The 114,587-nt window shown below is 71.0% G+C and carries 97 protein-coding genes, 1 tRNA gene and 1 riboswitch (2 of these 99 cut by a window edge); of the genes, 44 read left to right on the top strand and 54 right to left on the bottom strand.

Translation table 11 applies throughout. From position 1 onward, the window contains the following. From eno to OG776_RS24735, 4 genes are all read right to left on the bottom strand, one after another. A protein-coding gene (gene eno / locus OG776_RS24750; RefSeq protein ID WP_148008774.1) for a phosphopyruvate hydratase crosses the window boundary here: on the bottom strand, nucleotides 1–471 show its 5' end (the start). 816 nt of this gene lie to the left of the window's left edge; 471 of the gene's 1,287 nt are visible here — the first part of the coding sequence; it begins with the start codon at nucleotides 469–471; its stop codon lies beyond the left edge, outside the window. Nucleotides 472–753: 282 nt separating this feature from the next. Beyond that, nucleotides 754–1,440, bottom strand: a complete 687-nt coding sequence (locus OG776_RS24745; protein ID WP_329322547.1) for a transglycosylase family protein — start codon at nucleotides 1,438–1,440, stop codon at nucleotides 754–756. A gap of 4 nt (nucleotides 1,441–1,444) precedes the next feature. After that, a riboswitch (cyclic di-AMP (ydaO/yuaA leader) is annotated at nucleotides 1,445–1,608 on the bottom strand. Nucleotides 1,609–1,791: 183 nt separating this feature from the next. Then, a complete protein-coding gene (locus OG776_RS24740; protein ID WP_148008776.1) occupies nucleotides 1,792–2,811 on the bottom strand; it encodes a transglycosylase family protein in 1,020 nt (339 codons plus the stop codon). Nucleotides 2,812–3,050: 239 nt separating this feature from the next. Further along, nucleotides 3,051–4,322, bottom strand: a complete 1,272-nt coding sequence (locus tag OG776_RS24735) for a cytochrome P450 family protein (RefSeq protein ID WP_329322546.1) — start codon at nucleotides 4,320–4,322, stop codon at nucleotides 3,051–3,053. Between the two features lie 156 nt (nucleotides 4,323–4,478). Between OG776_RS24735 and OG776_RS24730 the strand changes: the two genes are divergently transcribed. Beyond that, the gene (locus OG776_RS24730; protein ID WP_148012478.1) at nucleotides 4,479–5,690 is read left to right on the top strand and encodes a globin domain-containing protein; all 1,212 of its coding nucleotides are present in this window, start codon (nucleotides 4,479–4,481) and stop codon (nucleotides 5,688–5,690) included. 82 nt (nucleotides 5,691–5,772) lie between these two features. Here the strand turns inward: OG776_RS24730 and OG776_RS24725 are convergent, their stop codons facing one another. From OG776_RS24725 to OG776_RS24710, 4 genes are all read right to left on the bottom strand, one after another. Beyond that, the gene (locus tag OG776_RS24725) at nucleotides 5,773–6,792 is read right to left on the bottom strand and encodes a nucleoside triphosphate pyrophosphohydrolase (RefSeq protein WP_329322545.1); all 1,020 of its coding nucleotides are present in this window, start codon (nucleotides 6,790–6,792) and stop codon (nucleotides 5,773–5,775) included. Nucleotides 6,793–6,868: 76 nt separating this feature from the next. Then, the gene (locus tag OG776_RS24720; RefSeq protein WP_148012476.1) at nucleotides 6,869–7,528 is read right to left on the bottom strand and encodes a SurA N-terminal domain-containing protein; all 660 of its coding nucleotides are present in this window, start codon (nucleotides 7,526–7,528) and stop codon (nucleotides 6,869–6,871) included. Between the two features lie 169 nt (nucleotides 7,529–7,697). Continuing rightward, nucleotides 7,698–8,357 carry a hypothetical protein gene (locus tag OG776_RS24715; protein WP_261994859.1) on the bottom strand — a complete coding sequence of 220 codons (660 nt, stop codon included), beginning with the start codon at nucleotides 8,355–8,357 and terminating at the stop codon, nucleotides 7,698–7,700. Between the two features lie 139 nt (nucleotides 8,358–8,496). Next, nucleotides 8,497–9,324, bottom strand: coding sequence for a glycoside hydrolase domain-containing protein (locus OG776_RS24710; RefSeq protein WP_329322544.1), 828 nt, complete (start codon nucleotides 9,322–9,324; stop codon nucleotides 8,497–8,499). Nucleotides 9,325–9,737: 413 nt separating this feature from the next. Between OG776_RS24710 and OG776_RS24705 the strand changes: the two genes are divergently transcribed. Together OG776_RS24705 and OG776_RS24700 are read left to right on the top strand one after the other, a co-directional pair. Beyond that, nucleotides 9,738–10,478 (top strand): hypothetical protein, encoded by a 741-nt coding sequence (locus tag OG776_RS24705; protein WP_329322543.1) that lies wholly within the window; start codon nucleotides 9,738–9,740, stop codon nucleotides 10,476–10,478. An 89-nt stretch (nucleotides 10,479–10,567) separates the two neighbouring features. After that, complete coding sequence (locus tag OG776_RS24700) at nucleotides 10,568–10,972, top strand: hypothetical protein (RefSeq protein ID WP_148012473.1); 405 nt, start codon at nucleotides 10,568–10,570, stop codon at nucleotides 10,970–10,972. A gap of 75 nt (nucleotides 10,973–11,047) precedes the next feature. On the opposite strand, the gene OG776_RS24695 is transcribed toward OG776_RS24700, so the two are convergent. Together OG776_RS24695 and OG776_RS24690 are read right to left on the bottom strand one after the other, a co-directional pair. Beyond that, complete coding sequence (locus OG776_RS24695; RefSeq protein WP_329322542.1) at nucleotides 11,048–12,748, bottom strand: insulinase family protein; 1,701 nt, start codon at nucleotides 12,746–12,748, stop codon at nucleotides 11,048–11,050. Between the two features lie 4 nt (nucleotides 12,749–12,752). Next, nucleotides 12,753–13,634 carry a hypothetical protein gene (locus tag OG776_RS24690; RefSeq protein WP_329322541.1) on the bottom strand — a complete coding sequence of 294 codons (882 nt, stop codon included), beginning with the start codon at nucleotides 13,632–13,634 and terminating at the stop codon, nucleotides 12,753–12,755. 416 nt (nucleotides 13,635–14,050) lie between these two features. On the opposite strand from OG776_RS24690, the gene OG776_RS24685 reads away from it, so the two are divergent. Next, nucleotides 14,051–14,494 (top strand): hypothetical protein, encoded by a 444-nt coding sequence (locus OG776_RS24685; RefSeq protein WP_148012470.1) that lies wholly within the window; start codon nucleotides 14,051–14,053, stop codon nucleotides 14,492–14,494. Nucleotides 14,495–14,662: 168 nt separating this feature from the next. Here the strand turns inward: OG776_RS24685 and OG776_RS24680 are convergent, their stop codons facing one another. After that, the gene (locus OG776_RS24680; protein WP_329322540.1) at nucleotides 14,663–15,391 is read right to left on the bottom strand and encodes an HNH endonuclease family protein; all 729 of its coding nucleotides are present in this window, start codon (nucleotides 15,389–15,391) and stop codon (nucleotides 14,663–14,665) included. Nucleotides 15,392–15,553: 162 nt separating this feature from the next. On the opposite strand from OG776_RS24680, the gene OG776_RS24675 reads away from it, so the two are divergent. Then, a complete protein-coding gene (locus OG776_RS24675) occupies nucleotides 15,554–15,751 on the top strand; it encodes an antitoxin (RefSeq protein WP_148008778.1) in 198 nt (65 codons plus the stop codon). Between the two features lie 302 nt (nucleotides 15,752–16,053). Here OG776_RS24675 and OG776_RS24670 read toward each other — a convergent pair whose 3' ends face one another. After that, on the bottom strand, nucleotides 16,054–16,995 hold the full coding sequence (locus OG776_RS24670; protein WP_261994487.1) for an SCO6745 family protein: 942 nt from the start codon (nucleotides 16,993–16,995) through the stop codon (nucleotides 16,054–16,056). 123 nt (nucleotides 16,996–17,118) lie between these two features. Between OG776_RS24670 and OG776_RS24665 the strand changes: the two genes are divergently transcribed. Then, the gene (locus OG776_RS24665) at nucleotides 17,119–17,694 is read left to right on the top strand and encodes a TetR/AcrR family transcriptional regulator (protein ID WP_329322539.1); all 576 of its coding nucleotides are present in this window, start codon (nucleotides 17,119–17,121) and stop codon (nucleotides 17,692–17,694) included. A gap of 180 nt (nucleotides 17,695–17,874) precedes the next feature. Here OG776_RS24665 and mfd read toward each other — a convergent pair whose 3' ends face one another. The 3 genes from mfd to OG776_RS24650 all read right to left on the bottom strand — a co-directional run bounded on the left by mfd (nucleotide 17,875) and on the right by OG776_RS24650 (nucleotide 25,141). After that, nucleotides 17,875–21,429 (bottom strand): transcription-repair coupling factor, encoded by a 3,555-nt coding sequence (gene mfd / locus OG776_RS24660; RefSeq protein ID WP_329322538.1) that lies wholly within the window; start codon nucleotides 21,427–21,429, stop codon nucleotides 17,875–17,877. Between the two features lie 344 nt (nucleotides 21,430–21,773). After that, nucleotides 21,774–24,356, bottom strand: coding sequence for an ABC transporter permease (locus OG776_RS24655; protein ID WP_148008780.1), 2,583 nt, complete (start codon nucleotides 24,354–24,356; stop codon nucleotides 21,774–21,776). Next, complete coding sequence (locus OG776_RS24650; RefSeq protein WP_148008781.1) at nucleotides 24,353–25,141, bottom strand: ABC transporter ATP-binding protein; 789 nt, start codon at nucleotides 25,139–25,141, stop codon at nucleotides 24,353–24,355. Before OG776_RS24650 ends, OG776_RS24655 begins: the two co-directional genes overlap by 4 nt. Nucleotides 25,142–25,581: 440 nt before the next feature. Here OG776_RS24650 and OG776_RS24645 point away from each other — a divergent pair, with 440 nt between their 5' ends. From OG776_RS24645 to OG776_RS24635, 3 genes are all read left to right on the top strand, one after another. Then, nucleotides 25,582–27,117 carry an MFS transporter gene (locus OG776_RS24645; protein WP_148008782.1) on the top strand — a complete coding sequence of 512 codons (1,536 nt, stop codon included), beginning with the start codon at nucleotides 25,582–25,584 and terminating at the stop codon, nucleotides 27,115–27,117. 323 nt (nucleotides 27,118–27,440) lie between these two features. Next, on the top strand, nucleotides 27,441–28,058 hold the full coding sequence (locus OG776_RS24640) for a DUF485 domain-containing protein (RefSeq protein WP_329322537.1): 618 nt from the start codon (nucleotides 27,441–27,443) through the stop codon (nucleotides 28,056–28,058). Next, entirely contained in the window at nucleotides 28,055–29,737 is a 1,683-nt protein-coding gene (locus tag OG776_RS24635; RefSeq protein ID WP_148008783.1) for a sodium/solute symporter, read from the top strand. The genes OG776_RS24640 and OG776_RS24635 overlap by 4 nt, the downstream gene beginning before the upstream one ends. 68 nt (nucleotides 29,738–29,805) lie before the next feature. Here the strand turns inward: OG776_RS24635 and OG776_RS24630 are convergent, their stop codons facing one another. From OG776_RS24630 to OG776_RS24620, 3 genes are all read right to left on the bottom strand, one after another. Beyond that, a complete protein-coding gene (locus OG776_RS24630) occupies nucleotides 29,806–30,693 on the bottom strand; it encodes a cellulose-binding protein (RefSeq protein WP_329322536.1) in 888 nt (295 codons plus the stop codon). Between the two features lie 212 nt (nucleotides 30,694–30,905). Further along, the gene (locus OG776_RS24625) at nucleotides 30,906–33,950 is read right to left on the bottom strand and encodes an SUKH-4 family immunity protein (protein ID WP_329322535.1); all 3,045 of its coding nucleotides are present in this window, start codon (nucleotides 33,948–33,950) and stop codon (nucleotides 30,906–30,908) included. Nucleotides 33,951–33,957: 7 nt separating this feature from the next. After that, nucleotides 33,958–34,953: an SMI1/KNR4 family protein gene (locus OG776_RS24620; protein WP_148008785.1), complete on the bottom strand. Its 996-nt coding sequence runs from the start codon at nucleotides 34,951–34,953 to the stop codon at nucleotides 33,958–33,960. Nucleotides 34,954–35,181: 228 nt separating this feature from the next. Here OG776_RS24620 and OG776_RS24615 point away from each other — a divergent pair, with 228 nt between their 5' ends. Together OG776_RS24615 and OG776_RS24610 are read left to right on the top strand one after the other, a co-directional pair. Further along, complete coding sequence (locus OG776_RS24615) at nucleotides 35,182–35,688, top strand: YwqJ-related putative deaminase (RefSeq protein ID WP_329322534.1); 507 nt, start codon at nucleotides 35,182–35,184, stop codon at nucleotides 35,686–35,688. 146 nt (nucleotides 35,689–35,834) lie between these two features. Beyond that, nucleotides 35,835–36,329, top strand: coding sequence for an SUKH-3 domain-containing protein (locus tag OG776_RS24610; RefSeq protein ID WP_148009437.1), 495 nt, complete (start codon nucleotides 35,835–35,837; stop codon nucleotides 36,327–36,329). Nucleotides 36,330–36,570: 241 nt separating this feature from the next. Here the strand turns inward: OG776_RS24610 and OG776_RS24605 are convergent, their stop codons facing one another. Then, on the bottom strand, nucleotides 36,571–37,881 hold the full coding sequence (locus tag OG776_RS24605; RefSeq protein ID WP_148008786.1) for a sensor histidine kinase: 1,311 nt from the start codon (nucleotides 37,879–37,881) through the stop codon (nucleotides 36,571–36,573). Nucleotides 37,882–38,121: 240 nt separating this feature from the next. Between OG776_RS24605 and OG776_RS24600 the strand changes: the two genes are divergently transcribed. The 6 genes from OG776_RS24600 to OG776_RS24575 all read left to right on the top strand — a co-directional run bounded on the left by OG776_RS24600 (nucleotide 38,122) and on the right by OG776_RS24575 (nucleotide 42,952). Next, a tRNA-Gln gene (locus tag OG776_RS24600) sits at nucleotides 38,122–38,196 on the top strand. A 115-nt stretch (nucleotides 38,197–38,311) separates the two neighbouring features. Beyond that, entirely contained in the window at nucleotides 38,312–39,760 is a 1,449-nt protein-coding gene (glmU, locus tag OG776_RS24595; protein ID WP_148008787.1) for a bifunctional UDP-N-acetylglucosamine diphosphorylase/glucosamine-1-phosphate N-acetyltransferase GlmU, read from the top strand. 145 nt (nucleotides 39,761–39,905) lie between these two features. Beyond that, nucleotides 39,906–40,880 carry a ribose-phosphate diphosphokinase gene (locus OG776_RS24590; protein WP_148008788.1) on the top strand — a complete coding sequence of 325 codons (975 nt, stop codon included), beginning with the start codon at nucleotides 39,906–39,908 and terminating at the stop codon, nucleotides 40,878–40,880. 171 nt (nucleotides 40,881–41,051) lie between these two features. Then, nucleotides 41,052–41,636, top strand: coding sequence for a 50S ribosomal protein L25/general stress protein Ctc (locus OG776_RS24585; RefSeq protein ID WP_148008789.1), 585 nt, complete (start codon nucleotides 41,052–41,054; stop codon nucleotides 41,634–41,636). Between the two features lie 88 nt (nucleotides 41,637–41,724). After that, on the top strand, nucleotides 41,725–42,336 hold the full coding sequence (gene pth / locus OG776_RS24580; RefSeq protein WP_148008790.1) for an aminoacyl-tRNA hydrolase: 612 nt from the start codon (nucleotides 41,725–41,727) through the stop codon (nucleotides 42,334–42,336). Nucleotides 42,337–42,454: 118 nt separating this feature from the next. After that, complete coding sequence (locus OG776_RS24575; protein WP_148008791.1) at nucleotides 42,455–42,952, top strand: hypothetical protein; 498 nt, start codon at nucleotides 42,455–42,457, stop codon at nucleotides 42,950–42,952. A gap of 110 nt (nucleotides 42,953–43,062) precedes the next feature. Here OG776_RS24575 and ppc read toward each other — a convergent pair whose 3' ends face one another. Next, complete coding sequence (gene ppc, locus OG776_RS24570) at nucleotides 43,063–45,795, bottom strand: phosphoenolpyruvate carboxylase (protein ID WP_148008792.1); 2,733 nt, start codon at nucleotides 45,793–45,795, stop codon at nucleotides 43,063–43,065. Between the two features lie 340 nt (nucleotides 45,796–46,135). Here ppc and OG776_RS24565 point away from each other — a divergent pair, with 340 nt between their 5' ends. After that, nucleotides 46,136–47,146: an acyl-CoA desaturase gene (locus tag OG776_RS24565; protein ID WP_148008793.1), complete on the top strand. Its 1,011-nt coding sequence runs from the start codon at nucleotides 46,136–46,138 to the stop codon at nucleotides 47,144–47,146. Further along, on the top strand, nucleotides 47,143–47,823 hold the full coding sequence (locus tag OG776_RS24560) for a TetR/AcrR family transcriptional regulator (RefSeq protein ID WP_148008794.1): 681 nt from the start codon (nucleotides 47,143–47,145) through the stop codon (nucleotides 47,821–47,823). Before OG776_RS24565 ends, OG776_RS24560 begins: the two co-directional genes overlap by 4 nt. Here the strand turns inward: OG776_RS24560 and OG776_RS24555 are convergent. Beyond that, nucleotides 47,820–48,227 carry a VOC family protein gene (locus tag OG776_RS24555; RefSeq protein ID WP_148008795.1) on the bottom strand — a complete coding sequence of 136 codons (408 nt, stop codon included), beginning with the start codon at nucleotides 48,225–48,227 and terminating at the stop codon, nucleotides 47,820–47,822. The genes OG776_RS24560 and OG776_RS24555 overlap by 4 nt on opposite strands. A 2-nt stretch (nucleotides 48,228–48,229) precedes the next feature. After that, nucleotides 48,230–49,036 carry a trans-aconitate 2-methyltransferase gene (locus OG776_RS24550; RefSeq protein WP_148008796.1) on the bottom strand — a complete coding sequence of 269 codons (807 nt, stop codon included), beginning with the start codon at nucleotides 49,034–49,036 and terminating at the stop codon, nucleotides 48,230–48,232. A 133-nt stretch (nucleotides 49,037–49,169) separates the two neighbouring features. Between OG776_RS24550 and OG776_RS24545 the strand changes: the two genes are divergently transcribed. Then, nucleotides 49,170–49,667, top strand: a complete 498-nt coding sequence (locus OG776_RS24545; RefSeq protein WP_148008797.1) for a MarR family winged helix-turn-helix transcriptional regulator — start codon at nucleotides 49,170–49,172, stop codon at nucleotides 49,665–49,667. On the opposite strand, the gene OG776_RS24540 is transcribed toward OG776_RS24545, so the two are convergent. Then, nucleotides 49,626–50,393, bottom strand: coding sequence for a LuxR C-terminal-related transcriptional regulator (locus OG776_RS24540; RefSeq protein WP_148008798.1), 768 nt, complete (start codon nucleotides 50,391–50,393; stop codon nucleotides 49,626–49,628). The two genes, OG776_RS24545 and OG776_RS24540, sit on opposite strands and share 42 nt — an antisense overlap. A gap of 302 nt (nucleotides 50,394–50,695) precedes the next feature. Here OG776_RS24540 and OG776_RS24535 point away from each other — a divergent pair, with 302 nt between their 5' ends. Next, nucleotides 50,696–51,139: a GNAT family N-acetyltransferase gene (locus OG776_RS24535; RefSeq protein ID WP_148008799.1), complete on the top strand. Its 444-nt coding sequence runs from the start codon at nucleotides 50,696–50,698 to the stop codon at nucleotides 51,137–51,139. Between the two features lie 39 nt (nucleotides 51,140–51,178). Here the strand turns inward: OG776_RS24535 and galK are convergent, their stop codons facing one another. Genes galK through galT form a run of 3 tightly spaced genes read right to left on the bottom strand, consistent with a single transcriptional unit; the run spans nucleotide 51,179 to nucleotide 54,375 of the window. Beyond that, a complete protein-coding gene (galK, locus tag OG776_RS24530) occupies nucleotides 51,179–52,321 on the bottom strand; it encodes a galactokinase (RefSeq protein ID WP_148008800.1) in 1,143 nt (380 codons plus the stop codon). After that, nucleotides 52,322–53,290: a UDP-glucose 4-epimerase GalE gene (gene galE / locus OG776_RS24525; protein WP_148008801.1), complete on the bottom strand. Its 969-nt coding sequence runs from the start codon at nucleotides 53,288–53,290 to the stop codon at nucleotides 52,322–52,324. Beyond that, the gene (gene galT / locus OG776_RS24520; RefSeq protein ID WP_329322533.1) at nucleotides 53,287–54,375 is read right to left on the bottom strand and encodes a galactose-1-phosphate uridylyltransferase; all 1,089 of its coding nucleotides are present in this window, start codon (nucleotides 54,373–54,375) and stop codon (nucleotides 53,287–53,289) included. Before galT ends, galE begins: the two co-directional genes overlap by 4 nt. A gap of 161 nt (nucleotides 54,376–54,536) precedes the next feature. Between galT and OG776_RS24515 the strand changes: the two genes are divergently transcribed. Further along, nucleotides 54,537–56,261: a sodium:solute symporter family protein gene (locus OG776_RS24515; protein WP_261994489.1), complete on the top strand. Its 1,725-nt coding sequence runs from the start codon at nucleotides 54,537–54,539 to the stop codon at nucleotides 56,259–56,261. Nucleotides 56,262–56,304: 43 nt separating this feature from the next. Beyond that, complete coding sequence (locus OG776_RS24510; protein WP_148008803.1) at nucleotides 56,305–56,622, top strand: hypothetical protein; 318 nt, start codon at nucleotides 56,305–56,307, stop codon at nucleotides 56,620–56,622. Between the two features lie 130 nt (nucleotides 56,623–56,752). Here OG776_RS24510 and OG776_RS24505 read toward each other — a convergent pair whose 3' ends face one another. The 11 genes from OG776_RS24505 to rsmI all read right to left on the bottom strand — a co-directional run bounded on the left by OG776_RS24505 (nucleotide 56,753) and on the right by rsmI (nucleotide 71,764). Further along, on the bottom strand, nucleotides 56,753–57,427 hold the full coding sequence (locus OG776_RS24505) for a helix-turn-helix transcriptional regulator (RefSeq protein ID WP_148008804.1): 675 nt from the start codon (nucleotides 57,425–57,427) through the stop codon (nucleotides 56,753–56,755). A gap of 223 nt (nucleotides 57,428–57,650) precedes the next feature. After that, a complete protein-coding gene (locus OG776_RS24500; RefSeq protein ID WP_329322532.1) occupies nucleotides 57,651–59,486 on the bottom strand; it encodes an outer membrane protein assembly factor BamB family protein in 1,836 nt (611 codons plus the stop codon). A 76-nt stretch (nucleotides 59,487–59,562) separates the two neighbouring features. Continuing rightward, nucleotides 59,563–61,440 carry an outer membrane protein assembly factor BamB family protein gene (locus tag OG776_RS24495; RefSeq protein ID WP_329322531.1) on the bottom strand — a complete coding sequence of 626 codons (1,878 nt, stop codon included), beginning with the start codon at nucleotides 61,438–61,440 and terminating at the stop codon, nucleotides 59,563–59,565. A gap of 259 nt (nucleotides 61,441–61,699) precedes the next feature. Then, nucleotides 61,700–63,505: an ABC-F family ATP-binding cassette domain-containing protein gene (locus tag OG776_RS24490; protein WP_148008807.1), complete on the bottom strand. Its 1,806-nt coding sequence runs from the start codon at nucleotides 63,503–63,505 to the stop codon at nucleotides 61,700–61,702. Between the two features lie 342 nt (nucleotides 63,506–63,847). Continuing rightward, nucleotides 63,848–65,185, bottom strand: a complete 1,338-nt coding sequence (locus OG776_RS24485; protein WP_329322530.1) for an acyltransferase family protein — start codon at nucleotides 65,183–65,185, stop codon at nucleotides 63,848–63,850. Between the two features lie 130 nt (nucleotides 65,186–65,315). After that, the gene (locus OG776_RS24480; protein ID WP_148008808.1) at nucleotides 65,316–66,215 is read right to left on the bottom strand and encodes a 4-(cytidine 5'-diphospho)-2-C-methyl-D-erythritol kinase; all 900 of its coding nucleotides are present in this window, start codon (nucleotides 66,213–66,215) and stop codon (nucleotides 65,316–65,318) included. Beyond that, nucleotides 66,212–67,111, bottom strand: coding sequence for a 16S rRNA (adenine(1518)-N(6)/adenine(1519)-N(6))-dimethyltransferase RsmA (gene rsmA, locus OG776_RS24475; RefSeq protein WP_148008809.1), 900 nt, complete (start codon nucleotides 67,109–67,111; stop codon nucleotides 66,212–66,214). Before rsmA ends, OG776_RS24480 begins: the two co-directional genes overlap by 4 nt. Nucleotides 67,112–67,516: 405 nt before the next feature. Then, nucleotides 67,517–69,103 (bottom strand): resuscitation-promoting factor, encoded by a 1,587-nt coding sequence (locus OG776_RS24470; protein ID WP_261994490.1) that lies wholly within the window; start codon nucleotides 69,101–69,103, stop codon nucleotides 67,517–67,519. A 137-nt stretch (nucleotides 69,104–69,240) separates the two neighbouring features. Then, on the bottom strand, nucleotides 69,241–70,113 hold the full coding sequence (locus tag OG776_RS24465) for a TatD family hydrolase (RefSeq protein WP_148008810.1): 873 nt from the start codon (nucleotides 70,111–70,113) through the stop codon (nucleotides 69,241–69,243). A gap of 89 nt (nucleotides 70,114–70,202) precedes the next feature. Then, nucleotides 70,203–70,676, bottom strand: a complete 474-nt coding sequence (locus tag OG776_RS24460; RefSeq protein ID WP_261994491.1) for a hypothetical protein — start codon at nucleotides 70,674–70,676, stop codon at nucleotides 70,203–70,205. 230 nt (nucleotides 70,677–70,906) lie between these two features. Next, nucleotides 70,907–71,764, bottom strand: a complete 858-nt coding sequence (rsmI, locus tag OG776_RS24455; protein ID WP_148008811.1) for a 16S rRNA (cytidine(1402)-2'-O)-methyltransferase — start codon at nucleotides 71,762–71,764, stop codon at nucleotides 70,907–70,909. Between the two features lie 95 nt (nucleotides 71,765–71,859). On the opposite strand from rsmI, the gene OG776_RS24450 reads away from it, so the two are divergent. The 4 genes from OG776_RS24450 to OG776_RS24435 all read left to right on the top strand — a co-directional run bounded on the left by OG776_RS24450 (nucleotide 71,860) and on the right by OG776_RS24435 (nucleotide 78,051). Further along, nucleotides 71,860–73,599 (top strand): dolichyl-phosphate-mannose--protein mannosyltransferase, encoded by a 1,740-nt coding sequence (locus OG776_RS24450; RefSeq protein ID WP_148008812.1) that lies wholly within the window; start codon nucleotides 71,860–71,862, stop codon nucleotides 73,597–73,599. Between the two features lie 795 nt (nucleotides 73,600–74,394). After that, nucleotides 74,395–75,690, top strand: a complete 1,296-nt coding sequence (locus OG776_RS24445) for a RelA/SpoT domain-containing protein (RefSeq protein WP_329326515.1) — start codon at nucleotides 74,395–74,397, stop codon at nucleotides 75,688–75,690. Nucleotides 75,691–75,902: 212 nt separating this feature from the next. Next, nucleotides 75,903–77,066: a nucleoid-associated protein gene (locus tag OG776_RS24440; protein ID WP_329326513.1), complete on the top strand. Its 1,164-nt coding sequence runs from the start codon at nucleotides 75,903–75,905 to the stop codon at nucleotides 77,064–77,066. Then, the gene (locus tag OG776_RS24435) at nucleotides 76,969–78,051 is read left to right on the top strand and encodes a hypothetical protein (protein ID WP_329326511.1); all 1,083 of its coding nucleotides are present in this window, start codon (nucleotides 76,969–76,971) and stop codon (nucleotides 78,049–78,051) included. Before OG776_RS24440 ends, OG776_RS24435 begins: the two co-directional genes overlap by 98 nt. Before the next feature lie 965 nt (nucleotides 78,052–79,016). Here the strand turns inward: OG776_RS24435 and OG776_RS24430 are convergent. Together OG776_RS24430 and OG776_RS24425 are read right to left on the bottom strand one after the other, a co-directional pair. Further along, on the bottom strand, nucleotides 79,017–79,691 hold the full coding sequence (locus OG776_RS24430; RefSeq protein WP_329326509.1) for a YdcF family protein: 675 nt from the start codon (nucleotides 79,689–79,691) through the stop codon (nucleotides 79,017–79,019). Further along, nucleotides 79,688–80,485 carry a GntR family transcriptional regulator gene (locus tag OG776_RS24425; RefSeq protein WP_329326508.1) on the bottom strand — a complete coding sequence of 266 codons (798 nt, stop codon included), beginning with the start codon at nucleotides 80,483–80,485 and terminating at the stop codon, nucleotides 79,688–79,690. Before OG776_RS24425 ends, OG776_RS24430 begins: the two co-directional genes overlap by 4 nt. A gap of 372 nt (nucleotides 80,486–80,857) precedes the next feature. Between OG776_RS24425 and OG776_RS24420 the strand changes: the two genes are divergently transcribed. From OG776_RS24420 to OG776_RS24405, 4 genes are all read left to right on the top strand, one after another. Then, complete coding sequence (locus OG776_RS24420; RefSeq protein WP_329326507.1) at nucleotides 80,858–81,037, top strand: hypothetical protein; 180 nt, start codon at nucleotides 80,858–80,860, stop codon at nucleotides 81,035–81,037. Nucleotides 81,038–81,125: 88 nt separating this feature from the next. Beyond that, a complete protein-coding gene (locus OG776_RS24415) occupies nucleotides 81,126–81,389 on the top strand; it encodes a DUF6284 family protein (RefSeq protein ID WP_329326505.1) in 264 nt (87 codons plus the stop codon). Then, entirely contained in the window at nucleotides 81,386–82,246 is an 861-nt protein-coding gene (locus OG776_RS24410; protein WP_329326503.1) for a protein spdB, read from the top strand. Before OG776_RS24415 ends, OG776_RS24410 begins: the two co-directional genes overlap by 4 nt. Next, a complete protein-coding gene (locus tag OG776_RS24405) occupies nucleotides 82,243–83,067 on the top strand; it encodes a phosphoadenosine phosphosulfate reductase (protein ID WP_329326501.1) in 825 nt (274 codons plus the stop codon). The genes OG776_RS24410 and OG776_RS24405 overlap by 4 nt, the downstream gene beginning before the upstream one ends. A 29-nt stretch (nucleotides 83,068–83,096) precedes the next feature. Here the strand turns inward: OG776_RS24405 and OG776_RS24400 are convergent, their stop codons facing one another. Then, on the bottom strand, nucleotides 83,097–83,339 hold the full coding sequence (locus tag OG776_RS24400; RefSeq protein WP_329326499.1) for a hypothetical protein: 243 nt from the start codon (nucleotides 83,337–83,339) through the stop codon (nucleotides 83,097–83,099). A gap of 78 nt (nucleotides 83,340–83,417) precedes the next feature. Between OG776_RS24400 and OG776_RS24395 the strand changes: the two genes are divergently transcribed. The 3 genes from OG776_RS24395 (at nucleotide 83,418) to OG776_RS24385 (ending at nucleotide 86,611) form a co-directional block, all read left to right on the top strand. Continuing rightward, entirely contained in the window at nucleotides 83,418–83,735 is a 318-nt protein-coding gene (locus OG776_RS24395; protein WP_329326498.1) for a hypothetical protein, read from the top strand. A gap of 89 nt (nucleotides 83,736–83,824) precedes the next feature. Next, a complete protein-coding gene (locus OG776_RS24390) occupies nucleotides 83,825–85,942 on the top strand; it encodes an ATP-binding protein (RefSeq protein WP_329326496.1) in 2,118 nt (705 codons plus the stop codon). Between the two features lie 204 nt (nucleotides 85,943–86,146). Further along, nucleotides 86,147–86,611, top strand: coding sequence for a hypothetical protein (locus OG776_RS24385; RefSeq protein ID WP_329326495.1), 465 nt, complete (start codon nucleotides 86,147–86,149; stop codon nucleotides 86,609–86,611). An 11-nt stretch (nucleotides 86,612–86,622) separates the two neighbouring features. On the opposite strand, the gene OG776_RS24380 is transcribed toward OG776_RS24385, so the two are convergent. After that, nucleotides 86,623–87,651 (bottom strand): hypothetical protein, encoded by a 1,029-nt coding sequence (locus OG776_RS24380; protein ID WP_329326493.1) that lies wholly within the window; start codon nucleotides 87,649–87,651, stop codon nucleotides 86,623–86,625. Nucleotides 87,652–87,787: 136 nt separating this feature from the next. Between OG776_RS24380 and OG776_RS24375 the strand changes: the two genes are divergently transcribed. From OG776_RS24375 to OG776_RS24360, 4 genes are all read left to right on the top strand, one after another. Further along, complete coding sequence (locus OG776_RS24375; RefSeq protein ID WP_329326491.1) at nucleotides 87,788–88,681, top strand: bifunctional DNA primase/polymerase; 894 nt, start codon at nucleotides 87,788–87,790, stop codon at nucleotides 88,679–88,681. Between the two features lie 2 nt (nucleotides 88,682–88,683). After that, entirely contained in the window at nucleotides 88,684–90,156 is a 1,473-nt protein-coding gene (locus OG776_RS24370) for an ATP-binding protein (RefSeq protein WP_329326640.1), read from the top strand. Between the two features lie 462 nt (nucleotides 90,157–90,618). Beyond that, nucleotides 90,619–90,864 carry a helix-turn-helix domain-containing protein gene (locus OG776_RS24365; RefSeq protein ID WP_329326490.1) on the top strand — a complete coding sequence of 82 codons (246 nt, stop codon included), beginning with the start codon at nucleotides 90,619–90,621 and terminating at the stop codon, nucleotides 90,862–90,864. 74 nt (nucleotides 90,865–90,938) lie between these two features. Next, entirely contained in the window at nucleotides 90,939–92,225 is a 1,287-nt protein-coding gene (locus OG776_RS24360; RefSeq protein ID WP_329326489.1) for a tyrosine-type recombinase/integrase, read from the top strand. Between the two features lie 208 nt (nucleotides 92,226–92,433). On the opposite strand, the gene OG776_RS24355 is transcribed toward OG776_RS24360, so the two are convergent. Beyond that, the gene (locus OG776_RS24355; RefSeq protein ID WP_148008833.1) at nucleotides 92,434–92,670 is read right to left on the bottom strand and encodes a hypothetical protein; all 237 of its coding nucleotides are present in this window, start codon (nucleotides 92,668–92,670) and stop codon (nucleotides 92,434–92,436) included. 374 nt (nucleotides 92,671–93,044) lie between these two features. On the opposite strand from OG776_RS24355, the gene OG776_RS24350 reads away from it, so the two are divergent. Together OG776_RS24350 and OG776_RS24345 are read left to right on the top strand one after the other, a co-directional pair. Continuing rightward, nucleotides 93,045–94,667: a penicillin-binding transpeptidase domain-containing protein gene (locus OG776_RS24350; protein ID WP_148008834.1), complete on the top strand. Its 1,623-nt coding sequence runs from the start codon at nucleotides 93,045–93,047 to the stop codon at nucleotides 94,665–94,667. Nucleotides 94,668–94,783: 116 nt separating this feature from the next. Continuing rightward, nucleotides 94,784–96,451 (top strand): penicillin-binding transpeptidase domain-containing protein, encoded by a 1,668-nt coding sequence (locus OG776_RS24345; RefSeq protein ID WP_148008835.1) that lies wholly within the window; start codon nucleotides 94,784–94,786, stop codon nucleotides 96,449–96,451. 143 nt (nucleotides 96,452–96,594) lie between these two features. Here OG776_RS24345 and OG776_RS24340 read toward each other — a convergent pair whose 3' ends face one another. The 5 genes from OG776_RS24340 to OG776_RS24320 all read right to left on the bottom strand — a co-directional run bounded on the left by OG776_RS24340 (nucleotide 96,595) and on the right by OG776_RS24320 (nucleotide 101,256). Then, a complete protein-coding gene (locus OG776_RS24340; RefSeq protein ID WP_148008836.1) occupies nucleotides 96,595–97,791 on the bottom strand; it encodes a serine hydrolase domain-containing protein in 1,197 nt (398 codons plus the stop codon). 62 nt (nucleotides 97,792–97,853) lie between these two features. After that, nucleotides 97,854–98,300: an organic hydroperoxide resistance protein gene (locus OG776_RS24335; protein WP_148008837.1), complete on the bottom strand. Its 447-nt coding sequence runs from the start codon at nucleotides 98,298–98,300 to the stop codon at nucleotides 97,854–97,856. Nucleotides 98,301–98,688: 388 nt separating this feature from the next. Continuing rightward, the gene (locus tag OG776_RS24330; protein ID WP_187285584.1) at nucleotides 98,689–99,456 is read right to left on the bottom strand and encodes an energy-coupling factor ABC transporter ATP-binding protein; all 768 of its coding nucleotides are present in this window, start codon (nucleotides 99,454–99,456) and stop codon (nucleotides 98,689–98,691) included. Next, nucleotides 99,444–100,205: a cobalt ECF transporter T component CbiQ gene (cbiQ, locus tag OG776_RS24325; RefSeq protein ID WP_148008839.1), complete on the bottom strand. Its 762-nt coding sequence runs from the start codon at nucleotides 100,203–100,205 to the stop codon at nucleotides 99,444–99,446. Before cbiQ ends, OG776_RS24330 begins: the two co-directional genes overlap by 13 nt. 1 nt (nucleotide 100,206) lies before the next feature. Then, nucleotides 100,207–101,256 carry an energy-coupling factor ABC transporter permease gene (locus OG776_RS24320; RefSeq protein WP_148008840.1) on the bottom strand — a complete coding sequence of 350 codons (1,050 nt, stop codon included), beginning with the start codon at nucleotides 101,254–101,256 and terminating at the stop codon, nucleotides 100,207–100,209. 287 nt (nucleotides 101,257–101,543) lie between these two features. Here OG776_RS24320 and OG776_RS24315 point away from each other — a divergent pair, with 287 nt between their 5' ends. Continuing rightward, nucleotides 101,544–101,900 (top strand): SsgA family sporulation/cell division regulator, encoded by a 357-nt coding sequence (locus tag OG776_RS24315; RefSeq protein WP_148008841.1) that lies wholly within the window; start codon nucleotides 101,544–101,546, stop codon nucleotides 101,898–101,900. A gap of 19 nt (nucleotides 101,901–101,919) precedes the next feature. On the opposite strand, the gene OG776_RS24310 is transcribed toward OG776_RS24315, so the two are convergent. Further along, nucleotides 101,920–104,142 (bottom strand): MMPL family transporter, encoded by a 2,223-nt coding sequence (locus tag OG776_RS24310; protein WP_148008842.1) that lies wholly within the window; start codon nucleotides 104,140–104,142, stop codon nucleotides 101,920–101,922. Nucleotides 104,143–104,283: 141 nt separating this feature from the next. After that, nucleotides 104,284–104,871, bottom strand: coding sequence for a TetR/AcrR family transcriptional regulator (locus tag OG776_RS24305; protein ID WP_148008843.1), 588 nt, complete (start codon nucleotides 104,869–104,871; stop codon nucleotides 104,284–104,286). 222 nt (nucleotides 104,872–105,093) lie between these two features. Here OG776_RS24305 and OG776_RS24300 point away from each other — a divergent pair, with 222 nt between their 5' ends. Then, a complete protein-coding gene (locus OG776_RS24300; RefSeq protein WP_329322529.1) occupies nucleotides 105,094–108,648 on the top strand; it encodes a S41 family peptidase in 3,555 nt (1,184 codons plus the stop codon). Nucleotides 108,649–108,731: 83 nt separating this feature from the next. Here OG776_RS24300 and OG776_RS24295 read toward each other — a convergent pair whose 3' ends face one another. The 4 genes from OG776_RS24295 to OG776_RS24280 form a co-directional block, all read right to left on the bottom strand. Further along, complete coding sequence (locus tag OG776_RS24295) at nucleotides 108,732–109,064, bottom strand: hypothetical protein (RefSeq protein ID WP_329322528.1); 333 nt, start codon at nucleotides 109,062–109,064, stop codon at nucleotides 108,732–108,734. Nucleotides 109,065–109,179: 115 nt separating this feature from the next. After that, nucleotides 109,180–110,058, bottom strand: coding sequence for an SDR family oxidoreductase (locus OG776_RS24290; RefSeq protein ID WP_148008846.1), 879 nt, complete (start codon nucleotides 110,056–110,058; stop codon nucleotides 109,180–109,182). Then, nucleotides 110,055–110,978, bottom strand: a complete 924-nt coding sequence (locus OG776_RS24285) for an alpha/beta fold hydrolase (protein ID WP_329322527.1) — start codon at nucleotides 110,976–110,978, stop codon at nucleotides 110,055–110,057. The genes OG776_RS24290 and OG776_RS24285 overlap by 4 nt, the downstream gene beginning before the upstream one ends. Beyond that, nucleotides 110,975–112,516 carry a flavin-containing monooxygenase gene (locus OG776_RS24280; RefSeq protein WP_148008848.1) on the bottom strand — a complete coding sequence of 514 codons (1,542 nt, stop codon included), beginning with the start codon at nucleotides 112,514–112,516 and terminating at the stop codon, nucleotides 110,975–110,977. The genes OG776_RS24285 and OG776_RS24280 overlap by 4 nt, the downstream gene beginning before the upstream one ends. Nucleotides 112,517–112,670: 154 nt before the next feature. On the opposite strand from OG776_RS24280, the gene OG776_RS24275 reads away from it, so the two are divergent. After that, nucleotides 112,671–113,300 carry a MerR family transcriptional regulator gene (locus tag OG776_RS24275; RefSeq protein ID WP_148009443.1) on the top strand — a complete coding sequence of 210 codons (630 nt, stop codon included), beginning with the start codon at nucleotides 112,671–112,673 and terminating at the stop codon, nucleotides 113,298–113,300. Nucleotides 113,301–113,369: 69 nt separating this feature from the next. Here the strand turns inward: OG776_RS24275 and OG776_RS24270 are convergent, their stop codons facing one another. Then, nucleotides 113,370–114,173, bottom strand: a complete 804-nt coding sequence (locus OG776_RS24270) for an exodeoxyribonuclease III (protein WP_261994493.1) — start codon at nucleotides 114,171–114,173, stop codon at nucleotides 113,370–113,372. Between the two features lie 58 nt (nucleotides 114,174–114,231). On the opposite strand from OG776_RS24270, the gene OG776_RS24265 reads away from it, so the two are divergent. Beyond that, nucleotides 114,232–114,587 carry the 5' portion of a GNAT family N-acetyltransferase gene (locus OG776_RS24265; RefSeq protein ID WP_148008850.1) on the top strand. The gene runs 130 nt beyond the window's last position, so 356 of the gene's 486 nt are visible here — the first part of the coding sequence; it begins with the start codon at nucleotides 114,232–114,234; its stop codon lies off the right edge, out of view.

Here is a 114,587-nt window from a genome sequence, read left to right as displayed (position 1 = left end):
GTGCGAGCCGCCGTTCAGGATGTTCATCATCGGAACGGGCAGCAGGTGCGCGTTCGGGCCGCCCAGGTAGCGGAAGAGCGGGAGGTCGGACGCCTCGGAGGCGGCGTGCGCGACGGCCAGCGAGACGCCGAGGATGGCGTTGGCGCCCAGCGAGCCCTTGTTGTCGGTGGCGTCCAGGTCGAACATGGCCTGGTCGATCAGGCGCTGCTCGGTGGCGTCGTAGCCGACGAGCTCCGGACCGATCTGCTCGATGACGGCGAGGACGGCCTTCTCGACACCCTTGCCCTGGTAACGGTTGGGGTCACCGTCACGGAGCTCGATGGCCTCGAAGGCACCCGTGGAGGCGCCGGAGGGGACGGCGGCACGACCCGTGCTGCCGTCGTCGAGGCCGACCTCGACCTCGACCGTGGGGTTGCCTCGGGAGTCCAGGATTTCCCGGGCTACGACGACGTCGATGGACGGCACGAGCATCTCCTTCTGGGATGTGACGCGGGTACGCGGGCCGGCGGGGGCCCGCACTGCACGGGGCCGCGTTCGGCTCCGCGGGATGAGCCTAACCGGCCCGGAGCGATCGGCCAGCCGCTCGACCACCCCTTGAGCAGAACTGAGGGTAAATATTGTTCCCCTTCGAAACAAAAAGCCCCGCCCCGGTGCGTACGGGGGAAGACGCACCGGGGCGGGGAGCCCGTGGGGACGGGGGCGGACCCTCATCGGGTCTCGGGCACGGAGACCCTGGGACAGGGGCCGGCCTGCTCAGCCGAGGTGGAGCTGCTGACCCGGGTAGATGAAGTCCGCGTCGTCGATGATGTCCTTGTTCAGCTTGAACAGGTGCTGCCAGCCGCCCTTGACCTTCTTCTTCTCGGCGATCGAGCTGAGGGTGTCGCCCTTGACGACCTTGTACTCGCCGTCGCCCTTCTTGACCTTCTTGCCGGTCGGGGTGGTGACGGTCTTCTTGGCCGCCGGACGCTCGGACGAGCGGGAGGCGGCGGTGTCCGACGAGTGGGTGGAGGCGGACGGCTCGGCCGGGGCGGCGGGCTTGGCCGGGGCGGCCGCGCCACCGGTGTACGCGGCGCCGGACAGGCCCGTGCCACAGGTCGGCCAGGCACCCTTGCCCTGCGCGGCGAGGACCTTCTCGCCGATGGTGATCTGCTGGGACTTCGAGGCCTTGTCGGCGGTCGAGGCGTAGGCGGTGCCGCCGTACGCGGCCCAGGTGGAGGCGGAGAACTGCAGACCGCCGTAGTAGCCGTTGCCGGTGTTGATCGACCAGTTGCCGCCGGACTCGCACTGGGCGACGGCGTCCCACTCGGACGCGGTGGCGGCGGAGGCGTTGCCGGCCGCCATCAGCGGAGCGGCGATGGCCACGCCGGTGACACCGGCGAGCGTGGCGACACGGGTGGCCTTGGACGGACGGCGGTGCTTGCCCTTGCTGGAAAACAGCATCGAGTGATCCCCTCACCGACGCCTGCGAGGTGAGCTGTCGGGTTCGGGCGGGTGAGTGCCCGGCCGCGCGCTCTCGGCGCACGTCTTCACCCCAAGCCGCTCCCGGTCAACTACCGGGTGCGGCGCTTACCTTGGGTCCCCCGCTCCTGCCTACGGCGCTTGACGCGTCGACTGTTCCCGTACGGCCGCTGGCAGGATTCGGCGTTGCGACCGTCGGGGCCCGCTGTGGCGAGCGGTGATGACCGTAAGCAGTCGATCGGCGGAATTTCAAAGACGATCAGGGCCTTTGAGATCCATCTCTCACTTGCGCCAAACCGGACATTAACCGGCGAACCGTGACGTGAACTCCCGCTACTTTTCGCCCGATTCAGCATCAACTGCAAGGCTCTGACCGGGGAGGATGAGGTCCGGGTCGGCGCCGACCGTCTCCTTGTTCCCGGCATAGAGGCCGGCCCATCCGCCGTCGAGGCCAAGGGTGTCGGCGATGGCCGAGAGGCTGTCTCCGTCGCGGACGACGTACGAGCCGTCGACGACGGCGCGGGAGGCGCCGGAGTCGCGCGAGGCGTGCCGGGCGGCAAAGTCGTCGCCGCGGGTGTCGGCCGCGTCGTCGCCGGAGTCCTCGGCGGCACTGCCGCCGCGGTGGCGCCCGGCACCGGCGGTGGCCCCCTCGGTCGCCGCCGAAGCGTCGCCGTCGCGGCCCGAGTTGCCCGATTCGCCTTGCTTCGTCGGCTCCGTGCCCACGCCGTCCGTCTCGTGCCCGCTGCCGGGCTCTTCGGTCGAGGACGTGTCCGATTCCGTTCTGTTCCCGGTCTTGCCGGATGAATCGGATGAGGACGAGTCGGAACGGGGCGAACCGGACGGGGTGACACCGATTCCCAGCGAGTCCGCCGGCGAGCCGGACCCGTCGGAGGAACTGGATGATTCGGAGGAATCGGAGGAATCGGAGGAACTCGACGAGTCTCCGGCCACTCCCGTGTCGACCGCGACCTCTCCCGAGCCCTTGCTGAGCCCGGAGAGCGGGCCGCAGGTCGGCCAGGCGGCGAGACCCTGGTCGGCCAGGACCTTCTCGGCGACGGCTATCTGCTGTGAGCGGCTGGCCTCGTCGGCGGTCGGCGCGTACCTGCTCCCGCCGTACCGCTGCCAGTTCTCCTGGCTCAACTGCAGCCCGCCGTAGTACCCGTTGTCGCTGTCGGCGCTCCACTGGCCGCCGCTCTCGCACTCGGCGACCCGGTCCCACGTCGTGCCGTCGGCCGCGTTCGCACTGGCGGCGCCGAGCAGCGGGATGGCGATGGCAGATCCGGTCACCCCTGCGGCGACGATGAGGGCCGGAGCCTGACGGGGGCGACGATGGCGGCCGTTCCCGGAGAGCATGCGAGAGCCTTTCACGTGACAGCGGGTGACTACGCGGCTGGTGAGCCTCGTTGAGGGGTGAACGTAGTCGCACTCGATCACTTGTCACAAGCAGATGCAGCGCAGATCACGTGAAGATCACAGAGTTGAGGGCGCGTCACCTTTTCGTGGCCGGACCCTCATAATCCGCCACCACCGCTGCGGCCCACCCGAGCCCCGCCCCCCGGCCGGCCCCTGGACACCGTACGAGTGCCGCATGACTACCGACCAGGTGTGAACTCCACCGGTAGTGTCCGCAATCCACGCATAATGAGTCCGCCGCGCCATCGCAAATCAGCCGAATCGCCTGCGAGTCGGAGATCCGGCAGCCGGGTGAGGAGCGTGGCCAGCGCGGTCTGCCCCTCCAGCCGGGCGAGCGGCGCGCCGAGGCAGTAGTGGATGCCGTGGCCGTAGCCGAGGTGTTGGTTGTCACGGCGCGAGAGGTCGAGCGTGTCGGGCTCGGCGAACCGGGCGGGGTCACGGTCCGCAGCCGCGAGGACGACGAGCACGGGGTCGCCGGGCGCGATGTCCTGTCCGCCGACACGGACCGCCTCGGTCGCGAACCGCCACGTGGCCAGCTCCACCGGGCCGTCGTAGCGCAGGAGTTCTTCGACGCCCGTCTCCAGCAGAGACCTCTCCCCGGCGGCGAGGGAGGCCTGCAGCCGCTCCCGCTGACCGGGGTGGGTGAGCAGTGCGTAGGTGCCGTTGCCGATCAGGTTCACCGTGGTCTCGAACCCGGCGAAGAGCAGGATGAAGGCCATGGCGGCGGCCTCGTTCTCGGTGAGGTGCTCGCCGTGGTCGGAGGCGCGGATGAGGCCGGAGATGAGGTCCTCGCCGGGCGCGGGCACCTCGGGCAGGGCGGCACGCTTCTTGTGGATGAGCTCGCCCAGATACCCGCGCATCTTCTTGACGGACCGCCCGACCCCGCCCCGCGGCCCGCCGCCGTGCCGGATCATCATCCCCGCCCAGTCCCGGAAGTCGTCCTGGTCCTCGCGGGGTACGCCGAGCAGCTCGCAGATGGCGTAGATGGGGAGCGGGAACGCGAACTCGTGGATCAGGTCGGCCGATCCCCGCTCCTGGAACCGGTCGATGAGCTGGTCGGTGAGCTCCTGCACACGCGGCGCGAACTCGGCGACCCGCCGCGGGGTGAACGCCTTGCTGACGAGCCGTCGCAGCCGGGTGTGGTCCGGCGGGTCGATGTTGAGCAGATGGGTCATCAGCTCGGCCTTGCGCTCGCCCGGGATGCCCGTCCTGCCCTTCGCGTGGGCGGGCTCGTCGTGGTGGGCCGGGTTCTTGCTGAGCCGTCCGTCCGCGAGCGCCTGCTTCGCGTCCGCGTACCGGGTGACCAGCCAGGCCTCCACCCCGCTGGGCAGTCGCGTCCGGTGCACGGGGGCGTGCTCCCGCAGCCAGGCGTACGCCGGGTAGGGGTCGGTGGCGAACTCCCAGGTGAAGAGTTCGGGGGCGGGGCTGAGCGGCGGGGGCTGGTCGGTCACTCCCCGACGTTATCCGGCGGCCGTACGCCCCGCGCCCGCAGGGCGTACGGGCCCGGACGGCGCCCCGGCGCGGCCTGCGTGCGGGCTTCACCCCGGACTGTCCGTAAATCACCTGCCGTTTGACTCCGCGGCTCGACGACTCTCTACATTCGCGCCGTGGACCCCGAGATACTCAGATCCAGCTTCGCGGTCGTCGAGAGACGGGCCGAGTTCGCGGTCAAGTACTTCTACTCGCATCTCTTCCGGTGCAGCCCGCAGGTGCGCGGGCTCTTCCCGCTGGACCACCCGGGGGACATGGAGCGGCAGCGGGACCGGTTGTTCGCGGCGCTGACGTACGTACTGGAACGGCTGGAGGACCCGGCGCTGCCCGGGTATCTGAGGGACCTGGGGCGCGACCACCGGAAGTACCTGGTCGAGCCGGAGCACTACGCGGCCGTGGGGGCGAGTCTCGTCGCGGCGTTCGCCGTCGTCGCGGGGTCGGCGTGGAACGCGGAGGCGGAGAAGGCCTGGGGCGAGGCCTACGGGGCGATCGCGAACGTCATGCTGCAGGGCGCGTGGGAGGCGCAGCACGCGGGTGAACCGCCCTGGTGGGACGCCGAGGTCGTGTCCCGGACGCGGCACGGCGAGGACCTCGTCGTCCTGACCCTGCGACCGCACGAGCGGCTGCGCTACCTCCCGGGCCAGTACGTCAGCGTCAACGTCCCCGGTCTGCCGGGCATCTGGCGGCCGTACTCCGTCGGCAACGCGCCGCGCGCCGACCTCAGCCTCGACCTGCACGTCAGCCGGGTGGAGGACGGGGTGCTCTCCACCGCTCTCGTGCGGCAGACCCGGGAGGGCGACGTCCTGCGGCTCGGCGCGGCGGGCGGCGGGCTGACCCTGCGGACACCGGTGGAACGGCCGCTGACCTTCATCGCGGCCGGCACCGGGTGGGCCCCGGTCAAGGCGCTGCTGCAGCGGCTCGACGCCGCGCGCGAGGCACGTCTCTTCCTCGTCGCCCGTGACACCTCGTACCTGTACGACCGGTCGGCCGTGGAGCGTCTGCAGGCGAGGCTGCCCCGGCTGGCCGTCACCTTCATCACCCCGGCGCCCGGCCGCCCGAGGACTCAGGCGACCGAGCGGCTGCTGACCGCGCTGGGCAACCGGGCGGGCTGGGCCCGGCACGACGTCTATCTGACCGGTCCGCCCCAGTTCGTCGAGGAGGTCGGTGCGGCTCTTCCCGGCCTGGGCACCCCGTCCGACCGGCTCTTCCGCGACCTGCTGCCGCCCGCCGCGGAGGGACGCGGCCGCCCGCTGGGGGCTGCGGAGTGGCTGCTCGAACGGCCCCGGCCGAACTGGCACAACCCGGCGGGTCGCGCACCGGACGCGTGATCCCGGAGCGGGCCCGCCCGGCGTGAACCCGGAGCGGGCGGGGCCGCGCGGCGCGTGGGTCCGGAGGCTGTCGCGTCCGGTGTCAGCCGTCGAGCGCCGGGGAGCCCTCCCGTGCGCGGATCGCGTCCCGGTAGGCCCGCGCCGCCGCCCGCAGTGCCGCCTCCGGGTCCACGCCCTCGGCCTCGGCCCGCGCGGCCACGGCCAGCAGTTCGTACCCGACGCCCTCACCGCGGGGCAGCTCGACGTCGAGTCCCGCCGTGCGCGCCCGCGAGGCGAGCTTGGCCGCGAGCGCCAGGCCCGGCTGGCCCAGCGGTATGCCCTCCGTCACGGAGGTCCGGCGCTTCTCCTCGGCCTTCGTGCGCAGCCAGTGTTCCTTGACCTCTTCGGGGGTGGTGGCCGTCTCGTCGCCGAACACGTGCGGGTGGCGGTGGATCAGCTTGGCGACGATGCCGCCCGCCACGTCGTCGATCGAGAAGGGCTCGCTGCCGTCCTCGGGACGGCCCTCCTCCGCGATCCGGGAGTGGAAGACCACCTGGAGCAGGACGTCGCCGAGCTCTTCCCTCAGCTCGTCCCGGTCCCCCTCCTCGATCGCCTCGACCAGCTCGTAGGCCTCCTCGATCCCGTACTTCGCGAGGCCCTCGTGGGTCTGCCGGCACGACCAGGGGCATTCGACGCGGATGCGGTCCATGACCTGGACGAGGTCGAGGAGACGCGCGCCGGGCAGGTCGTACGAGGCGGGCAGCAGCTCCAGTTCCGGCATGTGGACCCGGCCGGAGCCGGCGAGCCGGGCGAGGCCGTCGGTGAGGCGGGGCTCGCCCTCGCCGGTGGCCACGACCACCACCGTGCGCCCGCCGCTACAGGCGTCGACGAGCTCCTGTGCGCCGGGGGAGTGCTCGGCGACGGTGACGCCGGCCTCCCGCAGGTAGGGCAGCTGCGGATGCGCGCCGTCCGCGCACAGCACCTGGTCGGCTGCGCGCAGCGCCTGCCAGGCCGGCCAGGACAGCAGTCCGGGCGCGACGCGGTGGCTGGTGGTGAGCAGGACGATACGGCCGGGGGCGGCGGGGCCGGCCGGGTCGGTCGCGTCGGGGCTGGTTGCGTTCACCCCTCGAACGTAACCCACGCCGCCGACGCCTCCGGAGTTGTCCACAGGCCCCCGTCCCGGCGCCGGACCCGCGTCCTCACGCCGACTGCGGGGTTTCCGCCGGTGTGACCTCCCGCAGCCACGGTGTCTTCGCGTCGACCCGGCCGCTCTTCTGCACGTCCCAGGCGCCGTAGCGCGGGTTCAGGTCGATGCGCAGTTCCTTGGAGGCCTCGGACATGGCCTTCCAGAACGTGGCCTTGCCGGCGGCGGTGTTCATGTCGGCGCCGAGCGAGGCGGCGACCTTCTGGGCCTCGATCTCGGTGCGGAGGTTCTCGTCGAGACGGGACGGTGCCACGCCGTACTGCTGCAGCCAGACGTTCTCCAGTCCGCGCGCGCCGCCCGCCTGCTGTTCCAGGGAGGCCCGCAGCTGCTGGACGTCCTTGCGGGTGACGCTGACGCCCGCGTCCTTCGCCGCCCGGTCGAGGACGTGGTCGAGGACCATGCCGTGCAGGGTGTCGCGGGTGAGGCTGCCGCTCTTGGCGATGGCCTGCTCGTACTGGGTCTCGTCCTTGGTGGCGGCCCGCTGGGCCGACCGCACCTCGTTCACCCGGCCCTCCAGCTGGGCGACGGTGATCCGCTGGCCCCCGACGACGGCCGCGGCGCCTGGATGCGCCTCGCCGCCGCACCCGGTGAGGAGGGGGGCCGCGGCGACGATCGCTGCGGTGAGGACGAACGCGGTGCGACGGCGGCGGTGCAAGGAAACCTCCCGAGGAGATTGTGCGGCGGTGCACAAAGTCTTGCGGTGATCGATGGTAGGCAGTGGCCCGGCTCTCGGCCAGCCATTCGACCAACGATTCGCGGAGAGTTCGGGTACCACCGCGCACCCGTGCGGTACGTGCCCCTCGTTCCCGGGCCCCGCCGCTCCGTCAGCCGCGCGCGCCGGCCTGTCGCTCGACCGCGCCCGCGATCTCGGCCCGCAGCCCGTCGCCGGGGCGCGCGAAGGTGATGTTGCCGGAGTTCCCGCCGCTCCCGGTGGCCCGCGAACCGTTCCCGCCGTCGCCGACGAGGACGAAGGCCACCGTCCGGTGCAGCGGTGCGGCCCGCTCGGCGGCCTGGACCTCGGGGGTCCCGGCCGCGAGCACCACGTCGCAGGAGCGCCGGAGCAGGCCGTCGAGGGAGCGCCGCGCGCCGGCCGCGGACTGTTCCCCGGTCACCGGTACGTGGCTCACGCGCACGCGGGTCCTCAGGGACGCGTCCCGCATGCCCTGCCAGACCTGGGCCGCCGTGGTCCCGGCCGTGATCCCGTCCTCGCCGGTGAGCAGACAGGCGTCGACGTCCTTGGAGGACCGGGCCCCGGTGTCGGGCGGCCGCCGCCCGGTCTCCGCTCGGGAGAGGAGGTACCCGGTGACGGCGACGGCCGCCACCACGGCCACCGCGACCGTCAGCAGGGCGATCGTGTACCCGCCCAGCTCCTGGAGCCACAGCCGCGCGGACCGGAGGGCGGTGGTGAACCGTGGCCGCGGCGACGCCCCGCGCGTCGTCTCCGCGCGCCGCGCCGGCGGTACCTGCCCGACCCGCTTGACCACTGGCTGCCCCGTGCTCCCTGTCGTCCCCGCCGCCCGTCGCCGCCCGGCGTGGCGTGTCCCCGGACGGACCGGCCGGCGGGGCCGGACCTTCCGGGCGCGCGCCGGGACGGCACCCGCCCCGCCGTCCGCGTCGTCGGGCTCAGCCGGTGATGGCGACCGGCGCGTCCCAGGCGTCCCGGTCCACCGTGATGGTGTAACCGCCGTACGTCTCCTTGCTGTTGACCATGTACTGGTGGGCGCGGCTGTGGTTGGTCCACCGGTCGGCGCCGAACGGCCAGTCCGCGGTCGTGGTGTTCTGCTTGTCCCACAGCGCGTACCAGAGGTTGCCCGGCAGGTTCGTGCGGTCGGTGGCGTCGGCGATCGCCTTCGCGCTGGAGCTGCGGAAGCCGTAGAAGCCGGCGCGGTACGTCTTGGCGTTGAGCGTCTTGTCGAAGGCCCGGACGTAGGTCAGCGTCGCGGTGTTGCACGACGTGTTCGTGATGTCGTACGACTCCATGTCCAGGTAGATCGGGCTGCCCGCCTTCATCCCCAGCGCGGACGCCTTGGCCACCGCGTCGGCGGCGTCGGTGGCGCCGAGCGAGGCGGCGTCGGACGTGGTGAGCTTCTCCGGGCTGGAGCCCGTCTGGCAGGAGGGCTGGGCGCCGACGTACAGCGGGATGAGCTTCCAGCCCAGCGCGCTCACCGACTTCACCCAGGACGCGGTGAGGTTGGGCTGGGCGCAGCCGCGGTTCTTGCCGCCGATGTACACGGCGGCCGCCCCGTAGAAGCCGGTGTGCCAGGCCTTCATCGCGTTCAGCGAGGGCGCGGCGCAGGTGTCGAACGCGCGGCCCGTGTAGGTGCGCTGGGCGGGCCAGGTGGTCGCGGCCATCGACGTCTGCGCCGCGATCCCGGCGCCCGCGACCACGGCGGCGCCCGCCGTCGCCCAGGCGATGTGACGGCCCTTCTTGGACATCCGATGACTGGACATCCCCACCCCGATCCATGACGAACGCGGACGGCGCCACGCGTGAACGCGCGCGGCCCGCGAACAGTTGAGAACTGCGAAGGAAGCCCCTGAGGCGGCGCCCGTCCCCGGCACACCGGCGAGCGGTGTCGGGCCCCCGGCGCCGGGGGCGGATCGCACCCTAACCGACGCCTCCCCCACCACCGGGAAAACCCAAGTCTCGATCGCCACAAGATTCCCTCAAGTCACCGCAAAGAACGCCAGATCAGAGACGGTGCCGACCTGTCCCCCCGGGCCCTGCGGCGGATCTTTGGCACCCCCAGACCCATGCATGGCCTGTACATGACCTATGCATGACCTGTGCGTGGTGTGCGCTCCCCTAGAGTCCGCTCGGCTCCACAGCCGCCACCCGTCTCACAGAGGACTCGAAGATCCACATGCGCCACCCGTCTCCGTACCGCGCCGCCGGCACCCTGTTCGCCGCCGCGGTGCTCCCGCTGGCCCTGGCGGCCTGTTCCTCCGGCACCTCCGGCACCTCCGGCACCTCGGGCCGTCCTTCCGCCGCCCCGACGAAGGCGGCCGAGGACCCCGACGCCGGTCTGCTGACGGGCGCCCGGCTGAAGAAGGCACTGGCGCCCGCGTCCTTCTTCGCCGCGGGCTTCTCGGTCGACCCCGACGGTGTCCGTGACTCCGGGGCGACGTACACCGCGCCCTCCGCGTCCGCGGTGCCGAAGCCCGACTGCTCCCTGCTCGGCGGCACCAGCTGGATATCCGTCACCGGCGTCTCCGGGGTGTCCTTCGCGCAGAACGACTACGTCAGCAGGACCACGTCGGAGGACATCGCCCAGGAGATCGACACCTTCCGCGGCACGACCTCGGCCAAGGTGCTGAAGGACCTGGAGAAGACCGCCGCCGCCTGCACGACCTTCACCGACGCGCAGACCCACAGCCGGGTGAAGGTCACCGGCTCCGCCGCCCCCGGCCTGGGCGACGCGGCGTACACCCTCACCCTGACCGACAGCGCCTGGCAGAACGGCACGACCCTGATCGCCGTACGCTCCGGCACCGACGTCGTCAGCGTCCTCTCCACCGACGGGCACGACAACGGAGCGGCCACGGCCGGGAAGCTCGCCGCGAGGATCGTCACGTCCCTGCGGGCCGAACACCAGCGCGCATGACCTCCCTAGTGGGAACATGACGGCTCGGAGGGTGTCCCCGGAGTGTCTTGGGGCGGCTCCGGGGATTCTCGGGGGTCTTGACAGTGAGCATGGACAAACGCCTGGAGGCCGGCTGGGCCCAGCGGATCGCCTGGTCGGTTCTCGCCGTGGGGTCGCTGGGTCTGCTGGTCTGGGTGCCGTTCCTGTACGTGGCGATCCGCCGCCGGCGGCGCTCGGACTGGGGTGCCTTCGCCGCGTTCCTGCTGTACGAGGTGGTGACGCTGCCGTGGGCGACCACCGACCAGAGCGACACGGGTGACCCCATCCTCGGACTGGTCGCGCTGGTCTGCATCGGCATGGCCGTGGGCATGCTGCTGTTCGCGGTGTTCGACAGACGGCAGCCCAGGTACGCGGCGGCCGGCCAGGGTCCGGTGCCCGGTCAGCTGCGGGGGCCCGTGCAGGGCCCCGCGCACGGGCAGGCCGGCCCGGTGCAGGGCAACCCGTACCTGCGCTAGCGGATGCGCGCGGCCGGCACCGGCGGGGCTCCACGGACCGCCCGGCCGGGCGGTTCCGGCCCCGCCCGGTGCCCCTCAGCCGCGCCGGGTGTTCCGCAGGACCCGTACGGCGGGCCAGGCCAGCAGCGCGCCGATCCCCCAGAGGAAGACGGTGACCGCCGCCCATTCGCCGAGGGAGGTCTCCGGGTCGGAGAAGCCGAAAACGGTGTACGCGAGGGCCGGCAGGGACCACAGCCCCGCGAGGAGACCGAAGACGACCAGCAGCGCGGTCTGCCCGCCGGTGCGCCGGACCGGTGCCTTGCCGCGCGCCTGCGCACCGGTCCCTTCGCCCCCGTCCGTCCCCGGTCGCGGCTGCCGGGGCGGCAGCCGGACCACCGCGCTCGGGTGCACCGCGGCGTCGACGGTCGCCATCGTGTGCGCGTCGACGCCGTACAGCCCCGGCTCCACCTCCACGGACAGCCCGTCGAGACCGATGAACCGGCGTCCGCCGTCGGGCCAGTTGAGCACGGCGGCGCACGCGCGGTGGAGCACGGTGGCCGTCCGGTCGCCCGTCGTCACGCTGACGCCCTCGCTCCCCACGATCAGCGACGGACCGCCCTTGTGCCGAGAGGCGAACGTGGTCCCCGTGGCCGCGTACGACGAGCCCGTCGGCGCCGCCGTGTACCCGGCCCAGTCGGCGTCATGACCCGCGGGCGCCTGCAACAGGGCGGTCCCGGCGGCCTCCAGCGCCACCCCGTACAGATGCCCCGGGGTGACGGCCCACAGTTCGGACCGCAGCTCGTCGAACCCGCGCGGCGGACGGTGCGCGAGAAGGTCCTCCGCGGCGCCGGGCAGCCGCCGGACCGCCGCGTCGTGCGCGGTCAGCGAGGCGTCGGCGCGGGCCCGTACGGCGTCCAGGTCGCCCTGCGCGATCCGGCCGGCCCGCAGCGCCGCGAGGACGTCCACGAAACCGCCCAGCACCGCGTCCTGTTTCGCGGGCAGCGCGTCCGCGAAGGCGGTGACGACCGCGAAGCCGTCCCGTCGTGACGTGTAGTCGGTGGCGGCCGTGTACGAGTAGCCGCCCTCCTGCCGCAGCGCCCGGGACAACTCCCGCTCCAGCACGCCCGCGTACAGCCGGGCCGCGGTGGAATCGGCCACCACGCTGTCCAGCAGGACACCGCCCTTGCCGTCCGAGAAATAGGCGGGGGTGGTGGGCAGGGCCGAGGTGACGGCGGGCATCGCGTGGCGCCGGCCGGCGGGCAGCTTGAGCGAGAGCCCGGCCGGCAGGCGTTCGCCCGCGATCCACAGCACGGCGTTGTCCCGGGTGAACCAGGTCCCCGCCCAGTGCCGCAAGTCGTCCGGGCGCAGATCCCGCACGCCCCATTCCGGGTAGCTGACCAGCCCGTACCCCTGCGCCCCGTAGCGCCACAGCGGCAGTTGGCCGGGTTCCCGGCGCGCCTCCTCGGTGCGCAGGATCTCCTTCTCGGTCTCCAGCCGCTCCATGGGCAGGTCGGTCAGGGAGGCGCACACGCCCTCCAGGTAGGCGACGATCTCGTGCTCCGCGCCCTCCGCGTGGAAGTGGGTGAACGCGCCCTTGGTCGCGCCGTTGAAGTGGTGGTCGGCGAGTCCCTGGCGGTGCAGGGCCAGATGCTCGACGAGGTGGGTGATGCCGGACCGGGCGAGGGTCTCGTCGGCGACTCCGACGCGGAAGACCAGTCCGGCGCGCATCGGCCCGGTGGCGTACGCGAAGAGGGTCGGTATGCCGTCGACCTCGGTGTGGTGCAGGGCCTGGCTCATCGGCTCAGCCTCTCCCGAACGCGGCGGAGCGGTGTCTGACGTAGGCCTCCGCGGGCTTCCCGAGATAGGTCCAGGGGTACTCGGAGGCGAGGTTGCCGAGCGCGCGGAAGTGCGTGGCGGCGCGGGCGGTGTCCCCGATCAGCGAGAAGAGCGCCGCGAAGTTGCCCTGCACCATGACCCAGCCGTACGCCGGCCGGTAGTGCGGGTGCAGCACGGACCGTTCGGCGGCCTCGACGAGTTCGGAATGGACATGGGACTGGCGCAGGTACGCGGTCCGCTCCTGCCCGGCGGGACGGTCGAGCCAGTGCTCCACATGCGCCTCCGCCACCAGACCGCCGCTGAGCGACCCTCCCGGCGCGCTCAGCAGGCACTCACGGGCGAAGCCGTGCGCCGCCTCCCAGCTGCCGCTCCACTTGGGGCACAACTGCTGGAGCAGCCGCGCCTGTCCGGTGTAGTGGTGCGGATGGTGGGCGGCCAGCCGGTCGTAGCGGCGCCGTGCCTCGTTCTGCCCGAGCTGCAGCCCCATGGCGGTGGTCAGACGCGAGGCCCAGGCCGCGTCGTACGCCGGGTCCAGGGCGGTGGCCCGGATGAGCAGCTGCTCCGCCTGCCGCAGATGCGCGTGCAGTCCCGCGAACTGCTCCCGGCTGACGTCCTTGGCGCGCGCGCTGCTGCGGATCTCCCAGCCCAGCTTCACTTCCCGCGTCCCGAGCAGTGTCAGGGCCAGTACGTCATGGGGGGCCGCGGCGACCATCTCGCGCAGCGGGTGTTCCACCCCGGGGATGTCGGCGATCACGCCGACGAGGAAGGACCTGTCGACGCCCTGCGGGAGCCCGTCCGCGTACTGCCTGATCCCGGCCCAGTCCCCCGCGGCGACGGCCTGCCGCAACCAGCCGGCCTCGGGAAAGGCCGAGGAGAGCTCGAAATCGGGGGTGAGAGGGGCGGTGCTTGGGGTGACATGGCGCGGATCTTAAGCGAGGTCTGTGACAACCGGGCAAGTGGATACCCGATGCGGTAATTCCGCGGCGCGTAAGGGACTTCGGCGGGCAAGGGTTCGTGGGGCGCGACTTCCCTCGTCCCACCCGTGTCCGCGGTGTCCGAGGGCTGCGCCCATTCCCCGGCGGCTATATACTCCGCCTGGCAAATCTGCCGTGCCGCGCTCGCACGCATCCCCGTTCGACAGCGCGCCCCCACGCACTCGCTCACCCGCCCGTCGGCATCGCCGTGGGTTCTTTTGCTCCGCCATTGCGCTCTCTTTGCGCGGCTTTTCCCTCTGCCTTTCTTTCTGAATACCAAGGAGTCCCCGTGTCCCTCAACTCGCGCCGCCGACGTCAACTGCTGGAGGCCACGGGACCCTTGCTGCTCCAGGGGGAACGGATCGAACTCGCCACGCTGGCGGCGGTCGGCACGGTGTCCGTCCGCCGGCAGGTGCTCACCGCGGCGGTGGTCGGCGTCCTCACGGCCGGAACGGTGACGGCCACGGTCAGACCGCGTCCGCTGTACATCGCCCTGACCGACCAGCGCCTGCTGTTCTTCGACGGGAACAACGGCGGAAAGCCCGGAAAACTCGTGATGAACCTGCCTCGCCCCTATGTCTCCGTCGGCGCGACGAAGAAGGGCCTCTTCGGCCTCACCCTGATAACCCAACTGTCCGTCGTGGAACAGATACAGGGCCTCAAACTGACCTTCCCCGCCCAGCACCGCGCGGACGGCCGCCAGTTCGTCTCGCATCTCCCGGTCACGCGCTGAACTCCGGATCCCCGTCCGCGGGAATTCCCGCGAAGGCGGCCGTCGAACCGAACGGGCGACGGCCGCCTTTCGTCGCCCTCGGACGGAACGAATGCGCGCCGAGGCGGAGTCCGCCGGGTCCGGGGCGCCCGCGCCGGACGCGCGTCGGCCGGGTCCGCCGGGTCCGGGTCAGTTCGCGTGGAACCGCTTCGGCGCCTGGGTCGGATTGCCGCCCTCGGGGAGCTTCTGGCCGGGGCAGCCGGAGAGCACCTTCTTCATCGCGGCCTTCTCCGCACCGGTCACCCACAGCCCGTACTTCTTCTTCACGGCCACCTGCGCCGCCACGTACGTGCAGCGGTACGTCTTGTCGGGCGGGAGCCAGGTCGCGGTGTCACCGTCACCCTTGCTGCGGTTGGTGCTCGCGTCGACGGACAGCAGGTTGAGCGGATCGTTGGCCAGGGCTATCCGCTTGCTGCCGTCCCAGTACTTGGCGCCCTTCTGCCAGGCGTCCGACAGCGCGACGAGGTGGTCGATGTCCACCAGACTGCGGCCCCGCTTGTACGTCACGTGCTTGCCGGAGTACGGGTCGGGGTCGAGCGTGCCGGACGCCACGCGGCAGCTGCCGCCGGTGTACTTCACGTCCTTGAGGTCCCGTTTGAGGATGTCGTCGCGGGTGTCGCACTTGTTCGAGTCGGTGTCGGCCCAGGCCGTGCCGAACCTCTCCCTGCTGTACCCCGTCTTGGGCGCACGCCCCTTGACGGTCAGCGAGTCCACCGCGCTGAGCGCGGCACCGCCGCCGGCCCCGGAACCCGTCGGCCCCGCCGCCCCGCCCATGTCCTCCTTGCAGCCGCTGACTCCGGCACCGACGGCGAACACCATCAGCGCGGCCACGGCCGCCCCACCCCTCCGACGCACCACGACGCCCCTCCCCTTGCCTCCCCGGGTCCGCCCTGTACGGGCGTATCTCCCCAGGTGCCCACCGTAGCCGCCGGTATGCCGGGGCCATACCAGTACTCAACGGGCAACTGGCGCACGCCGGGCGTATCGTCGGTGGTGACGCACCTCCGGAAGGAGTTCCGCATGGGCATCTTCGACAGGTTCAAGGACCATGCGAGGTCCAAGGGCAAGGGCATGTCCGACAACGCCGAACGGGACGTCAACAAGAGGACGGGCGACAAGTACACCGGTCAGGCCGACGACGCCCAGCAGCGGATCGAGGGCGCGACGGGCCTGGGCGGTGACCGACCCGAACGTCCCGACCGACCGGACCAGCGGTAGCCCCTCGGGCGCCGTCCCACGGGCCCCGCCCCCGGCCGCGCGGACCCGGTCGGCCGGACCGCTCCGCGCCGCGGAACGCTGCCCACGTCCCGACATCGAGCAACCGAGACACCGAAGCCGTCCGTGAAGCACCACTCCCGCGGACGGCTTCCCCTGTGACACGGCCGCCAAGCCCGCACGGCTCGCACCACCGAGCAGCACGGCTCGCCCGCCCCACGCAACCGCGCCGCCACCGCGCCCCGTCCCGCGCCGGGACCTGCCGCGCCGGCCGTCCCTTCTCCCGCGCGCGACGCCCGTGCGCGTCACACCCGGCCGATACCGAGGGTCGACTCCGCGGGCAGCAGGCCCGAGCCCAGCACCGCGACCCAGAACTCTCCGAGCAGTTCGACGAGACGGGCACGGTCGGCCGCGGCGAGGATCCCCCAAGGGGCGGCGGCGAGTTCGTCCGTGCGCCGCTCGACCTCGGCGCGGAGTCCGCGTCCGGCGGGCGTGACCGTTCCCGACTCCGTCAGCAGGCCGCGCACGGACAGCCGTTCGCTTGCCGCGCGCCACTCCTCGGCGCTCCAGCCACGGCTGCCGAAGCGCTCCACGGAGGCCGCACCGACCGCCGCGAACGAGACCAGGGCCTCGACGGGGTCGAGCCCGGCGACCAGCAGCGCCGCGAGGTGCCCGTCACCGCGGTGCTCGCGCACGATCGTCGCCGCGTGCCACAGCTGGAGGTGCGGCGCCTCGGGCCAGGGCAGCTCCGCGTTCGCGGCGGCCAGGGGACGGCCCGCCGTGTTCGCGGCTTCGGCGACGCGACGCAACAGGGCGGCGGACTCGACGAGTTCGGGGCTCGTGACCCGGTCGCCGAATATCGCGCGGTACGCACGGTCCATGCCCCGCTCCCTCGCTCTCAGCACGTCCACCGGATCCGCCACGGTCCAGGCGCGGTCGATGTGCGCGGCGACCATGCGCGGACTGAAGCTGTAGAAGGCGGAGGCCACCCGCTCACCACCGGCCGCTCCCAGGGGCGCGGCACGGAACGGGAAGTACGACGGCCAGCGCTCGTCCGTCCCGTAACCGAGCGCGGCCGCCTCTTCGAAGACCTGCGGCGCGTAGTAGAGCACCGCGTGCAGGGGCTCCAGCAGATGCCACAGCCGGCGCACCTCGGCGGGATCGGCCTCGTCACCGCCCCGGACCGCTTCCCGCCCGGCCGCGGCCTTCTCCGCCCCGCCACCGGCTCCCTCGCCGCTCCACGTCATGACACCGCCCCCGTCCATGCCCAGTCGGCACCCGGCCGACCCCCGCCCGACAACTTGACATTGACAAGATTGCCTCGCCCGACCGAACTTGTCAATGCCTAGATACGGCGTACGCTGACGACCATGGAGACCACGACCCCCCGCCCGTACCACCACGGCGACCTGCGGCGCGCCATCCTGAGCGCCGCCCTGGACGTCATCGCGACGGCGGGTCCGTCCGCGCTCAGCCTGCGTGACCTGGCCCGCAGGGCGGGTGTCTCGCACGCGGCACCGGCCCACCACTTCAAGGACCGCACGGGCCTGCTCACGGCGATCGCGGCCGAGGGGCACGGACTGCTGGCCGCCTCGCTCACCGAGGCCGCGGACCTGCGGGAGGCGGGTGTCCGCTACGTGCGGTTCGCGCGCGAGCACCCGGCGCACTTCCAGGTGATGTTCGCCCCGGAGCTCCTGCGGGCGGACGACGTGGAGCTCACCACCGCCAGGGCCCTGACGGCCGACAGCCTGCGCCGCGCCGTCGCCGCCCGGCGCCCGGGTCCGGACGCCGACCCCGGTCTCGCCGGAGTCGCCGCCTGGTCCCTGGCCCACGGCTTCGCGACCCTGCTCCTCAGCCACAACCTGGACGGTCCGCTCGACGGCCAGGACCCCGAGGAGACCTTCCGCACCCTGACCGGAATGCTGTTCGCGCCACCGCCCGCGTGACCCGGGCCGGGGCACCGGCGACGCGGCCCGCGACACCCGCGCGCCCGCACACGCCACCGGCGTGCCCCGGACCACCTGCGCGACCCGCCCCGCCACCGGCCAGGCGGCCAGACCCCGCCGCCACCACCCGGGCGGCGAGGCACCGCCGCCACCGCCTCCCCCGGGGCGCCGGATCCGCCGCTACGACCCGAGCACCGTCGCCAGGAACTCCCCGGTCCACCCCAGCAACTCCCGCCCGACCAGCGGCTTCCCGCCCACCTTCGCGGTCTTCGGGCGGGGGACCAGGAGCTGGTGGGCGGCCGGCTTGATGACCGTGCCGGGGTACAGCCGCTGCAGGCGCAGCTCCTGCGACTCCCGCAGCTCCGCCGGCGCGAAGCGGATGTTGGTGCCCTGGAGCACGACCTCGCCGACCCCGCACGCCCGCGCGAGCATCCGCAGTCCGGCGACCAGCAGCAGGTTCTCCACCGGCTCGGGCAACTTGCCGTAGCGGTCGACGAGTTCCTCCCGCACGGACTTCACGTCCTCCTCCGTGTTGGCGGAGGCGATCGCGCGGTAGGCCTGCAGCCGCAGCCGCTCGCCCGGCGCGTAGTCGTGCGGGACGTGGGCGTCGACCGGCAGTTCGATCTTGACCTCCAGCGGCGGCTCCTCCTCCACACCGCCCTCCAGCGAGGCCCGGTAGTCGGCGACCGCCTCACCGACCATGCGGACGTACAGATCGAAGCCGACGCCGGCGATGTGGCCGGACTGCTCGCCGCCGAGCAGGTTTCCGGCGCCGCGGATCTCCAGGTCCTTCATCGCGACGTACATGCCCGCGCCCATCTCGGTGTGCTGGGCGATGGTCGCGAGCCGCTCGTGCGCCGTCTCCGTGAGGGGCTTCTCCGGCGGGTAGAGGAAGTACGCGTAGCCGCGCTCCCGGCCTCGCCCGACCCGGCCGCGCAGCTGGTGCAGCTGCGAGAGGCCGAAGTTGTCGCCGCGCTCCACGATCAGCGTGTTGGCGTTGGAGATGTCGATGCCGGACTCGACGATCGTCGTCGAGACGAGCACGTCGAACCTCTTCTCCCAGAAGTCGACGACGACCTGCTCCAGGGCCTGTTCCGACATCTGGCCGTGGGCCGTCGCGATGCGCGCCTCGGGCACGATCTCCCGCAGCCGGGCGGCCGCGCGGTCGATGGACTCGACGCGGTTGTGGATGTAGAAGACCTGGCCCTCGCGCAGCAGTTCGCGCCGGATCGCGGCGCCGATCTGCTTCTCCTCGTAGGGGCCGACGAAGGTCAGCACCGGGTGCCGTTCCTCCGGCGGGGTGGTGATCGTGGACATCTCGCGGATGCCCGTGACCGCCATCTCCAGGGTGCGCGGGATCGGGGTCGCCGACATCGTCAGGACGTCGACGTTGGCGCGCAGCTTCTTCAGCTGCTCCTTGTGCTCGACGCCGAACCGCTGTTCCTCGTCGACGATGACCAGGCCCAGGTCCTTGAACTTCGTCTCCGAGGAGAACAGGCGGTGGGTGCCGATGACGACGTCCACCGAGCCCTCGCGCAGCCCCTCCAGGACCGCCTTGGCCTCCGTGTCCGTCTGGAAGCGCGACAGCGCCCGGACGTTCACCGGGAACTGCGAGTAGCGCTCGCTGAAGGTGCCGAAGTGCTGCTGCACGAGGAGCGTCGTCGGGACGAGCACGGCGACCTGCTTGCCGTCCTGCACCGCCTTGAAGGCCGCGCGGACGGCGATCTCCGTCTTGCCGTACCCCACGTCGCCGCAGACCAGGCGGTCCATCGGGACCGTCTTCTCCATGTCCTCCTTGACCTCGGCGATGGTCGTGAGCTGGTCGGGGGTCTCCGCGTACGGGAAGGCGTCCTCCAGCTCGCGCTGCCAGGGCGTGTCGGAGCCGAAAGCGTGCCCGGGGGCCGCCATGCGCGCGCTGTACAGCTTGATCAGGTCCGCGGCGATCTCCTTGACCGCCTTCTTCGCGCGGGCCTTGGTCTTCGTCCAGTCGGCGCCGCCGAGGCGGTGCAGGGTCGGTGCCTCGCCCCCGACGTACTTGGTGATCTGTTCCAGCTGGTCGGTCGGGATGTAGAGGCGGTCGCCGGGCTGGCCGCGCTTGGCCGGGGCGTACTCGACGACCAGGTACTCGCGGGTCGCGCCCTGCACGGTCCGCTGGACCATCTCGATGTAGCGGCCGACGCCGTGCTGCTCGTGCACGATGTAGTCGCCGGCTTCGAGGGTGAGCGGGTCGATGGTCTTGCGGCGGCGGGCGGGCATGCGCGCGCCGTCCTTGCCGGCCGCCTTCTGGCCGGAGAGGTCGGTCTCGGTGAGGACGGCGAGCTTGAGCGCCGGGTCCACGAAGCCGTAGTCGATCGAGCCGCAGGAGACGTGCACGACGGACGGGCCGATGTCCGCCAGGTCGGTCTCCAGACGGGCCGCGATGCCCTCACCGCCGAGCACCTCGACGGTCCGGGCGGCGGGGCCGTGCGCCTCGGTGACGTACACCGTGCGCCAGCCCTCGGCGAGCCAGCCCTTGGTGTCGGCGAGGGCGCGGGCGGTGTCGCCGCGGTAGGTCTCGGGGGCGTGCATGCCGAGCTTGAGGGTGTCGGCGTCGCCCGCTGTGCCGGAGCTCTCGGTGAACGACTCGTCGGCCGCGAACGGTGACACCGACCACCACATCATGTCCAGCTCACGGGCCCGGTCACGGACGTCCGCGATGGACCACAGGGAGGCCGCGTCCACGTCGATGGGGGCCTCGCCGCCGCCCGCGGTCGCGGCCCAGGACGCCTGGAGGAACTCCTGCGAGGTCGCCACCAGGTCCGCGGCCCGGGTCCGTACCCGCTCCGGGTCGCACACCACGGCCATGGAGCCCTCGGGCAGCACGTCGAGCAGCAGCTCCATGTCGTCGACCAGGACCGGGGCCAGCGACTCCATGCCCTCGACGGCGATGCCCTCGGCGATCTTGCCGAGCAGTTCGCCCAGTTCGGGGTGGTCCTCGGCGAGCCGGGCGGCCCGCTGCCGTACGTCGTCGGTGAGCAGCAGTTCACGGCAGGGGGGCGCCCACAGTCCGTGGTCGGCGACCTCCAGGGAGCGCTGGTCGGCGACCTTGAAGTAGCGGATCTCCTCGACGTCGTCGCCCCAGAACTCCACCCGGAGCGGGTGCTCCTCGGTGGGCGGGAAGACGTCGAGGATGCCGCCGCGGACCGCGAACTCGCCACGCTTCTCGACCAGTTCGACCCGGGAGTAGGCGGCTGCGGCGAGCGCTTCGACGACGGCGCCGAGGTCGGCGCTCTGGCCGGTGCGCAGCGCGACCGGTTCCAGGTCTCCGAGGCCCTTGACCTGTGGCTGGAGCACGGAGCGGACGGGGGCGACGACGACGGAGACCGGGCCGGTCTCGGGGTCGTCGGGGCGCGGGTGGGCGAGGCGCCGCAGGACGGCGAGGCGGCGGCCGACTGTGTCGGAGCGGGGGGAGAGGCGCTCGTGGGGGAGGGTCTCCCAGGAGGGGTAGTCCGCGACCGAGTCGGGGGGCAGGAGCGATCTGAGCGCGGCGGCAAGGTCCTCGGCCTCGCGTCCCGTGGCCGTGACCGCCAGTACGGTCCGGCCGGTCTCGCGGGCGAGCGCGGCCACCGCGAAGGGGCGGGCGGCGGGCGGTCCCACCAGGTCGACGTGCATCCGGATCTCGCCGGTCGCGGCCTTCACCGCTTCCGCGAGAGCGGCGTCCTTGACGACGGCGTCGAGCAGACCGTGCAGGCTCATGAAGGGCTTCCATCCGGAGAGTGGGCAACGCGAAGGGCCCGACACGTCGCCACGGGCCGGGGATCTCCAGCCTACGACGGCGCGCCCCCTCCCGCCGGGCCTGTGGACAACGCCCGGCCCGCGCCGCCGTCCCCGGCACCACGACGGGCCCGGCCGGAGAGGTGTTCACCTCTCCGGCCGGGCCCGTTCCCCCGCGACCCCCGTACGCGGCGGCCTCGCGGTCCGGCGGCCTCCGAGTCACCCCGGCCACCTCCGGTCACCTTCCGCCACTTCCGATCACTTTCGGTCAACGGATGGTCGGCAGGCGCTCGTCCGGAGATCGCCGGACGATCGCCGGACCTTCGTCAGTCGCTCGCGATCGCGTTCAGCACGTTCATCCGGCCCGCCCGGAACGCCGGGATCAGGGCGGCGAACAGGCCCACGAACGCCGAGCCGACGAAGACCGCGCCGATGGTGCCCCAGGGGATCTCCAGGACCTTCAGCCCCTCCAGGGCCAGCAGCTTCTGGGCGGTGGCGCCCCAGGCCATGCCCAGTCCGAGGCCGAGCAGGGCTCCGAAGAGCGCGATGACGACCGACTCCAGCCGGATCATGCGGCGCAGCTGGCGACGGGAGAGACCGATGGCCCGCATCAGGCCGATCTCGCGCGTCCGCTCCACCACCGACAGGGCCAGCGTGTTGACCACCCCGAGGACCGCCACCACGATCGCGAGGGCGAGCAGGCCGTAGACCATGTTCAGGAGTTGGCCGATCTGGTCCTTCAGTTCCTGCTTGTAGTCGGTCTGGTCACGGACCTCGTACTGCGGGTAGCCGGCCAGCGCCTTCTTGAGGGCGGCGTAGGCGGTCTTCTCCTGGCCGGCCTTGGCGGTGGCGAACATGATCTGGTCCGGCGGGATCCGGTCGGCCGGGAGGTACTTGCGCATGGTCTCGGTGCTGACGTAGCGCGCGCCCTGGTCGATGGCCACGTCGTCGTCGGTGATCGCGGCGATCCTGAGCTTCGCCGTGCTGCCGCCCTTGAAGGCGACGGTCAGGGTGTCCCCGACCGCGACATGGTGCTTGGCGGCGAAGTCGGACCCGACGGACATGGAGTCCTTGCCGTAGGCGGCGGTCAGGTCACCGGCCGTCGTCTTGCGGTGCAGGTCCTGCGCGTAGGTGGGGTCGGCGGCGGTGACGCCGTCGCTGTCCGAGGAGCCGTCCGGGGCGACGAGCTTCGCCTCGATGTCCCGGTAGTGGGTGACGTGCGTCAGACCGGGCGTGGACTCGATGGCCTTCGCCGCCTGCGGGACGATCCGCTGGTTGCCCTGGACGATGAAGTCGGTGCCGACCGTCCGGTCGAGTTCGTCGGTCGCGGAGGCGACCATCGAGGAGCCGACGACGGAGAGGCAGGCGACCAGCGCGAGGCCGATCATGAGGGCCGCGCCGGTGGCACCGGTACGGCGCGGGTTGCGCAGGGCGTTGCGCTCCGCCATCCGGCCGACCGGGCCGAAGAAGCGCAGCAGCACCGCGCTGATGACCCGGACCACACCCCCGGCGAGCAGCGGGCCGATGATGACGAACCCGATCAGGGTCAGGACCACACCGGCGCCAAGGACCAGTGAACCGTCGCTCGCCTTGTCCGCGCCGGCCGCCGTGAAGAGCGCGAAGGCTCCGGCGCCGGTGAGGACCAGGCCGATGATGCCGCGGACGAGACCGGCCCGGCCGTCGGCGGGGGTCCCGGCGTCGCGCAGCGCGGCCATCGGGGAGACCTTGCCCGCCCGGCGGGCGGGCAGATAGGCGGCGAGGACGGTGACGACGACTCCGAGGAGGAGTCCGATGACCGGGGTGGTCGCCTTCACGGTCAGGTCGCGGGTGGACAGGTCCATGCCCGCCGCCGACATGAGCTTCATCAGGCCGACCGCGAGGCCGACACCGGCGCCGACGCCGAGGACCGAGCCGAAGACCCCGAGCAGGGTCGCCTCGATGAGCACGGACCGGTTGACCTGCTTGCGGGAGGAGCCGATGGCCCGCATCAGGCCGATCTCGCGGGTGCGCTGGGCGACCAGCATCGAGAAGGTGTTGATGATCAGGAAGATGCCGACCAGGAAGGCGATGCCGGCGAAGCCGAGCATGGCGTACTTGATGACGTTCATGAAGGAGCCGACACCGGAGCGGTTCTCGTCCGCGTTCTCCTTCTGCGTCTGCACCTTGTACGGCGTCCGGGCGGTGGTGTCCGCGGCGAGCGTGGCGGTGACGTTCCGCTTGAGCTGCGCGTCGGTGACGCCGCTCGCGGCCGAGACGTTGATCTGGGTGAACCGGCCGGTGGTGCCGAGCAGTTCGCGCTGTGCGGTGGCGGTGTCGAAATAGACGACGGCGGCACCGGGGTTGGTCACCTTGAAGGTGGCGATGCCGACGATCCGGGCCTTGAAGTCCCCGGTGACGGCGATGGTGCGCAGTTCGTCACCGAGCTTGAGGTGGTGCTTCCCCGCGGTGTCGGCGTCGACCATGGTCTCGGTCGGCCCGCGCGGGGCGTGACCGGTGGTGATCTCCATCGAACGCAGGTCGTTGCGTGTCCAGTTGCCCGCGATGGTCGGGGCGCCGGTGCTGGAGCCCATGTTCTTGTTCGCGCTGTTCACGACGGTCACGTTCATGGAACTGACCGCGCCCTCGGCGTACTTGACGCCGTCGGCCTTCGCGGTGCGGGTCAGCGCGGAGGCGGGGAGCGACTCCGGCCGGCCGTTCTGGGGGGTGCCGTCGGACTTGGCGGCCTTCGGCGAGACCGTCACGTCGGAGGAGGTCGCGGCGAACAGCTTGTCGAAGGTCGTGTTCATGGTGTCGGTGAACACCAGCGTGCCGCAGACGAAGGCGACGGACAGCAGGACCGCGACGGCGGAGAGCGCCATCCGCCCCTTGTGCGCGAAGAAGTTGCGCATCGAGGTCTTCAGGACGGTCATGACGTACGCCCCCGGGCGTCGAAGTCCTTCATGCGGTCGAGGACCTGGTCGGCCGTCGGCTGGTGCATCTCGTCGACGATCCTGCCGTCCGCGAGGTAGAGGACGCGGTCCGCGTACGAGGCGGCCACCGGGTCGTGGGTGACCATCACGATGGTCTGGCCGAGCGAGTCCACGGAGCGGCGCAGGAAGCCCAGGACCTCGGCGCCGGCCCGTGAGTCGAGGTTGCCGGTCGGCTCGTCGCCGAAGATGATCTCGGGCCGGGCGGCGAGCGCCCGGGCCACCGCCACGCGCTGCTGCTGGCCGCCGGAGAGCTGGGTCGGCCGGTGCTTGAGCCGGTCGGCGAGCCCGACGGTCTCCACGACCTGGCTCAGCCACGCCTTGTCCGGCTTGCGGCCGGCGATGTCCATCGGGAGCGTGATGTTCTCCAGCGCGTTCAGCGTCGGCAGCAGGTTGAACGCCTGGAAGATGAAACCGATCCGGTCGCGGCGCAGCTGCGTGAGCTTCTTGTCCTTGAGGCCGGTGATCTCGGTCTCGTCGAGGTGGATCTGTCCGCTCGTCACGGTGTCGAGCCCGGCGAGGCAGTGCATCAGGGTGGACTTGCCGGACCCGGAGGGGCCCATGATCGCGGTGAACTGCCCCCGCGCTACGTCCACGTCGATGTGGTCCAGGGCGACGACGCGGGTCTCTCCGGACCCGTACGCCTTCACGACCTGCCGCGCTCGCGCGGCAACGGCCGTACGCCCTCCAGTGCCCCCGTGCCTGGGAATGGTCACAGCCGATGTCACGGTAAGTCTCCTAAGTCGGTCGGCGGACGAGCCGGTCGGTCCGCGGATGCGGTGGCGGGCTGTCCCGAGCTGATGCGGTGCTCGTGGCTACGTCGGTAAGTCTGGCGGCCGGGGGTGCTGCGGCGCGCTGGTGCCCAGCGCAGTCTTCTGCTGGGGAAAACCCCACCCCCGGGAGTGCGGTCCGTACGACCCCCGTACGTCCCGACCGCCTCCCGGCCGCTCGTCAGCGGCGTAAAGCCAGGTTAAGGAAGCGCACCGCCCCGTCTCCTCCTCCAGCGGTACGAACCCTCCCCGAGCCCTGGTACGGAGGTACCCCTAGGGGTTGTCCACCCTCCGGTGGAGTCGTTCTCGGGGTCGGCTCCACCCGCGGGGCCGCGGGCCCGTGGCCCGCTGCCGCCCTGCCACGACGTCAGGGTCGGGTGAGAGGGTGGCCCGAGGCGATGGATGCAAGGGGAAGGAATTCCGTGGACCAGGGGGACACCGGGATACGCACCGCGGGGACACTGCGTCCGCAGGCTCCCGCGGACCGCAGGGGCGCGGTCGTCGCGGCGCTCATGCTCGCCATGGCGCTCGCCGCGCTGGACTCCACCGTCGTGTCGACCGCCGTGCCGCAGATCGTCGGCGACCTGGGCGGTTTCTCGGTCTTCTCCTGGCTGTTCTCCGGCTATCTGCTCGCCGTGACGGTCACCCTGCCGGTGTACGGGAAACTGTCGGACACCTTCGGCCGCAAGCCGGTGCTGATCACGGGCGCCGTCGTCTTCCTCCTCGGTTCCCTGCTCTGCGCCACCGCCTGGAACATGGCCGCGCTCATCGTCTTCCGGGTCGTCCAGGGGCTGGGCGGCGGTGCGCTGCAGGGCACGGTGCAGACGCTCGCCGCCGACCTCTACCCGCTCAAGGAGCGCCCGAAGATCCAGGCCAGGCTGTCCACGGTGTGGGCGACCTCGGCGGTGGCCGGACCGGCGCTCGGCGGTGTGCTCGCCGCGTACGCGGACTGGCGCTGGATCTTCCTGATCAATCTGCCGATCGGCGCGCTCGCCCTGTGGCTGATCGTCCGTCATCTGCACGAGCCGGTACGGGAGTCCGCCGGGCGGGGGCGGATCGACTGGGCGGGCGCGCTCGCCGTCTTCGCCTGCGGGGGCGTCCTGCTGACCGCGCTGGTGCAGGGCGGGGTGGCCTGGGACTGGCTGTCGGCCCCCTCGCTCGCCCTGTTCGGTGCCGGACTCGCGCTGGTCGGGGCCGTCGTGGTGATCGAGCGCCGGGCGGCCGAGCCGATCATCCCCGGGTGGGTGTGGCGGCGCCGCACGATCGCCGCGGTGAACCTGGCGCTGGGCGCGCTGGGGCTGCTCATGGTGGCCCCGTCGGTGTTCCTGCCCACGTACGCGCAGGCGGTCCTGGGCCTGGCGCCGGTCACCGCCGGGTTCGTACTGTCCGTGTGGACCCTGAGCTGGCCGGTCTCCGCGGCGCTCAGCCAGCACGTCTACCGGCGGATCGGTTTCCGCCGCACCGCGATGGCCGGCATCGGCGCCGCGGCCCTGATCCTGCTGGCCTTCCCCTTCCTCCCCTATCCGGGCTCGCCCTGGCAGCCGGCCCTGCTGATGCTGCTGCTGGGCGGCGCCCTGGGCCTCTTCCAGCTCCCCCTGATCATCGGTGTCCAGGCGACGGTCGGCTGGGAGGAGCGCGGCACCACGACCGCGTCCGTCCTCTTCTGCCGCCAGACCGGCCAGACCGTCGGCGCGACCCTGTTCGGGGCCATCGCCAACGGGGTGCTGGCGGCGCGGCTCGGCGGGGCCGGGGACCTGGACGCGGTGACACGGGCGCTGGACTCGGGCGCGCCGGGCGAGCGGGTGCGGCACGCTGTCGCCGACGCGGTCCACGCCGTGTATCTCGGCGCCGCGTGCGCCGCCGTGCTCGCCTTCCTGGTGCTGCTGTTCGTGGCGCCGAAGCGCTTCCCGGTCCTCGACAACCCCGCGGACTGAGGGCGTCGCCCGCGCCGCCGGGCACGCGTGCCGGCGGGACCTGAGTCCGTCCGGCGGCGGGGCAGGCGAGGTGCGGCAAGGCGCGGCGAGGTGAGGCGCATGGTTGCGAACACCCCCCACCCCCGACACCACACACCTACCTCTTCACACTTCCGTCACAGAGGTTCACTCGGGTAACACCCCAGGTCAGCGAAGTAAGCGCATACCGACCGATCAGTTCGCCGAAACCCGCCCACCAAGGGCTACTTGCGAGTAGCGTGCCTCGCTCACCCCCCTGCTCCCTGCGGTCCGCACCGGACCCGAGCCACGCAAGGAGAACCGGGATGCCAGACGCGTTCTCGTCCCCCGAGCACCAGACGCCGCACCGACCACCCGGACCGCCCCCGTATCCGCCGCCGTACCCGCCCCGGAACCCACCGCCCGCCGCGCGCCCGTCCCCGCTCCATGACCCGTATCCGGACGCGTATGCGGAGTCGTATCCCCAGCGCGCCCCGGACCCCCGTCCGCACCCGCACCCGGACCCGTATCCGGAGTTCCGCGACGGACCCGCCCCGCACTCCCCCGCGTACGCCACCTACCCCTGGCAGCCGCGGCCGCCGGAGCCACCGCGCACCCGGCGGCCGCGGCACCACGCACTGGGGCAGCACAGCGACATCCGGCTGCTGCGCGGCGCCTACCGCCGTCAGCGGCGCGTGGCGACGCTCACGGCGCTCGGGTACTTCACCCTCTTCCTGCTCCTGTCGGCGTTCGCGCCGGGCCTGATGACGAGCACGGTCTCCGGCGGCCTGCCGACCGGACTGCTCCTCGGGCTGCTGCAGGTGCCCGTGACCTGCCTGGCGATCGGGGTGTACGAGTACACGGCCCGCCGGGGCGTCGACCCGGTCGCGGACCGGATCCGCAGGCAGAGCGAGCTGGACGCGATCCGGGAGGCGGCCCGATGACCGGGGCGGCCGGGACCGGCGGGACCGGGTTCAGCAGTTCCGCGCAGGCCATGTCGCTGGTCGCGTTCACCGCGGTCACCACGGTCACGCTGCTGCTGTGCGTGATGACGGGGCCGGACCGCGACGACCTCGACGAGTTCTACACGGGGTACGGGTCGCTCTCACCGATGCGCAACGGCCTCGCGATCGCCGGGGACTACATCTCGGCGGCGACCGTGCTCGGCACCGGCGGAGTCATCGCGCTCACCGGCTACGACGGGGTCGTGCTCGCGCTGAGCACGGCGCTCTCCCTGATGCTGCTCATGTTCCTGCTGGCCGAACCGCTGCGGAACGCGGGCCGGTTCACCATGGGCGACGCACTCGCGCGCCGGATGCCGGGCCGTGCCGTACGGGTCACCGCGTGTGCCGCGACCATCGTCGCGCTGCTGCCCCTCATGCTGGTCCAACTGGCGGGCACCGGCGACCTGCTGGCGTTCATCCTCGGGTTCTCCGGCGATTCGCTGAAGACCGGCTGCATCGTCGGGCTCGGCACGCTGATGATCGGCTACGCGGCGATCGGGGGCATGAAGGGCACCGCCCTCATCCAGATCCTGAAGATCGTGATGCTGCTCGGCTCGGGCACCGTGATCGCCCTGCTCATCCTGAACCGCTTCGACTGGGACCCGGGGGCGCTCTCCCGGGCGGCTGCCGACCACAGCGGGGTCGGCAGCGCGTTCCTCCACTCCGGTCTGCAGTTCTCCGGCGGCCCCAGCCCCCGCCTGGACATGATCACTTCGGAGCTGACGGTGGTCCTGGGCGGCGCCTGCCTCCCGCACGTCACCATGCGCATGTACACCGCGGGCAGCGCCCGCCAGGTACGCCGCTCGCTGTCCTGGGCCGTGCCGTGCGTGGCCCTCTTCGTCCTGGTCATCACGGTCGTCGGCTTCGGGGCCACGGCGCTGATCGGACGCGGGGTGATCGCGCGCGCCGACCCGCAGGGCAACACGGCCTATCTGCTGGGCTCGCGGGCCGTGTTCGGACCGGACGTGTCGACCGCCGAGACGCTCCTGTTCACCACGGTCACCACGGCCATCTTCCTGACCGTGCTCGCCTCCGTCGCCGGGATGATCCTGGCCTGCGCCAACTCCCTGGCGCACGACGTGTTCGCGCACGCCCGGCTCTTCCGGGGACGCAGGCGCGACGACGAACTGTCCCCCCGCCGCGAGATGCTGCTCGCCCGGCTGTCGGCCCTCGCGGTCGGCGCGCCGGCGATCCTGCTGGCCACCCTCGTCCAGCACCGCAGCCTGCAGCCGCTGATCACGCTCTCGTTCTGCCTGGGCGCCTCCGCGCTGGCGCCCGCGCTGGTCTACGGGCTGTTCTGGCGCCGCTACACCCGTACGGGCCTGCTGTGCACCCTCATCGGGGGCTCGCTGACCGTCCTGGTCCTGATGACCGGCACCAACCTGGTCTCGGGTTCGCCCACCTCCGCGTTCCCCGAGGCCGACTTCAACTGGTTCCCGTTCACCACGACCGGGCTGGTGTCGATCCCCCTGGGCTTCGCGTACGGCTGGCTGGGAACCGTGGTCTCCGGCCGCCGGAAGTCGGAGGAACAGCGCAGGCAGTACGAGGCGGTGGAGGGCTGGATCCTGGCGGGGGCGGTGCGCTCCCCCGGGCGCACGGGGTCGCGCGGGGCGCGCTGAGGGCACCTCCGGCCGTTCCGTGTCCCGGCGCGCACTGTGCGCCTCCCGCCGCCCCGGCCGCGCGCCGGCTACTCCACCGGTGCGCGGCCCGTCAGGGTCATGAGGCTGGACCGTACGTGGTCCATGTGGGCCCGCACGTCGTCCCACCGCTCGCCGTGCTCGCGCAGCACCCGCTCGGTCTCCCGGACGATCCGCTCCTCCCGCGCCCGTGCCCCGGCGAGCAGTTCGGCGGCCCTCGCCTCCGGCTCCTCCTGTGCGAGCCGGGCCTCCTCCTCGGCCCGGGCACGGGCGCTTCGGGCCTCGGCGAGCGCGGCCTCGGCGCGGGCCGTCCGCTCCGCGTGGTGCGCCGCGAACGCCTCCGCCCGCCCGGCGGCCACGCGCTCGGCCTCCTCCCGGCGCCCGGCGTGCTCCCTCTCGCGTTCGGCGAGGAGCACCTCCGTGCGCCGGCGCACCTCGCGCAGCGCGGCCAGCGCCCGTGTGCGGTTCTCCTTGATCTCACGGCGGGCGGCGATCCGTGCGCCGTCGGCCTCGGCGCGGGCGGCGAGCAGTCGCCGCCGGGCGTGCTCGTCGGCCTCGGCGCGCACCCCGTCGGCGTACTCCCGGGCGGTCTCGCGGACCCGCCGCCCCGCCGCCTCGGCCTCGTCGACGGCATCCGCGGCCTCGCGGCGCGCGGTCTCGCGCACGGCCGCGGCCTCCTCCTCGCCGAGCTCGAAGAGCCGGCGGGCGCGTTCGCCGAGCGTGTCGTAGGTCTGCGGGGCGAGGCGGGCCACGGCCTCGCGCAGCCGCCGCGCCTCCGCGTCCATCTCCTTGGCCAGGACCGTCAGCCGGGCGGCGCGCTCCCAGGCCGCGTCGCGGTCCCGTGAGAGGGCTCCGGCGCAGGCGTCGACCTGTTCGGGGCGGTAGCCGCGCCCCCGTACCGACGGGAAGCCGTGCGGCGACACCGATGCGCTGCTCATCCCTGGACCCCTCTCCGATGCGCGCCGTGCGCCGTGATTCGTCGACATCATGTGGCGCATATCCTGATGGATAAGGCGTAAGTGTTCATAACGCGACACTCCGCCCGCCGGTTCCGGTCGAGGGAAGCAAAAAATGGGTTGAACCCGGTCATGTGGACCGGGTTCAACCCATGTGCGGTGTGCGGCGCGGGGCCGCGACGCTCAGCGCGCGGTCACAGCAGGCCGTCCCACATCTGCTCCAGCAGGACCGACCACCAGCTCTCCGGCGAGCCGAGCGCCGCCGGGTCGAGCGAGGCGAGCTGGGCCTGGAAGTCGACGGTCCAGCGCCCCGCCTGCTCCTGGTTGAGCCCGAACCGCAGCCGCCACATCCGGCCGAGGAGCGCCAGACAGCGCACGAACTCGGGCAGGCCCGTGTTCACGAACTGGGGCGGCACCGGGGCCCCGCCCGGCCCCGCCTCCACGGGCACGGCCACGATGTTCGCCGTGCCGTACTGGACGCAGATCGCCTTGCCGAAGTCGCTGCCCATGACCAGGTACGAGCCCGCGTCCGGCGCCGGGTGGACCCCGCGTTCCTGCGCCAGCTCGGCGAGCGTCGGCACCGGACGGCCGGGCTGGGCCTGCGCCCAGAAGAACGGGTTCATGTCGACCGGGAGTCCGGCCACCACCAGGGTGTGCGCCACGATGTCCGGCACCCCCTGACGGGAGACGGCGACCTGGTCGAACCGGAACACACCCGGTCCGAACGCCGACGCCAGCTCGTGCCCGATCGCCTCCGGCGGCACCGGCGGCGCGGGCTGCACCGGCGGGATCGGCGCCCGCACCGGGGCCAGACGCGCGGGCCCGTCCGCCACCTGGTGCAACTCGCCCTGGTGCGCGAGCAGTTCGTGCATACCTTGCTGACGGCTCGCGTGGTCCGTGCCGTACGGGGCGATGCTCGTGATCCGTGCCTGCGGCCAGGTCTCCCGGATCATCCGTGCGCAGTAGGCGCCCGGCAGCTCACAGGACTCCAACTCGGTGTGCAGCTCCAGCACTTGCTGCGGGGGCACGTTCATCGCCCGCAGCTCGTGCAGCATCTGCCACTCCGGATGGGGCGTGCCCGGTGCCGAACGCCGGATCAACTGCTGCTCCGAGCCGTCCTGCGCGCGGTAGCGCAGCACGGCCTGGTACCCGGGACCGACGGTCGGCTGACCGGTCGGCGGATAGCCGTACGCCGGGGGCGTGGGAGGGCCCGGAGGCATCGAGTGGCCGGGAGGTGTGGGCGGCCCGGGGACCGGACCTCCCCTCGGCACACCCTGCGGGGGCGGGCCGGGGGGCATCGGGCCGCCCGGCATCGGCTGGCCCGGCATCGGCTGCGGCGCGCCGGGGGCCTGCGGGGCCGGCGGTGCGCCGGGACCACCGGACTGCGGGCCCGCCAGCATCGTCGCGGCGTGGTGGACGCCGGGGGGCTGACCGCCCGGAGCGCCCGGAGCACCGGGAGCCCCCGGCGCCGCGGGAGCACCGGGGCTGCCGGGCGGCTGCGGCGCGCCGGGGGCCTGCGGGGCCGGCGGTGCGCCGGGACCACCGGACTGCGGGCCCGCCAGCATCGTCGCGGCGTGGTGGACGCCGGGGGGCTGACCGCCCGGAGCGCCCGGAGCACCGGGAGCCCCCGGCGCCGCGGGAGCACCGGGGCTGCCGGGCGGCTGGGGCGCGCCGGGGGCACCGGCGGGCGGGCCCGCCAGCATCGTGGCGGCGTGGTGGACGCCACCGGGAGGCGTACCGTCCGCGGGCGGAGGGGTGCCGGGCGGGCCGGGCGGCTGCACGCCGGGGCCACCGGCGGGCGCTCCGGGTACGCCGGGACCGCCCGGGCCCAGCTGGGAGACGAGCTGCGTGGGCACGTATCCGCCCGCCGGGGTGCCCGGAGCACCGGGCCCGGACGGCGCGGGCGCGCTGCCCGGCCGTGCGCCCGGCGTGCCGGGTGCACCCGGCGGAGGCGGCGCGCTCGGGCCGCCGCTCCGTGCGCCCCGCGGCGGCTGCGCCTTGCTGGTCGCGGCGTCGGCGATGTCACCGGCGTGCGGGGGCAGCGGCCGGGGAGGCGCCACCGGGGCGCCCGGACCGGCGTGCGGCTGCGGGGAGTCCGGAGCGTCGCCGGGTGCCTGCGGGTAGCCGTACCCGGGCGCCCCCGCGGCGGGCGCGCCCTGCGCAGCGCCGGACGGCCCGGGCGGCGGGGTGCCGGGAGCACCGGCGGGCCCCTGCGGGAACCCGTAGGCCGGCGGCGGACCCGGAGGGGGTGTGCCGGGCACCGGCGGACCCTGCGGATAGCCGTAGGACGCCGGGGGCGGCGGGGTGTCGTCGAGCGCGGGGGTGACCGCCGTGGGCGGAAGCCGGCTGCCGCCGGAGATCAGTGCCGTCTTGGCGTCCGCGATCGCCCCGGGCACCGGCGTGTCGTCGGCGTCGGTCAGCGGCGGTGCGAACACCGTCGCGGGCAGCGGTACGGAACGGTCCTCGCCCGCTTCGGCGTTGGTGTCCGTCCCCGCCCACGGGGTCGCCGACGCCGGTACCCCCGGCGCCGCCGCACCGTCCCGGGGACCCGCGTCCGGCTCGTCACCGGCCGCGGCGGCGGGCCACGGCGTGGCTCCGCCGGAGACACCGGAGGCTCCGGCGGCGGGAAGACCGGGCGCGGTACGCGGTCCGGCCCCGAAGGGCCCCGCGTGCGGCACCGCGTCCTGGGGTTCGGCGGGCGCGGCCGCCGCCGGGCCACCGCCCGCGGAAGCCGGACCGTGCCCCTGCCCCTGCCCCTGCCCCTGCCCCTGCGTCTGTCCCGGAACAGCGGCGGAGGCGGCGGCCGGGCGGGATCCCGCCCCGTCGGTGCCCGAGCCCCCGGAGGCCCCCGGACGCCGGTCCGGGATGCCGAGCTTGTCCGCGGCCTCCTGTAGCCACTCCGGTGGACTCAGCAGGAACGACGTCTGGTTGAGGTCGACCCGGGCCGGGGGCGCCGGCGGCGGTTCCGGGGACCGGTCGGGCGCCCCGTACTCCTCCTCGTAGCGGCGGACCACCTCACCGACGGGCAGCGCGGGCCACAGCGTCGCCTCGCCGCTGTCCCGCGCGATGACGAGCCGCTGCGCGCCGCCGTCGGAGCGCGGACCGTCGGCCCGGTCCTCCGCCCAGACCACGAAGCCGAGTTCGAACTCCCGGACCCGCACCTCGCGGTGCTGGTACCCGGGCACATCGCCGTTGATCCACTCTTCCGCGCGCTCCTGCGCCTGCGCGAAGGTCACCATCGGACGTTCACTCCCCCACCGAAGACACGGAAGAGACGGGGACGGCGTGCGCGAAGCCGCCGTCCACCATCAGGTTCGCCACCGTCTCCAGCTCCGGCGGATTGCCCGCGAGCCGGGACAGGAACTGGTCGAAGTCGGCGCCGCAGGACAGCAGCAGCCGCTGCACGCGCTCGGCCGGCGGCCACGCGTCCTGGTCGCGGGCGTCGTCGTACGCGCAGAACCACACCGACCCGATCGCGTCGCCCTTCACCTTGACGGCGAGGAGACCGCCCTGCACGAAACCGATGCACAGGTAGTCCTTGGTCAGATGGTCGCGCAGGCACTTGTTGATGTAGACGAGGTCGTTGACCGCGGCCTCGTCGCGCACGGTGAAGAACGGCTGGTCGAGCAGGAGTCCGAGTTCGGCGTCGAGCACCGCGCCGGCCGGCGCGCAGCCGCCCGCCGCCTTCAGGAAGGACCGGTAGGCACCGGGCAGCCGGTACCCGAGATCCTCCTCGACCGCCAGCACCTGCTGCTCCGTCACCGCGACCGAGGACTTGGGCAGTCCGAAGTGGGCGGGGCGGGTCTCCTGCAACGGCCGCGTCCCGCGCTTGGTGTGGTCGACGGCCGTGGTCGCGATGCCACCGTGGTGCCGCAGCAGTGCCTTCACCTCGACGGGGACCAGCTCCAGCCGCCGGGTACCGGCCACGTGGTGCCAGGTCCAGCCGTGCGGGGTGGCCACCGGCGGGATCGTGTCCCACAGTTCGTGGCCGGTCGCGGCGAGCGCCGCGTTCGCCGACACGTAGTCCGTCAGGCGCAGTTCGTCGACGCCGAAGCCCTCGGGGGGCTCGGCGATCTCCGCGGCGGCACGCGCGTACGCCGAGAAGTCGGGGTAGCCGTGCGCGTCGACCCGTACACCCCTGGGGTGGCGAGCGGCCCGGACCGGATCCGGGAAGTGCACGACCTGCCCGGCGTAGGCCGCGTTCGGCGGCGCGGCTTGCTGCCCGAGCCGACCTGTCGTCATCGCTGTTGCCCCCTGCGGCGTTCTCAAGAGCTCTGTGGATCGCGGATGTCGACAGCCTATGCGGTTGACGGACACCGGTCACCGGGCCTCCGATTCCGTGACCTGCCGTCACCTCGCCGTGACGGTGCGGCGAAGCCCGGGCGTGTCGCGCGCCCCAGCTTCCCCACCGGCCGAGCCGTTTGGCAGTCTGTAGCCGCATCGGGGGATGCACGGGAGGGAAGAGTGATCATGAACGCGACGCATACAGGCACGTCCGGGGACCCGCGCCTCGGCTGGAGCAGCTCCGAGGCGGCGCGCACCCCCACCCTCCTGCACCGCCGGGACGGCATACTCCCGACCGTCGCCGCCGCCCTCTCCGTACGCGGCGCGACCCTCACGGGGACCGCGGCCCGCGGCGACCAGCCGCCCGTCCTGCACCCCTTGGTCCAGGACTTCCTCGACACCCTCACCAGCGCGCAGCGCGACCGCTTCACCGGACGCTGCGCCGAGGCGATCCTGATCTCCCGGCACATCACCGGCCTCGACGCGGCGCGCAGCAAGCGGGCCGCGCGCAAGCCGATGACGAACGGTGAGGCGCGCCGGGCCCTCAAGCAGGCCAAGCTCACCGCGCGCCGCATCCGTGAGGACGGCGACCCGCTGCACGGGAGCTTCGCGGCGCCCTGCCGCGCCTGCACGGCGCTCAGCGAGCACTTCGGTGTCCGCGTCGTCGACCCCACGGCGTCCGCCGACGCCTGAACCGCGCGGCCTCCGCACCCGTACCTACGACGGCGCCCCCCTTTTCCCTCCCCGCCGCTCACCCCTCACCGCGCCGCCGGACCGTTGTCCCCCCGTTGTCCCCCGGATGTCCCCCGATCCCATGTCGCTCGACGAACGAAGGGCAGATGCACGCCGACCGCACCACCTCCACACGCTTCTCCGTCCCCGTGGACGCCGCGCTCCGCTCCGCGGGGTGGCAGCCCGGACGCTGGGACATAAAGCAGGCCGAGTACTGGGCTGACGCGCTGCGCGAGCACGAGTCGCCCGCCGGGCACCGGCATGCCGTGTTCCCGGCCGCGGTGGAGGCGTGGGCGGAGTTCGGCGGGCTGCGGGTCGTGCCGTCCGGGCCCGGACGGCAGCTCGCGCCGAGCGCGCTGCACCTCGATCCGCTGCACGGGCTGCACATGGCCCGCACGCTCGGGGATCTCGGGCGGGCGCTCGATGCGGAGGTGTGTCCACTGGGTGAGGAGGCGGACTCCCGGGCGTTGCTCGCCATCGACAGCGAGGGGCGGGTGTACGCGCTCGATCACACCGGGGACTGGTATCTCGGACCGGACATCGACACGGCGCTGACGACGCTCGTCTCCGGCATCGAGCCGGGGCGTCTGACCGCGGGCTGACGACCCCGTTCCTTCGCCCCCGCCGCCCCTACCCGACCCATCCGTACCTGGGGGCTCCGCCCCCAGACCCCCGCCTTCGCCCGAAGGGCTCGTCCTCAAACGCCGGACGGGCTGGAGATGCGCGCCCGCGTCGGAAAGATCACCACATGAGCCTTTCAGCGCCGGCCGGCATCCTCAGCCCGTCCGGCGTCTGAGGACGAGGCCGTCCAGGCCGAAGCCCTGGTCCTGGGAGCGGTCGCGTTCACGCCTCCGCCGGAAGCACCGCCGACACCCGGAACCCGCCCGCGTCCGTCGGCCCGGACACGAACACCCCGCCGAGCGCGGCGACCCGCTCCTTCATCCCCAGCAGCCCGTTCCCGCCGCTGGGGAGCCGTACCGCGGACCCGACCCCCGCCTCGGGCGGACACTCGTTCTCGACCTGCATGGCGATCTCGGACACCCGGTGGGCCAGCCGCACGTACGTCTTGGCGCCGGCCGCGTGCTTGTGGACGTTGGTCAGGGCCTCCTGGACGACCCGGTAGGCGGTCTGCTCGATCTCCGGCGCGTACGGCCGGGTGTCGCCCTCCACCGAGAGGGCGACCACCATGCCGGCCGCCGCCGACTGCCCGACCAGCTCGTCCAGTTCCGCGAGGCTGGGGCCCTCTCCCGGGTCGTCGACCGCGCGGGACGCCGCCGCGGCCGCCGCCACGCCCACCGCGGCCAGCGGCACCGGCTGGGGCCGCGCGGCCAGCCCGTCCCCCGTGCGCAGCACGCCCAGCATCTCGCGCAGCTCGGTCAGCGCCTGGCGTCCCATGTCACCGACGAGGGCCGCGTTCCGTACGGCCTTCTCGGGGTCCTTGCGGGCCACGGCCTGGAGGGCCGCCGCGTGGACCACCATCAGGGACACCCGGTGCGCGACCACGTCGTGCATCTCGCGGGCGATCCTGGTGCGCTCCTCGTTGCGCGCCCACTCCGCCCGCTCCTCGGCCCGCTCGGCCAGCAGTTGCAGCTCCCGTTCCAGGGAGTCGGCCCGTTCCCGCAGGCTCTCCATCAGCCGGCGCCGTGCCCCGACGTAGAGGCCGAGCAGGACGGGCGGGGCGGTCATCCCGATGGCGGTGGTGATGGAGACGAAGGGGACGAACCAGTCCCCCATCGTCACGTCCCCGCGCACCATCCCCTGATGGGCCCGGACGAACGTGACGATCAGCATCCCGGCGAAGGACATCCCGGCGAGCGCCCCGATGATCCGGCGCGGCAGCTCCGACGCGGCGAGCGTGTACAGCCCGACGAGCCCCATCGCGAAGCCCATCTGCGCGGGCGTGATCGCGATCGACACCAGGACGACGGCGATCGGCCACTTCCGCCGCAGCAGCAGCACGGAGCCCGCGAGCAGCCCGAACACCGCGCCCACCGCCGCCGGCAGGCCCGCGTCGTGCGCGAACGGAATCCCCTCGGTCGCGCACTCGGCCGCGGACATGAGCGCGAGGCCCACGTCGAGCGCGGCGCCACGCCACCTGACCCACCACCACGGCCCTGTCCCGGCCGCGGTGTGCTCTTCCCCCGTCGTGGTCATGGCTCCAGCCTACGTTTGCTCCCCATCCCTTTTCCGGTGAGTTTCGCCTCCTCCCCGGCGTGCGGTCCGCCCCCGATCGGAGGTGCCTCCCGCCGGTCTCCCCCGAACTGCCGAATCGCTCGGCGTTCGACCCCGGATGTCCGGGTGAATCGGTACCGTCGCGTCGAAGGCGCCCGGTACGGCATAGTGTTGGGTGCCCGCTCGGCGACCTGGCCAAAGGCCCGGTCCAGTCGGGTTTGATCCCCCGTGGTGTAATTGGCAGCACTGTGGCTTTTGGTGCCATCTGTCCGGGTTCGAGTCCTGGCGGGGGAGCCATGACCTTTCCAGGCCCCGACAGTTCCGTCGGGGCCCGCTCTCATGTCACTCCTGATACGCCCCGGTATCCTGCGGTTGTCCACACCCCAGTCATCCGTAGCCGAAGGGCAGTCCCGTGAGCGCCAATCGCCCGGCAGCCGTCGTCGTTCTCGCAGCGGGTGAGGGCACCCGTATGAAGTCGGCCACACCGAAGGTCCTGCACGAACTGTGCGGTCGTTCCCTGGTGGGCCATGTACTCGAGGCCGCCCGCGCGTTGGACCCGGAGAACCTGGTCGTCGTCGTGGGCCACGCCCGCGAGCAGGTCACCACCCACCTCACCGAGTCCGAGCCGACGGTCCGCACGGCCGTGCAGGCCGAGCAGAACGGCACCGGGCACGCCGTCCGCATGGCGCTCGAGGAGCTCGGCGGCGGTCTCGACGGGACCGTCGTCGTGGTCTGCGGCGACACCCCGCTGCTCGGCGGGGAGACCCTGCGCCGGCTCGCCGCGGCCCACGAGACCGACGGCAACGCCGTCACCGTGCTCACCGCCGAGGTCCCCGACGCCACCGGGTACGGCCGTATCGTCCGGGACGGGGCCAGCGGCGCCGTCACCGCGATCGTCGAGCACAAGGACGCCACCGAGTCGCAGCGGGCGATCCGGGAGATCAACTCCGGGGTGTTCGCCTTCGACGGGCAGCTGCTCGCGGACGCGCTCGGCAAGGTCCGGACCGACAACAGCCAGGGCGAGGAGTACCTCACCGACGTCCTCGGCATCCTGCGCGAGGCCGGGCACCGGGTCGGCGCGTCCGTCGCCGCCGACCACCGCGAGATCGCCGGGATCAACAACCGCGTCCAGCTGGCGGCGGCCCGCCGGACCCTCAACGACCGGCTGCTGGAGCGGGCCATGCTCGCCGGCGTCACCGTCGTGGACCCGGCCTCGACCTGGGTCGACGTGACCGTCACCTTCGAGCAGGACGCGATCGTGCACCCCGGCACCCAGCTCCAGGGCGCCACCCACCTCGCCGAGGGCGCCGAGGTCGGGCCCAACTGCCGCCTGAAGGACACCAGGGTGGGCGCGGGGGCGCGCGTCGACAACACGGTCGCGGACAGCGCCGAGATCGGCCCGGAGGCCAAGGTCGGCCCGTTCGCGTACCTGCGGCCGGGCAGCCGCCTCGGCCTCAGGGCCAAGGTCGGCACGTACGTCGAGACGAAGAACGCCACGATCGGCGAGGGCAGCAAGGTCCCGCACCTCACCTACGTGGGCGACGCGACGATCGGCGACCACTCGAACATCGGCGCCGCGAGTGTCTTCGTGAACTACGACGGGCAGGAGAAGCACCACACCGTCGTGGGCTCCCACTGCCGCACCGGTTCGGACAACATGTTTGTGGCTCCTGTCACGGTCGGGGACGGCGCGTACACCGCGGCGGGCTCCGTCATCACCAAGGACGTACCGCCCGGTTCGCTCGCCGTGGCCCGTGGCCAGCAACGGAATATCGAGGGTTGGGTGGCCCGCAAGCGTCCCGGGAGCGCGGCCGCGAAGGCGGCCGAGGCGGCCTCCGGGCAGCCGGAAGGCGAAGCCTGACCGGAAACAGGTGCGTCTGCCACGGCGTACCGTGATAAGTGCACACCCGCACCGTGCACCCGCACCCCCAGCTGAGACGGCCTCCCGCGCCCAGTGGAGATGCCCTCTCACCATCCAGCTGAGACACCTCTGAGGAGACAGTGCTGTGACCGGGATCAAGACGACCGGCAAGAAGAAGATGATGTTCTTCTCCGGCCGCGCCCACCCCGAGCTTGCCGAGGAGGTCGCCCACAAGCTGGGTGTCGGCGTAGTCCCGACGAAGGCCTTCGACTTCGCCAACGGCGAGATCTACATCCGCTACCAGGAGTCCGCCCGCGGCGCCGACTGCTTCCTGATGCAGAGCCACACGGCTCCCATCAACAAGTGGATCATGGAGCAGCTGATCATGATCGACGCCCTGAAGCGGGCGTCCGCGCGGAGCATCACGGTCATCGTGCCGTTCTACGGTTACGCCCGCCAGGACAAGAAGCACCGCGGACGTGAACCGATCTCGGCGCGTCTGATCGCGGACCTGATGAAGACGGCGGGCGCCGACCGCATCCTCACCGTCGACCTGCACACCGACCAGATCCAGGGCTTCTTCGACGGCCCGGTCGACCACCTCTTCGCGCTGCCGATCCTGGCGGACTACGTGGGCGCCAAGGTCGACCGGTCGAAGCTCACCGTCGTCTCCCCGGACGCGGGCCGTGTGCGCGTCGCCGACCGCTGGTGCGACCGCCTGGACGCCCCGCTGGCGATCGTGCACAAGCGCCGCGACAAGGACGTCGCCAACCAGGTCACCGTCCACGAGGTCGTCGGTGACGTGAAGGGCCGCGTCTGCGTCCTCGTCGACGACATGATCGACACGGGTGGCACGATCTGCGCCGCCGCCGACGCCCTCTTCGCGCACGGCGCCGAGGACGTCATCGTCACGGCCACGCACGGCGTGCTCTCCGGTCCGGCCGCCGACCGCCTGAAGAACTCCAAGGTGAGCGAGTTCGTCTTCACGGACACCCTGCCGACCCCGGGCGAACTGGAGCTGGACAAGATCACGGTGCTCTCCATCGCGCCGACCATCGCCAACGCGGTGCGTGAGGTCTTCGAGGACGGCTCGGTGACGAGCCTGTTCGAGGAGCAGTAAAGATCCTTTTGGGTGTGGCCTTCCCGCCGAGTAGACTGCGACAGTTGCTCGGCGAGGGAGGCCACACTGCTGTGTGGCGGTCCGTTATCGACGCGCTCTTCGTAGCAGGCCGATGTTCGGCCGGGTGACTCATCCCCAGGCCCTTCGGGCCCCTTACTACGAGGAGTGAACATGTCCGAGGTCAAGCTCGCCGCCCAGACCCGCACCGAGTTCGGCAAGGGCGCGGCCCGCCGCATCCGCCGTGAGAACAAGGTTCCCGGCGTGGTCTACGGCCACGGCACCGAGCCGGTCCACGTGACGCTGCCGGGCCACGACCTGCTGCTCGCCCTGCGCACCCCGAACGTCCTGCTCTCCCTGGACGTCGACGGCAAGAGCGAGCTCGCGATCCCGAAGGCCGTCCAGCGCGACGCCATCAAGGGCTACCTGGTCCACGTCGACCTGCTCCTCGTGAAGCGCGGCGAGAAGGTCAACGTCGAGATCCCGGTCCACACCGAGGGCGAGCTGGCCCCGGGCGCCTACCTGCTCGAGCACGTGCTCAGCACGCTGACCGTCGAGGCCGAGGCCACCCACATCCCGGAGTCGGTCACCGTCTCCATCGAGGGCCTGGAGGCCGGCGCCTCCATCCTGGCCAAGGACATCCCGCTCCCCAAGGGCACCTCGCTGGCGATCGACGAGGACGCGGTCGTCCTCCAGGTCCTCGCCGCCCAGGCGGAGGAGGCCCCGGCCGAGGCCGAGACCGAGACCACCGAGGCCTGATTCCTCCCGGAATCCCACTCGCCGGCCGCCGCTCCCTCCCGGGGCGGCGGTCGGTGTGTTGTCAAGGACAGAGGCGCATCAAGGACCCATGGGAGACACCGACGTGACGACGGACGCAGGCGCCCCCTGGCTGATCGTGGGCCTCGGCAACCCCGGCCCCGAGTACGCCATGAACCGGCACAACGTGGGCTTCATGGTCGCCGACCTGCTGGCGGAGCGGATCGGCGGCAGATTCAAGCGGGCGGGGAAGGCCCAGGCGCAGGTGATCGAGGGCCGTATCGGCCCGCCCGGCCCGGCGAACCGCCGGGTGATCCTGGCCAAGCCGATGTCGTACATGAACCTGTCCGGCGGGCCGGTGAACGCGCTGCGCGACTTCTACAAGGTGCCGCTCGCCCACGTCGTCGCGGTCCACGACGAACTCGACATCGACCACGGCGTGCTGCGGCTCAAACTGGGCGGTGGCGACAACGGGCACAACGGGCTGAAGTCCATGACGAAGGCGATGGGCCCCGACTACCACCGCGTGCGCTTCGGCATCGGCCGTCCCCCGGGCCGGATGCAGGTCGCCGACTTCGTGCTCAAGGACTTCGCCCCGGCCGAGCGCAAGGAACTGGGCTACTTCGTGGACCGGGCCGCCGACGCGGTGGAATGCCTCGTCATCGACGGGCTGGAACGCGCGCAGGGCACGTACAACTCCTGAGCCGCGGCCGGGGCCCTCACCTTCCGGACGGTGACCCCGGGGCGACGTACGCGCACAACTGCGGACTTGTCCCCGGCCGAGTTGACCGCACGTACGGCCATGGCCAAGGATCGCCGCCATGTCCGCCGCCCGCTCACGCAAGCGCCCCCGCAAGAACGCGCGGACGGCGCTGCGGTTCGGGCGGCTCGCGGCGATGGGGACGGTCGCGGCACTGATCCTGCTCGCCGGTGTCCAGGGCTCCTGGGGCACGGCTCAGCACGTGATGCTGGGCAAGGGCCGGGAGCAGGGCACGATGACCGTGACGGCGTGCTCGCAGGACCGGTGCACCGGTCCCTACCGGCCGGTCTCGGCGGGTTCCCGGGCGCGGGCCCGCGTGACGATCGAGGAACCGGCCGCGGTGCGCAAGGGCCGTACGTACGCGGTCACGGTGAAGCCCGGCACCGCGGACGTGGTCCGCAGCGGCCCGGCCGGGCTGCTCTACGCGTGGGTTCCCTTCGGCGGCGCGCTGCTGCTGGCCGCCGTGGTGGTCGGGGGCGGGCTGCGGCGCACCCGGTCGGCCTGGGTGATGGCGGGCGCGGGGGTCGCGCTGCTGACGGCGGCCTTCCTGGCCCTGTGAACCGCTGACGGCCGCCTTCCCGGCCCCTGTGAAGGGGACCTCCCCGGCCCTCACGAGCACGACGGCGGTACCCCCGAAAACGGGGGTACCGCCGTCGTGCTCGTCGGTGATCAGCCGGTGTTGCGCAGACCGGCGGCCACGCCGTTGACGGTCAGCAGCAGGGCCCGGGACAGCAGCGGGTCGGGTTCCCCGCCGGCCGCGGCCTCGTCGCGCTGGCGCTTGAGCAGGGCCACCTGGAGGTAGGAGATCGGGTCCAGGTACGCGTCACGGATCGAGAAGGTCTGCTGGAGCACCGGGTTGGTGTCCAGCAGCTTCTCGCCGCCGGTCACGCGCAGCACCTCGCTGACGGTGAGCCGGTGCTCGGCCTCGATGGTCGCGAACACGTGCTTCAGCTCGTCGGGGACGAGCGTGTCGACGTAGTGCCGGGCGATCCGCAGGTCCGTCTTCGCGAGCGTCATCTCGACGTTCGAGAGGAAGTTGCGGAAGAAGTGCCACTGCTCGTGCATCTCGTCGAGCACGCTGTCGAGGCCGGCCTCGCGCAGTGCCTTGAGGCCGGAGCCGACACCGAACCAGCCCGGCACGATCTGCCGGGACTGGGTCCACCCGAAGACCCAGGGGATGGCGCGCAGTCCGTCGAGCGAGACGCCCGAGCCGGGGCGGCGGGAGGGCCGCGAGCCCAGGTGCAGGTCGGCGAGCTGGTCGACCGGCGTGGAGGCGAGGAAGTACGTGGGCAGGTCCGGGTCCTCGACCAGCCCGCGGTAGGCGGAGTGGGCCGCGTCCGAGACCACGTCCATCGCGGCGTCCCAGCGGGCCAGCGCCTCGTCGGACTGGCGCGGCGCGGTGTGCAGGGCGGAGGCCTGGAGGGTGGCGGCGACCGTGAGTTCCAGGTTCTCCCGGGCGAGCGACGGCACGAGGTACTTGTCGGAGATGACCTCGCCCTGCTCGGTCACCTTGATCTCGCCCTCCAGCGTGCCCCAGGGCTGCGCCAGGATCGCGTCGTGGGAGGGGCCGCCGCCGCGGCCGACGGTGCCGCCGCGGCCGTGGAAGAGCCGCAGCCGCACGCCGTACCGGTGGGCGACGTCGCGCAGCCGACGCTGGGCGCGGTGGATCTCCCACTGGGAGGTCGTGATGCCGCCGAACTTCGAGGAGTCGGAGTATCCGAGCATGACCTCCTGGACGTCTCCGCGCAGCGCCACGAGGCGCCGGTAGGAGGGGTCGGCGAGCATGTCGTCCAGGATCACGTCCGCGGCGCGCAGCTCGTCGGTGGTCTCCAGGAGCGGCACGATGCCGATCTTCGCCCAGCCGCCGTGCAGGTCGAGCAGGCCGGCTTCGCGCGCGAGGACGGCGGCGGCGAACACGTCGTCGGCGCCCTGGCACATCGAGATGATGTACGACTCGATGACCTCGGGTCCGAAGACCTCAAGGGCCCGCCTGACCGTCTGGAAGACACCGATGGTCTTCTCGCCGGCGGCGTCGACCGGCGCCGGGGTCGGGGCCAGCGGGCGCCGGGAGCGCAGTTCCTTGGCGAGGAGCTTCGCCCGGTACTCGCGGGGCATGTCCGTGTAGCGCCAGGACTCCTCGCCGAGCCGGTCGAAGAGCTGGCCGAGGGCGTGGTGGTGGGCGTCCGCGTGTTCGCGTACGTCCATGGTGGCGAGCTGGAGCCCGAAGGCGGCCAGCGTGCGGATGGTGCGGTTCATCCGGCCGTCGGCGAACAGCGCGCCGCGGTGCTCGCGCAGCGAGGTCTGGATCAGGGTCAGGTCGCGCAGCAGCTCGGCGGTGCCGAGGTAGTCGCGGCCGGCCTCGTGCGGGATGCCCCGGGCGAGGCGCTGCTTGGTGTTCTCCAGCTTCTGGCGGATGCAGGTGGCCTTGAGCCGGTAGGGCTCCTCGGCGTTCAGCCGCTTGTAGCGGGGGCTGATCTCCGGGAGCCGCTCCAGGTCGGCGCGGAGGGAGTCCAGCAGCTCCTCGGTGGCTCCGGTGTAGCGGATCGAGTTCGACAGGAAGCCGCGCAGTTCGTCGATCATCTCCAGCGCGTCGTTGATGCCGTGCTCGTGCTGGAGGATCAGGACGTCCCAGGTGACGGCGGGTGTGACGTTCGGGTTGCCGTCGCGGTCGCCGCCGATCCAGGTGCCGAAGGTCAGCGGCCTGGTCTCGTCGGGGACCTTCACGCCGACGCGCTCCAGTTCGGCGGTGAGGTCCTCCAGGACGTCCCCGACGGCGCCGGCGTGCAGTTCGTCCAGGTAGTAGATGGCGTTGCGGGCCTCGTCGGCGGGCTCGGGCCGGACCACCCGCAGCTCGTCGGTCTGCCACACCAGGTCGATGTTCTCCGCGAGCCGGGTGTCGTGGCGGCGGCGGTCGGCCTCGATGACGGGGGTTTCGAGGAGCGCGGCGATGCGGCGCAGCTTGTTGAGGACCGAGCGGCGGGCCGCCTCCGTCGGGTGGGCGGTGAAGACGGGGCGGACGTTGAGGTTCTTGACCGTCTCCCGCAGGTGCTCCGGGTCGGCGTCCTTGAGGCGGTCGGCGGTCCGGGAGAGCAGTCCGCCCTCGGCGGCCCGCCGGGCGCGCAGCTCACGGCCGCGGTGCACCTGCTCGGTGACGTTCGCCAGGTGGAAGTAGGTCGAGAACGCGCGGACCAGCTTGGCCGCGGTCTCCAGCTCGGTGCCGCGCAACAGCTCGGCGGCGGCCTCGCCGTCCTCGCGGGTCAGGCGGCGGACCTTCTCGACCAGTTCCAGGAGCTCGGGACCCTCCTGGCGGACGAGGGTCTCCCCCAGCAGGTCGCCCAGGCGGCGGATGTCGGCGCGCAGCTCGCTGCTGGTCGTCGTGGTCTGGTCGTCGGCACTGCTCACAGGTGCGGCTCCTTGCAGTGTGGAAGCTCGGCTGAAGAGTGTGGAAGCTCGTCTGAAGCTCGTCTGGGAGGGAACCCGGGTGACGACCGCGCGGCGGCTGCCGCTTAGGGACGTGGCATCCGGGAATAAAGCAGAACGGACCGCGCTGTCCGACCGACTCCAAGGATAGGTGTCCAGGTGGACGCGCAGGGTCTCGGGCTGTTGCCGCCGGACAGCGCGCTGCCATACTTACGATGCCGTAGGTTACGGAAGCGTAGGGATTCCCGTCGGACAACGGGAGAACCCTGGGAGCCCGTACCCGGCCACTCCTCCCCACCCTCGAATCCCACAGGGGACGCCCATGACCACGAGCTCCGATGTGATCGACGATGCCCCGGGGGCGAACGACGATCCCTCGCTCCCCTCCGCCACCCTCGGCGGGGAGAAGAAGGGGTCACTCGAACAGCTCACGCTCCTCCTCTTCATCACCGTCCCCTTCCTCGCGCTGATCGCGGCGGTGCCGCTGGCCTGGGGCTGGGGGGTGAGCTGGCTGGATCTCGGGCTGATGGTCTTCTTCTACTACCTGGGGTGCCACGGCGTCACGATCGGCTACCACCGGTACTTCACACACGGTTCCTTCAAGGCGAAACGCCCGCTGCGGATCGCGGTCGCGATCGCCGGTTCGATGGCGGTGGAGGGTCCGGTCGTCCGCTGGGTCGCCGACCACCGCAAGCACCACAAGTTCTCCGACGCCGAGGGCGACCCGCATTCGCCGTGGCGTTACGGCGAGACGGTTCCGGCGCTGATGAAGGGCCTGTGGTGGGCGCACATCGGCTGGATGTTCGACGAGGAGCGGACCCCGCAGGAGAAGTACGCCCCCGACCTGATCAAGGACCCGGCGATCCGTGCGATCTCCCGCCAGTTCATCTTCTGGACGATGCTCTCGCTCGCGCTGCCGCCCCTGATCGGCGGTCTGGCGACGATGTCCTGGTGGGGCGCGTTCACCGGCTTCTTCTGGGGCTCGCTCGTCCGGGTGGCCCTGCTGCACCACGTGACCTGGTCGATCAACTCGATCTGTCACGCAGTGGGCAAGCGCCCGTTCAAGTCGCGTGACCGCTCGGGCAACGTGTGGTGGCTGGCCGTGCTGTCCTGCGGCGAGTCCTGGCACAACCTGCACCACGCCGACCCGACCTCGGCGCGGCACGGTGTGGAGCGCGGCCAGCTGGACTCCTCGGCCCGGATCATCCGCTGGTGCGAGCAACTGGGCTGGGCGTACGACGTGCGCTGGCCGTCACGCTCGCGTATCGATTCCAAGCGGGACACCGACGGGTCCTCCGCCCGGCGCAAGACGGAAGCGTCCGACCCGGCATGATTGACGGCGTGGCGACCGACTCCAGCAGCACCCCAGGCAGCAACGAAAAGCCGCGGCGTGCGCGCCGCACCCGCATGACCGGTGCCGAGCGCCGTCAGCAGCTGCTGGAGATCGGCCGCACCCTGTTCGCCGCGAAGGGTTTCGAGGGCACGTCGGTGGAGGAGATCGCCGCCAAGGCGGGCGTCTCCAAACCGGTGGTCTACGAGCACTTCGGCGGCAAGGAGGGCCTGTACGCGGTGGTGGTGGACCGTGAGATGCGCCGGCTGCTGGACATGGTCACCGGTTCCCTGACGGCGGGCCACCCGCGTGAGCTGTGCGAGCAGGCCGCGTTCGCCCTCCTGGACTACATCGAGGAGTACACGGACGGTTTCCGCATCCTGGTCCGCGACTCCCCCATCCCTCAGTCCACGGGCTCCTTCGCCTCGCTCATCTCCGACATCGCCACCCAGGTGGAGGACATCCTGGGCCGCGAGTTCAAGAGCCGCGGTTTCGACCCCAAGCTCGCCCCGCTCTACGCCCAGGCGCTGGTCGGCATGGTCGCGCTGACCGGCCAGTGGTGGCTGGACGTCCGCAAGCCCCGCAAGGCCGAGGTCGCCGCGCATCTGGTGAACCTCGCCTGGCACGGCCTGGACGGCCTGGAGCCGAAGCCCCGCCTGATAGGGCACCGCAAGTCCTAGGACGGGCCGCCGACGGCGCCGGGCCCGGGGCCGGTGGGCTCCAGGAACTCCAGCCGGTTGCCCACCGGGTCCTCGGAGTAGAAGCGGCGGTGGCCGGGCAGGCCGTCGTCCCAGATGACCGGTGCCCCGCGGGACGCCAGCCGGGCGGCGAACGCCTCGATGTCCGTGACCCGCAGGCCGGGATGCGCCTTCTTCGCGGGCCGGAACCCGCCCGGTCCCCCCGCGCCCTCGATCCCGAGATGCAGCTGGACGGCTCCCGCCCGGAACCAGCAGCCGCCGCGCGCGGCCAGGACGGGCGGTTTGGGGATCTCCGTCATCCCGAGGGCGCCGGTGTAGAAGCGGCGCAGCAGGTCCTCGGACCCCGGCGGGGCGGCGAGCTGGACGTGGTCGACGGCGACGAGCACGCTCAGACCGCCTTCCGCGCGACGGCGAAGATCCTGCGGAACGGGAACACGGTGCCGTGCCCGGTCGCCGGATACGCCTCGCGGAGCGCGTCCCGGTACTCGGCGACGAAGTCCGCCGCGTCCGCCCCCAGCTCGGTGAGGACCGGCCGCAGCCCGGTCCCCTTCACCCAGTCGAGGACGGGGTCCTCGCCCTGGAGGAGGTGCAGGTACGTCGTCTCCCAGACGTCGGCCGCGCAGCCGAGGGCGGTGAGCTGCTCCAGGTAGACGGCCGGGGTGTGCACGGCGTCGTCGTGGCGCAGCGAACCGGCCAGCCGGTCCTTCCAGCGCGGGGAGTGGGCGAGTTCGCGCATCAGCCGGTGGCTCGGGGCGTCGAAGTTGCCGGGGACCTGGAAGGCGAAGGTGCCGCCGGGGGCGAGGCCCGCCACCCAGTCGGGGAAGCGGGTGACGTGGCCGGGCACCCACTGCAGGGTCGCGTTGCTGATGACCAGGTCGTACGGCTCCTCGGGCGTCCAGGTCCCGGCGTCCGCGGGGGCGAAGTCCAGGCGGCCGCCGCCCGGGGTGGGGCCCGCGAGCGCCGCGGCCCGCGCCAGCATCTCCGGGGAGCTGTCCAGGCCGGTGATCCGCGCGGTGGGCCAGCGCTCGGCCAGCCCGGCCGTCACGTTCCCGGGGCCGCAGCCGAGGTCGGCGATGCGGGCCGGGTCGCGCGGCAGTCCGGGGACCCGGGCGAGGAGGTCGGCGAAGGGGCGGGCGCGGTGGTCGGCGTGACGCAGGTACTGGCCCGGGTCCCAGGTGGGGGTGGTGGCGGGCATGGGCGGGCCTCCTCGGGAGTCGCGTACGGACATCGTGTCCGGGTGGATCTCCAGCCTCACACCCAAGTATCTCGACGTCAAGAGACTCCACATCAAGAGACTTCATGTCGACACAACCACTACACTGATCGTCATGGAGGACGAGGTCGATCGGCTGGTCGGAGCGTGGCGCCGGGAGCGCCCTGACCTCGACGTGGAACCGCTCGAGGTACTCAGCAGGGTCAGCAGGCTGGCCCGGCACCTGGACCGCGCCCGCCGTCTGGCGTTCTCCGAGCACAGCCTGGAGCCCTGGGAGTTCGACGTCCTGACCGCGCTGCGGCGCGCCGGATCCCCGTACCAGCTCTCGCCCGGCCAACTGCTCACGCAGACCCTCGTCACCTCCGGCACGATGACGAACCGTATCGACCGGCTGACGCAGAAGGGTCTGGTGGAGCGGCTCCCCGACCCGACCGACCGTCGCGGCGTGCTCGTCCGCCTCACCGACGAGGGCCGTGACCGCGCGGACCAGGCGCTGGCCGGGCTCCTCGACCAGGAGCGCGCGATCCTGGCCGAGCTCAGCAGGGCCCAGCGGGGCGAACTCGCCTCGCTGCTACGCCAGCTGACCGCCCCGTTCGACAACATCCCCGGCTAGGTCGACGGGCCCGACCCCGGCGCGCCGGGCGAGCGCCACCGCGGCGAGCGTCGAGTGCACGCCCAGCTTCCCGAGCACGTTCTGCATATGGGTCCGGACGGTGTGCGGCGAGAGGAACAGCCGTTCGGCGACGGCCTTGCGCCCCAGCCCCGCCACCATGCACCGCAGCACCTCCCGCTCCCGCGGCGTCAGCGACTCCACCAGCCGCTCGCTCTCGGTGCGATGCTTGCGCGCGGCCGTCAACTCCCGCAGCACACCGGTGAGCAGGGCGGGCGGGAGATGCGTCTCGTCCCGCAGCACCCCCCGAATCACGGTGAGGAGCCGCGACAGGGAGCAGTCCTTGGCGACCCAGCCCGAGGCACCGGCCTGCAGGGCGAGGGCGGCCCGCCGCGGATCGTCCTTCTCGGCGAGCACGACGATGCGCACGCCGGGCTGACCGGCGCGGACGCCCGCGACCAGCGAGATGCCGTCGACCAGCCCGTCCTCGTTGCTCTCCTGCACCGGCACGGCCGGCCGCACGCCCGGCACGTTCCCGCCGAGGTCGGCGTCGACGAGCAGCACGTCGAACCGGCGGCCCTCCACCGCCGCCCGTTCCAGGCAGCGCAGCGCGGCCGGGCCACTGCCGGCCGCGGACACCTCGACATCGGGCTCGGCGGCCAGAGCCGCGGCGAGCGACTCGGCGAAGATGCGGTGATCGTCGACGACCAGAACTCGGATGCGAACCACAGAAACCCCCTTCCCCACGCTCCCGAGGAGCAGGGGATACCCCATTGTCGGGGGACGACCCGCGCAGGCACGACACCCGGAGAGAACCCCGAACCGGTCTCCGGCTCGGAGATCGGGGCGCCGCAGCCGCACGGCCGCCGCCGTGCTGGAAGTGCTACCCCCACTCCGGGTGTCGTACCCGGCTGTCTCGCCCCCTGATCAGCACCGGCCCCCACCGGCGCTGTCCATCAGAGTACGGCCGGGGGCCGGGAGCGGAAGGTGATTTGCAGAACTGATTGGCCGGGGCGTTTAGGGTGAGTCGTATGTTTCGCTTGGAGACGGAAGTCGACAAAGGCCGGCGCGAACTGCTCCGCCGCCGGCTGCTCGACACCAATACGGCGGCGTCTCCCGTCCTGCGCGCGCTGCGCGGGACCCCCGCCGAACGCGAACTCCCGCTCCACGTCTGGGCCATGGACTCCGCCGGTGACCTCGCGGGCGGGCTCGTCGGGCACACATGGACGACGTGGCTGCACGTCACCTATCTGTGGGTGGCCGACCTCCACCGGGGTTCCGGGCTCGGTTCCCGGCTCCTCGCGGAGGGCGAGCGGGTGGCGCGGGAGGAGCGCGGCTGCCGTGCCTCGCGGCTGGAGACGTGGGACTTCCAGGCGCCCGGGTTCTACCGGAAGCGGGGGTACGAGGTGGTGTGCGTGGTCCCGGACTATCCGCCCGGGACCACGGAGTACACGCTGACGAAACAGCTGCGCTGACCTGCCGCGTCCCGCCGGCGGGGGCGAGAAGAACGCGGGTCAGCGCAGTCGGCGTGCGCCCGCCGAAGGCACCGCCGGGAACACCCGCGGCGCGGTGTACCCGGCCTCCGCGAACGCCTCCGCCACCGCCTTGCCGACGGAGTCCACGTCGGCCGACTCGACCAGCACGATCGCCGAGCCCCCGAAGCCACCGCCCGTCATCCGCGCCCCCAGCGCCCCCGCGGCGTTCGCCGTGGCGACGGCCAGGTCCAACTCCTCGCAGGAGATCCGCAGATCGTCCCGGAGCGAGGCGTGCCCGTCCGTGAGGACCGGACCGATGGCCCGCACGTCCCCCGCGTCCAGCAGCGCGACCACCCGCTCCACCCGGTGGTCGTCGGAGACGACATGGCGCACGTACCGGCGCACCCGCTCGTCGGACAACCGCGCGAGCGCCGCGTCGAGCTCCTCGTGACGGACGTCCCGCAGATGGGAGACCCCCAGCTGCCGCGCGCCCTCCTCGCACCCTTCACGCCGCTCGGCGTACGCCCCGTCGCCCAGGGCGTGCTTCACCCGGGTGTCGACGACCAGCAGCTCCAGGCCCTGGGAGGCCAGGTCGAAGGGGATCTGCCGGATCGACAGATCCCGGCAGTCCAGGTGCAGCGCATGTCCCTCGGTGCTGCACGCCGACGCCGTCTGGTCCATGATCCCGCACGGCACGCCGACGAAGTCGTTCTCGGCGCGCTGCGCGAGGCGGGCCAGCTCGGGCCGGGTGAGCCCGAGTCCGTAGAGGTCGTCGAGGGCGAGCGCGACGACGACCTCCAGGGCGGCCGAGGAGGACAGCCCCGCGCCGGTGGGCACGGTCGAGGCGAGGTGCACGTCGGCACCCGTCACCGCGTGCCCTGCCTCGCGCAGCGCCCACACCACACCCGCCGGGTACGCGGCCCAGCTGGTGTTCGTCAGCGGCGCCAGCTCGTCGACACGCAGCTCGACGACCGGTCCCTCGATGTCGGCCGAGTGCAGCCGCAGCACCCCGTCGTCGCGGCGCGACACCGCGGCGACCGCGGTGTGCGGCAGCGCGAGGGGCATCACGAACCCCTCGTTGAAGTCCGTGTACTCGCCGATCAGGTTGACCCGGCCGGGCGCCGCCCAGACGCCCTCGGGCGCGGCACCGTACAGCTCCTCGAAGCCCTCGCGAACCCCCACCTACTGCTCCCTTGCGATGTTCTGCGCGAACGCCCACGCGTCCGCGACGATTCCGGCGAGGTCCGAGCGCGACGGGTTCCAGCCGAGCCGCTCGCGCGCGGTCTCCGCGGAGGCGACCAGTACCGCGGGGTCCCCGGCGCGGCGCTCCGCCATGACCTCGGGGATCGGGTGCCCGGTCACCCGGCGGACGGTCTCGACGACCTCGCGGACCGAGAACCCGTTGCCGTTGCCGAGGTTGCAGATGAGGTGTTCCCCCGGGACGGCGGCCTTCAGCGCCAGCAGATGGGCGTCCGCGAGGTCCGCGACGTGGATGTAGTCGCGGATGCAGGTGCCGTCCGGCGTCGGGTAGTCGTCGCCGTAGACGGAGATCGCCTCGCGGCGCCCCTGCGCGACCTGGAGCACCAGCGGGATCAGGTGCGACTCGGGGTCGTGCCGCTCGCCCTGCGCGCCGTAGGCGCCCGCCACGTTGAAGTACCGCAGCGACACCGCGCCCAGCCCGTGGGCCGCGGCCTCTCCGGTGATCATGTGGTCGACGGCGAGCTTGGAGGCGCCGTAGGGGTTGGTGGGCCTGGTCGGCGAGGTCTCGACGATGGGGGTGGTCTCCGGCTCGCCGTACGTGGCGGCGGTCGAGGAGAAGACCAGCCGGCGCACGCCCGCCTCGCGCATGGCCGCGAGCAGCGCCATGGTGCCGCCGACGTTGTTGTCCCAGTACTTCTCGGGCTTCACCACGGACTCGCCGACCTGCGAGAACGCGGCGAAGTGCAGGACGGCGTCGTACGAGGCGTCCAGCCACTTGGCGGCGTCGCGGATGTCGCCCTCGATGAAGGAGGCCTCGGCCGGGACGCCCTCGCGGAAGCCGGTCGACAGGTTGTCCAGGACGGTGACCTCGTGGCCGGCTTCGATCAGGTGCTGCGCGACCACACTGCCGACATATCCGGCGCCACCGGTGACCAGGTACTTCCCACTCATGTACTCGCTACCTCTCGCAGTCGCTGAGCCGCGGCCTCCGGCGGCACGTCGTTGATGAACACACTCATGCCGGACTCGGAACCCGCGAGGAACTTCAGCTTGCCGGAAGTGCGGCGAATGGTGAAAAGCTCGAGGTGGAGCGCGAAATCGTCACGGTTGACGCCCTCGAACTCCTCCAGCGCGCCGAACGGGGCCTGGTGCCAGGCGGCGATGTACGGGGTCGGAGGCTCCCCCGCGCCTTCCTTCTCACCGGCCGGCCCGTCGAAGATCCGGTCGAAGCGCCTGAGGAGTTCCAGATAGACCCGGGGGAACTCCCCGCGCGCGTCCTCCCCGAGGGCGAGCAGGTCGGGCACCCGGTGCCGGGGGTAGAGATGGACCTCGTAGGGCCAGTGCGCGGCGTACGGCACGAAGGCGACCCAGTGCTCGGTCTCCAGGACGATCCGCTCGCCCTCGGCGAGCTCGCGCGCGACGACCTCGTCGAAGAGGTTGCCGCCGCCGGTCGCCTCCTTGTGCGTGGCCAGCGAGCGCAGCATCAGCGCCGTCCGCGGGGTGGTGAACGGGTAGGCGTAGATCTGCCCGTGCGGGTGGCCGAGCGTCACCCCGATCTCGGCACCGCGGTTCTCGAAACAGAAGACCTGTTCGACGGAGGAGAGATGGGACAGCTCCGCCGTCCGGTCGGTCCAGGCCTCCAGGACGAGTCCCGCCTGCTCCTCGGTCAGGTCGGCGAAGGACGAGTCGTGGTCGGAGGTGAAGCAGACGACCTCGCACCGGCCGGAGTCGCCGGCCAGGGAGGGGAAACGATTCTCGAAGACCACGACGTCGTACGAGGAGTCGGGGATCTCGCTCAGCCGGTCGCCCTGGGAGGGACACAGGGGGCATTCGTCGGCCGGCGGGTGGTAGGTGCGGCCCTGGCGGTGCGAGGCGATCGCCACCGCGTCGCCGAGGAGCGGGTCACGCCGCACCTGGGAGCTGGTGACGGTCGGCTCCAGCGGGCGGCGGTCCACCGCGTCGCGCACCGTGTCGTCGGCCGAGTCGTAGTAGATCAGCTCACGACCGTCGGCAAGCCGGGTCGAGGTCTTCTTCACCGCTGGACTCCTCATCCACACCGCTTCGAACCAGCAAAGCCATCCAACAGAACCCAACACAACAAATCACAATGCAACAGTAACGTCAATGCCTGTGCGGGTTTGGGGGGTCTCTGTGAAGCTAGGGCGGCCCGTGGGGCGCACGGGGCATAGATACCGGCATGCCTACCCCCACCTACCTGGCCGACGGGACCCTCCGCCTGGCCGCCGGCTCCACCGTCCGACTGGCCGAAGGGCTCCGGCTCCCCACCAACGGGCTCGACTACACGATCCTCGGGATCTACTTCGCCGTCGTCCTCGGCATCGGCTTCGCCGCGAAGCGCTCGGTCAGGACCAGCCTCGACTTCTTCCTGTCCGGACGCTCACTCCCCGCCTGGGTCACCGGCCTCGCGTTCATCTCGGCCAACCTGGGCGCCACCGAGATCCTGGGCATGGCCGCGAACAGCGCGCAGTACGGCGTCTACACCGTGCACTGGTACTGGATCGGCGCCATCCCCGCCATGGTCTTCCTCGGCCTGGTGATGATGCCGTTCTACTACGGCTCGAAGGTCCGCTCGGTCCCCGAGTTCCTGCTGCTGCGTTTCGACAAATGGGCACACCTGCTGAGTTCGATCCTGTTCGCCTTCGCGGCGATCCTCATCGCGGGGGTGAACCTCTACTCGCTCGCGATCGTCGTCGAGGCGCTGCTCGGCTGGCCGCAGTGGGTGGCGATCGTGGTCGCCGGCTTCTTCGTCCTCGCGTACATCACGCTCGGCGGCCTGTCGTCCGCGATCTACAACGAGGTGCTGCAGTTCTTCGTCATCCTCGCCGCGCTGATCCCGATCGCGGTGCTCGGCCTGCACCGGGTCGGCGGCTGGAACGGTCTGACGGACTCCCTCGACCGGTCCCACGGCGCGAACTTCACCACCGCGTGGGGCGGCACCGGCATCGGCAGCGACAACCCGCTCGGCGCCAACTGGCTGACCATCGTGCTCGGCCTCGGCTTCGTGCTCTCCTTCGGCTACTGGACGACGAACTTCGCGGAGGTACAGCGCGCGCTGTCGGCCAAGAACCTGAGCGCGGCCCGGCGCACCCCGCTCATCGCCGCGTACCCGAAGATCTTCATCGTCTTCCTGGTGATGATCCCGGGACTGGTGGCGGCCGTACTGGTCCCCAAGATCGGCACGAGCGGCTCGGACCTGCAGTACAACGACGCGATTCCCTACCTGATGCAGGAACTGCTGCCCAACGGTGTGCTCGGCATCGCCGTGACCGGTCTGCTCGCGGCCTTCATGGCGGGCATGGCGGCCAACGTGTCGTCCTTCAACACCGTGTTCACCACCGACATCTGGGCGAAGTACGTGGTCAGAGACCGTGAGGACGCCTACTACATCCGCTTCGGCCGCATGATCACGGTGATCGGCGTCCTCGCGTCGATCGGGACGGCCTTCCTGGCGTCGTCCTTCTCCAACATCATGAGTTACCTCCAGACGCTCTTCTCCTTCTTCAACGTGCCGATGTTCGTGGTCTTCATCGTCGGCATGTTCTGGAAGCGGGCGTCCGTGAAGTCGGGGTTCTGGGGACTGCTCGCGGGCACCACCGCCGCGATGGTCAACTACTTCGTCATCTACAAGCAGGGCATCATCGGCATCCCCTCCGACCAGGGCGCGAACTTCGTGTCGGCGATCGCGGGCTTCGTGGCCGGCGCGGTGGTGATGGTCGCGGTCTCCCTCTTCACCGCGCCCAAACCGGCGGAGGACCTCCAGGGCCTGGTCTACGGCACTCGCTCCCCGGGCACCGCCGAGCCGGCCGCCGCGGGCGACGACGCCTGGTACCGCAGGCCCGCCCTGCTGGGCTGGGGCGCGCTGATCCTGGCGGCCGCCTGCTATCTCCCCTTCTCGTTCTGATCCCGCTCCGGCGCCCACCCCGCAGAGAAAGGCCCAGGAAACCATGTCCGACCACTATTCGGACCGCGACGTCCAGCGTGAGGTCACGGAGCTGGAGAAGGAGTCCGCGACCGCGGCCCGCCTCTTCGACATCCGCCGCATCATCGGCGGCCTGTTCCTCGTCTACGGCGTCATCGTCACGGTCGCCGGGCTGACCGCCTCCGACGCCGACCGCACCAAGACGCAGGGCGTCAACATCAACCTCTGGACCGGTCTGGGCATGCTGGCCCTTGGCCTCTTCTTCCTGGTCTGGCTCTGGCTGCGCCCGCTGGCGCCGCCGGTTCCGGACGCCGGGGAGAGGGAGGGAAAGCCGGCCGAGTAGCCGGGCGGCAGGGGGGCGTCCACGGGCCGGGTCTCGCCGGAGGCCCGGCCCCTCCCGGGCGCGGCGGAGCACCGGACCCCGGACCCCGGACACCGCACCCACCGGCCCGGCCACGTCGTCGGCCCGGGGGCTACGTCGCCACCGGCCCCGCCCGGTCGAGCAGTCCCGTCCGGGCCGCCAGCGCCGCCGCCTCCAGCCGCGACCCCACGCCCAGCTTCATCAGCACCCGCTGGACATGGGTACGGGCCGTGGACGGCGCGATGCCCATGCCCGCCGCGATCAGCCGGGTGTCCTCCCCGTCGGCGACCCGGACCAGCACCTCGACCTCCCGGGGCGTCAGCATCTGGAGCAGGCGCTGACCCTCGTCGTCGGGCTGCGCGACGGGGTTGAGCAGCTCGCTGAAGGCACCCTGGAGCAGCCCCGGGGCCACCGCCGCCTCACCCGCCCGCGCTTTCATGATCGCCCGCTCGACGCCCTCGATGCGCTCGTCGTGGCGTACGTATCCCGAGGCGCCCGCGGCGAACGCGGCGGCTATGCCACGCGGGTTCGGCACCGGTCCCAGTACCACGACCGCCACCTGCGGACGCTCCCGCTTGATCTTGACCACCGGGTCGAACATCCCCGGCTCGGCGGGTGTCGCCGTACCGATCAGGCACACCTCGGGTGCCCTCGTGATCACCAGCTCCGCCGCTCCCGCGGCGGGCGCGGCGGCGGCGAGCACCCGGTGCCCGCGCAACTTCAACGCCGAGGCCAGCGCCTCGGCGAGCAGTCGGTGGTCGTCGACCACCATGAGCCGCACTCCCATCGAGCAACCCCCCAGTCCCCCCGAGCATCCCCACTGGTTCCCCGTGGATGAGGAGCCCCCCGGCTCTTCATCCCCCGGAAGCTACACGCTTGTTCGACGTTCCGCTTCCCCTACCGGAGAGAACCGCCCCGGAATACCGAAATTCCTCGCAATCGGGAATGCCGAGGGGTAAGCGAACGGCCCCGCCCCGGGCAGGGGCGGGGCCGTGACGACGGCACACCGGTCAGCGCGTGCCGAACACGATCGCCAGGTACTCCTTCTCGTCGGAGCTGGTCGGCTTGTGGGCGTAGACCGCCGACATGTAGAGACGGCCGTCGCCGTAGAGGATCTCCGCGTAGTCCGGGAGCATGCTCGTCTCCGCGTCGCGGACCGACCGTGTCGCCGGGTTCTCCAGGAGCTTGGTCTCCTTGAAGGTGGTGCCGTCGATGCTGACGATCTGCCCGCCCTTGTCGTACGGCGGACGCTTGTACGCCAGGATGTTCCCGCCGTCCATGCGCAGCGGGGAGATCGTGTAGCCGTCGCCCGCGTTGGCGCGCTGGCCTGTCTGCTTCCCGGTGCCGAGGTCGAAGGCGACGATCTCGTTGGTCTGGCTGTACTGACCGGTGCCGTCGTGTTCCTCGGTCGGGATGTAGAGCCTGTCGTTGCCGACCGCGAGCATCGTGCAGGCCTCGGTCTTGCTGATGCCGTCGCACTTGGCGGCGTACGTCTTGCCGGGCGCCGAGATCCTGGTGCGCAGCCGTCCGGTCTTGTTGTCGATCGAGAAGAAGTCGGAGATCCCGCTGCCGTCCCCGGCGGTGTCGCCGACGTCGGCGGCGACCACGAGGGGGTCGGTCGACACGACGCTCGCGTACTCGATGCCCGGCGACATCTTGTACTCGGAGATCACCTTCCCGGAGGCCGGGTCGATGGTCTGGATGTGCAGCTGGCGCGCGCTGCCGTACGCACCGCACTTGCGGACCGCGACCAGCTTGGTGCCGCCGGCGTACCCGGCGTCGTAGCAGCTGTCCGTGGGCTTCGGGGCCCAGAGCGCCTTGCCGGTGGAGATGTCGAACGCGGCGCCGCCGCTGGTGCTGCCCGTGGCGACGGTGTTCGCGCTGACGGTGACGTTGTCCAGGCTGATCTTCTGGTCACCGGACTTCACGGACTTGGCCCACAGCTCCTTGCCGGCGGCGAGGTCGAGCGCGGCGACCTCGCTGCAGCCGTGCGAGGGCTGGGACTTGGTCGGCATGGCGGGCTCGTAGACGATCGCGGTCCGGCCGGCGTCGGTGGCGTGCCGGCTGGCCGAGCACACCGGGCCGGGGAGCTTGATCGTCCACAGCTTGGCGCCGGAGCCGGGGTCGTAGCCGACGACCTCGGCGTTGCCGCTCTTGGCGTACACCTTGTCGGTGAGCCAGGACCCGACGGTGGTCACGCTGCTCGACGCGGTCACGGACGGCGCGGGCACCTGGAAGAGGACCTTGGAGCTGGTGTCGGCCGGGACCTTCTCCCCGCCGTTCGAACCGGTGGTTCCGCCGGCGCCCGAACCGCCCTTGTCCTTCTTGCCGCCGGTACCGCCGCTGCCGGCGGAGTTGTTCTTGCCGTCCCCTCCGCCGGAGGACGAGTACCACACCCCGCCGCCGATGATCAGGGCGACGGCCACGACGGCCGCGACGATGATGAGCGCCTGGGCGCTGATCCTCCGCCCGCCGCCCGGGGCGGCCTGCGGCTGCATGGGGTAGGTCGGCGGCTGCTGCGGATAGCCGTAGCCGTACGGCTGCGCGGGCTGCTGACCCGGGTAGCCGTACCCCGGCTGCGCGGGCTGCTGACCCGGGTAGCCGTACCCGGGCTGCGCGGGCTGCTGACCGGGATGACCGTACCCCGGCTGCGCCGGGGGCGGCGGCGTCTGCGGGTAGCCGTACCCCGGGCCCTGCGGGGGCGGCGGGGGCGTCTGCGGGGCGCCGAACCCGCCGGGCGGAGGTGCCTGCGGGGCGCCGAACCCGCCCGGCGGCGGGTCCTGGGGCGCGCCGGGCCCTTCCTTCGGGGGCTCGTTGGGCGGCGGCGGGGGCGGCGGCTGGCTCATGGTGTGTGTACCTCGGATGCGGATGCGTCGGGGACGGGGACGGGGAAGGAGGTGCCGAAGGCGGCGTGGGCGCGCCTCACTTGCCGTAGGCCAGCATCAATTTCTCCCTCGACTGGTCGTTGCCCGTCAGCCGGGTGGTGGAGAGGTAGAAGCGGCCGTCCACGTAGTCGACCGCCTTCGAGTAGAAGCCGTTCTCGATCGACGCCGTACCCCGCGGGTTCTGCAGCAGCTTCGCCGGGGTGTGGCCACTGCCCGTGGTCGGTATCGACACGACCCGCCCGCCGGCGTCGTACGACGGCTCGACGTACGCGATCAGCCGGGTGCCGTCCATCTTCAGCGGCATCATCGACTCGTCGGAGGGGGACTTGACGCGCCACTTCTCCTTGCCGGTCGCGAGGTCGAACGCGACGACCTCGTTGGCGCCGGTCTTCGCCTCGGTCGGCAGGTAGAGGGTGTTCGCGTCGGCGACGGCGCCGAGGCAGCCCGTCAGGTCACGGGCGATGACGGTGAACCCGCACTCGGGCGCGAAGGAGTCCTTGCTCGACAACTGCGAGCGCACGTCCCCGTTGTCCTTCAGGGCGGTGATGTTGACCGTCTTCTTGTCGTCGTTGGTCATGTAGAGGACGACGGGGTCGACGGAGTAGGCCCGCACGACGCGCCAGCCCTTGGGCATCTTCCTGGTCCACCGCACCTTGCCGGTGGCCGGGTCCAGCTCCTGCACCTCGTCGTGCTGGGTGGGGCTGCCGGCCCCGCAGGACGCGACGGACAGGAGTTTCGCGCCACCCGCGAACGCGGCCGGGTAACAGGCCTGGCCGTAGTTCTTCTTGTCCCAGAGCTTCTTGCCGCTGGTGACGTCGTAGGCCGTACCGGACTGCGAACGGCCGACCATCAACGTCTTGCCGGAGACGGACAGTTCGACGCTGAGCGTGCTGTCGAAGAGCGCACCGTCGGCGACCTTCCCGCTCCACCCCTTGGCGCCGGTGGCGAGGTCGATCTGCTGGAGCTGGTTGCACTTGGCGCCGTCGCCCGCGCCGCTCATGTACGCCACGACGATCTTGTCGTCGGACGTCTTCTGCGGGGTGACCGCGCAGATCTTCTGCGGGAACGTGACCGGGGCCCACGTGGGCTTGCCGTCACCGACGTCGTAGGCGAACAGCTGCTTGTACGCGGCCTTCACCGCGGCCTTGCCGGTGATCCACTGGCCGGGGGCGTCCGCGCCCGAACCGGGCGCGTCCGGCGCCTGCTTGTACCAGAGCACCTTCGCCTCACCGGCCTGGCGGCCGTCGTTGAGGTCCTCCGGGTCCTCGCCGCCGTCGCCGCTGCCGTCGCCCGGGTTGACCGGAGCCGGGGACGCGCTCTGCCCGCCGCCCTTGCCGTCCTTGCTGTCCTTGCTGTTCTCCGCGACCGGCTTCTTCCCGCCGTCACCACCGCCGCCGGTGACGGCCCACACCGTCCCGCCGACGACGAGCAGCGCGGCCACGGCCGCCCCGACGACCATGGCGGGCCGCCCCTTGAAGGGGTTCCTCGAACCGCCGGGTGTACCGGGCGGCGGAGTGCCCGGCGCGCCCGGATACGGCGCCTGTCCGGGATGGCCGTACCCGGGACCGTAACCCTGCCCCTGTCCGGGGACCTGCCCGTACCCCGGCTGCGGGGTGTAGGGGCCGGGCTGACCGTAGGGGCCCGGCTGTTGCTGGTACGGACCGGGCTGGGCGTAGGGGCCGGGCTGACCGTAGGGACCCGGCTGCGCGTACGGGCCGGGCTGCTGCGGGTAGCCGTAGCCGGGCTGCGGCGCTCCGGCCGGCGGGCCCTGCGGGGGCGGGGGCGCCTGGGGCGGCCCCGCGGGCGGCGGAGTCGCCTGCCGTGGATCCTGGGGCGGGCCGAAACCCTCCGCCGGCGGCTGGTCCTGCGGTGCTCCGAAGCCGCCCGGCGGCGGCTCGTTCGGCGGCTGACTCATCAGCGCGTCCCCCTCATTCACTGATGTGGCACCCCACCGGCGGCGTCGGCGGCCGGCCCCGTACGGGCCTCGTCCGCACCGCGTCGCGCGCCACGCCGGTGGTTCTCAGACTGGTCTCAGACCGCCCTTTGTATCACTTCACGTCCCACGGAAGAGGGGCCGGTCGCTCCCCTGTTCCCAAGGGAGGACCGGCCCGTGATGCCCTCGTTACGCGCCTTCACGCCCCCTTCACGGGACGTGCGCGCCGCCCGACCGAGGCCTACGCGTCCTCAGCGAGCTCCAGCCAGCGCAGCTCCAGTTCCTCGCGCTCGCCGGTCAATCCGCGCAGTTCGGCGTCGAGTTCGGCCACCTTCGCGAAGTCCGTCGCGTTGTCGGCGATTTGGGCGTGCAGCCTGGTCTCCTTCTCGGAGATCTTGTCGAGCTGCCGCTCGATCCTCTGCAGCTCCTTCTTGGCGGCGCGCGCGTCGGCGGCCGAGGCCCCCTTGGCCGGCGCGGGGGCGGCGGCCGGCACGGCGGCAGCGGCGACCTCCTCGATCCGCTTGCGGCGCTCCAGGTACTCGTCGATCCCGCGCGGCAGCATGCGCAGGGTGGCATCGCCGAGCAGGGCGAACACGTTGTCCGTGGTCCGCTCGATGAAGAACCGGTCGTGGGAGATCACGACCATCGAGCCGGGCCAGCCGTCGAGGAGATCCTCCAGCTGGGTCAGCGTCTCGATGTCGAGGTCGTTCGTCGGCTCGTCGAGGAAGAGCACGTTGGGCTCGTCCATGAGCAGCCGCAGCAGCTGCAGCCTGCGCCGCTCACCGCCGCTCAGGTCGCCGACGGGCGTCCACTGCTTCTCCTTGTTGAACCCGAACGTCTCGCACAGCTGCCCCGCGGTCAGCTCGCGGCCCTTGCCCAGGTCGACGCGGTCACGCACGGCCTGGACGGCCTGGAGCACGCGCCAGGTCGGGTCGAGCTCGGCGACCTCCTGGGAGAGGTAGGCGAGCTTGACGGTCTTGCCGGTGGCGATCCGGCCGGCGGCGGGCTGCAGGTCCCCGTCGCTGCGGGCGGCCTCGGCCATGGCGCGCAGCAGCGAGGTCTTGCCGGCGCCGTTCACGCCCACCAGGCCGACCCGGTCGCCGGGGCCGAGGTGCCAGGTCAGATGCTTGAGCAGCACCTTGGGCCCGGCCTGTACGGTCACGTCCTCCAGGTCGAAGACGGTCCTGCCGAGCCGGGAGCTGGCGAACTTCATCAGCTCGCTCTTGTCGCGGGGCGGCGGCACGTCCGCGATCAGCTCGTTGGCGGCCTCGACCCGGAAGCGGGGCTTGGAGGTACGGGCCGGGGCGCCGCGACGCAGCCAGGCGAGCTCCTTGCGGACCAGGTTCTGCCGCTTGACCTCCTCGGTGGCGGCGATGCGCTCCCGCTCGGCGCGGGCGAAGACGTAGTCGGAGTAGCCGCCCTCGTACTCGTACACCGCGCCCTTCTGCACGTCCCACATGCGGGTGCAGACCTGGTCGAGGAACCACCGGTCGTGGGTGACGCAGACCAGCGCGGAGCGGCGCTCCCGCAGGTGCTGGGCGAGCCAGGCGATGCCCTCCACGTCCAGGTGGTTGGTGGGCTCGTCGAGGATGATCAGGTCCTGCTCCTCGATGAGCAGCTTGGCGAGGGCGATACGGCGGCGCTCTCCTCCGGAGAGGGGGCCGATGACGGTGTCCAGCCCCTGCGGGAACCCGGGCAGGTCCAGGCCGCCGAAGAGGCCGGTCAGCACGTCCCGGATCTTGGAGTTCCCCGCCCACTCGTGGTCGGCCAGGTCGCGGATGACCTCGTGGCGGACGGTGGCCGTGGGGTCGAGCGAGTCGTGCTGCGTCAGCACGCCCAGGTGCAGCCCGCCGGAGTGCGTGACACGGCCGGTGTCGGCCTCCTCCAGCTTGGCGAGCATGCGGATGAGGGTGGTCTTGCCGTCGCCGTTCCGCCCGACCACACCGATGCGGTCGCCCTCGCTGACGCCGAGGGAGACTCCGTCGAGCAGGGCACGGGTGCCGTACACCTTGCTGACGGACTCGACATTGACCAGGTTGACGGCCATTTCTCTCCTGACAAGGGGGACGATCGACCCTCAAGAGTAGTCCGGCGGTCCGCACCCGCGATCCACGGCCTTTTCCCGCCCCCGCCGCCCCTACCCGACCCGTCCGTACCTGGGGGCTCCGCCCCCAGACCCCCGTTCGGCCTGGACGGCCTCGTCCTCAAGCGCCGGACGGGCTGCTGGTGCCGGCCGGGGGCAGGTATGTCAGCCCGTCCGGCGTTTGAGGACGAGCCCTTCGGGCGAGGGCGGGGGTCCAGGGGGCGCAGCGCCCCTGGTGGGGGTCTGGGGGCGGAGCCCCCAGGTACGGGATGGTCGGGTAGGGGCGGCGGGGGCGAAGACCCCCGGTCAGGCGCGGCCCGTCCGTTCCACCAGCAACCACCCCACCAGCATCATCACGACCGCCCCCGGCGCGGACACCCGCACCGCCACCAACACCGCCGTACGCCCCTCCAGAAGCCCCCCGAACCCGACCAGCGAGAGCCCCAGAACCCCGAACAGGCACAGGGCCACCCCCACCGCCGCGGCCCCCCGCGCACCCCCGGACACCGGGGCCGCCCCGGCCGCCCGGGAGCCCCGCTCGAATCCTCGGAAGACGGCGACGAGCCCCGCCGTCACCACCGCGGCCGCCACCCCCCGCGCCGGCACCTGCGCCCACCACTCCGGCGAGCCCGGCTCCGGCAGCCGTACCCCGATCCCCAGCAGCACCCCGTACACCCCGAGCATCGCGGTGAGATGCCACAGGAAGGCCGTCATGGAGATCCCGTTGGCCGCGACGACCGCCCGCCACACCCGCGGCCCGCGCAGCCACCGTTCCGCCGCCCCCCGCAGCAGTTCCACCCCGCCGACCAGCCACAGTCCGTGGCACAGCAGCGCGAAGGTCGGGGGCGCCATGTTCGAGATCCGCTCGCCGGGCATCCCGACCATGGAGAGCGGGTACGGCCCGAGGGCCACCAGGAGCGCCGCCCCGGCGAGCCCGGCGCCCGCGAGGACGTACGGCCGCCGCGGTCTCCCGTCCGCGCGCAGGAATCCCAGCTGGTGCACCGCGAGCCAGACGAAGGCGAAGTTGAGGAACGCGACGTACGGGACACCGAGGCCGAACCGGAGGACGTCCACGCAGCCCGCCGCCACGACGAGGCCGGCGAACGCGCCCCATCCCCATCGTTCGTGGAGCCGCAGCAGCGGCGGGGTGAAGGCCACCATCGCCAGATGGATCCCTATGAACCACAGGGGCTGGGCGACCAGACGCAGGGACACGTCCAGCAGCCCGCCCCGCGCTCCGGCGAGCTGCGACAGGAGCGCCGCGAGCCCCCACACTCCGATGAACACCGCCGTCGGCCGCAGCAGCCGGCGGAGCCGCCCCCGCAGGAACGCGGCGTAGAGCCCGCCCCGCGTGCCCTCGCGCTCCGCCCGGCGCCGCAGCGAGCGGTAGGACCGCGCGTGCGAGAACCCGCCGACGAAGAAGAAGACGGGCATGACCTGGAGCACCCAGGTGAGGACCTGCAGCCGGGGTTGCACGGCGAGCAGGTTGCCGACCTCGGCCCGTCCGTCGTCGCCCACCGAGACGGCGGCCATCAGCCAGTGCCCCAGCACCACCGTGCCGAGCGAGGCGACCCGGAGCAGGTCGATGTACTTGTCGCGCGTCGCGGGGGTGGCCGCGGCGAGCTCACGAGCGCTTGATCCCATACCGGTACGGTCGCGCCGCGGGGCCTCTCGGCGTCAGCGCGCCCGTACTCAACTCGCCTCTGAGTACGGGCGTTCGCCCCGCACGGGGGTCGGCGGGCCGGGTGGCCGCGCGGGCCACGGGACCGCGGGGTCACACGACGGCGGCGCCCGGCGCGGGACCGTCGGTGACCCGCACCGTCCGGCAGGTGCCGGAGGCACGCAGCGCGTCGGCCACCGCCCGCGCGGACTCGGCGTCGGCCGCGAGGAAGGCGGTGGTCGGTCCCGAGCCGGAGACGAGCGCGGCGAGGGCCCCGGAGGCGCGGCCCGCGGCGAGGGTGTCGGCGAGGGCCGGGAAGAGGGAGAGCGCGGCGGGCTGCAGGTCGTTGGAGACCGTGGCCGCGAGGGCGGCGGCGTCTCCCTTCGCCAGGGACTCCAACAGCTCCTGCGAGGCGACCGGTTCGGGGATCCGCACCCCTTCGTTCAGCCGGTCGAACTCCCGGAAGACCGCCGGGGTCGACAGTCCGCGCTCGGCGAGGGCGAAGACCCAGTGGAAGGTCCCGCCGACCTCCAGCGTCCGCAGCTGCTCGCCGCGGCCGACGCCGAGCGCCGCGCCGCCGACCAGGGCGAACGGTACGTCGCTGCCCAACTCGGCGCAGATGTCCAGGAGTTCCTCGCGCGAGGCGCCGGTTCCCCAGAGGGTGTCGCAGGCGAGCAGCGCACCGGCGCCGTCGGCACTGCCGCCCGCCATGCCGCCGGCGACGGGGATGTCCTTGGCGATGTGGAGGTGGACGGCGGGGTCGACGCCGTGGCGGCGGGCGAGTTCGAGGGCGGCGCGGGCCGCGAGGTTCGTACGGTCCAGGGGGACCTGGTCGGCGTCGGGGCCCGAGCAGGTGACGCGCAGCTCGTCGGCCGGCTCCACCGTGACCTCGTCGTACAGGCCGACCGCGAGGAACACGTTGGCCAGGTCGTGGAAGCCGTCGGGGCGGACGCCGCCGACGGAGAGCTGGACGTTGACCTTGGCGGGCACGCGGACCGTCACCGACTGCGTCACGGCTGGACCGACTCCTTGTTCTCGGTGGTGTTCCCGGCGGCGCGGTGCTCCGCGATGCGGGCGAACTCCTCGACGGTGAGGGACTCGCCGCGGGCCTGCGGGGAGACCCCGGCGGCGACGAGGGCGGCCTCGGCGGCGACGGGCGATCCCGCCCAGCCGGCCAGGGCGGCGCGCAGGGTCTTGCGGCGCTGGGCGAAGGCGGCGTCGACGACGGCGAAGACCTCGTGCCGGGAGGCCGTGGTGGCCACGGGCTCGGTGCGCCGGGTGAGGGAGACGAGGCCGCTGTCGACGTTCGGGGCGGGCCAGAAGACATTGCGGCCGATCGACCCGGCCCGCTTGACGTCGGCGTACCAGTTGGCCTTGACGCTCGGCACGCCGTACACCTTCGAGCCGGGGTCGGCGGCGAGGCGGTCGGCGACCTCCGCCTGCACCATGACGAGCGTGCGCTCGATGCTGGGGAAGGTGTCGAGCATGTGCAGCAGCACGGGCACGGCGACGTTGTACGGGAGGTTGGCGACGAGCGCGGTGGGCGCGGGGCCCGGGAGCCCGGTCACATGCATGGCGTCGGAGTGCACGAGCGCGAACCGGTCGGCACGGGCCGGCATGCGGGCCGCGACGGTCGCGGGGAGGGCGCCCGCGAGGACGTCGTCGATCTCGACGGCGACCACCCGGTCGGCCGCCTCCAGCAGCGCGAGGGTCAGCGAGCCGAGGCCGGGGCCCACCTCCACGACCACGTCGTCCTCCCGGACGCCGGCGGTACGCACGATGCGGCGGACGGTGTTGGCGTCGATCACGAAGTTCTGGCCGCGCTGCTTGGTGGGCCGCACACCGAGGGCGCCCGCGAGTTCGCGGACCTCGGCGGGGCCCAGGAGGGCGTCGGGGGTGGGGCTGTTCACGCAGCCAGGGTACGGGGCGTGGCAGGTTCCACCTGCCCTCTGTGACGGGGGGAGGATGCGGGTGCGGGTGCGTGGGGGCTGACCGCGCAGTTCCCCGCGCCCCGGAGGGGCGCCCGCCGCACCCGGCATTTCACCGGCCCCGCGACGGGCCGCAGCCCCACGACACGACGGGATCGTGTTCGGCCGCGGGTGGGTGGGGGCTGATCGCGCAGTTCTCCGCGCCCCGGAGGGGCGCCCGCCGCCCCCGGCATCGTCCGGCTCCGCCTCCTGGAAGAACGCAGGCCCCGGCCCGGGTCTTTCAGCCCGTCCGGCGCTCGAGGACGAGGCCGTTCAGGCCGATAAAGCCCGTCCGGCGTGTGAGGACGAGGCCGCTCAGGCCGAGGGGGGCCGGGCAACCGCCGGAGGTCACCGGTGGAGGCGACCGCCGCAGTGGGGCCACGGGCTCGCGCCCCGCCGCACGTACAGCTTCTTCGCCCGCATGGTCTGCTCCGTGGCGGGCGCGTCCTGGGGCCGTCCCGAACCGCCGAGGCTGCGCCAGGTGTGGGTGTCGAACTGGTAGAGGCCCCCGTACGTCCCGGACGCGTCCACGGCCGACGGCCGCCCCCCGGACTCGCACGCCGCGAGCCCGGACCAGTTCAGGTGGTCGGCGCCCCGCACGGAGTCGGGCCGCGGTTTGGTGCCGATCCGCATCACCTGCGCCCGCGGCTCCCGCACCACCTCCGCCCCCATCCGCCGGGGCCGCTCCTTGACCCCGTTGACGGTCCGCAGCAGGTACAGGACCCGCCGGACCCCCGGCTCACCCGCCCGGTCGACGACCTCCGTGCCGCGGAGGAGCGAAGGGTCGTTCGTCCGGGTCACCTCGAAGGGGATCGGCTCCTCACGCAGCTCTCGGGACCCGGTGATCCGCATCACACTGACCGTCTGTCCGTCGCGCGGGAAGCTCCCGAGCGGCACGGACGTCGTGTCCTGGTCGCGCAGCGTGATCCCGGCCTCGTCGACGGCCTCCGCCACGGTCGCCGCGTTCGTCCGGATCGTCCGGGCCCGCCCGTCCGCCATGATCGTCACCGTGCGCTCGGTGCGGACGTCGAGCGCGAGGCCCTCCCGGCCGATGGTCCGGGAACGCGAGGCGGAGACGTACGCCCCCTCGGCCCGTACTCCGAGCTGCTCCAGCGCCCCGTCCACGGTGGCCGCCGTCGTCCACACCCTGCGGCGGTGACCGTCGAGGGTGAGGTGCACGGGCCGCCCGTAGTGGACCGTGACCTCGTCGCCGCTGCTCAGCGGGGTACCGGGGGCGGGCGCGACGACGTCGTGCGGGCCGACCCGTACGCCCTCGCCGGCGAGGAGTTCGCTCACGTCGTCCGCGAAGGTGTGCAGGCCGCGCGGCTTCCCGTCGACGGTCAGCTCGACGGCCTTGTCACTGGCGACGAAGGCGGAGGTGCCGCCGGCCAGGAACGCGACGACCAGCGCCTGCGGGAGCAGCCGGCGCAGCGGTTCGACCCGTTCGGCGGCCCCCCGGCGCCGGGGCGCGCGACGGGCGGCCCGCCGCGCCGCCGCCCGCCCGCCGGCCGGGGGCTCGGCCTCGGCGCCCGCCAGGACCGCAGTGACCTCCATGACCGCCGTGTCCCCCAGGTCCACCGTGTCCGCCGCGTCGGTGGGCGTCATCACCGGGCCCTGCGTGTACTCCTGGCGGGGCAGCCGGGGCTCCGTGGGCGCCTCGGACAGCAGGGTGGCGTGCGACACCTGGGTCGTACGGTCGGCCAGGATCTCCTCGTACGCGGGCCGGTACGTGTCCGCGGAGCCACCGGGCGGCGGCCCGTCGGGGTCGCCGGGAAGGCTCTCCGGGCAGCCGCCGGGGTACGGGCCGGCGCTCCCGTACGGCAGGTGCGGGGCGTACGGCTCCGGGGGCTCGTACGGCTCGAAGGCCCCGTACGGCTCGTGCGGCTCGTACGGCGGTGCGGTCAGGCCAAACGTCTCGTACTGCGCGCTGCTCACGACGACACGCTCCAGGGTCCGGATCGGGCGACCAGAACCTAGCGGAGCGGTCGTCACTCTCCCAAGCAACGCGGCTACGCTGTGTCGCGACACTGCCCCCGGCCGAGCCCCCGGAAAACGCCTGCAAGCGTTATCTCTCAGTAATCGAAAGCGCGCGCGGTGTTCGCCGCCAGCGCCGTCGCCAGGGCGTCTTCGCCGATGCCCCGCACGGCGGCCATCGCGCGGACCGTGACCGGAATGAGATACGGCGCGTTGGGCCGTCCGCGGTACGGCGCGGGTGTCAGGAAGGGCGCGTCGGTCTCGACGAGGAGCAGTTCCAGGGGTGCCACGGCGATCGCGTCGCGCAGCGGCTGGGCGTTCTTGAAGGTCATGTTCCCGGCGAAGGACATGAAGTAGCCCGCGCGGGCGCAGATCCCGGCCATCTCGGCGTCACCGGAGTAGCAGTGGAAGACGGTCCGCTCCGGAGCGCCCTCCTCCTCGAGGATGCGCAGCACGTCGGCGTGGGCGTCGCGGTCGTGGATGACCAGCGCCTTCCCGTGCCGCTTGGCGATCTCTATGTGGGCGCGGAAGGACCGTTCCTGGGCGGCCTCGCCGTCGGGGCCGGTGCGGAAGTGGTCGAGTCCGGTCTCGCCGACACCCTTGACCTGGTCGAGCGCGGCGAGGCGGTCGATCTCGGCGAGGGCCTCGTCGAGCGCGCTCTCGCCGCCGGGCCGGCGCGCGCCCTGGCGGGACCAGCCGTCGGGGTCGCCGTGCACGATACGCGGCGCTTCGTTGGGGTGCAGCGCGACGGTCGCGTGGACGGCCTCGTACGCCGCGGCGGTCTCGGCCGCCCACCGCGAACCGTTCAGGTCGCAGCCGACCTGGACGACCGTCGTCACGCCGACCGCCGCGGCCTTGGCGAGGCCCTCCTCGACCGTGCCGGACTGCATGTCGAGGTGGGTGTGCGAGTCGGCGACGGGCACCCGCAGCGGCTCGGGGAGCGGGGGCGCTTCGGTCTTGTCGGAGGGCATGCCCCGATCCTACGAAAGGGGCCTGCCCCTCCCTCACCCGAGCGGGGGCGGTGCGGCGGCCGCGGTCGGGCGGCCGCCGGCGCGGTGGGTCAGCTCGCCCTGCGGTGGTGGAAGGGGTGCAGCAGGTCGGAGAGATGCCAGTGGTGCGGCTCCTCGACGGCCGCCGGCCGGGCGGGGTCCTCGTCCGGTGCCGCGCCCCGCGCCGTCGCGGGCTGCTGCGGCAGCGGGCGGTCCGGGTGGTGGGGGCGGTGCATGGAGTTCTGGACGGAGGACACCTGGCCGGCGCGCATGATGCGCACGACGTGACTCTCGCAGTACTGGCAGGAGGGGCGGCTCAGCGGCGACGGCACGACACGGCCGTCCGCGACGTACTGCACGAACTCGCCGCCCTCGGCGTCGTGGTGGTGCTCTATCTCGTACGACTGCTCCCAGCCGTGCCCGCAGCGCATGCAGGCGAAGGAGTACGACTCGTTGACGACGGCGGTCGCCGCGCTGCGACGGCCTGCCCACTGCCCGCCGACCGGGCTCACGGCCCGGCCGGTCCGTCGTGCGATCTCACTCATGCCAGTGCTCCTCTTGTCCGCTGGACAAGCGCCTTCGCCGACGGGGATTCCCCCTGAATCCCTCCGGCCTTTCGAAGGCTGGGACCGGTGCGTCCCTTCACCCAGTGGACGCTTCTCCGGTCGCGAACGCATCCGGCCTGTCGAGTGTTGGAGCCGTTTTGGCCTTTCCTTGTCGGAACGGACTCGCGACACGGTCCGAGCTTTGCTTTTGGTGACCGCCCTTTGCCCTTCTATGGGGCGGTGTGCGCCGCGTTCTTTGCCGCGACGACCGCATCGAAGACGTCGCGCTTGGGAATCCCGGCCTCCGCCGCGACCGCCGCGATGGCCTCCTTGCGGCGCTCTCCCGCCTCCTCGCGCACGCTTACCCGGCGCACGAGTTCACCGGCGTCCAGTTCCTCGGCGCCCCTGGCGGGCGCGCCCTCGACGACGACGGTGATCTCCCCGCGCACCCCCTCGGCGGCCCAGGCGGCCAGCTCCCCCAGAGGCCCGCGCCTGACCTCCTCGTACGTCTTCGTCAGCTCGCGGCAGACGGCGGCCCGGCGGGTGTCCCCGAAGACCTCGGCCATCGCGGCGAGCGTGTCGTCGAGCCGGTGCGGCGCCTCGAAGTAGACCATCGTCCGGCGCTCGCCGGCGACCTCCCGCAGCCGTGACAGCCGCTCCCCCGCCTTGCGCGGCAGGAACCCCTCGAAGCAGAAGCGGTCGACGGGCAGCCCGGACAGCGCGAGCGCGGTGAGCACGGCGGACGGACCGGGCACGGCGGTGACCCTGATGTCCTTCTCGACCGCCGCCGCGACCAGCCGGTAACCGGGGTCGGAGACCGACGGCATGCCCGCGTCGGTCACCAGCAGCACGCGCGCTCCGCCCACCAGCGCCTCGACGAGTTCGGGGGTCCGGGCCGCCTCGTTGCCCTCGAAGTACGACACGACCCGCCCGGTGGTCTGCACCCCGAGCGCCTGGGTGAGCCGGCGCAGCCTGCGGGTGTCCTCGGCGGCGACGACGTCCGCGCTCTCCAGCTCCTGGGCGAGCCGGGGCGGTGCGTCGGCCGTGTCGCCGATCGGGGTGCCTGCCAAAACAAGGGTTCCTGTCACGGATCCATCCTCGCAGGGGCGATCCGTGGCAGCCTCATCCACCCATTAAGGCCCGTGCACGGGACTCGCACAGACCTGTTCCCTACGATGGCGCGGTGACCAGTACCGCGTCCTCCACGGACACCCGGCAGGGCGAGGCCGCCGAAGCGCAGCAGCCGTCGTGGCAGCAGCGGCTGCGCCGCTTCGGATACACGGCACCGCCGAGAACCGATGTGCGCGACCGGCTCGTACCGCCGTACGCCGAACCGGGCCCACGGCTGTGGGCCGCGTTCGGCCTGCGCCACGAGGTCGCCGAACGCCTCACGCGCTGGTCGGGCTGGGGAGGACCGCTGCTGGTGACGCTGCTCGCCGGGCTGATGCGGTTCTGGAACCTGGGCAGTCCGAAGCGGGTGATATTCGACGAGACGTACTACGCCAAGGACGCCTGGGCACTGATCCACCGCGGGTACGAGGTCAACTGGGACAAGAACGCCAACGGCCTGGTCCTCCAGCACGACGGCCACGTCGCGATCCCCACCGACCCCGCCTATGTCGTCCACCCCCCCGTCGGCAAGTACGTCATCGGGCTCGGCGAATGGATGTTCGGGTTCAATCCGTTCGGCTGGCGCTTCATGACGGCCCTCCTGGGCACGCTGTCGGTGCTGCTGCTCTGCCGGATCGGGCGCCGGATGTTCCGCTCGACCTTCCTCGGCTGCCTCGCGGGCACGCTGATGGCGGTGGACGGGCTCCACTTCGTGATGAGCCGCACCTCGCTCCTCGACGGCGTCCTGATGTTCTTCGTCCTGGCGGCCTTCGGCTGTCTGGTCGTGGACCGGGACCGGGCGAGAGCCAGGCTGGCGGCCGCGCTGCCGGCCGACGCGTACGGGGTGGTCCGCCCGGACGCGCACGTCGCCGAGACAACCCGCCTCGGCCTGCGGCCCTGGCGCTGGACGGCGGGCCTGATGCTCGGACTGGCGCTCGGCACCAAGTGGAGCGGTCTCTACGTCCTCGCCGCGTTCTGCCTGATGTCCGTGCTGTGGGATGTCGGCGCGCGCCGCACCGCGGGTGCCCACCACCCGTACGCCGCGACCCTGAAGCGCGACACGGGGCTCGCGTTCCTGGCGACGGTCCCGGTGGCGATCGCCACGTACCTCGTCTCCTGGACCGGCTGGATCCTCTCGCCGGACAACGGCAGGGGCGGCTACTTCCGCGACTGGGCCGCGACCGCCGGCCGGGGCGGCAACTGGACCTTCCTGCCCGACTGGCTGCGCAGCCTGTGGCACTACGAGCACGAGGTGTACAACTTCCACGTCCACCTCTCCTCGCCGCACACCTACCAGTCGAACCCGTGGAGCTGGCTCGTCCTCGGCCGCCCGGTCTCGTTCTTCTACGAGTCCCCGCTGCCCGGCAAGGACGGCTGCCCGTCCGACGCGGGCGACAAGTGCGCGCGTGAGGTGCTGGCGCTGGGCACGCCGATCCTGTGGTGGGCCGCCTGCTTCGCGGTCGTCTTCCTGCTGTGGCGCTGGGCGTTCCGCCGCGACTGGCGGGCGGGCGCGATCGCCTGCGGCATCGCCGCCGGCTATCTGCCCTGGTTCGAGTACCAGCAGCGGACGATCTTCTTCTTCTACGCGGTGGTCTTCGTCCCGTTCCTGTGCCTGGCGGTCGCCATGCTGATCGGCGCGATCCTCGGCCCCCCCGGCTCCACGGAACGCCGCCGCGTCATCGGCGCGGCGACCGCGGGCGTCCTGGTCCTCCTGATCGCCTGGAACTTCATCTACTTCTGGCCCCTGTACACGGGCACGTCGATCCCGATAGAGCAGTGGCGGTCACGGATGTGGCTGGATACGTGGGTCTAGCTGCACAGACGTAGCAACGGGGCGCGGCAACCTGCCGCGCCCCCGTTGGTCGTTGCTGGCCGTTGCCGGCCGTCGCTGGCTGCCCTCGGACGGCCCGACGACGGCCCAGCTTGGGGCCCGGCAGATTTACAGCGGGCTGGCTCCGCTCCTTCTGACCAGCCGATCTGTCCCCCAAGCCAGCTTTTGGGGGGCGAGTGGGGGATCAGAAGGCTACGGCTGGGTGCTGGCATCCATCACAGTTTTTGGCCCGTGCCCGAACTCTTCAGCACGAACACGACGCTGCCAGATCGCTTCCTTGTAAGGGCGGACGTGGTCAGTGGCGCAGCTCCCCAGGTCGTTTCGGCTGTAGCCGCCGCCCAGACGACCAGCCCATCTCGACTGCGGCGAGCCGTCGTTGACCGTGAATGACCGCATGATGTAGCACGGCTGTGGCACGAAGACTGCTTCGTCCCGAAGCAACTTGGAGGAGGACTCTGCCTTGGGTTGGTATGCCCTCCACCTGCGCCCATAGTCCGCACCCGTCCGCCGCTGTGTGTCGACGTTGTCACTCAGTTAGATACTCACCTGGTGCGGCTTCCGGAGCGCGAGATCAGCGTGCGTCAACTCAGTTCTCTGCTCGCTCGGTCGCTGACGGGCCTCAGATCACTTCCACCCGTCGCCTCGCGATTGCAGCCGACAGTGAGGCGGCAGCCCCGTCAACGGACGGCGATCCGAAAGCTGTTCGCTGACTTGTTGCGTAACAGCGCGCGAGTCAACGAGTCTACGGTATACCTATTGACGATCCGGGAGGGATAGATGGACTTTATCGAGCAATTTATTGACCGTTACACAAAAGAATACGATTTCTACAATCGTGCGGCGCGCCTCGTTTCAGATACCTTGGAAAGCGACCTCCGGTCGTCGGGAATCCGATGCATCGTCAGTCATCGAGCAAAAGACATCGAACGTCTCAGGGAAAAATGCCGCCAACGGGACTCCGAGAAGCGGTACCAATCAGTTGAAAGCATCTATGCGGACATTGTCGACTTGGCAGGAGTCCGAGTGGCACTTTACTTCCCTGGCGAAATGAAGCAGGTAGAAAGTGCGATCGTGCGCCTATTTGATTCATGGGACGACAAGAGAGTATTCCCCGATATCGAGGAGCAAACGCCGAATCGACGCTTCTCTGGATATTCTGCAGTGCACTATAGGGTGCAACTCAAGGAGAAATTCATCGGCGACACAGATAGGAGGTACTTGAAAGCACGAGTGGAAATCCAAGTAGCTTCTGTGCTCATGCACGCCTGGTCAGAGGTGCACCACGACCTGGCCTACAAACAGATGGCGGGAGAGCTTTCAGACGAGGAACATGTGATCCTCGATCAACTCAATGGACTTGTGATAGCCGGCGAAGTATCTCTGCGACTCCTGCAAGAAGCCGGCGACGTCCGCGTTGCCCGTAACGGCGCCCACTTCCTCAATCATTATGAGCTTGCAGCGCACCTACTCCGGCACGCCAGTGAAACTCTTGATGAGCCAGTAGGCGATGCCGGACTTGGTAAAGTCGACGATCTTTTCGCATTGCTCAAATACCTCAATAAGGCAACACCCGCAGAAATGGAAAAATATCTCGAGTCGCTACATGGTGCGGTGGAGGAGCGACCTTTGGCGGAGCAGGTAGTGGACGCCTTGCTCGCAGAGGATTCCAGCCGCTACGCGGTTTATGAAGATATCCGGGACCGTTCGCACGTAGGCCACTCCGGGGCACCGGGTACCTCGCGAAGCACAGGCAGCGCCATGCTCGAATTCATGCAGGCATGGGCAAATCTTGAACTATTGCTGAATAAGCTAGCTCAAAGCGTGGGCCTATCTCATCGTTCATCTGCTCCGGTAGGCCAGCTACTCAAGCTTCTACAGTTTCCACCAAACCTTGTCCAAGAGATTGAATCTCTTCGGCGCACGCGGAATGACGTTGTACATCTGCGTCGAGATTTTTCCGTAGCCGCACTCGATGAGGCCACAAAGCGAATCAACTGGATCAATGAGATTTTGAAACGCACCCCACCTTCTGACGTGTCTGCCACCACGGATCAACAACCCCCGAAGCAATAAATCGAGCGATTGTTCGATTCTCGGGCTCAGGGGGGACACACCCGCCGCGTGGGACGGAGGCCTCGGTTCAGAGAGCTGCGCAGGCAACCTCCCCTTCGCTGTGGCGGTGTGTCACCATACGTGTGCACGCGCCCTGTTGGGGGTCAGGTTGCAGTTGCAGCACGTTCCACGGCAACAGTGCGCGGTAGGGGGACTAACGAAGGTCGGCGGCCGTGCCGGCAGGGGACTACGGGTGGGAAGCGTTGCGCACAGACTTTGGCGATCTCGTCATCGATCAAGCGATCGTTCATGTCGTGCCGCAGCGCCGACGAACAGATCCCAGCGAGCCGATTGCCCTAAGCGAGGCCCCATGCGCGCTAAGCCACGATGTGCGAACTGCACTCCAGGCGCGGCTTCGGGGTGTCCTTGCATCAACCGGGCGCGAAGTAATCGAAAATCCAGACTCCAAATCTGCGCTCCCTGATTACGTATACGCGTTTTTGACTGGCGAATCCAACCTCGTCGACGTGTCTGTAGATCTGGTACACCTCCTTCGGAGCAGTCAAACAGGTGTGAACTCGGCAGGGTTGCTTCTCGTAGCGGATGCCCGTTTGGGCGACGATAAAGCCTTATTGATCGTCAAGCTCGAGCAAGAGACGGGAATGCAAGCTACCGAAACAGTGGTCGACGGCTTGCGCACGTTCGACATGAAGTACCTTGCGGATTTGCTGTTTACCGAGAAATCGAAGATTCACAAGGTAGCACTCTTCACAGAATCGGGCATTGGCGAAGAAAGAATCGAAGGCTGGGCAGCCGACCGTCAATTGTCAGGGAAGATGGCAGTCTTTTTCTTGGAACGTTTTCTGGGGTGCATGCAGAAAAACGAGCCCCGCGAAGTGACTCGTCGTTTTCACGATGCGGCTACAGAATGGATCAACTCGTACGTTGTCGATCCCGACACTCGAATCAACTACGTTGTTGCGACGTTGGCAGAGCTCCAGAGCCCCACGCGTTTCCTCAACCCCGTCGCGTTTGCTCAACAACACTTGGCAGTGCCTCATCGAGATGCCTTTATCGAATACCTAGAGGCTGCCGAAGTTCCTTGTCGAACGTTCGACAAAGACACAGAACATCTAGAAAAAAGACTGAAAAATATGCGAGTCGGATTTGCAAACGGCGCCTTCATTGTGGCCCCTGTGGGTCCAGATGAAATCTCCGAGGCAGGTTTCGTACTCGAGGACCAGGGTGATGGCACCACCAGTGTCACGATTACGGGCACGGTAACCACTGCCACCGCGTATGCACCGCCGGGTGGATCTAGGCGTACTAGCAGAAAGTCTAGTGAGCAAAAAGGCGCCCCCGCTGCGGATGATGGAGATAATTCCGATCGCGGGTGATTCCACTATGCCAGATGAGGTCTTCTCTCGATATCGGAACGAGCGCCCTCGTATCAAAGTGGCCGCTAAGCTCACTGCGGCCCATTTGAGGCGACGGGCAGCGCGAGCACGCATCAACTGCGAGATCTCTTACCGCGCTAAGAAAGTCAGTAGCTTTGTCACTAAGGCTCAACACAGGGGATACGCCGACCCTTGGAAAGAGATCACTGACAAGGCCGGCGTCCGCGTAGTTGTGCAGCATGAGGGCCTTCTAGATCCCATGCTGCACTTGGTGCAGGAGTCGCTCACCGTAGTGGGCGAACCGGAAGACGATCGTCTCCTTGCAGGCGCAGAAGATCGTCTTCAGTATCCAAGGCTACACGTTCAGGTGATGGCGTCGGGTGACCAACTTAGCGATAACGGCGATCCCTACGAGTGCGAGGTGCAGATTCGCACCGAGGCCATCGACTTGTGGGCGAGGATGTCACACAAGCTCATGTACAAGGCTGAGGGGCCAGCCGTACCATCCAATGTCAGACGCTCGCTGTACCGTTTGATTGCTCTGATCGAGCTCTACGATCTTGAGGTCCGACGGGGGGTCGAAGCCATGGCACTACACCCCGATGTTGCCCAGAGTAACCACCTCCTAGATGAAGTTGAGCACCTTTTCCGCACGTTTACAGAGCATGAGCCTCGACGTGACCTTTCCGAAGAGGTGGTTGATGTTCTGGTTAAGACAATCCCCGATTTTTCTACATACTCAGAGCGTCTCTCCAGATTTATCGAGGACAGGCGAGGTGATCTCGAACGCGCCTACAGAGACTACGGGCCTGAAAGTGACCATTTCTTACGTCACGGTCGCTACATTCTCGCTAGTCAGCCAGAGAGCTTGATTATTTTTGAGCGCCTATCCAGCTCGAAGCTTCTGCTGCATGGGCATTGGATCGATGAACTTCCAGAATCGATGTTGAATGACATGGCAGACGCCTGGGGTGTTTCTCTGTGAGCCAACTTAGCAAGCCTGAGGTTTCAGGTGTGGCCGCCGCCACGGCAATGTTTATTGAGGTTTTGGTTGTCGGTATCGGTGCTCTCGCTGGCCTTTTTGGCTGCATTGCTGCATTCGTTGGTTACACGGAAATGCGGAGAGCTGCTCCAATCCTCTCCTCGCCACCCGTCTCAGGTTTCGCCCTTGCCGCTGCGTATGCTCTGGGGATTGCGGTTGACCGTGCCGCAGACTATCTCCTCACATCGCCCAGGAGGCGACTTCGGGGAAGGTATTTTCCCACCAGCTCTGCGCACAACGAAGCCCGAAAGGCAATTCTCGACACTCCGCACTTGGTTGCGATGTCGGACTACGCGAGATCGCGCATGAGGATTTGTCGCGGGTGGTTCCTGAATTGCCTGCTTTTGATAGTTGCAGCTTCCTTGACGATTTGGCGATTTCCAGTAAGTGGGCGGCTGAATCTATTTTCTGTTGCGATCTTGGGTGGATCACTTTGTGCGGCCGGCTTCTATCTAACATGGCGAAGCATCACTGCAACTGGCTACAAGAAGCTGTCGCAACAGGCAGCGGACGCGACAGCACGCGTTCCTGCGCAGGGAAGCGACGCGGCCGCCTCAATGTGAGGTCGGTGGAGCGGCTTTAGGATGGAGCTGCTTTGGGGCGAGTGATCATGGCCCCTTAAGCTGCCGGCGAGTCGGGCAGTCTGTGGACCTGGCACGACGTTGGGGCCAGGATCTTAGAGGCTCGCCCCAAGGTGGATGCCTAAAGCTGTGGAGTCGACCGCCTCATCCACAGAGGGTGTCCCCCCACTTCATGACCGCTGTCGCTAGCGCGCCGCCCCTGGGCCGCCGCTGGCGAAGACAGGGCGGTGGCCCCGCCGGCAAGGCGGCGCGCGCCCGCGCCGTGCGCGGGCCTTAATGAAGTAGAGAAAGCTCTACCGCGCCGCCGGTCTGCAGCCTGCGCCGGCATCACCCGCCAGGACGAGCGGCAACGTCAGCGGGCAGGAGCCGTCCAGTGAACCCTTCGGCACACAGCCGCTCGTAGGCAGCCTCGATTGCGTCTGGGACATCCTGTTCGACGGCCAGACCCAAGCCAGGGAACACGAGCACCCGTTGCAGAGCGCCCACGATCATGTCGATCACCATGTGAGCATCCCCGATGGAGTCGGCGTACTTCTCCAAACTCATCGGTGTGGACGCGCACACCACCTCTACCTCGGCCCAGAGCTTCCGCATCATTGCGTACGAGCGCCGCTCTTCATACGGCTTGCTCACGAGCAGGACTGCCGAGACCGCGATACCGGCCTCTGCCAGTAGTGTTTTCGTGAACTCAATGTTCTCGCCGGTGTTCGTCGCGCGCGGCTCCACGAATACGGCGGAGTCAGGGACCCCGAGCTGCAATGCTCGCTCCCGGTAGTGGACTGCCTCTCCCCGCGGCATGCGTGATCGGGTCGTGGGGCTGGTGGCCCCAGTGAACACGATGACCGGCGCCATGCCTTGGCGAAAGAGCTCCGCGGTCACGTCAGCCACCCCTAGGTCGTGGCTGCCCAGACCGACAGCCACCGAACAGGGTCGCGGATCGTGGTGCATGCGGTGGTAGTCCCACAGAAGCCGGGCATCTGCCCATGTCTGCACCGAGATCATTCCTGGCCCTTCCTGTCTTTTACCGCCGAGTCCGGAACCTTGAAGTCGTACTCCCAGGCGAAGCGAGACGCTGAGTGGATACCCACTGCGAACTCGACCGCCGTGCCGTCTGCGGTGTAGGTAGTCCGGTGAAGCTCGACCACGGGCTCACCGGCAGGGAGTTGCAGGAGCTGCATCTCGTCCGCGGTCGGGACTCGGGCGAACAAGGCTTCTCTCATGTGGTCGATCTCGTAACCGGCGTCATAGAGAACCCGGTATCCGCCACCACGGCCGGCAGGGCCAGGGGTGGGGTCAACGATGCGTGTGCCCTCGACGTGCTCTGGTCTGTAGTAGCTAGTCAGGGTGTGGGTCGGCTGCGTTCCCTCTTTCACGAGGCGGGCGCGCGCGTACACCTCAGAGCCGACTGAGACGCCTAGCCCGTCCGCCACGAGGCTGTTCGCCTCTACACGGCTTACGGTCTGCGTTTGCTCGTCGCGCTTATAGGCCCGTCCCGAAGCAACTCGGTCAGCGATGAACGCCACCTCGTCCCCGTCACGCCACTTCGCCTTGTCGTAGCGGGCGATACCAAGCCGCTTAAGGGGAGTGCGCGGACGCACCACAGTGCCGTGGCCCCGTGTCGACGTCACCAGGCCCTCGGCCTCCAGAGCCTTATAGGCCTGGTGAACTGTGGCCTTCGAGCCTTCTCCTGCGTCGACCAACTCCCTGATCTGGGGCAACTGGGCGCCCGGTGCGTACTCACCGTTCTTGATCTGCTCCGCGAGCCTGTCCGCCAGGTCGCGCCACTTCGGTGCCACGCAGAACTCCTCTCGACGCGAACCAGTGAATCACAGTCCTAGGACTGTTGACAGTCCTAGGACTGCATGCCACTGTCATCTCAAGGCGCTCGCAGTCCTAGGACAGCGAGGTGGCGGCTCTTCTTTGAGCTGCCAACGGGCCGTGCCGGTTTGGGATTGCTCGCCTCAACGTGGGGCCCCTTGCTGGTCGTTCCTTGAGAACTCAACAGTGCGACGAATCGACGGGGAACCCCCGTCCCCGCGGCGGCCCGGGTGACGGCCGCTGCCTCCCCTCGCCTGCCTGGCCATCGCGGTCGTGCAAGCGAGGCGACAGGGGCCGAGACCGGAGCCGTCCGGCCAGGCCCGCCCCCATCAACACGTCAGGAGCCCTGCATGAAGCGCAGCTACCGCTTCACCGCCACTGTCACGGACCTGAGCACCGGTAAGCGGGAGCAGGTCAGTGACACCGCGCACTTCGATCACGTGGTCAGTCGGGCCGACGCCCGGACCGCGATCGGCAACGAGCTGAGCCGGCAGAAGCACCCCGGCATCGAGATCACCATCACCGACTGACACCCACCCCATAACAGCGCGCGCCCCCGGAGCTGGAACTCCGGGGGCGCTGTCGGGCCGTACCACCGACTAGGGAGAACACGACCCAATGAATCCCATCGTCACTGTTCAGGAAGCCGTTACCGCGTTCGCCGACTGGAACGAACCGACCGAGGCGGAGCTGGACGCGATCGAGCGGGAGATGCCGCTGATCCGGGCGGACGTCGACCTGATCGATGCACAGATCATCGCCATGGACCACACCCCGAACGAGGTCGACACCCGCCGCGTCCGCCGCGCCCTCGCCCGCGTCCTCACCGAGTACCGCGTCCTCGCCAACCGCACCACCGACACGGTGGGCGGTGCGGCGTGAAGGCCAAGACCGCACTTCCCGCCGTCGCGATGACGGCCGTGTCCATGGTCCTCACCCTCGCCGTGGTCATGATGTGGCTCGGCAGGGCAATGCCGTGGCCCGTCGCCCTCGTCGTCGGTCTGGGCATCGACGGAGGCTGGCTCGCCACCCTCGCCTACGAACGCCGCCTCGCCGCCCAAGGCGACCACAGCCGGGCCGTGACCGCGGTCGGCTGGTCGTTCGGTCTGGTCGCCACCGGTGTTCTGGTCGCCCACGCGCTCACCGCGGAAGGGAACACGGGCGCGTGGCTGGCCGTGGCCTGGCTGCCCCTCGCGGCCAAGGCCCTGTGGCTGGTGCACGGCATGTGGGAGCGCACCGCCCTCACCCCGCGCGCCCTCGACATGATCCGTGGTGTCCAGCAGGAAGCCCGGGACGAAGCGGCCGTGGCCCGCGCTCGACTGCGGGCCGAAGCGGGCACCGAGGAGACGCGGCTGACGGCCGTGACGGACGCCGGCGCCCGCGTCGCCCGCGTCCAGGCCAAGACCGCACAGACCCTCTCCCGGGCCTGGTCGACGCTGGAGAGCGCGCGGAATGGTGAGGACACTGGCAGGGCACTCACCAGCGTGACGCACCGCGTCACACCCGACGTCACACCCCGCTGGGAACTGCCCGTCTGGGGTCCCCTCGAGCCGCTGACATCCGCGCTGGAGACCGCGCCCGCCCTCAGTGACGCGGCCCTCGACACGCTCGTAGACGAGATCCGCAACAGCGAGACGCCCGCACTCTCCTACCGCGAGATGGCCGTCCGCTTCCGTTCGGCTGGCCACTCCGCATCCGAAGTCCGCCTGCGGGCCGCATGGAAGCGAGTGGTCGCATGAACACTCCCAGCGTCACGCAGGTGAAGGCGTTCAGCTTCGGTGGCGGGGTGCAGTCCATGGCCGCGCTGGTCCTCGCGGCCACGGGGGAGCTGGACTATCGCACGTTCCTGATGGCCAACGTCGGCGACGACTCCGAACACCCCGGAACCATCCGCTACCTGCACCAGCACGCCATCCCCTACGCCGAAGCGCACGGGCTTGAGCTGGTCGTGTTGGACAGGGTGATGAAGCGCTCGGGGGAGGTTCGCACCCTGTATCAGGACCTCACGCGGGAGGGTTCGCGGTCGTTGAAGATCCCGGTGCGGATGTCGAACGGGGCCCCCGGCACCCGATCCTGCACGGCCAGCTTCAAAATCGCCGTGATCGGCGACGAGCTCAAACGCCGCGGCGCCACCAAGGACATCCCGGCGACGGTCGGGATCGGGATCAGCCTCGATGAGATCCAGCGGGCCAACAAGCGGCGCTGCGAGCCGCACGAGCAGATCGAATATCCGCTGCTGGAGCGCGGTATCCGACGCATCGACTGCGCCCGCATCATCCGCCAAGCCGGGCTGCCCGTGCCGCCGAAGTCCTCGTGCTGGTTCTGCCCCTTCCACCGGCCCGAGACCTGGCACGACATGCGCCGCAACGAACCCGACCTGTTCGAGAAGGCGTGCCAGCTCGAAGAACTCCTCAACCGCCGGCGCGACGAACGCGGCAAAGACCACGTCTGGCTCACCCGCTTCAACCGGCCGCTACGCAAGGCCATCCCGGACGGCGTGGACACGCTGCCGTTCGACGAATGGGACTCCGGCTGCGACTCCGGCTGGTGCATGACCTAGCACGCCCGGTCCGGGAGCGCGGGTACGGCTCAGTTCCCCAGGCCGAGCCACGAATACGCGTGCACGGCGAAACGCGCAAGCAACAGAAAGAAGTGCAGGCCCAGCCGATCCGCGGCCACGGCCAGAAAAACCGCTGCGCCTGCTATCTGCCCGGCGAGACGGCGCCAGGAGGACCCGTCCTCAGTGCTCGGTGCCTTCGACAGCTCGGTACGTCCCTTGGACGTGCTGTTTTCACCTGTGACGGCGCCGTGCGCCTCGATCTCCCCACCCATGCGCGGACCTTATCGCTCCCGCAGAAACGACAGCTCTGCCCACCCACCCCAACTCCCGTCCCACGAAGGGAAACAAGCATGGGCAACGCCGATACGCGCCGCCTGGACCGCGAGATCCACAAGACGATGCGCAAGCTCGAAGCGGTCCGCCGCGGCGAGACGTGGCCGCTCACCAGTTCCGAGCGCCGCGCGGTCCTTGCCGCGCTCGCCGGCGGCTCCTACAGGGTCGCCCGCGGCAAGAGTCCCGCCCGCGCGGAACAGCGGCTGGAGTCCGTCTCCGTTGCCGCGGAGACGCGGCTGAACGCGGAACTGACCGCCCTGCATGGCGAGCGTCAGCGGCTCATCACCGAAGCCGCCCGCGCCAAAGCCGCGAAGAAGTCCTCCGGCTGGTGGTGACACCCGCCCACACCACCCCGCACAGCACAGCGCTGCACTTCCCCCCTTCAACTTCACCCCGGCATGGGGCAGTCAGGAGTGCTTTCCCGATGAGTGAGAACGTCGTTCCCCTGCACAAGAACACCCCGCCGGCCCCCGAGCCTGGCACCGTGACCACGCTGACCGTGGTCCCCGAACCGGCCCCCGCCGTGCCCGTTCCGCTGTGGGTGCGCTCCGGACGGGCCGTGAAGCACGCGGTCACGCACGAGACGACGAAGACGACCGCCCGCGCGATCGCCCGGCACACGCTCTACGTCGCCGGCGGCGCCCGCATCGCGGCGAAGCGGACGTGGGACGGCCGTACCGCATCGAGGTACGAGCGGATGTTCCGTGCTGCGGAAGCCGCAGGGAACTACGAGGTGGCGGCGGAGTGGGAGGAGCGCGGGCAGCAGTTCCGCGCGGCCCGCCACCGCCGCCGCATGGACCTCCTCCACTCCCCGGTCGATGCCGCCAAGGGCATAGCGGTCGGAACCGGTGTCGGCATCAGTGGTCTGGTCACCCTCGGGGTCGTGATGGCGGTCGCTACGAAGGACGTCACGCACGTCGTCACCCCTTTGATGGCCGTCGTGGAGTTCATCAACCTGCTCATCTGGATCGTTCAGGTGGTGTGGGGGCCGGCCGTGACGATCGGCCCGTTCCTCGCGCTGCTCGCCCTGTGGGCGGTCGGGAGCAAGCAGCAGGCGGCCCCCGCGTGGGCGCTGCCGGCGAACGTCCGAAGCGGTGAGGGTGAGCCGATCACGCCCTCGATCGTCGTCAAGGCGCTCCGGGACCTCGGGGTGCCCGCGCTGCGGAACGCCATCAAGGAGATGGGCGACGCGGGCGCGTCGATGCTCGGGCCGATCCGGATCGCCGGCTGTGGCGTGGAGGTCGACGTCACGCTGCCGTCCGGGGTGTCCACGATCGAGGTGCAGAACCGGCGCCGGAAGCTCGCGGAGAACCTGTCCCGGCATGAGCACGAGGTGTTCATCATGATCCCGCAGGCGGCGCGGACGGTGCGGCTGTGGATCGCGGACTCCGGGGCGCTCGACGAGCCGATCGGCCCGTCCCCGCTGGTCACCGACCAGACCATGACCGCCGACTACACCAAGGGCCGCGCCCCCTGGGGTCAGGACCTGCGCGGCGACGCAGCCGCACTCTCCCTCTACCAGCGCCACCTGCTCATCACGGGCCTGTCCAACCAGGGCAAGACCGTGGCCCTGCGCTCCCTGGCCCTGTGGCTCTCCCTCGACAGGTCGGTGCAGTTCCTCATGGGCGACCTCAAGGGCGTCGGCGACTGGGCCATGTTCCACGGTCTCGCCCTCACGCTGATCCAGGGGCCGACCGATGAGCACGTGATCGAGGTGACCGAGATGGTTGAAGGCGCCGTGAGCGAGATGAACCGGCGCCTGATGGCCCCGCCCGGAACCCAGTTCCCCGCGCTGATCGTGCTGGTCGATGAGGCGCAGGTCGCGTTCATGTGCCCGCTCAAGGACGAAGACGGCCGCTTCTACGGCGGGTCCAAGGCCACGTCCCGGTACTTCATGGCCGTGAGGAAGATCCACAACCAGGGGCGGGCCGTCAACGTCCTGATGTGGCAGGGCACGCAGGACCCGACCGACCAGAACCTTCCCAAGCTGGTGCGCGAGGGCGCCCACACCCGCGCTTCCCTCGCCCTGGGCACCGAGTCCCAGGCCCGGATGGCGCTCGGGGACAAGGCCGTTGACGGCGGGGCCGCGCCGAACCTGCTCCGGCCCGGTCTGGATCAGGGAACGCTGGTCGTCGCATCGTCCGGCATCGACATCCCCAAGGGCCAGTCGTCCCTGACCGTGCGCACGCACTACGTCGACGACGACGCGGCCAAGGCCATCACCGCCCGCGCCAAGGCCCTGCGCGACGGAGTCACCACCCTCACCACCATCGACCGGAGCGAGGAGCGCGACCCGCTCGCCGACATCGCCAGCGTCCTCGGAGACGCGCCGCGGGTGCGGACCAAGGACGTCCTTGCCCGGCTCGGCGCGCTGAACGCGGACGCGTACGGCGGCTGGTCGTTCATCGACCTCAAGCGCGTCCTGGACGACGCCGGCGCGGAGCCGCACAAGTCCGATGGGGTGATGGTCGTCAGCCGTGACCGCGTCCTGCGCTCGCTCACCAACCGCGACACGGACGGTTCCGCTTCTGCCGAAGGATGACAGGGAGCCGACCCGTGACGGGTCAGGGAGACAGGGAGAACTCCCTGAACCCCTCCCTGACCCGCCTCCCTGCCCCTGAGCTGCACAAATGATCGCTCAGGGAGTCAGGGAGGACCACAGGTCAGACCCCCGAAACACCCCTCCACAGCCACCCCGTCAGGGGGTGGCCACGCCTCCCTGCACCGCATCGCGAAGGGATTCCGCATGTACCCCGAACACGCCCCCACCGCCCGGTACGAGACCGCCGTGGACGTCCACCGCCCCACCCCGCTCACCCCCGCCGCCGTGACCCCGGCACCTCTCATCCCGGTGCAGCCGGGAGCCGTTCCGAGCGTGGCGAGCGTCGTCCTGCCGGACGGCCGCGTCGTCACCGGGTACGCCATCAACCCCATGCAGCCCGAGCCGGCCGCGGCTAAGCCGGCCGTGTCCCGGGCGGCCGTGAACGTCGCCCTCGGGGGCGTGGGGTTCCTCGCAGTGTGCGGCGGGCTGCTGCTCCTGACGACGTTCATCGCCGCACTCACCGCCCTCATCACCCAACTGATCATCCTGGCCGCCGTGATCTTCGGCGGATGGATCGCCGTACAGATCTTCTCCGCCGGCGGTCACCGCGGCGGGACCACGGTCAACATCCGCAAAGCCGTGATCAAGCGGAACCGGTTCTACAGCTGACTGGGGATGGGTTACGGCTTTTTGTAGGCGAGCGGCCAGCCGGCGAAGCCGTCCGTGGTCTGGTAGACCAGCTCGACGTACTCCTCACCGAGGAGATCCTTCACATCCGCGGTCGGCTCGCTCGGCAACAGCACGGCGACGCGTAGCAGGTCCCGGCGTCCGGGAATGTGGCGCCGGTAGTCGGCGAGCTGCCCAATCGCCATCCGGACGTTGGCGCGGGTCGTCAGCCCCTTCGCCTCATACAGCACGTGATCCGTCGCGTCATACAGATCAGGCGTCAACGCCCCCGGCTCACCGGCGATGGTGATCTGAAAGCTGTGGATCTCGTGCCCCGCCGCGGTCAGATGCGCGACGAACGCCTTCACCAACTCGCCCTCACGGCGCAGGACCTTGCGCTGCCCCGCGGGAATGTCCGCGACCGTCTCCGCGGTGCTGTGCTGCTCAGTCTTCTTGACCTTCACGCCAGACTGCTGCGGCAGCACCACCGGCGCCGGCACTCCCGCGGCAGGGTCAACGATCTCCACCGCATTTGCCGTCGCGGCCGGCAGGTTGTCGGCTTCCGTCCATGCCGGCGACGTTCCCTCAGCCGGCCGGAATCGGAAGACCAGCACATTGCGCATCGCCCCGTCCGTGCCGGGCCCGCGCCGGACCTCAAACGGCTTGACGGGGTCCAACACCATCTGGCCGATGTAGCGCTGCAACATCGCCCCACTGCCCGGCACCCTGCCATGCGCGACGAACAAATGCAGCTCACGCTTCTTTTCCACGTGGCTCAGCAACGCCCCATTGCGGCCGGAAGGCTTCTGATCACCCTTCGCGCCCGCACCGGTGTACAGGTACAGCGGGCCAAACGCGTCGTCTTCCGCCCGGCCGTCGAAGGTGTACCCGTACTCCTCACCCGCGGACGGGTCCGAGTACACGAACACCTTGCCCGCATCAGCGGCCGGCTCGATCCCCTGGAACGTGCCACAGCCGAAAGCGGCCGCAATGGCATCACGCGTCGTCACCATGCCCGGCACAAGATCAACGGTCGTCGTCATGCCGCGACAGTAACCGCCCCCACTGACACCCCACCGCCGCATTCCGTGGCACAGCGAAAGGGCGGCCCCTGTCTCGCCAAAGTCCGGGGCCGCCCTCTCCACCCAGCACGCTTACACCGAACTGGAGACCTCCAGCATGACGCAACCCACCGACATCCGGCGAGAGCCGGCCCGGCTCGAACCCGTCCGCATCAACGAGCACCTGCACACAGCCTTACATCTCGCCGCTGACGGCCTGCCGGTGCTCCCCCTGCGCCGGGGGAAGCTCCCGTTCGGGAACTGCCCGACCTGCGCACGGAACGCGTGCGCCGGCCGGCCGAACATGAAAACTCCCGGACCGTGCGTCTGCCCGCGGCCGTGCCACGGGTGGGCCGCGGCCACCACCGACCCCCAGGTCCTCAACTCCACCGCGTGGGTGGCTGCGTGGCGGCATGCGGCGGCGGTCGCCTACCACCCCGGCGGCGCCGGGGTGACCGTGGTGGACCTGGACGACCCCGCCGCCATCGCGTGGGCCCGCAAGACCCTGCCTGCCACCCGGACCGTGACCACGCCCCGGGGCGAGCACTGGATCTACCGGGGCACCATGCAGTCCGTCAACGCCGTACGACCCGGCATCGACATCAAGTCCCTTATGCAGTACGCCCGTTGGCTCGGACCCGGCACGGGCGTCACGGCCGCTCTCCCGGACGCTGTGCGCGCCCTGACAGTAAATGAGCCGCCTGCGGCTCGTAGGGCGCCACAGACGCTCTCAGCGCCCCTGAGTGGCCAACGGGGCGCGTGTCCGCACCGCACACCCTCGTATCTCGAACGAGGGATCGCCATGGCGGAGCAGAGCATCGCCGCGGCATCGAGTGCGGTGCACGCCACCGTGTACCGGACGTTCCTCGCGGTGCTGTCCACGCACGGCCGGTGCGGCTGCCTCACCGACGCCCACGCCGCCCGGCTGTTCAGTGCCGCGCAGGCCAAGGGCGAATCGCCGCGGCACTGCACGGACGCGTGGACCAACGCCCTGACCACGTTGGGGCTGTGACCATGGCTGAGGACGAGAAGAATCCTGCCCGCGAGGTCATCACCGAGTACGCGCAGAGCCACTTCCGTTACTTCCGCACTGCGGACGGGACCGTGTATGCGCAGAAGAACCGGCACCCCGTCGCCCGTCCGATCCGCTCGCAGGGCACGACTGGGAGCCACCGGCAGGAACTCATGGTCGGCATGTACCGGGACGGGGTCGGCGTGTTCAACGGGACCGCGCTCAAAGAAGCGCTGGATCTGATCGAGGCATTGGCGCTGTTCGAGGACGTGCAGCCCGTTCACATCCGCGTGGCTCCCGGATTCGACGGGGCGACGTGGCTCGACCTTGGCCGCGATGACGGGCAGTCCGTCCGTATCCACCCCACCGGATGGGACATCACCGTTCCCGACCCGCGTGAGGTGTGCTGGCGCCGGACACAGCTCACCGGGGAACTCCCGTTGCCGGCGAAGGACACCAACGGCAAGGGCATCGACCTTCTGATGCGGCTGTGCAACTTCGCCACCGCGGAAACCGAATGCCTGGCGATCGCGTGGCTGATCGGCTGTCTCGGGCCGTCCGTGCCCGTCCCTGCGCCGTTCCTCACCGGACCGCAGGGCGCGGGGAAGTCGACCGGGGGGCGCATGTTGGTGCGGATCATCGAGGGGATGAGCGGGGATCTGCGCCGCGCGCCGAAGGATGAGGAGAACCTGATCACGGCGGTTGCGGCCGGCTGGGTCACCGCGCTGGACAACCTCTCCCACATGACCCCGGACCTGTCCGACGCGATGTGCTGCGTCGTCACCGGAGCCGAGAACGTCAAGCGTGCGCTGTTCACCGATGGGGACGTCTTCCGTCTCGGCTACCGCCGGCCCCTGCTCCTGACCGGGATCGATGTAGGAGTGCTCCGGGCCGACCTCGCCGAACGGCTCCTGCCCCTGCGGTTGGAGCGACCTCGCGTCCGGCGCACCGAAGCCGAACTGTGGACGGAATACGCGGAAGCCCTGCCCGTCATTCTCGGCTCCCTGCTCGACCTCACGGTCAAGGTCCGCGCAGTGAAGGCGGAGACACCTACCGATCTACGGATGGCGGACTTCGGGCACCTGTGCGCGCAACTCGACGCGGCGACCGGGCTCGGGGCACTCACCGCCTACCGGGCCAGTCTGGACGACCTGAACGACGACGTGATCGAGGGCGACCTCCTCGCGCAGACGGCCCTCCGGTACGCCGACACCATGGAGCCCGGTGCAGAGCAGCGGATGACGTCCACGGAATGGCTGCACTGCCTCAGCCGCCTCTACGCGGGGGAGGACTTCCGGCCCCTACCCAAGGGGTGGCCGACCACCGGGAAAGTCCTCTCCGACCGCCTCAAGCGCCTCCAACCCACCCTCGCCGCGCGCGGGGTCCTCATCGAATCGGGCCGCACCAATGAGAGCCGCTACATCGAGATGACCCGCTCACCGGGTCCGCCCTCGCACGAGCAACAGGCGATCTGACCGCACCGCGTGCGGACCGCAACAGCAAGAGGAGCACCAGCGCCGAAGCGTGCTCCTGTTGCTGTTCGGCGGCGGAGCCGCCCTGCACGGGACGCGCCGCGCAGCGGCTCCTTCTTCACGCCCTGAGCCGCACCCCAAGACCACAGATACGCCCCCTTTTTTTCCTAAGTAGGAAGCGCTGCGTCACCTGCGTCACCACGGGTCGGAAAACGGCACGTGACCTGTGCAAACACCGGTGACGCAGAGCGGCAAAGTCTGCGTCACCCCGCGTCACCTGCGTCACCCATGACGGACAACCTGCGTCACCCGTGACGCACCCCCGCCGCTCTGCGTCACCCAAAAACCACAGGTCAGAAGCCTGAATGACGCACGTGACGCAGGTGACGCAGAAATCCGCACCTCGGACACACACGCACCGCGAGAACCCCTCCGAGCCCGACCCAACCCGACGCCGAGGTCCCTATGAGCCGACCCCGTTCCGCTCAACCCGACCCCCGAAGCACCCTCCGCAGCGGCCTGCCCGACCGGTACCTCACCCCCGACGACATCGCCGAGATGTTCGAAGTCCCGAAAGAGACGGTCTACCAGTGGCGCAAGAAGCGCACAGGCCCGCCCGGCTTCCGCATCGGTAAGCACCTCCGCTACGACCCCACCGACGTCCGCGCTTACGTCGCCCAACGCAAGAGCTCCGACCAGGCCGCCGCCTGACGTCACACCCGCTTCACCAGGGAGGGCCACACCGTGGCCCTCCCTTCTCCTTGCCCAGAAGGGAACGCCGCCGCATGGCAGGCCACATTCAAGACCGCTGGTTCAAGTCCGAAACCACGCCCGCTGGCAGAACCGTCAAGGTCAAATCCGACCGCTACGGCACCGGCCTGCGGTACCGCGCCCGGTATGTCGGCCCTGACGGCACCGAGAAGAGCAAGTCTTTCCGTGACAGGGAGAAGCGCCTCGCTGAGCAGTGGCTCACTCACATCGAGGCCGACATGTCACGCGGTCAGTACGTCGACCCGCGCACAGCGCGAACCACCTTCCGGCAGTACGCGGAACGCTGGGTAAAGACGCACACGGGTGAGATCAACAGTCGGGAGGCAGCAGAGCGCCGGCTCCGCCTGCATGCGTACCCGCACATCGGGACTCGCCCGCTCGGGTCGTTCAAGCCCGAGCACATCCGAGACTGGATCGCTGCACTGGAAAACACAGTGCCCGCGGAATCCCACCGCCGGATCATCGTCGGCACCGTCTCGGCAGCGCTAAGCGCGGCCGTGGACGACGGGCTCCTGAGCAAGAACCCATGCCGCGCCCGGACGGTGCAGCTTCCGAAGCCAGGCAAGCCGCGCGTCACCCCGTGGACAGCAGCGCAGACGTTCGGCGTGCGAGCCGCCCTCGAACAGCGCTTCCGGGCCACCGTCGATACCGGAGCGGGGTGCGGGTTGAGGCAAGGAGAGATCTTCGGCTTGTCGGAGGACGAACTCGATTACGAGGGCGGTTGGCTAGCCGTAGGTCACCAGCTCAAGCGCATCCGCGGCAAGTACGTGTTCGCGCTCCCGAAGGGAGGCAAGGTCCGTGACGTGCCGCTCCCCAAGGCCGTGGGCGCCGTCCTCCAGGACCACACGAAGGAGTTCCCTCCGGTCGATGTGACGCTCCCCTGGCGTACGCCGGACGGCCCGCTCGTGACGAAACGACTGCTGTTCAGCGGGGTCGAAGGCAACCACGTCCGCGTGAGCAACTTCAATGACCACCACTGGAAGGCCGCTCTGGCAGTCGCTGGGATCATCCCGCCGCGGAAGGCAAGCGAGCGCTACGCGTCGGCCCCTGAGGACGGCATGCATGCGCTCAGGCACTTCTACGCGTCCGTGCTGCTGGACGCGGGCGAGAACATCCGGGCCCTGAGTCAGTACCTGGGTCACAGCGATCCGGGGTTTACCCTCCGGACGTACACACACCTCATGCCCAGCAGCGAGGGGCGCACCCGCAAGGCCGTCGACAGCCTCTATCTGGCGTCCGCTCCACAAGATCACGGCCCACAGGCGGCCCACGCCGCCTGCCCCGGCCCCGATCAGGGGTAAACGCCCTGGTCGGGGCCCTAACCGGGCGGATCTCGCAAACTTCATCTACTTCTGGCCCCTGTACACGGGCACGTCGATCCCGATAGAGCAGTGGCGGTCGCGGATGTGGCTGGACACCTGGGTCTAGCCGGGCGGGCGCGTCACGAGAGGGCGCGGCGGTCTGCCGTGCCCTCTCGTGTGCCCGGCGGGCCTCCGTGCGCGGGCGGGGTCACGGGAACAGGGCGATCCCCACGAGGATCAGCAGGATGATGCCGGCGACGAGGGCGACGGTCGCCCAGGTCCCCCGGTGGTGCAGCGGGTGCGTGGGGGTGCCGCCGCGGGGGCGGTCCTCCGGCAGTACGGCGTCGGCCGGGCGGCCGTGCGCGTAGAACTGCTCGTCGGTCCGATAGACGTTGCGCGGATCGTCGAGGGCGCGCGGATCGATGTGGTGCTGCGGACTGGTCATCACAACTCATCTCCCGGCACGGCGCCTCGGCGGGGCCGGGGACCGGCGGACGTCCGGGTTCGCGTCGGGGGCGGCGGCTCGCCGCGCCCGGGACGCGCAGCCCTTCGGGAGGACGCCGCACAGGCTCCACGCCCCGCTCGCCGCGCATGTTCCGATCGTATACCCGGGCTGTTCAGCGGGCCCGGTGCAGCGGTCGCTCCACCAGTTCACCTCATCCATGACCGATGTTCACGGATGCGATCCAGGTCCGGTCTAACGATTCGGAAAATGTAGACCCCACGCGTCCCCCTCCCCGCATACAGTGCTCCGCAGGCCGACTTTTCTGAACGCGTTCAGAAGTCCGGGGGAGCGGTCCACGGGGAGGGTTTCGCGCGATGCGCAAGGGGGCAAAGGCCGCCATCATCGGCAGTGTGTTCGCCGTCATGGTGGGAGGCGCCGGATACGGCGCGTTCAACGTGGTGACCGCGCTCGACGGAAACGACACCGCCGGCGGGCCCGCGCCGGTGAAGACCGGACCGCCGAGCGGCTCGGAGGTCAAGGAGACCTCGGAGAAGTTCCTCGCCGCCTGGGCGAAGGGCGACGCGGCCAAGGCGGCGACGTACACGAACTTCGCGAGCCAGGCCGAGAGCCTGCTGGCCGGCTACCGCACCAGCGCCCACCTCACCGGCGTGCGGATCACACCGGGCACGCCGTCCGGCGCGTCCGTGCCGTTCTCGGTGAAGGCCACGGTGTCGTTCGAGGGGAAGTCCAAGCCCCTCGCGTACGACTCGGAACTGACCGTCGTCCGCGGCAGGACCACCGGCAAGGCGCTCGTCGACTGGAAACCCGCGGTCGTCCATCCCGATCTCAAGGAGGGCGACACCCTGGTCACCGGCGAGTCGTCGAGCCCGCCGATCGAGGCGGTGGACCGCAACGGCACCGTCCTGACGAAGGACGACTACCCCTCGCTGGGCCCCATCCTCGACGCCCTGCGCGAGAAGTACGGGGACAAGGCGGGCGGCACGGCGGGCATCGAGCTCGCGGTCCACCACGCGAGCGAGGGCACCGGCGACACCACCCTGCTGACCCTCGCCAAAGGCCGGCCGGGCAAGCTGCGCACGACCCTCAGCGCGAGCGCGCAGGCCGCCGCGGAGAAGGCGGTCGCACGGTACGCAGAATCCTCCGTGGTCGCGGTCAAACCCAGCACCGGCGAGGTGCTGGCGGTCGCCAACCACCGCGCGGACGGCTTCAACGCGGCCTTCCTCGGCAAACTCGCCCCCGGCTCCACGATGAAGATCATCAGCGCCGCCACCCTCATCGACAACGGCATCACCACGGCGAACGGTCCCGCGCCCTGTCCGGACACCGCGACCTGGCAGAGCCAGACCTTCCACAACCTGACGGGCATGGCGCCGCAGGAGAAGGCGACGCTCTCCGACAGCTTCTCGCGCTCCTGCAACACCGCGTTCGTGAAGTACGCGGACGAGGTGAAGGTCGACTCGCTCACCGCGGAGGCGGAGCAGCGCTTCGGCCTCGGCCGGAACAACTGGAAGACCGGGATCGAGTCCTTCGACGGCTCCGTACCGGCCTCCGGCGGCCCGGACACGGCCGCCAACCTGATCGGCCAGGGCCAGGTCCAGCTCAGCCCGCTGAACATGGCGTCGGTCACCGCGACCGCGATGACCGGCGTCTTCCGTCAGCCGGTCATCGTGTCGCCCCGGCTCGACGACCGGGAGATCGCCACCGCCAAGGGGCTGTCGCCCGGCACCGTCGCACAGCTGCGCACGATGATGAACCGCACCGCGGTCAGCGGCACCGCCGCCCAGGTGATGGCCGGCCTCAGCGGCCGGATCGGCGCCAAGACCGGCTCCGCCGAGGTCGACGCGCAGTCCAGGTCCAACAGCTGGTTCACGGGTTACCGCAACGACATCGCGGCCGCCGCCATGACCCAGCAGGGCGGTCACGGCGTGGACGCGGCCGGACCGATCGTCGCAGCTGTGCTACGAACAGGCGGCTGACGTCACCCTTCACAGGGCGGGACCCTAGGCTGGGCATCCTCGTTGAGGAGCGAGAGGGCGTCGGGGGACCGGGGGAGGCGCCGGGTGCCAGGGGAAGCAGCGGAGGATCGGGAACCGTGGGGAAGAGAAGGCGCGCCGCCGAGCGGCGGAAGACGAAGCCCGCCGTCATCGGCGCGGTGATCGCCGTGGCCGTCGTCGGCGGGGGGTTCGGCGCCTACAGCCTGTTCGGAGGCGGCTCGTCGGCCGACGACCGCTCGACGACCGCCGGCCGCAAGGCCGTGAAGACCGGTCCGCCGACGGCCGCGGAGGTCACCTCCCTCTCCACCCGGTTCCTCACCGCCTGGCAGGGCGGCCAGATCGCGAAGGCGGCCGGCGCCACCACCGACGCCGGGGCCGCGACGACCGTGCTCACGGGCTACACCAAGGACGCGCACATCACCGGCGTCACGGTCACGGCGGGCAGGGCGTCGGGAGCCTCCGTCCCGTTCTCCGTCAAGGCCACGGTCGCCTACAAGGGCAAGAGCAAGCCGCTGGCGTACGAGTCGAAGCTGACCGTCACCCGGCGGGCCGAGGACGGCGTCGCGCTGGTCGACTGGAAGCCGTCCGTCGTGCACCCCGACCTCCAGGACGGCGACCGGCTGGTCACCGGCGCGTCGGGCACGCCGCCCATCACGGCGCTCGACCGGTCCGGCGGTGAGCTGACGACGGCCAAGTACCCGTCGCTGGGCACGGTCCTGGACGGGCTGCGCGAGAAGTACGGAAAGACCGCCGGCGGCACGGCGGGCATCGAACTGCGGGTGGTCCGCAAGGCCGCGTCCAAAGGCAGCCAGAAATCCCCCGACAAGACGCTGGTGACCCTCAGCGAGGGCACGCCGGGCAAGGTGCGCACGACGCTCAGTCCGGCTCTCCAGGCCGACGCCGAGCAGCAGGTCGCCAGGAAGACCCGGGCGTCCGTCGTCGTGATGCGTCCCTCGACCGGTGAGATCCTCGCGGTCGCCAACCAGAGCCACGGTTTCAACACCGCCTTCCAGGGTTCCCTGGCGCCCGGCTCCACGATGAAGGTCGTCACCTCCTCGCTGCTGATCGACAAGAAGCTCGCCTCGGCGGACAAGCCCCACCCGTGCCCGAAGTACGTGACGTACGGCGGCTGGAAGTTCCAGAACGACGACAAGTTCGAGATCAAGGGCGGCACGTTCAAGGCCAGCTTCGCGCGCTCCTGCAACACGGCCTTCATCAGCCAGGCCAAGAAACTGGACAACGCCGACCTGACGCACCAGGCCCAGCAGGTCTTCGGGCTGGGCATGAACAACTGGGCGATCGGCGTCCCCAGCTTCGACGGCTCGGTGCCCGTCCAGTCGCAGGCCCAGATGGCGGCCTCGCTGATCGGCCAGGGCGGGGTCCGCATGAACCCGCTGAACATGGCGTCGGTCGCCTCGACGGTCAAGTCGGGCGTGTTCCACCAGCCGTACCTGGTCTCCCCGGACGTGGACCACCGCAAGCTGGCCACCGCCTCCCGCACCCTCTCCGCCGGCACGCTCTCGCAGCTGCGCGAACTCATGCAGTACACGGCCGCGTACGGCACGGCCGCCGAGGCGATGTCCGGGCTCGGCCCCGACTACGGCGCGAAGACGGGCTCCGCGGAGGTCGACAACCAGAAGAAGCCCAACGGCTGGTTCACCGCGTGGAAGGGCGACCTCGCCGCCGCGGGCGTGGTCCAGCAGGGCGGCCACGGCGGCGACACCGCGGGCCCGATCGTGGCGGCCCTCCTGAAGGCGGGGAGCTAGCGCGGCCCGCCCGGGGTCCGCGGGGCACCGTCCCGCGCGGACCGCTCGGGCACCCGCCCCTCAGGGGCACCCCCGCGGACCCGCCGGACGGGAGCACACGCGTGGGCCCCTCAGTGCGCAGGCGCCCCGCGCCCCGGCCCGGGTCACCCCCCGACCGACTCCCTCACCGCCCGTACCAGCGCCTGGGCACGTGGGTCGGCCGTGACGCTTTTGCGGAAGCCGTTCGTCACGTAGCCGAAGGCGATCCCCGAGCCGGGGTCGGCGAAGCCGAGTGAGCCGCCGCGGCCCGGGTGTCCGAAGGAGCCCTCGTCCAGCAGGGGGGAGGCGCTGCCGTGCAGCATGTAGCCGAGGCCGAAGCGGGTGTGCACGACCAGGACCCGGTCGGGCCCCGCGGACTGTTCGGTGCGGGCGAGTTCGACGCTCCGGGGGGTGAACAGCCGTACGCCGTCCACCTCCCCGGTCAGCGAAGCGTAGAAGCGGGCCAGGGCGTCCGCCGTCGCGACGCCGTTGGAGGCGGGCAGTTCGGCGGCCCGGTAGGCCGGATCGTTCTCGTCCGGCTGGGGGGTGATCGCCGCGAACGCGCGGCGGGTGAGCGACGAGGGGTCGGCGTACGCCTCGGAGACCGCCCTTTTCGGCCGCAGCCGCAGGCCACCGCCCGTCGCCGGGGCCTCGATCGGGGCGACCCGGCCCACCCGGTCCGCCACCGCCGCGGGCAGCCCGACCCACAGGTCGAGGCCGAGCGGCCCCGCGATCTCCTCGGCGATCCAGGTACCGATCGAGCGCCCGGTGACCCGGCGCACCAGCTCGGCCGTGAGCCAGCCGTACGTCTGCGCGTGATACCCGTGATCGGTCCCCGGCTCCCAGGCCGGCGTCTGCGCGGCCACCGCGGCGGCCGTCACGTCCGGGTCCGCGGCCTCGGCCGGGGTGAGCGGACGGTCGAGCACCGGAACCCCGGCCCGGTGCGCGAGCACGTGCCGTACCAGGGCACGCTCCTTGCCGCGTGCCTTGAACTCGGGCCAGTAATGGCCGACCGGGGCGTCCAGGTCCAGCTCCCCGCGCTGGGCGAGCAGCAGCAGGGCGGCGGCGGCCACCCCCTTCGTCGCCGAGCGCACGATCTGCGCGGTGCCGTGCTCCCAGGGTGCCGCGTCGCTCCCGTCACCGCCGGTCCCGGTACCGTCCGCGGCGGTGGCGTTCTTCACGCCGCCCCACAGGTCGACGACCTTGCGCCCGTCCCGGTACACGGCGACCGCCGCACCCTGCTCCCCGAGCGTCTCGAAGTTGCGCAGGAAGGCCGCCCCGACCGGCTCGAAGCCCTCGGCCACCGTGCCGTCCACGTTCACGTCCGCACTCCGTCCACTCGTCCTTACCGGTGGCTGCAACACGCGTACGACGGTCCGGATTCCTAGCCCAGCAGGATCGTGACCTCGATGTTGTCCCGGGTGGCGTTCGAGTACGGGCAGACCTCGTGGGCCGCGTCCACGAACTTCGCCGCGACGTCCCGTTCGACCACGGGGAGCGAGACGCTCAGGGCGACCGCGAGGCCGTAGCCGCGCCGCTTGTTGGGGCCGATGCCGACCTTCGCCGCGACCGTCGACCCGGACAGGTCGTAGCCCTCCCGGCGGCCCACCATGACCAGCGCGCTGTGGAAGCACGCGCTGTACCCGGCGGCGAAGAGCTGCTCGGGGTTGGTGCCGTTGCCGTCGCCGCCGAGCGCGGGCGGCATCGCGACCTTCAGCTCGATCTGGCCGTCCTGGCTGGTGACATAGCCGTCACGGCCGCCGTGCGCGGTCGCCTCGGCGACGTACATGATCTTCGTCGGACGGCTGTCGACAGCGGTGTCCTCGCTCATGGCGGACCTCCCCCAGGACGGAGAAAACAGGAGTGCACAAGTACATCGTGCACAAGATACCGGCCGGTACGGATCTTGGAACCGGCAGGGGGAGGAGACCGCCGGTAGCCCCGGCGGATCGGCCGCGGGCCAGGTCAGCGGGCCCGCGCGGCGGCCCGCTCGGCCGGCGCGGCCCGCCCACTCGGCCCGCGCGGCCGGCGCCCGCGGTTCGTCCCGCATCCGCGCCGCCGTGTCACCCCGCCGCCGTGTCGCCCCGCCGCCGTGTCACCGTGTCGCCGTGTCGCCGTCCAGTCCCGTCGCCGCGAGCTGAGCGCGCGGCACCCCCGCCGCGCGCTCATCACCAGGTACCGGGCACCACCAGGTACCAGGCGTCACGACGTACCGGGCGTCACGGGGTGCCGACGGCCACGGCGCGCGGGTCGAACCCGAAGGGGAGTTCCAGCCGGTGGGCGCGCATCAGGGCGTCGTCGGAGAGGAGTTCGCCCGTCGCGCCGTCCGCCGCGATCACGCCGTCGCTCAGGATCAGTGCCCGGGGGCAGAGTTCGAGCGCGTACGGCAGGTCGTGCGTGACCATGAGGACGGTGACGTCCAGGGACCGCAGGATGTCGGCGAGTTCACGGCGCGAGGCGGGGTCCAGGTTGGACGAGGGTTCGTCCAGGACCAGGATCTCCGGTTCCATCGCGAGTACGGTCGCCACCGCCACCCGGCGCCGCTGGCCGAACGAGAGGTGGTGCGGGGGCCGGTCGGCGAAGGCGGCCATGCCGACCTGCTCCAGGGCGGTGCGGACGCGTTCCTCCAGCGCGGCGCCCTTCATCCCGGCCGCGGCGGGGCCGAAGGCGACGTCCTCGCGCACGGTCGGCATGAAGAGCTGGTCGTCCGGGTCCTGGAAGACGATGCCGACCTTGCGCCGGATCTCGGCCATGTGCCGCTTGCCGACCGGGAGTCCGGCCACCGTCACGGTCCCGGCGCCGCCGGTCAGGATGCCGTTGAGGTGCAGTACGAGGGTGGTCTTGCCGGCGCCGTTCGGGCCGAGCAGCGCGACGCGTTCACCGCGGCCGACGGTGAAGTCCACGCCGTAGAGGGCCTGGTGGCCGTCGGGGTAGGCGAAGGCCAGTCCGGCCACTTCCAAGGAGGGTGCAGGGGTCACAGGGTCCATCCCAACAGGCAGACGAGCAGGGCGGCGAGGGGCAGGGCGAGCGCGTACGACCACTGCGCCCGGGACGCGGTCACCTCGTCGATGACCGGCATCGAACCGGCGTATCCCCGGCTCACCATGGCGAGATGGACCCGCTCCCCGCGTTCGTAGGAGCGGATGAAGAGCGCGCCCGCGGACTTGGCGAGGACGCCCCAGTGCCGTACCCCGCTCGCCTCGAAGCCGCGCGACTCCCGGGCGATCCGCATCCGCCGCATCTCGTCGGTGATGACGTCGCCGTAGCGGATCATGAAGGACGCGATCTGGACGAGGAGCGGCGGCAGCCTCAACCGCTGGAGCCCGAGGAGCAGTTCGCGCAGTTCGGTGGTCGAGGCCAGCAGCACGGAGGCCGCGACGCCCAGCGTTCCCTTGGCGAGCACGTTCCACGCGCCCCACAGGCCGTTGACGCTGAGGGACAGGCCGAGGACGTCCACCCGCTCGCCCTCGGCGACGAACGGCATCAGCACCGCGAAGGCGACGAACGGGACCTCGATCAGCAGCCGTTTGAGCAGGAACCCGGCCGGCACCCGGGCCCGCCACGCGACGGCCGCGAGCAGCACGGCGTACAGCGCGAACGCCCACATCGCCTCGCGCGGGGTCGACACGACCACGACGACGAAGCCGAAGGACGCGGCGAGTTTGGTGTGCGGGGGCAGGGAGTGCACCGGTGAGTGCCCGTGCCGGTAGAGGCGGTGGGCGTGGCCCGCTCCCATCTCAGACGCCTTCGGGGAGGGAGGCGGGCGACGTGCCGGCGGTACGGCGCCTGCGCACCGCCCAGAAGACGCCGGTGCCCGCGACGACCGTGACACCCACGCCGATCACGCCCGCGAGGCCGCCGGAGATCCGGGCGTCGGAGATGTCCTTGACGCCGTACCCGGCGAGCGGGGAGTCCTCGGTGTGGTGCTTCTTGGTGCGCTGGTCGATGCCCTGGTCCTTGGCGACCTTCTCCAGGCCGTCGGGGCTGGCGGAGGCGTAGAAGCTGACGAAGCCCGCGAGGACGAGCGAGGTGACGAGACCGGTGATCCACACCTTGCGGCGGGAGACCGGCGCGGCGCCGGGCGCGGCGGGGGCGGCCGCGTCGACCAGTTCGCCGCCCACCCGCAGCTTGAGCCGCTGCTGGAGGCCGCGCGCTCCGTACACGAGGTCCGGCCGTACGGCGACGACCGCGCCGACCGTGAGGGCGGTGATCGCGGCCTCGCCGATGCCGATGAGGACGTGGACGCCGATCATCGCGGTGGCGACCTTGCCGATCGCGACGTCGGTGGTGCCGCCGAGCGCGTAGATGAGGGTGAAGGCGACGGCGGCGGCCGGTACGGACAGCAGCGCGGACACGAAGGCGGCCGCGGTGATCGAACGCCGCCTCCTGGGGAGCACCTTCAGCAGGCCGCGGAAGACGGCGTACGAGACGACGGTGGTGACGATCGCCATGTCGGTGATGTTCACGCCGAGCGCGGTGAGGCCCCCGTCGGCGAAGAGGATGCCCTGCATCAGCAGGACCACGGAGACGCACAGGACCCCGGTGAAGGGGCCGACGAGTATCGCCGCCAGCGCGCCGCCGAGGAGATGTCCGCTGGTCCCGGCGGCGACCGGGAAGTTCAGCATCTGTACGGCGAAGATGAAGGCGGCGACGAGTCCGGCCAGCGGCGCGGTCCTCTCGTCGAGCTCGCGGCGGGCGCCTCGCAGGCTCACCGCGACGGCGCCTGCGGCGACGAGTCCGGTGGCGGCGGAGACCGGGGCGTTGATGAATCCGTCAGGCACATGCACCGTTCGATGATAGCGCCTTGTTGCGAATGGCTTGCAAGAGCGATGCGCTCATGAATAGTGCGGGAGCCCGGCGAGCCCGCCGGACGGGCCGCCGGGACGTCCGGCGGAACGTCACCCGGGGGCGTCCGCCGCACGTCCCCTGACGTGTCGTGGCCCACAACTCCGTGTCACGACGGCCGCGGAGGGGTACCCGGATGTCCGAGAGCGGATTCCACGGAATGTGCGACATTGGAAAGGTGACGGATTCGTAGATTCCGCACAGGTAACGCAGCGTAAGGAGTCGGTACATGTCTGCCGTCGAACAGTACGCACGCGCCCATATCGTCACGGACACGGCCGACTCCCCCGAGGACGAAGGCAGAGCCGTTCCGGTGGCCTTCCACTACGACCCCGAGTCCGACCCCCGCCAGGTGCGCATCACCCTGCCCGGCCCGAACGAGTGGGTCTTCCCCCGCGAGGTGCTGGAACAGGGGCTGCGGGTCCCGGTCAGCAGCGGCGACGTACGCGTCTGGCCGTGCGGCCGGGTGCAGGCCGTCATGGAGTTCCACTCGGCCAAAGGGGTGGCGGTCGTGCAGGTCGACTCGAAAGCCCTGATGCGCTTCCTGCGCCGTACCTACGCGGCCGCCACCCCGGTGGCTCACTGACCCGACCGGCGTCCGGGGGTCAGACGCGTGCCAGTTCGCGGTCGTCGTCCTCGTCCGGGTTCCTCGCCCCGGCGCCCAGCCCGCGCAGCCCCTCGCCCTCGACGTCCACGTTCGGCAGGGCCCGGTCCAGCCACCTCGGCAGCCACCAGGCCTTCTTGCCGAGCAGCGCCAGGACCGCCGGGACGAGCGCCATCCGGACGACGAACGCGTCGAAGAACACGGCGATCGCGAGACCGAAGCCGATCATCTTGATCATCGACTCACTGGAACCGATGAAACCGGAGAAGACGGCGATCATGATGACGGCCGCGGCCGTCACCACCCGCGCGCCGTGCTTGAAGCCGGTCACGACGGCCTGGCCCGGCTTCTCCCCGTGCACGTACGCCTCGCGCATCCGGGTCACGAGGAAGACCTCGTAGTCCATCGCCAGGCCGAAGACGACGCCCACCATGAAGATCGGCATCATCGACATGATCGGGCCGGTCTGCTCGACACCGATGAGGTTCGCCAGCCAGCCCCACTGGAAGACCGCGACCACCGCGCCGAGCGCCGCCATCACGCTCAGCAGGAAGCCGAGCGCCGCCTTCAGGGGGACCAGGACCGAGCGGAAGACCACGATCAGGAGCAGGAAGGCCAGGCCGACCACCAGCGCCAGGTAGGGGATCAGCGCGTCGTTGAGCTTCTGCGAGAAGTCGATGTTCATCGCCGTGCTGCCGGTGACCAGCACCTTGGCATCGGTGCCGGCCGTGATGCCGCCGCCCGCGTCCCGGATGGTGTGCACCAGGTTCTCGGTCTTCACCGAGGACGGCTTGGAGTCCGCGATCACCGTGATCATCGCGGTGTCCCCGGGCTTGTTGTACGTCGCCGGCGTCACCGAGACGACGCCCTTGAGGTCCTTGACCGTGTCGGTGACCCGGGTGACCGCCCCCTTGGGGTCGTCGCTCCCCTTGGCGTCCACGACCAGCATCAGAGGGCCGTTGAAACCGGGCCCGAAACCGTCGGACAGCAGGTCGTAGGCCCTGCGCTGGGTGGTCGAGGCCGGCTGCGAACCGTCGTCGGGCAGACCCAGTTCCAGCGAGGCCGCCGGGACCGCCGCGGCGCCCAGACCGACCACGCCGAGCAGCAGCACGGCGAGCGGGCGACGGACGACGAAGCTCGCCCAGCGGGTGCCCATGTTGGGCCGGCCCGCCTTCTTCGCGGCCCGGCCGCCGCCGAGCAGCCTGCTCTTCTGGCCGGCCGGCTGGACCTTGCGGCCCGCGTAACCCAGCAGCGCCGGGATCATCGTGAGCGCGATCAGGACGGCGATGGCGACCGTGCCGGCCGCCGCGACGCCCATCTTCGTCAGCATCGGGATGTTCACGACCGACAGCCCGACGAGCGCGATCACGACCGTCAGACCCGCGAAGACCACCGCCGAGCCCGCCGTGCCGACGGCCCGCCCGGCCGCCTCCTCGCGCTCGCGGCCCTCGGCGAGTTCGGCCCGGTAGCGGGAGACGATGAACAGCGCGTAGTCGATACCGACCGCGAGGCCGATCATCATCGCCAGCGTGGAGGTGGTGGTGCCCAGGTCGAGCGCGCTCGCGAGGGCGGTGATGGTGGAGACACCGATGCCGACGCCGATCAGCGCGGTCAGCAGCGGCAGCCCGGCGGCGATCAGCGAACCGAAGGTGATCACGAGGACGACCGCCGCGATCGCGATGCCGATGACCTCGGTGGAACCGGTCTCCGGCGTGGCCTGGAGAGCGTCACCGCCCACCTCGACGGTCAGCCCGGCGTCCCGCGCCTGCTGCGCGGCCGATTCCAGGGCCTCCTTCGAGGAGTCCTTCAGCTCCATTCCGGAGACCTTGTACTTCACCGACGTGTAGGCGATCGAACCGTTCTTGCTGACTGCCTTGGCCTTGAACGGGTCGGTGACGGAGGTGACCTCCGAGCCGTCCTCGAGCGCCTTGACGGTCTTCTCGACGGTGGCCTTGTTGGCCTTGTCCGCCATCTTCTCGCCGCCGGGCGCCTTGAAGACGACCCGCGCGGTCGCCCCGTCGGCACTCATGCCGGGGAAGCGCTGCTCCAGCAGGTCGAAGGCCTTCTGCGCCTCGGTGCCGGGGATGGAGAAGGAGCTGGCACCGGCCGTCGGGGCGTTGGCCGCGCCGACTCCCGCCAGGGTCAACAGCGCCACCCAGATCAGGGCGACGAAATGCCGTCGCCGGAAGGCGAGTCGGCCGAGTTTGTAGAGGAACGTGGCCACGAGGGCGTACTCCCGGTCAGGTCGTGGGACGGCAGGGGCTGGTGAGATCACCCGGTGGGGGCAGGGGAGATCAGCCCGACGACGTGAGCGGTCGCGTCAGGTACGGATACAGAGGTTCGTTCGTCCCGCGGTGACGCGGGATCAGGCGCCGAGTGCGGGGAGGATCACGGCATCCACGTACGAGGTGAGGAAGGCACGGGTCGGTGGCAGCTCGTCGACGACACCACGCACCGCGAAGGCACCGATGAGCATGTGCAGCACGTACTCCTGCGCGGGGTTGTCCGGACGGATCTCACCCCGGGCGACGGCACGCTCCAGTATGCGGCGCAGCTCTACGGTCTCCGGTTCGATGATCAGTTCCCGGAAGGCCTTCAGCAGATCGGGGTTCCCGTGCAGTGCCATGGCCAGACCCCGCATCAGCGCGGAGTTCTGCTCCATCCGGCAGTCGTCCTCACGCAGCACCAGCGCGTGGAAGTCACCTGCGAGGGATCCCGTGTCGACGTCGCCGGCGCTCGGCTTCTCGTGCCGCAGCGCCTTCACCACCAGTTCGGCCTTGCCGCCCCACTGGCGGTAGAGCGTGGCCTTGCTGGACTTGGTGCGGGCGGCGACGGCGTCCATGGTCAGGGCGTCGTAGCCGACCTCCCTGAGCAGGTCGAGCACGGCCCGGTACAGCTCGGCCTCGCGCTCGGGCGTGATCCGACTGCGGCGCACCGTTGCGACTTCAGTCATCCCACTCACCATCTCCCGCTCAGAACGACTCGGTTCTGCTGGTCGTCGTCGTACGGCATCTTCTTCGTCGTCGTACGTGTCTCAACATACCCCGGAGAAGAGCGAAACGAAACCGTTTCGTACGTGTGCTGAGTCACGCACGCGCCCACCGGAGACCTCCCCGCACCAGGCCGGGCCCCCGCACGAGTTGCCGGGGCCCTCCGAGGGGAAAAGCATGGGGAGGTGAGCGACGAGCACGAGAAGGCGACCACGGACCAGGACACCACCGACCGCGCATCCGGATATCTGCGCCTGCCGCACCTGAGCGGCGACCGGCTGTGCTTCGTGACCGAGGACGATCTGTGGGTGGCACCGCTGGACGGGCCGGGGCGGGCCTGGCGGCTCACCGTGGACCGCACCAAGGTCGGACACCCGCGCTTCTCCCCCGACGGGCGGGACATCGCGTACACGAGCTGGCGCAGCCTGGTGCCGGAGATCCACCTGACACCGGTGGACGGCGGCCCGGGCCGGCGCCTCACCTACTGGGGCAGCGCGGACACCCGGGTCTGCGGCTGGTCCCCCGACGGCGACATCCTCGCCGTCGCCTCGCACGGGCAGCCCTTCTCCTATTTCACCTGGGCCCACAGCGTCCCGACCGACGGGGACCCCGGCGGCAACCTTCCCTGGGGACCGGTCTCGGACATCGCGGTCGCCGACATCGACGGCGAACGGAAGACCCTGCTGCTCACCGGCACCCCACCGCACGACCCCGCCGCCTGGAAACGCTACCGGGGCGGCGCCATGGGACGGCTGTGGCTGCACGGCCGCCGTCTGCTCGCCGACATCGGCGGCCACCTCGACTCCCCCATGTTCGTCGGCGGCCGGATCGCGTTCCTCTCCGACCACGAGGGCATCGGCAACCTGTACTCCTGCGCGTACGACGGCTCCGACCTGCGCCGGCACACCGACCACGACGCGTTCTACGCACGCAACGCCTCCAGCGACGGCAGCCGGGTCGTGTACCAGTGCGCCGGGGACCTGTGGATCGTCGACGACCTGTCCCCCGACTCGCTCCCGCGCCGGCTCGACGTCCGGCTCGGCGGACAGCGCGCGGGGCGGCGGCCCTACCAGGTGCCCGCGGCCCAGCACGTGGACGCCATCTCCGTGGACGAGACGGGACGGGCCGGCGCGGTCGTCGTCCGCGGCAGCCTGTACTGGCTCACCCACCGCGACGGACCCGCCCGCACCATCGCCGACACCCCCGGGGTCCGGGTCCGGCTCCCCGAGATGCTCGGCTCGGGCGGCCAGGTCGCCTATGTGACCGACGCGGACGGCGAGGACGCCGTCGAGATCGCCTATCTGCCGCGGGCCTCCGGCGCCCGCGAACCGCGCCGGCTGGCCTCCGGCGAGCTGGGATGCGTCCTGGAACTGGTGGCGGACCCCCAGGGGGAACGCCTGGCGATCGCCTCCAACGACGGACGGCTCCTGCTCCTCGACGCTACGGAGGACGAGGGGGTTACGGAGGAGCCGGAGGAGACAGCGGGTTCGGCGGGGACGGAGACGACGGCGGACTCGGCGGAGGAGAGGGGAAAGGCGGAGGAGACGGAGGAGACGGAGGTCTCGGAAGAGACCACCGGGACGACGGCTGCGACGGCTGCGAGCGCTGCGAGCGCTGCGAGCGGAACGACGGAAACGACCGGGACGGCGAAGGGCGGGAGCGAGGAGGCGGAGGCGGACGCGGGGGAGGCGCCGGACTCCGGCGGGACCGGGCGGGCGACGAACCGGGGCGGCGAGGTCACCGAGCTGATCCACTCCCTCAACGGACCGGTCAGGGATCTCGCCTTCTCCCCGGACGGGGCCTGGCTGACCTGGTCGCACCCGGGGATCGGCCGCTCCCTGCGCCAGATCAAGATGGCGCGGATAAAGGACGGGCTCGTCGTCGACGTCACCAACGGCCGCTTCGAGGACGAGAACCCGGTCTTCACCCGGGACGGCCGCTATCTGGCCTTCCTCTCCTGGCGCGGCTTCGACCCCGTCTACGACGTCCACACCGGCGACCTCTCCTTCCCCCTGGGGTGCCGGCCGTACCTCGTGCCCCTGTCCTCCGCCACGCCCTCGCCGTTCGCCCTGAACCCGGACGGGCGGCCGGTCGCCGGGGGCCTGGACCCGGTCGAGGACGAGGGCGCCGACGGCGCGGTCAGTGTCGAACTGGAAGGCCTGGAGAGCCGCGTCACCCCCTTCCCCGTCACCGCCTCCAAGTACTCGGCGCTCTGTCCCGTCGCGGGCGGCGGCCTGGTCTGGCTGCGCTGGCCGATCTCCGGCGCGCTCGGCGAGACCTTCGTCAACCCCGACGACACCTCGGGGCGTCCGACCCTGGAGCACTTCAACATCAGCAGAGCGAAGAAGTCCGAACTCGTCGGCCACCTCGACTGGTTCGCGGTGAGCGGCGACGGCTCCCGGCTGGTCGTGGTCGACGAGGGCGACCTGCGCGCCGTGCCCTCCACCGAGATCGGCGACAGCGACTCCACGGTCTGGATCGACCTGCGCCGCATCCTCCACGAGGTGGACCCGCCGGCCGAATGGCGCCAGGCGTACGACGAGGCGGGCCGCATCATCCGCGCCTACTTCTGGGAACCCCACATGTGCGGCATCGACTGGGACGCCGTGCTCGCCCAGTACCGCCCGCTGGTCGAACGGGTCGCGTCCCCGGACGAGTTCGCGGACCTGCTGCGCGAGGTCCTCGGCGAACTGGGCACCTCCCACGCCTATGTCGCCGCGGCCCGCCGGAACGAGGGACCTGGGCACTACCAGCGCTGGCAGGGCCTGCTGGGCGCCAACTTCGTCCGGCGCGACGGCTGCTGGACCCTGAAGCGGATCCTGCCCGGCGACTCCTCCGACTCCAAGGCCCGCTCACCGCTGGCGGGCACCGGCATCCGCGAGGGCGCGGTGCTCACCCACATCGACGGCCGACCGGTGGACCCGGTGACGGGCCCGTACCCGCTGCTCGCGGGCGCGGGCGGTACGACGGTGGAGCTGACGTTCGTCCCGCCGGGCGGCGAGGGGCCCTCGCGCCGGGTGGCGGTGGTGCCGCTGATCGACGAGCGGCCGCTGCGCTACCAGGACTGGGTGGCCAAACGACGCGACGTGGTCAGGGAGTTGAGCGGCGGCCGGTGCGGCTACCTCCACATCCCGGACATGGGCGGCTCCGGCTGGGCGCAGTTCAACCGCGACCTGCGTCTGGAGGTCTCGCGCCCGGCACTGCTCGTCGACGTACGCGGCAACGCGGGCGGCCACATCAGCGAACTCGTCGTCGAGAAGCTGACGCGCAGGATCCTGGGCTGGGACCTGACGCGCAACGCCCAGCCGGTCTCGTACGCCTCGAACGCGCCGCGCGGCCCGGTGGTGGCCCTCGCCGACGAGGCGACCTCCTCCGACGGCGACATGATCACCGCCGTCTTCAAACTGCTCGGGCTCGGTCCCGTGGTCGGCCAGCGCACCTGGGGCGGCGTCGTCGGCATGACCGGCCGGCACCAGCTGGGCGACGGCACGGTGATCACGGTCCCGATGAACGCGGCCTGGTTCGACGCGTACGGCTGGTCCGTCGAGAACCGGGGCGTCTCCCCCGATCTGGAGGTCCTGCGTACCCCGTTGGACTGGGCGGAGGGCCGTCACGCCGAGATGGACACCGCGATCCAGCTGGCCCTCGATCTGCTGGGCACCCATCCGGCTGCCTCCCCGCCCGATCTCTCGGACGTACCGGACCGCACCCGCCCGAAGCTGCCGCCGCGCAGCCGCTGACCGGCGGACGCGCGGGACACTCAGGCGAGTGGGGCGCCCCCAAGCAGGGGCGCCCCACTCAGACTTCAAGCGGACCCGTGACGTCAGGCGTCGTGGTCCTGGTCGAAGCGGTCCTGCGCCTCACGGCGCACACGCTCGTTCTCGGGGATGGAGCGGTCACGCTCCGACGCGGGGCCCTGAGCCGAACGCGGGGCCGAGCCCTGCGCCGAGCGCTGGGCGGAACCCTGCGCCGAGCCCTGCGCCGAGCGCTGGGCCGAGCCCTCCTGCGGGGCCCGGTGGCCCGTCCCCTGCGGAGCGTGCTGACCGGGCTGCTGCGGAGAACGCCGTCCCGGCTCGCTCATCTCCTGGTCCATCCTCTTCTTGCCCTGCTGCTTCATGTTCTCCGCCTTGTTCTGCATCTGGTCCTTCTTGCCCATGCTGTTTCACTCCCATGTGTGGGTGAGGGGATCGGGCTCGACCAGAGTTACACGGGGACACTACGCACGCATTTCGATCAGTCACACACGGTGACGCAGGCAGAATAACCCCTGTTCAGACGCCCTCTCCGCGTCTGTCGTCGGCCGCCCCGCCGGCCCCGACGAGCCCCTTGGCGACACTTCCCAGCCGTGGTTCGAAGCGCCGCATCTCCCGCTGCCCCACCGCCCCGATGACTCCGGGCAGATAACCGCGGATCCCCTGCATCCCGCGCAGCCACCACTGCGCGTACACATGGCTCGACCGGCGCTCGATCCCCGCGACGATCCGGTCGACGGCCGGTCCCAGCGGATAGGTCTTGTTCGACGGCCAGGGCAGCCGCTGCCGCAACTCCCGCATCACGTCGTCCTGATCGGCCCCGCGCACCATGTCGGTGTCGGTCCAGGACAGGTATCCGACGCCCACGCGCACACCCCTGTGCCCGACCTCCGCACGCAGGCTGTGCGCGTACGCCTCCACCCCCGACTTGGAGGCGCAGTACGCCGTCATCATGGGCGCCGGCGTGATCGCCGCGAGCGACGCGATCTGCAGCAAGTACCCCCGGCTTTCCGTGAGTACGGGCAGGAACGCACGGGCGGTGACGGCCGAACCGATCAGATTGACCTCGATCACCCGGCGCCAGGCGACCGGATCGGAGTCCATGAACGGACCGCCGCTCGCGACACCGGCGTTGGCGACGACGATGTCCACCTTCCCGAACCGCTCCTTCACCTCACCCGCGACCCGCGTCATCGCCTCGTGGTCGGTGACATCGGCGTACCAGTGGTCGCTCTCACCGAGCAGCCGCTCCGAGACCTGCTTGAGCGCGTCCGCCTCCAGACCGACGAGCGCGACCTTGGCACCCCGTGCGGACAGCTTGCGGGCCAGGAGTTCACCCACGCCCCGCGCGGCCCCCGTGACGACCGCGACCTGCCCCTCCAGGCTCACCCTGCTCATGCGCCCTCCTTGATCTGTGCGTAGTCGGTGACGAGTCCGCGAATCCGTGCGGTGACCACGTCCGGTGCCTCCATGGGTGTCATGTGCCCGAGGCCCGCCAGCTCGGTGAGACCGACGCAGTTCGGCAGCATGGCGACCAGGGCCCGCGCGTGCACGAGCGGCGTCAGCCGGTCCGCGGACCCCGCCACCACGGCCGTCGGCACCGACAACTCCCGTACGCCGTGGTCGAGGTCGAGCGCGTCGAGCACCTTCGACCAGGCGTGCCGCACCGCGCGCGGGCAGGCGTGCACGATCCGCGCGCATGCCTCGACCATGCCCGGCGACGAACCGGCGCCCATCGTCGCGTACTTGAGGATCCTGCGGGCCACCGGCGTGACCGGACCGAGCGGCGCCCGCGACCCGAGGATCCGCTGGGTGGCCCCGGTGCGCAGGCGTCCCGGCGGGAACGGCAGCACGCGCGCCTCGGCCACCAGCCGCGAACTGCCCGTGCTGCACAGCAGGGCCGCCACCGCGTGCTCCCGGAACCGCGGTCTCGCCGCGGCCGCCATCAGCGTCATCCCGCCCATGGAGTGCCCCACCAGCACGGCCTTCTCGCCCGGCCGGAGGGTGGCCGCGAGCACCGCCTCCAGGTCGTCGGCGAGGGTCTCCGTGCCGTACCCGGCGCCCGCGGGGCTGCGTCCGTGCCCGCGCTGGTCGTACGCGATCACCCGGTGGTCGACGGCGAGGTCCCGTATCTGCGCCGCCCAGAAGGCGGTCGAGCAGGTCCATCCGTGGGCCAGGACGACGGTGGGCACCGTGGCGCCCTCGGGTCCGTGCACCTCGACATGGAGCCGGGCGCCGTCGGCGGAGACCGCGGTCAGCTCATGTGCGGCGGCGGGCGGCGCGTAGGGGCCGTCGGCCACGGGGGTCGGCCGGCTCACGCCCCTGCCTCCAACTTCGTCCGGTTCCCCGGCCGCTCTCCCGGCCGCCGGTCCTGCCGTTCCTGCCCCGGGGGCCTCAGCACCTCGTACTCCCCGAGGTCCAACCGGCGGGTGGCCGTGCGGAATTCGGTCGTCGTACCCGGCCAGACCGTCGTGTTGCGGCCCTGTGCGTCGAGGTACCAACTGGTGCAGCCCCCGGTGTTCCACACCGTGCGCTTCATGCGCTCCTGGACCTTGCGGTTCCAGTCCGCCACCGCGTCCGGCCGCGCGTCGAGCGCCACACGTCCGCCGAGCACGTCCAACTGCCGTACGAAGTCGGCCATGTAGTTGAGCTGGGACTCGATCATCAGGATCATGCTGGAGTTCCCGAGCCCCGTGTTGGGCCCGATGATCGTCATCCAGTTGGGGAAGCCGGCCGCGGACGCTCCGCGCAGGGCGCTCATCCCGCCCTCCCACGCCTCGGCGAGGGTCCTGCCCTCAGCGCCCACCACACGGTCGGCGATCGGCATGTCCGTGACGTGGAAGCCCGTACCGAAGACGATCGCGTCGGCCTCGGCCGTGCTGCCGTCGGCCGCGACGAGCGTGGACCCCTCGACCCGGTCGAGCCCGGAGGCCACCACGTCCACATTGGGGCGGGTGAGCGCGGGGTAGTAGGTGTTGGAGAGCAGGATCCGCTTGCAGCCGATCCGGTAGTCCGGCGTCAGCTTCGCGCGCAGCGCGGGGTCCTTCACGGCCCGCGCCATGTTCCGCCTGGCGAGCCTTTCGACCAGGCCCAGTTCGTCGGGCCGCTTGGTGAACGCCTGGACCTGCAGCTCCCTGATGCCCCAGAGGAAGCCACGACGGGCCTGGGCGGTGAACGGGAGGACGCGGTGCAGCCCGCGTTCGAGCCCGCTGATGGCCCGGTCGACGCGGGGCATCACCCAGGGCGGGGTGCGCTGGAAGAGGGTGAGGCGGGCGACCTCGGGCTGGACGGCGGGCACGATCTGGATGGCCGAGGCGCCGGTCCCGACCATCGCCACGCGCTTGCCGCGCAGATCGTAGTCGTGGTCCCAGCGGGCGGAGTGGAAGACCTTGCCCGGGAAGGAGTCGATCCCCGGGATGTCCGGGATCTTCGGGTCCGACAGCGGCCCGGTGGCGGACACCACGAAGTCCGCGCTGAGGGACCCGCTGCTGGTCTCGATGTCCCACCGCAGCTTCTCGCCGTCCCAGGTCATCCGCTTCACCTCGGAGTCGAAGCGCAGATGGGGGCGGAGCCCGAAGACGTCGGTGACGTGCTCCAGATAGGCCCGGATGTGTTCCTGCCCGGAGAAGGTGCGGGGCCAGTCGGGGTTCGGCGCGAACGAGAACGAGTACAGATGGGACGGCACGTCGCAGGCGCACCCGGGGTAGCTGTTGTCACGCCAGGTGCCGCCCACGCCGCCGGCCCGTTCCAGGACGACGAAGTCGGTGACCCCTTCGCGGCGCAGCCGCACCGCCGCGCCCAGACCCCCGAACCCGGACCCGACCACCGCCACACGTACATGTTCGTGCTCGGTCATCCCGACGCCTCCCTAGCCCGCACGACCCTGCCAGTGAACACTGGCGCAATGGGAGCGTAGAGCAGCTCCGTACTGATGGGTAGGGGTCGCGTCCGGGAAAGTTACCCGGGGTACGACGTAGGGTGCGCACGTGGCGGAGAAGCGTGAGTACCGGATGGAGGAGCTGGCCGAGGAGGCCGGCATCACGGTGCGCACCCTGCGCTTCTACCGCGAGCGCAAGCTGATACCGCCGCCCCGCCGCGAGGGCCGTATCGCCTGGTACGACGACACGCACCTGGCCCGTCTGCGCACGATCTCGGCACTGCTGGAGCGCGGTCACACGCTCAGCGGCATCGCGGAACTGGCCGAGGCCTTCGACCACGGCCGCGACGTGGGAGAACTCCTCGGCCTCGGCGAGCCCACCGAGGAGACCCCGGTCCGCCTCTCCCCGGAGGAACTGGCCGACGTCTTCGCCGGCCAGGCCACCCCGGAGAACCTCGCCGCCGCCCTGGACCTCGGCTACCTCGGCACCGACGGCGGGGAGATCGTCCACATCAGCCGCCGCCTGCTCGACGTCTCGGCGGCCCTGGTCCGCGAGGGCGTCCCGCTCGCCGACGTCCTGACCGCGGCCCGCCGCGTCCGCGACCACGCCGAGGCGCTCGCCACGCTCTTCACCGCCCTCGTCCTCACCGAGAACCGCACCCCGGAGGACCTGACCCGGCTGCGCCCCCTGGCCAAGAGCGTGGTGGAGGCGGAACTCTCGATGGCCCTGGACCGCCGGCTCAGCCGACGACCGGGGGCGTGACCACCCGGTCCGGCTTCGTGTCCCCGGGTGCCGTGCCCGGCCGGGCACGGCACCCGGAGGGCGGCCGGATCAGCTCTCGAAGACCACGGTGACGGGCGCGTGGTCCGACCACCGCTCCCCGTGGCTCGCGGCCCGTTCCACGAACCCCTTGACCGCGCGTCGCGCGAGCCCCGGGGTCGAGACGACCAGGTCGATCCTCCAACCTGAATCGTTGTCGAAGGCCCGTCCCCGGTACGACCACCACGTGTACGGGCCCTCCGTGCCGGGGTGCAGGGCGCGTACGACGTCGACGTATCCGCCGTCGGCCGCGTCCAGGACCCGGCCCAGCCACGCGCGCTCCTCGGGCAGGAAGCCGGAGTTCTTCTTGTTGGCCCGCCAGTTCTTGAGGTCCGCCTCCTGGTGGGCGATGTTCCAGTCGCCGCAGACCACGACCTCGCGCCCGTCGGCGGCCGCCCGTTCGCGCAAGTCCTTCAGGTAGGTGAGGAACTCGTCCATGAACCGGGTCTTCTCGTCCTGCCGCTCGGTACCGACCTCCCCGGAGGGCAGATAGAGGCTGGCGACGGTGACGCCCGGGAGGTCCACCTCGACGTACCGGCCACTGGAGTCGAACTCCTCGGACCCGAACCCGATCCGGACCCGGTCGGGTTCGCGGCGGGTGTACAGGGAGACGCCCGCGCGGCCCTTGGCGGCGGCCGGCGCGTGCACGACGTGCCAGCCGTCCGGTGCCCGCACCTCCTCGGGCAGCTGCCCGGGTTCGGCCCGCACCTCCTGGAGGCACAGGACGTCCGCGGAGGTCTCCGCGAGCCACTCCACGAAACCCTTCTTCGCGGCGGCACGGAGCCCGTTCACATTCACAGAGGTGACAGTCAGCACCCGGGCACGATACTTAATCGACTCCGGTCGCCGCATGCATACATGTACGATATTCGGCATGCATATCCGTCCGGTCCCTTTCGACCACCCCGACGCCGTCAAACTCAACGACCAGGTGCAGGCCGAGTACGCCGAGCGCTATGGAGACGAGGGCGACGTCACACCGCTGGACGCGTCGATGTTCAGGCCGCCGCTCGGCCTGTACCTCCTCGCGTACGACGAGCGGGACCGGCCCGTCGCCACGGGCGGCTGGCGCACCCAGGACGAGAACGAGGAGGGATACGCGGACGGCGACGCCGAGCTCAAGCGCATGTACGTCGTCCCGGAGGCCCGCGGTCTCGGTCTCGCCCGCCGCGTCCTGGCCGCCCTGGAGGAGGACGCCCGCGCGGCCGGCCGCACCCGTATGGTCCTGGA

The sequence above is a fragment of the Streptomyces sp. NBC_01689 genome (assembly GCF_036250675.1).
GTDB lineage: Bacteria > Actinomycetota > Actinomycetes > Streptomycetales > Streptomycetaceae > Streptomyces.
Note: the sequence above shows the minus strand (reverse complement) of the source record. Positions and strands in the feature narration are given on the sequence as shown.

Excerpts from the sequence above, each read along its gene's own strand:
- OG776_RS24745 (WP_329322547.1), bottom strand. The coding sequence starts at position 1,440 with ATGCTGTTTTCCAGCAAGGGCAAGCACCGCCGTCCGTCCAAGGCCACC.
- OG776_RS24740 (WP_148008776.1), bottom strand. The coding sequence starts at position 2,811 with ATGCTCTCCGGGAACGGCCGCCATCGTCGCCCCCGTCAGGCTCCGGCC.
- OG776_RS24710 (WP_329322544.1), bottom strand. The coding sequence starts at position 9,324 with ATGTCCAGTCATCGGATGTCCAAGAAGGGCCGTCACATCGCCTGGGCG.
- OG776_RS24705 (WP_329322543.1), top strand. The coding sequence starts at position 9,738 with ATGCGCCACCCGTCTCCGTACCGCGCCGCCGGCACCCTGTTCGCCGCC.
- OG776_RS24700 (WP_148012473.1), top strand. The coding sequence starts at position 10,568 with ATGGACAAACGCCTGGAGGCCGGCTGGGCCCAGCGGATCGCCTGGTCG.
- OG776_RS24695 (WP_329322542.1), bottom strand. The coding sequence starts at position 12,748 with ATGAGCCAGGCCCTGCACCACACCGAGGTCGACGGCATACCGACCCTC.
- OG776_RS24675 (WP_148008778.1), top strand. The coding sequence starts at position 15,554 with ATGGGCATCTTCGACAGGTTCAAGGACCATGCGAGGTCCAAGGGCAAG.
- OG776_RS24670 (WP_261994487.1), bottom strand. The coding sequence starts at position 16,995 with ATGACGTGGAGCGGCGAGGGAGCCGGTGGCGGGGCGGAGAAGGCCGCG.
- OG776_RS24665 (WP_329322539.1), top strand. The coding sequence starts at position 17,119 with ATGGAGACCACGACCCCCCGCCCGTACCACCACGGCGACCTGCGGCGC.
- mfd (WP_329322538.1), bottom strand. The coding sequence starts at position 21,429 with ATGAGCCTGCACGGTCTGCTCGACGCCGTCGTCAAGGACGCCGCTCTC.
- OG776_RS24655 (WP_148008780.1), bottom strand. The coding sequence starts at position 24,356 with ATGACCGTCCTGAAGACCTCGATGCGCAACTTCTTCGCGCACAAGGGG.
- OG776_RS24645 (WP_148008782.1), top strand. The coding sequence starts at position 25,582 with ATGGATGCAAGGGGAAGGAATTCCGTGGACCAGGGGGACACCGGGATA.
- OG776_RS24640 (WP_329322537.1), top strand. The coding sequence starts at position 27,441 with ATGCCAGACGCGTTCTCGTCCCCCGAGCACCAGACGCCGCACCGACCA.
- OG776_RS24635 (WP_148008783.1), top strand. The coding sequence starts at position 28,055 with ATGACCGGGGCGGCCGGGACCGGCGGGACCGGGTTCAGCAGTTCCGCG.
- OG776_RS24630 (WP_329322536.1), bottom strand. The coding sequence starts at position 30,693 with ATGAGCAGCGCATCGGTGTCGCCGCACGGCTTCCCGTCGGTACGGGGG.
- OG776_RS24625 (WP_329322535.1), bottom strand. The coding sequence starts at position 33,950 with ATGGTGACCTTCGCGCAGGCGCAGGAGCGCGCGGAAGAGTGGATCAAC.
- OG776_RS24620 (WP_148008785.1), bottom strand. The coding sequence starts at position 34,953 with ATGACGACAGGTCGGCTCGGGCAGCAAGCCGCGCCGCCGAACGCGGCC.
- OG776_RS24615 (WP_329322534.1), top strand. The coding sequence starts at position 35,182 with ATGAACGCGACGCATACAGGCACGTCCGGGGACCCGCGCCTCGGCTGG.
- OG776_RS24610 (WP_148009437.1), top strand. The coding sequence starts at position 35,835 with ATGCACGCCGACCGCACCACCTCCACACGCTTCTCCGTCCCCGTGGAC.
- OG776_RS24605 (WP_148008786.1), bottom strand. The coding sequence starts at position 37,881 with ATGACCACGACGGGGGAAGAGCACACCGCGGCCGGGACAGGGCCGTGG.
- OG776_RS24585 (WP_148008789.1), top strand. The coding sequence starts at position 41,052 with ATGTCCGAGGTCAAGCTCGCCGCCCAGACCCGCACCGAGTTCGGCAAG.
- pth (WP_148008790.1), top strand. The coding sequence starts at position 41,725 with ATGGGAGACACCGACGTGACGACGGACGCAGGCGCCCCCTGGCTGATC.
- OG776_RS24575 (WP_148008791.1), top strand. The coding sequence starts at position 42,455 with ATGTCCGCCGCCCGCTCACGCAAGCGCCCCCGCAAGAACGCGCGGACG.
- OG776_RS24565 (WP_148008793.1), top strand. The coding sequence starts at position 46,136 with ATGACCACGAGCTCCGATGTGATCGACGATGCCCCGGGGGCGAACGAC.
- OG776_RS24560 (WP_148008794.1), top strand. The coding sequence starts at position 47,143 with ATGATTGACGGCGTGGCGACCGACTCCAGCAGCACCCCAGGCAGCAAC.
- OG776_RS24550 (WP_148008796.1), bottom strand. The coding sequence starts at position 49,036 with ATGCCCGCCACCACCCCCACCTGGGACCCGGGCCAGTACCTGCGTCAC.
- OG776_RS24545 (WP_148008797.1), top strand. The coding sequence starts at position 49,170 with ATGGAGGACGAGGTCGATCGGCTGGTCGGAGCGTGGCGCCGGGAGCGC.
- OG776_RS24535 (WP_148008799.1), top strand. The coding sequence starts at position 50,696 with ATGTTTCGCTTGGAGACGGAAGTCGACAAAGGCCGGCGCGAACTGCTC.
- galE (WP_148008801.1), bottom strand. The coding sequence starts at position 53,290 with ATGAGTGGGAAGTACCTGGTCACCGGTGGCGCCGGATATGTCGGCAGT.
- OG776_RS24515 (WP_261994489.1), top strand. The coding sequence starts at position 54,537 with ATGCCTACCCCCACCTACCTGGCCGACGGGACCCTCCGCCTGGCCGCC.
- OG776_RS24510 (WP_148008803.1), top strand. The coding sequence starts at position 56,305 with ATGTCCGACCACTATTCGGACCGCGACGTCCAGCGTGAGGTCACGGAG.
- OG776_RS24505 (WP_148008804.1), bottom strand. The coding sequence starts at position 57,427 with ATGGGAGTGCGGCTCATGGTGGTCGACGACCACCGACTGCTCGCCGAG.
- OG776_RS24500 (WP_329322532.1), bottom strand. The coding sequence starts at position 59,486 with ATGAGCCAGCCGCCGCCCCCGCCGCCGCCCAACGAGCCCCCGAAGGAA.
- OG776_RS24495 (WP_329322531.1), bottom strand. The coding sequence starts at position 61,440 with ATGAGTCAGCCGCCGAACGAGCCGCCGCCGGGCGGCTTCGGAGCACCG.
- OG776_RS24490 (WP_148008807.1), bottom strand. The coding sequence starts at position 63,505 with ATGGCCGTCAACCTGGTCAATGTCGAGTCCGTCAGCAAGGTGTACGGC.
- OG776_RS24485 (WP_329322530.1), bottom strand. The coding sequence starts at position 65,185 with ATGGGATCAAGCGCTCGTGAGCTCGCCGCGGCCACCCCCGCGACGCGC.
- OG776_RS24465 (WP_148008810.1), bottom strand. The coding sequence starts at position 70,113 with ATGCCCTCCGACAAGACCGAAGCGCCCCCGCTCCCCGAGCCGCTGCGG.
- OG776_RS24460 (WP_261994491.1), bottom strand. The coding sequence starts at position 70,676 with ATGAGTGAGATCGCACGACGGACCGGCCGGGCCGTGAGCCCGGTCGGC.
- OG776_RS24445 (WP_329326515.1), top strand. The coding sequence starts at position 74,395 with ATGGACTTTATCGAGCAATTTATTGACCGTTACACAAAAGAATACGAT.
- OG776_RS24435 (WP_329326511.1), top strand. The coding sequence starts at position 76,969 with ATGCACCGCCGGGTGGATCTAGGCGTACTAGCAGAAAGTCTAGTGAGC.
- OG776_RS24430 (WP_329326509.1), bottom strand. The coding sequence starts at position 79,691 with ATGATCTCGGTGCAGACATGGGCAGATGCCCGGCTTCTGTGGGACTAC.
- OG776_RS24420 (WP_329326507.1), top strand. The coding sequence starts at position 80,858 with ATGAAGCGCAGCTACCGCTTCACCGCCACTGTCACGGACCTGAGCACC.
- OG776_RS24415 (WP_329326505.1), top strand. The coding sequence starts at position 81,126 with ATGAATCCCATCGTCACTGTTCAGGAAGCCGTTACCGCGTTCGCCGAC.
- OG776_RS24405 (WP_329326501.1), top strand. The coding sequence starts at position 82,243 with ATGAACACTCCCAGCGTCACGCAGGTGAAGGCGTTCAGCTTCGGTGGC.
- OG776_RS24400 (WP_329326499.1), bottom strand. The coding sequence starts at position 83,339 with ATGGGTGGGGAGATCGAGGCGCACGGCGCCGTCACAGGTGAAAACAGC.
- OG776_RS24395 (WP_329326498.1), top strand. The coding sequence starts at position 83,418 with ATGGGCAACGCCGATACGCGCCGCCTGGACCGCGAGATCCACAAGACG.
- OG776_RS24390 (WP_329326496.1), top strand. The coding sequence starts at position 83,825 with ATGAGTGAGAACGTCGTTCCCCTGCACAAGAACACCCCGCCGGCCCCC.
- OG776_RS24385 (WP_329326495.1), top strand. The coding sequence starts at position 86,147 with ATGTACCCCGAACACGCCCCCACCGCCCGGTACGAGACCGCCGTGGAC.
- OG776_RS24380 (WP_329326493.1), bottom strand. The coding sequence starts at position 87,651 with ATGACGACGACCGTTGATCTTGTGCCGGGCATGGTGACGACGCGTGAT.
- OG776_RS24375 (WP_329326491.1), top strand. The coding sequence starts at position 87,788 with ATGACGCAACCCACCGACATCCGGCGAGAGCCGGCCCGGCTCGAACCC.
- OG776_RS24370 (WP_329326640.1), top strand. The coding sequence starts at position 88,684 with ATGGCTGAGGACGAGAAGAATCCTGCCCGCGAGGTCATCACCGAGTAC.
- OG776_RS24365 (WP_329326490.1), top strand. The coding sequence starts at position 90,619 with ATGAGCCGACCCCGTTCCGCTCAACCCGACCCCCGAAGCACCCTCCGC.
- OG776_RS24360 (WP_329326489.1), top strand. The coding sequence starts at position 90,939 with ATGGCAGGCCACATTCAAGACCGCTGGTTCAAGTCCGAAACCACGCCC.
- OG776_RS24355 (WP_148008833.1), bottom strand. The coding sequence starts at position 92,670 with ATGACCAGTCCGCAGCACCACATCGATCCGCGCGCCCTCGACGATCCG.
- OG776_RS24350 (WP_148008834.1), top strand. The coding sequence starts at position 93,045 with ATGCGCAAGGGGGCAAAGGCCGCCATCATCGGCAGTGTGTTCGCCGTC.
- OG776_RS24335 (WP_148008837.1), bottom strand. The coding sequence starts at position 98,300 with ATGAGCGAGGACACCGCTGTCGACAGCCGTCCGACGAAGATCATGTAC.
- OG776_RS24330 (WP_187285584.1), bottom strand. The coding sequence starts at position 99,456 with ATGGACCCTGTGACCCCTGCACCCTCCTTGGAAGTGGCCGGACTGGCC.
- cbiQ (WP_148008839.1), bottom strand. The coding sequence starts at position 100,205 with ATGGGAGCGGGCCACGCCCACCGCCTCTACCGGCACGGGCACTCACCG.
- OG776_RS24315 (WP_148008841.1), top strand. The coding sequence starts at position 101,544 with ATGTCTGCCGTCGAACAGTACGCACGCGCCCATATCGTCACGGACACG.
- OG776_RS24305 (WP_148008843.1), bottom strand. The coding sequence starts at position 104,871 with ATGACTGAAGTCGCAACGGTGCGCCGCAGTCGGATCACGCCCGAGCGC.
- OG776_RS24295 (WP_329322528.1), bottom strand. The coding sequence starts at position 109,064 with ATGGGCAAGAAGGACCAGATGCAGAACAAGGCGGAGAACATGAAGCAG.
- OG776_RS24290 (WP_148008846.1), bottom strand. The coding sequence starts at position 110,058 with ATGAGCAGGGTGAGCCTGGAGGGGCAGGTCGCGGTCGTCACGGGGGCC.
- OG776_RS24280 (WP_148008848.1), bottom strand. The coding sequence starts at position 112,516 with ATGACCGAGCACGAACATGTACGTGTGGCGGTGGTCGGGTCCGGGTTC.
- OG776_RS24275 (WP_148009443.1), top strand. The coding sequence starts at position 112,671 with ATGGAGGAGCTGGCCGAGGAGGCCGGCATCACGGTGCGCACCCTGCGC.